Origin of the sequence: Dyadobacter sp. CY323 (assembly GCF_021390245.1) — a bacterium.
Taxonomy (GTDB): Bacteria; Bacteroidota; Bacteroidia; order Cytophagales; family Spirosomataceae; genus Dyadobacter.
In genome coordinates this window covers 288,357-403,699 of sequence record NZ_JAJUXH010000001.1, presented here as the reverse complement: position 1 = coordinate 403,699, position 115,343 = coordinate 288,357, and the positions used below count along the sequence as shown (strand labels likewise).

Sequence of the window (115,343 nt, the reverse complement as noted above, 5' to 3'; positions counted from 1 at the left end):
TATCTTGTGGGAGGAAGCGGCGAACTCGCATCGGGCTGGGTGCTCGACGGACGGGCCAATTTCATTGCAGATAATTTGCTGGCAGAACGAAAAATGGTCCCGATGATCATTGCAATGCCCAATAACCAGGTACTCCACCGAAACGATCCAAACCATCTTGAAAAAACATACACGCTTTTTGAAGACGAGATAAGAAAGCAGGTCGTCCCGTTTGTTGATGCGCATTACAGTACCATTAAAGACCGGAAAAGCCGGGCGATTTCAGGATTGTCTATGGGAGGTCGGCACACGGAAGCTGTGGGTTTCAATGCATTGGATCTGTTCAGCTCATTCGGCATACTCAGTGCAGGCGATCTGGAACCGGAAAAACTGAATCCGTCTTTTTTCAACGATCCGAAAGTGAAAGAAAAGGTTGACTACCTTTTAGTCGGCCTGGGTAGTGGCGAGTCCGAGTCGGCAGTTGGAAAAAGATCTGCGGCCACACATCAGGCCCTGGAAAAAGCCGGCATTAAACATGAATACTTCATCGGTGGCGACGGTGCGCACGACTGGGGAACCTGGCGTTTGCTATTGCACGAGAAATTGCTTCCTAATCTTTGGAAGAAGTAATGGCTGCCTATTATCTAATTAATTTAAATTCGGCAACAATGTCTCGTAGCGATGCAACAATTGTCATCATTCCTCCGACGATCAGCAGACCTTTGTCGACGTCATTACTGGGTCAGATCGTTGGATCAAATGCTAATAAAATGATTTTTACACCAGCGCAAACAGAGAGCAAATGATAGAATATGGAGAATATTTCTTTCTCATTAACGTCATCCAGTGACTTTTTCACGATAATGAAAATGATATATACGGAGGTTCCAGCCATTGCAAAAGCAAACGGAATGGAAAATTGCGAGAAGGTCAGCATTAAAGAAAATAAAGATTTGTATATCGTTTTCTTTATCTGATCATCACTTAATAATTGCTTTCTTGTTTAGTTCTCTTTTATCATGCCAAAAACCTAAACCAGCACCCAATACGGAGCCGATCAAAGCACCAATAGGGCCAGCAAAAGTTGCAAAAACAAGCCCAGTCGCGGCAGTTGCGATTAAGGCAGTGTTAGAAGAATTATTTTCGGGATGGGTCGTCATTTCAATGTTAATTTAAGTGTTGTGTAAAGCTCGCGCCCGTCTTTCGGGAACACCACAAACATAAAATAAATTTCGTTTTAAAATAATTATAGTGAACCCTTAAACCTCCCTCGGAGGCACTTGATCTCAAAAACAGGCCCGTAAAAAGCACAGAGCATATTCTGCTGAAAAAATAGTTTTAAGAAGTAAAATTGGCGAAATGGCAAATTTAAATATCGATTCCATTAAAGAACAAACGTACGACGCAATCGTCGTAGGGACAGGTATAAGCGGCGGATGGGCTGCAAAAGAGCTGACAGAGAAAGGGTTAAAAACACTGGTACTGGAACGCGGGCGGGATGTGAAGCACATAGTGGATTACCCTACTACCAATATGCAGCCATGGGAGTTCGAGCATTTGGGTCAGCCGACACTGGCAATCCGCGAGGCAAACCCGATGGCTAGTCAGCATTACATTTTCAAGGAGGATGCCATGCATTTTGTGGTGAAAGACGCCGAGCATCCGTATGTTCAGGAAAAACCATTTTCGTGGATGCGGGGCTACCAGGTTGGCGGCAGGTCGTTACTTTGGGCGCGGCAAACTCAACGTTGGTCAGACTTTGACTTTGACGGCCCTGCCCGCGACGGCTATGCAACGGACTGGCCTATACGTTACGCAGATATCGCGCCTTGGTACAGCTATGTCGAGAAATTTGCAGGGATCACCGGCAACAAAGACGGATTACCACAGCTGCCCGACGGGGAATTTCTTACACCCCATGAGATGAGTTGCGTTGAAAAGCATTTCAGCGACCAGACAGCAAAAAACTATAACAACTCACGCCCGATCATCATCGGCCGGGCCGCGCACATCACGGATCCGCAGCCCATACACCTGGAACAGGGCCGGGCGAAATGTCAGCATCGGAACATGTGCCAGAGAGGTTGTCCGTTCGGCGGGTACTTTAGTTCGAATGCAGCGACTTTACCCTGGGCTGAAAAAACAGGAAATTTTACATTGAAGCCGCATTCCGTGGTGCATTCGGTGATTTATGATGAGAAAAAGAAACGGGCAACCGGGGTACGCGTCGTGAATGCGTTAACCAAAGAAATGACCGAGTACTATGCAAAGATCATTTTCATAAATGCCTCGGCAATCAACTCAAACCTGATTTTACTCAACTCTACGTCGAACCGTTTTCCGAATGGACTTGGAAACGATAGCGGCTACCTGGGCAAATTCATCGGGTTTCACAATTACCGTGGTCGCGTGAGCGCTGAATTTGACGGGTTTCATGATCGAACTGTAGACGGTAGAAGGCCCAATGGAGCATACATTCCTCGGTTCAGAAATGTATTCAAGCAGGAAACGGACTTTTTGCGAGGCTATGCAACCTCTTTTTCCGCGAATAAAATGGGCAATCCGCATTCCGGTATTGGTGACGATCTGAAGGCAAATCTCTTCAAACCCGATGAAAGTGGTTGGAGCCTCGGCGCGCAGATGATGGGTGAAACATTACCCAAAGAATCTAACTCAGTAAGATTGGATCCTACCTTAAAAGATCCGTGGGGCATTCCACAGCTCAGAATGTCCGTCGAGTTCGACGAGAATGACATGAAAATGGTCAAAGATTTTTATACCGAACTAAGCGAAATGCTTTCCAAAGCCGGTTTTACGAATATAAAAACGTCAGATACCAAACGGAATCCCGGAAGTGAAAATCATGAAATGGGCGGCGCACGAATGGGGAAAGACCCTAAAACCTCGTTACTTAATAAATGGAACCAGATGCATGCAGTCAGCAATGTGTTTGTCACAGACGGCGCGTGCATGACATCGACTTCCACTCAAAACCCATCCTTAACTTACATGGCGTTGACAGCCAGGGCGGTGGATTATGCAGTGAAGGAAATGAGAAAAGGAAATATATGAGGAAGGTGGGAATGATCAGTCTCCCACTTTTTCAAATTCGTAGTTTCCTTTAATGTGTTTATTTAAAAAAGTCCCTTTGGAAAATGCAGCCGCCATTGACTGATACACTTCCAAAGGGACTTTTTTGTAGTCATATACCATCCCCGAGACATAGATCACTCTCAAAGTTTCTGTGTCCCCGTCATAAATAAATTTCGATACAACAGACGATGGCATAACTCCCGGTTCTTAGTTGAATTCATCCAGCTTGGCACGTAGCTCAGAAACTGGCCCGGACGAAATGGCTGAACCTTTAAACGTTGTATTTGCGTTTACCCAGCCACTGTAAAAAGCACTATTTGCTTTTTCATCCACCGCCAGGGCTGCCCCATTTAAGGTAATACCTGCGAACAAGCCTTTGCTTCGAGAATAGGAGTAAACCTCTGCCTCCAACTTATAATCCGTCTGAGCCGACGAGCTTCTTCCCATTGGCCCCGCCGCAACCGACAGATCGCCTCCGAGTGTAAAACTACCCTTCCCGATCTCCATAAGCGTTTTGCTGTTTTTGAAAACCAGTACCAGGTCGACCGCCTGAACACCGATCTGCGCACCGATGCTTCCACCAGTAATTGTAATAAAAACAGGATCGCTCCAATCCCCATTTGCTTTTTTCACCATCGCCAGACCTCTTCCATACTTGCCTCCGAGCATCAAACCCGCATTGATCATTTTTGGGATGATGATCACACCTTTTGATAGGTTGAGCAACTGAGCAGGGATATTTTCCTGCATTTCATTAAAATCGTTAAGAACTGCCGTCGCAGCCTTCACTTTTTCCTCTTCCTTGTTCTGCGCGAAAGCCGGTGTTATTACCGCCAGCCCAACGAGGGCCATGAGCTGAACATTGAGTAACCTTAACTTTTTCATTAACATGATTAAAATGATTAGTGGTTATTTTGATAAAAAGTATCGTGCCCGGATCGCAAAAAATCTATGCTAATTGTCAGAAAATGGACTTTATAGACTAATTTGTGAAACCGTCAACCATTAACGTATAGAGCCGCCCCATTGCATATTTTGGTACGGTTTTGTTTATCAATATTTAATTACACTTTCAACCAATATTACATTATGGATGCCAAAGCAATCAGCCTGAAAGAGCAAGAAGTAAAGCCTGTGGTGGACCTTTTGAACGATTATCTTGCTAACTATCATATTCATTATCAAAAGCTCCGGGGCTGTCACTGGAATATAAAAGGCCAGAATTTCTTCACGCTGCACGTTAAATTTGAAGAGTTGTACACCAACGCGCAGCTGACCATCGATGAGATTGCTGAGCGTGTTCTCACATTAGGCAAGCCACCACACAGTCGTTTTGCGGATTATATCAAAGAATCGCAATTGCAGGAAGTTGACACGATCGGGATGAAAGACCTTGATATGGTCGATGAAATCCTGAATGACATGGCCAGGTTGATCGGGCTGGAACGCGAGCTGCTGGAAATTACGTCGGAGGCTGGCGACGATGGTACGAATGATATGGTGAACCGGTTTATGCAGTTCAAGGAAAAGAATACCTGGATGTTACGCTCTTTCGCAGGTAAGAAATAGACGAATGCGCCCGATCCCTGAATTCAAATTAGGAAAAATCAGCATTTTAGATCCATTCAGGTTTGCCGGAGATCCATTGAAGTTTCTCCGGCAAGGCTTTGACACGTGCGGAGATACATTTCGGATCCGGCTGTTCCGCGAGTTCGTTGTTAGCCGCGATCCTGCTTTTTTCAGGCACATTCTTCAACAAAACAATAAAAATTTCAAAAAGGGGAGTTCTTCCAAAATGCTGCGCCCGGTACTTGGTAACGGGCTGGTAACCAGCGACGGAGACTTCTGGCTGCGACAACGCAGATTGGTTCAGCCCGCATTTCACCGGGAGCGGCTGCAAGAACTTTTTCTGGAAATGGGGCGACTTACTGCTTCGTTTCTGGATGAATTGGAAGCATTCAGAGGAAAGCAGGCCATAGATATTGATGCCAAAATGATGAGCATCACCTCTGACATTGCGCTCAAAACGCTTTTTGGAAATATGACTACGGAAGATAAGGCGCAGATTTATCAGCAGGTAAGTCGAACCCAGCGCTACCTGGTTACCAAAGTCCGGCGCCCCTACCGCATTCCATTAATGGCAATCAATGGAGAAGACGTCCGTTTTCGGCGGGACCTCGCGTATTTCAACAAATTGGTATTTGAATTTATCAAACAAAGAAGGCTTTCCGGAGAAACACCCAACGATCTTTTGCAACTGCTGCTGGACAGTCGGGATGAAGATACCGGCGAGCAAATGAACGACGAGCAGATCCGCGACGAGGCCATTACGATGTTTGCCGCAGGTCACGAAACTTCGGCGACCGGACTTAGCTGGCTGCTTTGGGAACTTGGCAGACAACCCGAAATCGTTGCACGCATCCGCTCCGAAAGTGTGATTTTTGACGATGTCCCCACATTCAGCCAGCTCATGCAAATGCCTTATACCCGGCAGGTTGTGGAAGAAGGGTTGCGGCTTTACCCACCTGCCTGGACCATGACGCGGGAGGCTGTGGTGGATCATGAGATCGAGGGTTATCAGCTTGCAAATGGCAACTCCGTTTTCCTTTCCGTGTTCGAGCTGCATAGAAACCCGAATTTATGGGCAGACCCTTTGACATTCAATCCCGAAAATTTCAACCCAGAAGCTGTGAAAAACCGGGCCAAATTTAATTACCTGCCTTTTGGCGCGGGACCGAGAATTTGCATTGGACAACAGTTTGCGCTCATGGAGATGCAGCTGATCCTGGCTTCTCTGATCAAACGCTTCACTTTTGAAATCGACCCGTCACATCCGGTTGGAATGCATCCGCTGATTGTGCTTAAATCTACTAATGGTATTAAATTGTACGTGCGGTAAAGCGCCAACACACAAACGTTTTCAATGCATAACACCATCGTATTATACATTTCGCTGATCGTTGTCATTCTTTTTTTGGTGATGCTGGCGCAGAAAATCAAAATCTCCTACCCGATTGTACTTGTGCTGGGCGGTCTCGTTCTGGGTTTTATTCCAGGTATCCCCGAAGTAGCGATCGATCCCGAACTCATTTTTTTGATTTTTCTTCCCCCTTTGCTGTATGAAGCGGCGTGGCAGACATCCTGGAAAGATTTCTGGAAATGGCGGCGCGTGATCGGCTCGTTTGCATTCATTATTGTGATTCTTACTTCCTGCGTGATCGCTTACGTTTCCAATTCCATTATTCCCGGTTTTACACTTCCGCTCGGCTTTTTGCTAGGCGGCATCATCTCGCCGCCCGATGCCGTCGCCGCTACTTCCATTCTGAAAGATGTGAAAGTGCCAAGGAGACTCGTTTCGATCATCGAGGGCGAAAGTTTGCTGAATGATGCTTCAAGTTTGATCGTATTCCGATTTGCAATTGCTACCATTGTTTCCGGCACTTTCGTCTTTACAGACGCTGTAACCGACTTTTTTCTCGTCATCACCATGGGTTTCGCAGTAGGTATCGGCCTCGCGCTGATCTTCTACGCGATTCACCGGTGGCTGCCGACGACACCAAGCATTGACACCATTTTAACCTTTGTAGCACCTTACGCGATGTACATCACAGCGGAGCGGTTTCATTTTTCCGGGGTAATTGCAGTGGTCACAGGCGGGCTTTTCCTTTCAGACAGAAGCCACTCGATCATGGGCCATCTCAGCCGGATCCAGGGCGTAAATGTCTGGGCTACCGTCGGTTTTGTTTTAAATGGGATTGTATTCATGCTGATTGGCCTGGAACTGCCGATTATCGTGGGGCAGCTTGGAGAAAATTCATTGTTTGATGCGATTAAATACGGTCTGATCATTTCCCTGGTGGTGATCGTCACCCGGATGATTTGTACGATCGGTTCGTCGTGGTTTACGGTATTCATCAGTAATTACATCACCACCGCCGACAGCCGGCCAGGAATGAGGGCGCCGATTGTTTTCGGATGGGCCGGTATGCGCGGAGTGGTTTCCCTGGCAGCCGCATTGTCGATTCCCTTGCTGACACAAAACGGCCAGCCATTTCCGCAGCGTAACCTGATCTTGTTCATTACATTCGTGGTCATTCTGGTAACCCTTGTGTTTCAGGGTTTAACACTGCCTTTTGTAATTAAATGGATGAAGCTGGAAGAAATGGATTACGAGTTGCCCTCGCAGGAGCAGGATGTAAAGATCCGGCGAAAACTTGCGCAGGAATCGCTTAAATACATCGGAGAAAACTATGCCGACGAAATTCCCAGAAATGAGCTGCTGCAAAGTCTGAAACACAAACTGGAAAGCGACATCGAATTTTTAGATCATGTGAAAGAGGCCGACCCAATGCATTCAGGGCTCGATTATGTGACTAAATATCAGCAGATAACCAAAGAACTACTCGAAAGAAAGCGGTTACTACTTCATCAGTTCAACAAAAAAGAGATGTTTGAAGATGAGGTGATCAAGCAGCATTTGGCCCAGCTTGACCTGGAAGAAGAAAAAGTCCGGCAGCAGTTTCTTCATATGGAATAATGCTACCGAAAATCACACAAGTCCTTGCAGATGAACCGGATAGACCGCTGAAACCATCTTGTGCTTCCCGGTATCCCGGTTGAAAAAGTAATCCAGTCTTCCGAGATTGATACCCGCAAAACCAACCTGGTTCACAGTGGTAACCTTGCCATCCAGGTTCATTATATCTTCCGGTGCTTTCATGAAAGTATGGGTATGGCCGCCAATGATCAGATTGATATTGCGTGTCGATTTTGCCAGGATCAGATCCGACACTTTATCATCTTTGTACTTGTAACCGAGATGTGAAAGGCAAATAACGAGGTCGCAATGCTCCTCATTTTTCAGAATAGACGCCATTTCGTTGGCCTTTGCGATCGGATCCAGATAAACGGTCTCGCCATAGTTCTTCTTATTGACAATTCCATTCAACTCAACGCCCAAACCAAACACACCGATTTTAAGACCTTGTTTTTTGAAGATTTTGTAGTTATGTGTCTTACCCTTTAATTCGGTGTTGTCGAAATTGTAGTTGCTCACCAGAAAAGGAAAGTTGGCGTGAGGCAATTGTTTTACAAAACCGGCAACTCCATTATCAAAATCGTGATTTCCCATCGTTGCCGCATCATAACCCATGTTGCTCATGATCTGCATTTCGAGCTCGCCTCCATACAAGTTAAAATATGGGGTACCCTGAAAAATATCACCTGCATCGAACAAAAGAACATTTTCCTGTTCACGTCGAATGGTATTCACCAAGGCAGCGCGCCGGGCGACCCCGCCCAATCCCTGGTTCCGCGAACCATCCATCGGAAACGGTTCAATGCGGCTGTGAACATCGTTGGTATGCAAAATGGTGAGCTGCACCGTCGAATCCTTCCCGAATACGGTTAATGGCGCTGATCCTATCGCAAATAATGCCGTTGCGCCAGCTCCCTTTTTTAAGAAATCCCTGCGATTAGTTTTTATCAATGATAATTCTCCCATCGAGTTGAGCTGTTATTTTCTTTCCCTGCCGGGTCAGGTCGTTAATATTTTCAAGAATTGCTTCACGTAACTTTATTCCGATGTCCTTTCTTTCAATCGCTTTTTTCAGAAAATCGAGTTCGTCGCCGCCATCGGCCAGGTAATCGTACGTAAGTAAATTGTATGTTTTGCTCGCATCAAATGGCTGGCCGGCGATTGTTACATCATAAGCCGTACCATTCCTGATCTTCATCCGCATTCCGGAAATAGGTTCACCCTCTTTTTTCACAATGAAGTCGAGCAGCTCTTTCACCGACTCGCCCGACATTTTCAACACCACCATTTCATTCTCAAATGGCATTAATTCAAACACGTGGGATACCGTAATATTCCCTTTTGGAAATTGCGTCCGCAAACCGCCTTTTGTCGAAAGTGTAAACTGGATCGTAGGATCCTTTTTAAGCCCCTCTGTCAGCATCGCATCGGCGAAGAAGTTTCCAAGCAACGTTTCGGGCGTTCCTGGTTTTGTAAGCGCCTCCTCGGTCTGCCCCACTACCCGGCTCATTTCCGCCTGCATTTTTTCTTTATAAGGCAGATAGTAATTTACAATAGCCGAATCCTCACTCGTCTGTTTGTCAATGCTGTACTGTTTATATTCACTTTTTGAAACCGTCAGATGCCGCCGGCAGGAGAAAAAAATGGTAAGAAAGAGAAACGGCAGCACGACTGCCTTAAATCCGGTGGAGATCTTCATGAACGCTATTTTGATCACTAAAATAGCGAGGATATTCGATTTTTGATCAGGAAAAAATAATGAATGTGACCTGACGAAAGGCTACAAGTTTGGAATGCAGCATATTCCGTCAGGTCACATTACTTTAAAAAAACAGCGCAAGCCTTACCAGCCGGTATTCTGTTTCAGATTCGGATTGGCGTCAATCTGCGACTGCGGGATCGGGTAAATTTCAAGCCGGTCGGTGTATGGGATCAGAATGTTGTCGAGGATCTGATCTTCTGACATCGCCGCAATCTCTTCCCGCAACGTGCCCCATCTCCGGATATCGAAAATGGTGTTGAACTCGCCAGTCAGTTCGAGTCTGCGTTCCAGCCGGATCGCCTGTCGCAGACTAATCTGCGTAGCCGATTTATACAAAGTTGCTTTCGCCCTCGCCCGTACCCGGTTCACCAGCGGCAATGCGAGTGTCGTCTGACCGGTTTCATTCAGCGCCTCAGCCAGACTGAGCAACACATCGGGGAAACGCATTTCGATCAGATCGGTACTGTAACCCTGAATGGCCGCACCGGCAGGTCTCGGTTCACGGGCCAGCTTTCCATACGCAATGCCGTATTTGAAATCATCATGAGCGAAAGACTGATTGGTCCGTTTGATCACATAATTGCCGAGCGTCGGATTATAGATAATGCTGTCACCCGTTTCGGCGCCAGCCCGGGCCCCTCCCTGAAATTCATATTTATAAACCAATGTAAAATCGCGGCGGGTATCTGTTTTTTCAAACAATTGATAAAAACTGTATGTCAAACCGTAATTCGTTTGTTCATCGCCATTGACTAATCCGGAAGGAAAAAGATTGAATGGAAGAATACTGCCATTCGGATTGGATGGATTAATAAAGTAGCCGAATGAAAGCACGATTTCCCGATTACGTTCATTCGACAATGCAAATACATCCGCAAAGTCAGAAAGCAATTCCATATCGTATTTTTCCTCATTCTCAGGTCCCACCAGCTCACTGAATTTTTCAATCGCTTTCTGATAGTTCGCCGTCTGGTTTAAAGGTTTCCCGGCCATGGTCAGGTATAGTTTCCCCAGCAATGCTTTTACGGTTCCCGCCGATACCCGGCCGAGTTCCGCGCCTCCTCTCGAATCAGGAAGCCGCGTTTCAGCAAATGTGAGATCAGCCAAAATAGCGTCGTAAACCTGAATGTCGGTGGATCTTGGCGCAAAAATGAGATGATCGTCCGCCAGCGAGTTTACCTCTTCGAGGATTAGCGGCACTCCGCCGAAATACCGGACCAGGTTGAAATAGGCATACGCCCGCAGAACGCGCGCTTCCGCAATGTACGGATCGGCCTCTTCTTCTTCACCGGGAACAGCCAGCGTCGCATTGGCAATCACCACATTTGCCCGGAAAATAATTTTGTAAAATCTCGCCCAAACCGATTCGAAAGCGCCGGAAGAAGCATTGTGCCCAAACCGGTAGTATGGATCGGAACCTGAGCCCAGAATTCCAGCGGTAGCGTACCTGTGGCCCGATTCCGTCAGGATAAACCGATTGCTGATATCTCCGTAATCCGGTGCGGTATAAGCCTGGTAAACCCCGATGGTAGCCTGGTTGAGGCCGTCTTCGTCTTTAAACACCACTTCCTTGCTCAACGAAGAATAAGGTGATTCTTCCAGGTTATCCTTGCAGGAAGCAACACTCAGCAGCAGCAGGATTATGGATGATATTTTGATAGGATAGTTCATATATGTTAATGCGTTTGTCTGACTTAGAAATTACAGGAGAAACCGATGGTGTAGGAACGTTGTGTCGGATACGCGCCATAGTCAATTCCCTGTTGAAGAAGCGATTGTGCGTAGGAACTAACCTCCGGATCAAACCCGGTGTATTTGGTCAAAGTCCACAGATTGGTGCCCGTCACAAACAAACGCGGGTTCTGTATCGGCCCGATTTTCGGGAAGGTGTAGGAAAGGCTGAGCATTTTGAGCCGTGCAAAACTTCCGTCTTCCAGCATGGTGGAGTTGATATCCCCCGAGGCAATACCTCTCTGGATTCCGGGAAACTTCGGGTCGTTATGCATGTTCGATTCGGTCCACCGTTTGGTAAACCATTCTTCGGATTGATTAAAACCTACCCCACCGAATTCCACCACGCCATTCATGATGTAGAAATTGGTCAGATTTAAAACATCGTTTCCAACCGAGCCGGTAAACAATGCATTCACTGCGAAGTTTTTCCAGGTGAGGTCATAACTCCATCCGAATGTAAAATCGGGAGTGGATTTCCCTAAAACAACCCGGTCGTCGGCATTGACAATGTTATCTCCATTGGTATCCGCGTAAATCCAGGCTCCTAAGAACGGTGTCCCTTTCGACCCGGCCGGCCTCGGCCCCTCGAACGTTGCGAAAGTAGGATTTCCGTCGCTATCGAAATCGCCCGGCTGACTTAACCCCGCAACTCTGAACCCGAAAAAGCGCCCGACTTCCTCACCCGGCGTTAGTATCCCCGACACACCCCCGAGGAGGTTCCCATTCAGACTTACATAATCCGACTGTGTGCGGTCGCCGAGATCGATCAGCGTGTTCACATTCCGCGAGATATTTAGCCGTGTCGAGAACGTCACATTCTTTTTCTGGATAATATTTCCCTGGATACTCAGCTCAACACCGCGGTTGCGCATGGAACCGTAATTATCGATAATGGTTCCGACTCCCGACTGCGTGGGCACTTTGCGGGGTTGCAGCAAATCGGTAGTAAGTTTATTATAGTAATCAAAACTTAACACGAGACGGTCGTTTGCGGTGTTAAAGTCCGCACCAAGATTCAGCTGGCGCGTTCGTTCCCAGGAAAGGTTGGGATTCGCAATGGTATTTGGAAAAATTCCGGTGTTAATGACGGCTGCGTCGCCTTGCGGGCCCATTTCATAAAATCCGGCAGCATATTGCGATAGCGAAGAGTATGGTCCGATTGCCTGACTGCCCGTTTCACCAAAGGATCCGCGCAGTTTTGTATTGGAAATAAAACGGACACCCTTCATGAATTCTTCCTGATCCAGGTTCCAGGCGAGCGCTACCGATGGGAAAACGCCGTACTTTCTGTTCGCAGCAAACGGCGAGGCACCGTCGACCCGCACAGACGTATTCAGTACATATTTGCTTTTGAAAGAGTAGTTGGCACGCAAAAACCCGGACTGGAGAATGCGCTGGTCTTTGAAAGACCCGATCGACTGTGACTGCGCACTACCAATATTATCGATCCCGAAAAATGGGATATCATAACCACTGGAACTGGTGTTGACGATTTCAACAGTCTGGTCGTTATATTCCACACCCAGGGTCGTGTTCAGGTAGTGGTCTTTTTTTATTGTCTTTTCATATTGCAGGTACGCATTGACATTGTAGCTGTACGTATTGGAAGTATTGTTGCTACCTTTTCCTTTCACCTGATTCCCCTCGGCGGTGGAAGGCGGCAGGAACACTTTTCGGCGCGTCAGATTTTGATTTCCCCCAAGGCTGACCACCAGTTGAAGACCGTCTGCAAGTTTGAAATAGTTTTCGATATTCAGGATCGAATAGTCACTTTGAGTAAGGTCTGTCTTCGAAGTCAACTCATTGTATGGGTTAGCAAAATAGTATCCCTGATAATTGGGTACACCCAAACTGTTGTTTCCCAGATAATCCAGTTCCAGGGTCGGTGCGGCCCGCAGTCCGTCCATGAGCCCGCCGGAATTCGGCCAGGCCCGCGATGCGGTGACGGCCCGGTTTGTTTTTTGTCTGCTAAAAGAAACCTGACCTTTTACTGAATACCAGTCATTGATCTCGTTATTCAGGTTGACCCGCAAACTCGCGCGGTTATTATTCGAATTGATGATCGTACCCTTATCACGCAGGTAGTTACCTGAAATGTAGTAAGAAGATTTGGGGCTGCCACCGGAAAGACTCAGTGTGATATCTTCTCTGAAACTTGGCTGCGTAATCGCATCTACCCAATCCGTATTGGTGAAATTACTGTCCAGATTTGTAAAGGGCGGATTGCGGTCGGAAATGGCGTAGCTCTCATTTATTACCTGGGCATACTGCCTCGAATTCATCATTTTAATGGGATTGGAAACCGTTCCGAATGACGTTTTATTAACCAGCTCTACCCTTCCTTCTCCGCGTTTTCCTGCTTTTGTTGTGATTAATACCACACCATTGGCACCCCGTGAACCATAAATGGCTGTCGCAGAAGCATCTTTGAGGATCTCCATGCTTTCTATATCGTTCGGGTTGATACCATACAAACCATTCTGAGTGTATGCCCCGGTGAAGTTCGCGCCTGCCTCGCGGTAAGCCGGCATAGGAAACCCGTCGATCACATATAACGGTTCATTGTTTCCGCTCAGCGAGTTGTTACCTCTGATCCTGACCACAGTAGACGCGCCCGGTTCCCCCGACGATTCCGTAACCTGAACCCCCGTGGTTCTTCCCTGCAAAGCCTGGTCAACCGTATTGATCACTGCCGACTTGTATTCCGTAGCTGAAACCCTCGAAGTCGAACTCGCCAGATCACGCTTACTTTGCGCGCCATAACCAACTACCACGACTTCTTTCAGCGCTTTCGCTTCCGGTACCAGCTGCACCTTGAATTGCGTCTGATTTCCCACCGGCACTTCTTTGGTAGCAAATCCTATAAAGCTGTAAACCAGCACTGCACCCTGCGCAGGGACTTTCATTTGAAAAGAACCGTCCGGCTCAGTCACCGCCTGGATCTGCGTATTTTTCACCAAAACACTCACTCCCGGCATTCCGGAGCCTTTTTCATCTACCACAGTTCCTTTAATGGACTTTGCATCCGGGCCAAGTTCAGTTAGTGTCTGATTGGCCGGGGCGGCAATGGAACTGTCGGCCGGTTGCGAGGTAGCCGGCTGGGCAGGTAATGCATTACCTACCTGGCCTTTAGGAGCGAGAGTATCCGTGTTATTGGCTGGTATTGCCGAAGAATCGGGCTTCAATGCTTGTTTGGCGGAAGTGTCCGGCAGCGTTGTCGGCTTGGTCAGCGGATCAAATGCCTGCGTGGGTTTTGCGGGAGCGGCAGCACCGGGAACGGCCGGCCGGGTGTTTAATTTTGAAGTATCAGGAATGGTTTTGGGGAGAGTATCAGGCGCTGGCGTAATGGCAGCTGGGGTTGGTTTTATAACCGGTCCGGTCGAAGTGTCCGGCCTGGGTTTCCGTGCTGAATCTGGTATTACCTGCTGGGCTTTTGTGAGTGGGATTGTAGAGAACAGGAACAGCAGCACGAACATACCAATTTTCAGAAAAACGAGCGGGTCTTTAAAGACAGCTAACTCATTTAATCGTTGAGCTTTTTGCATATTATCCTTGGCTAGGTGATGGGACTTTGCCCGTAAACGTTAGACAACGGCCGTCCGAAAAAAAATCGTACCGCACTAACCCACCTATCTATATGTAGAAGAGAAGAGGAACATTAAAGAAACGAATCGGGTATATATTTTGCGAATTTAAATCGTGGTGAAAAAGGTCATAATTTTTGGAAACAACCTGCTTCCGATTACATTTGTCAAAACACCCCATTTCTTTCAGGAATAAAATTTACTTTGTAAAAAAATTCCAGGATATTAATTTAAGATATGCGCCAGGAACAACTGCTTACCGCCGACTATATTGACTCCCAGATAGGGAACATCATTGAATATTACGTTCGCTGGGAATTTGAAGAAGACCCATTCTTTGGCAAAGCCAGGATTAAAGGTTTGGTAAATGGAGATACAGGCGGACTGAAAATCATCTGCGACGTCATCGAAGGCAGTGATCTGGAACTGGCCTACGAGCAGGAGGAAGTATTTATGATGTCGGACAACCACCCGATCTATGCCGGAACGCTGCCCGAAATTTATTCGGCAAACTGGGTGAGCACAGACGGTAAAAAGAAAAAGCAAATCTTCATTGCTCCTGAAAACGAGAATGCGCGCGAGTTCGCGATCACTCAAACGAACAGTAAAGTCATCGTGAAACGCATTTATTAGAAACGGCCGGCTAACGCTTCACAATCTTCTTCGTTAAAACACGGTCAGTAAATTCAGCCTTGACAATGTAAAGCCCTAACGGGTATCCCGTCAGATTGAAATCGTATACATGGGTAGTCACAGTTCCAGAGATTACCGTTTCTTTCACTTTCTGGCCCGCGGCATTGTAAATCGCTACGGATTTCAACTCTTCCGGATGCGGATAGAATTGTACAGACACAAGCCCGTCGGTCGGGTTGGGCGCTACCAGGAAGCCGGCTTCTTTCAGATTCGGATTTACGGTTACCGTCCTGACGTTGATGTCGTCGAGGAACACATTGTTTTCGTTGCCATTCGTATTCAGAAATGCAACCAGTACCTCACCCTGCGAAATGTACCCGCTGATATCGATCTCTTCTCGCCGCCATTCACTTTCGGTTGGCAAAAAAGCCGAGCGCGTTGCAACACTTCGCGTAGTGAGCGTGGGGCCCCATTTCTTGTAAACACTGGTATAAGTTTTCCCGCAATCTGTACTGATCATGACCTGTAAGGTATCCCAGACATTGCTCTGAACATTCGTGCTCGTAAATGTAGCCGCAGCCAGCTGAAATGACACAAAAGCAGAGTCGGTACCCGCTATATTCACAGTCGGCAGTCGCAGGTAATCCTTTTGGCCAATGGCTTCATTGTCAAAGTTTGAGATCGTTACCGCCGAGCTGCCCGTTTTAGCAGCCGAATTGGTCTTCTCCCAGGTGGTGCCGCCATCCTCATTTACAATATCCCACCCTCTCGGCGGAAACAATCCTTCGAAGCTTTCGGTTACCGGAGGGTTTATTGGTTCAAAATAGATGAAATCCAATGTGGATGAATCATTGGAAGTATCCTCATCCGCAGCGCCATTCGGATTTGTCGTGTATATGCTGAGCACGTGATTTCCTTCTACGGTAGTGAGAGCCGGTAGTGTTACGGTCGTCTGAGCATACGTGGCGAGAGAGCCTGTCCAGTTAAATGTCCGCACCGTTCCGTCATCGATCACTGCATTGATGGTGACTGATGTCAGCGTTTCGCCACCTCTGTTAACCAGAATAACCTGCGGCGTTAACGTGTTTTCACACAACCTCTGGTCGGGCTGGGTTATGGATCTAATTGACGCATCTTTGTTTTTTACATTAACCGGTGTGCACGCATTTGACATCGCCAACGAAGCCCGCGATCTTGTAAATGAAGCTTCCATCCGGGCTACCTGCATTTTAGTAAACATTGCAAGGCAACCGTCCGGGGTGTAATCCATGTAATTCTGGTACATAATCCCGGGCGAAGTCTGTGTGCAATTGTCGGTCATAATGCCGGTCCGACATGTGGAGGTACTATTGCCCTGGTTCGGGGTATCCTCCACCTCGTCCGAGCCGGTGCACCCGCCATTGTCGTCGCCCCAGATGTGGCGGAGATTGAAGTAATGTCCCAATTCATGCGTCAGGGTTTTTCCACGATTATAGCTGGTCGCGGCGCCGCCTGGCAAGCTTGCATAGTCGATCGCCACTCCCTGCTCATCGGGCACGCCATCGTCCGGAAAAGTGGCATATCCCAATGTACCTCCCGAAAGATCGCAAATCCAGATATTCAGATAACGGTCTGGGTCCCAGGCATCCGCGCCACCCGATTCGGCATGTTTTAGAAGATTGGTAGTATAATCAAATGTAGAACGCGTTGTTGTATAACGCACGATACCCGTACTTGGAGCGTCATCGGGTGTGCGCTGGGCAAGACAAAACTGGATCCCCGACTGACCGAACAGCGATTTGAAATGTTCCGGGATCAGTGCTGCCCCGCTATTTGTTCCCGCATAATCTTTGTTAATGGTATCGAGCTGCGCCATGATCTGCGCGTCGGTCACCTGAGATTGTCGGTTGAGGACGACATGAAAAACGACCGGAATGGTTACCTCTTCGCTGGTTTTCAATGATTTACCTGCTCTGACACGTTCGCTGATGAGTTGTTTAAGACGCAGTTCGCGCTGATCGAACATCAGCTTTAACCCGGGTTGCTGGGTGAATCTTTTGGTAAGCAACTCCATTGTGCCGCATTTTTCCTGAGCAAATGAAGTTTGGGAAAAAACAGCACTTAAAAGAATTGTAACAAGTATGTATTTTAGGTCAGGTATAATAAATCGCATCCGATGTGGCAAAAACTGGTTTATACTGAATCGATGTTGTTGAGAAGCATTCTTAAATATTTAAACTACTACGAAAAAAAAAAGCCTAGTGATGCGAATTGTAACGTATTTAATTTGTTTTTAACCATACAACGAATCCAAAGCTGGCAATTTCGCCCCGGACTGACTGATGGCATCCGTAAAACGCAAGATTATTCACATTGACATGGACGCTTTTTACGCTTCCGTGGAACAACGCGATTTCCCCGAATACCGTGGCAAACCCCTGGCTGTGGGCGGCTCACCCACCGGCCGCGGCGTTGTCGCCACAGCAAGCTACGAGGCGCGGAAGTTCGGAGTCCGGTCCGCCATGTCATCCCGGATTGCCATTAATCTTTGTCCCGATATCATTTTTGTTTATCCGAGGTTTGAGGTTTACAAAGCCGTTTCCAGGAGCATCCGCGAGATTTTTTCACGTTATACCGATCTCATTGAGCCGCTTTCGCTCGACGAGGCGTATCTGGATGTCACAGAAGATAAGCTCGGGATCGGATCCGCGATGGAAATTGCAGCGCGCATTAAAAAAGAAATTCGCGAGGAGCTTCAACTGACTGCTTCTGCCGGAGTCTCCATTAACAAATTCGTTGCCAAAATTGCTAGCGATATCAATAAGCCCGATGGACTTACGTTCATCGGCCCGTCGAAGATTGAGAATTTCATGAATAATTTACCAGTGGAAAAATTTCATGGAGTCGGGAAAGTCACTGCCGACCGAATGAAAAGTCTGCAGCTTTTCACAGGTGCTGATCTCAAAAAACTGTCGGAGGATGAACTGGTAAGGCATTTCGGGAAAACAGGCCGGTTTTACTACCAGATTGTGAGAGGAATAGATGACCGGGAAGTGCAGACTCATCGGGAAACGAAGTCGCTGGGAGCGGAAGATACGTTTACTTACGACCTGGACACGAAAGAAGAAATGCATAAGGAGCTCGACCGGATCGGTATCATCGTCGCCGAGCGGCTTCAAAAGAAACAGTTAAAAGGAAAAACGCTGACGCTCAAAATCAAGTACCACGATTTTTCACAAATCACTCGGAATCATTCATTTAGCAAGCTGGTAGGTGATATTGACACCATCACGGAAACGGCCAAAGCGTTGCTCGACAAAGTAGAAATGAATGACAAACCTGTACGATTGCTGGGGATCTCGTTATCCAATTTTCACGAAACAGAAGTGAAATCCCGAAAGCCGAAAGATCCCGAGCAGCTGGAATTATTTCCCTGAGAGCTACATCAGCAGCGTATCTACCCGGAAAGCCTGCACTTTGTTCTCACAACCCGACCACGAGAAAATCGTGAAGCGACCATCCTGCGAGGCTACCAATGCAATGGAATCGCGCTGGTCGAACACGAACTGAGCAGCCGATAAATGCCTTGTCCCGCCATTCTGCACCGGATGTACCACCATGGCCACATTCCCGATCACGGGTTCTGTGATCAGCATTTCTTCCACCGGAGAACCTTCCGCCGCACGTCCGATCTTAGCCCCGAATGCAAGGAGTTCATAACTATCGTTGATGATCGTTGCGCCGTCCACTGCCGTCAGGCCAGCGAGGTTGTTAATGGCTGAGTTTAATTGATTTTGCCAGGTTATTGGGTTTGGCTCTTCCAGATAACGTTTATTAAGTTCAGCCAATTCGGAGAATGCAGGCTGAACCTGATAGGTAATGGGATGTATAATGGACTTACGCCACGTTTCTTTTCCTTTGGGAACTACCAGCAAAATCCCCCCCCGCTCGTGAGTACGCATGGATACGGCCAGTTGTACCAGCAAATTCGGCGAGTCGGCCCACAGTGAAGTCGCGCCGAAACCGATCATCGAGTTAATTACAGACGGACAATCGCGCACACGTCCGCTTACCTCGTTCACGATTTTAACCTGATCTCCTTTTAATACCGCCACATTCACGAATTTACCGAAACCATCCACGCGGCGATGTTTGATCACCAACATACCGGGCTCCACCACTTCCAGCACGAAGCAAAGTCCGGGAATCACCCGCGTTGTACCCCAAATGCGCAATTCATCTCCATCCATCCACACACCAAGGTGTATTCCCGACCGTTCGACGGCAGGCGCCAGCTTAGTGAGCACATTAGCAGTGAGCGATAGTTTCTGACCGAAAATCAATGGCTGGCCGGCGGCCTCGGGTGGTAAAAAGGCAATGGAAACCTTTGGTGACCTTCCTTCCTCCCGTCGTAAACTGGCCCAGAAAGTGGTGTCGATGATGGTTTCAATGGTATTTGCATCGGGCTTGGGCGCAAGCTCATGCTCGTAATGTTTACTAACGGAAATATGGTGTTTTTCGAAATGCTCGGCAACCAGATTAGCCACGGAACGGGCGGCTTTGTAAGTCGTTTGAGGGGCTTCGTCCGCAGTTTCAAAACTCAGGTCAGGATTATCGATCATGGTACGGTGGCTAAATGCTATAAAACAGGCAACAAATTCTTGCCGCAAAAAGTTGAATACCCGATCGCCATTTATTGATTAGAGTGATCCCGATAAATAGCATTGAGTATTTTTTTTCACACATTTTAAAGTTAGTTTGCCCAACCTGTATGGTTTTACCTCTTGATTATGAATCATTTCAGAAGCAGCAGGCTGGTGCCCGTTTTGTAATGCGAAAATTATTGAGATAACTTTCCAACCAATTTTCCTGAAGGAGGTTCTTTCAAATCAATACCGTTAAATAATTTGCCATGAACTTTTAATAAAATAAGTTAGTAGTTATGTCTGGAATCCCTGAAAAAATAACCTTGTTGCAACAAAGTGATCGTAACCCCGGTATACGTACACAAAGTTTCTATCCCCTCTTCTAACCTACTCTTAAACAATGTTCAGGGTCGAGATATCCTGAAAAGCTTATTGTGTCTTTAACAAAATCAGAGTAATAGTACGTGCCGCGTATATGGATTTCGTGAGTTTGCCGGGACCTGGGTTTTTTGGCTTAATTATTTAAAAAAATAAAGCTTAAAATCTGGCTAAAGCAATTAGTGGAAGCTGGCACCGTTTGAAAAAGAGCTTAACTACCAAGATATATCCGTTAAATCTTAACAACACAGCTATTGACAACACTATATACTCTACACTAAATTGTATGATTAAATGAGAAGCATCTCCGTAGTAATTCCGAATTTTAACGGAAAGCACTTATTCGAAAAGTATTTTGAGAATAATTACAGGATCCTCAACAGCCTGGGCCCGAGGGTTCAAATCATCGTAGTGGACGATGCCTCTACAGACGACTCGGTTTCTTATCTCGAGGAGCATTATGGCAGCGGAATTACAATCATTCGAAAGGAAAAAAACTCGGGCTTTGCGCATACCTGCAACCTGGGTATCAAAGAAGCCAACAACGACCTGATATTTCTTCTAAACACAGATGTGACGCTGGAAGAAGGGTATTTTGAAAAGCTATACAAATACTTTGAGCTCGAAGACACATTTGGTGTAATGGGCCGGATCATCGGAATGGAAGATGATAATATTCTTGATGCTGCGCGTTCGCCTAAGATCCTGGGCAGGAAAATCAAGCCGAGCAATTTCTTTTATCTGGAAGATTCAGACAGCCTCACTCCCACTTTCTACCTTTCGGGTGCCATTGCATTGATGGACACACGCAAGTTGAAAGCGATCAACGGGTTTAACGAGATGTTTAATCCATACTACGGAGAAGATCAGGAAATGTCAATCCGTGCGTGGCGGCTTGGCTGGAAGTGTTACTACGAACACAATGCGGTGTGTCGTCACGAAGTGTCGGCAAGTACGAAAGGACATAAGGATATGCATTCGATCAAAAGGATCTATTTCCGTAACCGGTACTACATGCATCATCTACACCTGCATGGCGCGGATTTGAACCTCTATCACTTACAGGTCGTGCTGAGTGACGTACTTCCCAGCCTGATTACTTTCCAATTTTACAAAGCCCAGGCGTACGTTGATTTTCTGCGAAATATGAATGAGCTGAAACTTAAAAAACGTGCATTCAAAAGGCAGATGCGGGTTCACAAGTCCAATATCGGCATCAACGACATTATCAATAATATCCAGATCATGCTTAAATACAAGCAGGTAATAAAATTGTAATCTTAGGCATACTTTCAACTCTAAGCATTAATTTGCACCCTAAAACCGGAAATTATCCATTTCCGGTTATTATACTTTCCGGCGTCGCGTGATGATGCCACTACCATAGAATGAAGACTTATTTCAGATTATTATCTTTTGCCCAACCGATTACCAAATTTGCTTTTCCCTATATCATTTGCACGGTTCTCGGAGTCATTTTCAATACGCTTAACCTGGCACTTCTTGTTCCCCTTTTAGGTACCTTGTTCAACAGCAGCAAGGATGGGGCTACTCCGATTGAAAGGCCGGAAAGTGCATGGGATGTGACGGGTATGCTCAATTATTATGCGCAGGAAGCCAACAACGCCTATGGTCCGCACGGGGCATTGCAGATTGTTTGCGGGGTAATTGTCACCTCGGTCCTTCTTTCCAATATATTCAAATACTTTTCGCAACGGGTGATGGAAAACCTTCGGATCCACACACTGCTGAACCTGCGTCAAAAGGTCTTCAATAATGTTATGAGCCTGCATGTGGGCTATTTCAACAATCAGCGAAAAGGGGATATTATTGCTAAAATCGCCTCGGATGTCGGTGTTGTCCAGTTTTCAGTGACCGGTACTCTGCAGGTCGTTTTTAAAGAACCATTGCAGCTGATCGCTTACGTTTTTATGCTGTTTGCGACGTCTGTGAAGCTCACACTCTTTGCGATCCTGGTGATCCCGATCTCTGCATTCCTGATCTCAAAAATCGTAAAACGACTCAAACAACAAGCCAGTCTGGCGCAGCATCTTTTTGGTTTGATGATCAGTTACCTGGACGAAGCGTTGTCGGGGATCAAGATCATTAAGGCATTCAATGCGACCGATGATATTAAAGATAAATTTCACCAGGAAAATATACGGTATTCGGAACTGGGTCGAAAAATGGCCCGGAGGCAGCAATTGAGCAGTCCGGTTTCCGAATTTCTGGGTGTTACCATGGTCGCGCTCATCGTTTTGTACGGCGGCTCCCTCATTCTGGACAACCAGTCGGAACTGACGGTCGAAAAATTTGTGGGTTACATCGCCATTTTTTCCCAGGTAATGCGCCCCGCGAAAGCAATAACCGATTCTTTCAGCACAATCCACGCAGGTATCGCAGCCGGCGAAAGGGTTTTAGAGTTGATCGATGAGCGCCCCGCGATTAAAGACAGCCCCGACGCGGTTGATGTGAAAGAATTTCATGAATCCGTTCAGTTAAATGACCTGTCATTTTCCTACCCGGGCAGAACCGTTCTAAAATCCATTAACCTGACCATACCAAAGGGCAAGACGGTCGCATTGGTCGGCCCTTCCGGCGGAGGTAAATCCACGTTAATGGACCTGATCCCACGTTTTATTGATCCTCATGAAGGTAGCGTAACACTCGACGGTGTCGATATCCGCAAGCTGAAGCAAGAATCGTTATGGGCTTTGATCGGCGTGGTGAACCAGGAGTCTATGCTTTTTAATGATACCATATTCAATAATATCGCATTCGGGATGCCTGAGGCAAGCCAGGAAGAAGTTGAAGCCGCCGCAAGGATCGCGAATGCACATGAGTTCATCCTGCAAACCGAGCACGGCTACGACAGTAACATCGGCGATCGCGGTATGAAACTTTCGGGTGGCCAAAAACAGCGTATCTGCATTGCCAGGGCCGTTTTGAAAAATCCACCGATCATGCTGCTCGACGAAGCAACTTCCGCGCTGGATACGGAATCGGAGAAACTCGTCCAGGAAGCGTTGAACAACCTGATGAAAAACCGTACGTCGCTGGTGATCGCACACCGGTTGAGTACCATTCAAAATGCGGATGTGATCGTGGTGCTTGAAGACGGCGTGATTGTGGAACAGGGAACGCATTCCGAATTAATCGCCAGGGCCGGGCTTTACCGTCGCCTGGTTGATATGCAGCAGTTCACAGAAGCTTAAATGGAAAGTAAGCCGCTCATTTCCATTGCCTTGTGCACCTACAATGGCCGTGATTTTTTAGAAGAACAATTAAACTCCGTTCTTTCCCAAAGTATGCAGGACTGGGAAATGGTGATCGTGGACGATTGCTCCCGGGATGACACGCGAAGTATTTTAAATGCTTATGTGGCGCGCGATCATAGATTCAAGGTACATTTCAACGATAAGAACCTCGGGTATAACAAAAATTTTGAGAAAGCCCTGAGACTTTGCGAAGGTGAATTCATCGCCATTTGTGACCAGGACGACATCTGGGACAAGGATAAGCTCCAAATCCAGCTGGAAGCCATCAAAGAAAACCTGCTCGTTTACCACGATTCCGCATTCATAGATCAGGCGGGAAAGTCGATGGGGACGAAAATATCCGATAAATTTGAGTTTTACAGAGGCGATCGGCCAGAGGCATTTTTGTATTTCAATTGCGTTTCGGGCCACAGCATTTTTATGAAAAGGTCGCTACTCCGAAACGCCCTGCCATTTCCGATCGACTTCCATTACGATCAATGGCTGGCTTACATAGCCACCAGCCACGGCTCGGTTGACTTTGTAGATCAATGCCTGGTTCATTACCGGCAGCATAAAAAAAATAACACGGACATACTCGCCATCCGCCCCACTGTAAAGTCCACCGGGCAAAAGATTGATCAGCTAAAAAAAGAGAGTGAATGGCTGAAACTTTGTGCAGAACATGCCTCTGAAACATCGGCACCACTCATTACCCGGTTATATGAACTTAGCCTCCGGCGAAACGCTTCATTTATGAGCATTGCTTATGGCCGGGAGATCTGGAAAAACAGAAAATACCTGCTGAGGCTGCTGAAAAAATCCGAGATCAGTAAGTTTTTCTTTACACTTAGAAAAATATGGGGGCCATTAGCAAAAACGGTTCTCTAACGATTATGCAACCCACTCCTTCTTCTCTAAGCACCGGCCCGTTTCCACTTGTATCCATAGCACTTTGTGTTTATAATGGAAGCAAGTTTTTACGGCAGCAACTTGATACCCTGGTAGGCCAGCGCTATCCAAACCTTGAAATTATTGCCGTTGACGATTGCAGCCGGGATACTTCCAGGGAAATTCTCCAAGAATACGAGCAAAGATTTCCGTTTTTGAAAATCTACGAGAATGAGGCTAATCTGGGTTACGTTAAGAATTTTGAGAAAGCAATTAGCCTGTGCAGCGGCGAATACATTGCATTGTCCGACCAGGATGATACCTGGGACCTTGATAAAATTAGGATCATGGTCGAAAACATCGGCACCCACAAACTGGTCTATCATGACTCCCGGTTTATGGAAGACAGCGGAGAAATGATGGATAAAAAAATGTCGGACATTATCCACTTATACAGTGGCGATCAGCCCGAAGTATTCTATTTTTTCAACTGTGTTTCGGGGCATAGCTGCCTTTTCAAAAGAGAGCTCATTCCGGACATTCTTCCATTTCACCCAGAACATTTTCACGATCACTGGATTGCCTATGTGGCTGTAAATCTGGGAACTATCGGATATGTTCATAAACCGCTCGTGAATTACCGGCAGCATCCGACCACGTCGACGGACATTCTCAACAAGCGGAAGAAGTTCAGGAAAAATTACCACGAAAACCGTGACATCAAAAAGCTTCGGCGAGATCTCAAATGGATCAAATACTGTAATACTTTTCAGAAAAACAAGAACGCAGACTTTCTGAACCGGCTCCACGAATTGTTCGAAAAACGGCTGGATACCTGGTTTTCATTCGGCTACGCACGCTTGATCGACAAGCATTTCGACATTCTGTTTTACATTCAGAAGTATCGGAAATCCACCAAACGCGCATTTGTGTATCGTCAGATCTGGGGCTTGAAAGCCAAGTTGTTGTGGGCAAGGCTATTTAGTTACTGGGCGGAAGAGGAATGAGTTTCAATTTCAGCTGGATCAAATGCAGGTAAGCTTTGAAAAACAGCTTCTTCCGAACACGTGATTTTGCGGTGCTCAAAAGCATTTTATGAATCTGGTAAAAGGAATAATCCCAGTTCAGCATCTTTTCAATCAGCAGCTTCAGACACCTCTTCTCGGTAAAATAAAACTCCCTTTTACTCACATCCGACGTCGTAAGTGGGAGTACCTTATCCCATTTCCGGTGCAGCTTCAGGATCTCGTCCAGCCATTTCTTATCAAATTTACCCTCGGATGCATGCTTCATCAAGACATTGAAAGTGACCAGGATTTTGTATTCGGGAAAGACACTCAGGCAAAAATCCAGGTCATATCCATGAAATCCTTTCAAGGTTCTTGAGTCGAATGGATGTTTCAGAGCAATACTTTTCCGCGTACAAAACCAGAGTCCATCCACACAAACCACCAGGCTCAATGCCTCCTGTTTCGGATTGTGATAAGCGTGGATTTCATCTTTACTATCCAGCTTATATCCCTGCAATACATTCTGATAAGACCTTTCTTCGGAATGAAATTCGAACTGGTACCAGCCGGAGGGTGAAAGTGATTTGTATCCGCCTCCAGCAACACCCAAAACCCCCGCGGCAGGATCATTTTCAAAGATATTGAGAACAGTTTGCCCCCATCCATGCGTCCGGATCTGCACATCCTCGTGCATGTAACAGATGATGTCGAACGCTGCCAGCTTCGTCCCCGCATTATACACGTCGCAAATGCCTTTTTTCTCAAACCGGTTGTCAATGCCGATCACTTCGTAGGGTACGCCGATGGTTTGACTTATATTTTCCTTGACTATCGATAAATCCGTAGGATTTATCGAGCAAATAACGACAGAAATCATTGAATCGGGATTAACAGTTTTGGCACATTCCGCAGCGTCGAACAGGCGTGCAAAGTTAATGCTTTAAGTAGATTATGCCCCCCAAACGCATTTTATAAGCATTATTCATTTACCGGATTTTTATGAAACGTCTGCTCCTTCTTCTTTTGCTTGTTATTTCCCAAACTGCTTTTGCTCAGGTAAAACTGGCCCGGCTCTTTTCCGACCACGTGGTACTTCAGCGCCAGAAACCAATTCCTGTGTGGGGTTGGGCAAAAGCGGGAGAAAAAGTGAAAGTGACGCTTGCAAAAGAGAGTATTGATGTAAAAACCGATGCTTCCGGCAAATGGATCGTAAAGTTCAAACCACTCGAAGCAGGCGGTCCGTATACGTTAACGGCATCTGCAAAATCGGGTACTCAGACAGTCAGTGACATTCTGATCGGCGAAGTGTGGCTCCTGTCCGGACAGTCGAATATGGAGTGGCCGGTGCAGGCTGCGAAGAACTATGAGGAAGAAAGGCAGAATGCAAACTTTCCGCAGATCCGCCATTTTCGCGTAGACCATCAGGTGACGATGACACCCGAGACAGACCTTAAAACAGGCGAATGGAAGATTGCGTCCCGCGAAACGGTAGGCGGTTTTTCAGCGATCGGGTTCTTTTTTGCAAGAGAATTATATCAAAAACTAAATGTACCGATCGGCTTATTGCATTCATCCTGGGGCGGATCGCAGATTGAAGGCTGGATCAGCAAAGAAGCTATGCTGGCAAGCAACGAACTAAAACCATATGCCCAAACCATGCCGACAACCTGGGAACAGGCTGATGTGGTGATGGATAAAAAGTTAAAAAAGCAACTCTTTAAAAACGAGTCATTTAACCCAACCGGTGATGACGAAAAGAAATACATGACCGGCTCTGCGGATTTAAGCAACTGGCAAAAGACGGCCGACGCGGTTGGTCAGTGGGATTGGAAAGGATTAATGGGCTTCCGGGGCACAGGTTACATGGCCAAAGAAATCGAACTTGCCGACGACATCGCGGCGAAACCGACAACCCTCTCACTCCCGGAGAACGACAGTCAAAATCAGATTTACATCAATGGGAAGCTGGTGAATGACGCCGCTGTTAAAGGTGTTCGTAAAATTGCTATCCCAGCCGGAACGTGGAAAACCGGTAAAAATCAGCTTGTCATCAAATCAGGAAATATGATCGCCACACCCTGGTTTGGCCCCGGCTTTATGGGATCTGCCAATGATCTCTATCTGGATGCAGGTTCTACAAAGATAAGCCTGGCAAAGGATTGGGCACTCATGCCTTCATTCGCTGAAAAACATGAGTATGCGCATCTGATGAATAATGTCGGAACAACCATTTATAATGCCATGATCGTGCCGCTGATCCCATTTGCGATGCGCGGTACATTGTGGTATCAGGGAGAAAGCAACGCGGGCCGGGCATACCAATATCGCCAGGCATTTCCACTCATGATCAACGACTGGCGCAAGCTTTGGAACGATGATTTTTCGTTTTACTGGGTACAACTTTCGAGCTACGGCAGTGATAATGACAGCAATAAAGGAAGCAACTGGGCCGAGCTTCGCGAGGCTCAAAACATGACATTGAGCCTACCTAAAACAGGAATGGCTGTCAGCACAGACGTAGGAAATCCCAAAGACATTCACCCTACAAACAAGCAAGACGTGGCCCACAGACTGGCAACGCACGCATTGAAGCTGGATTACGGTCAGAATATTCCTTATGCCTCGCCCATTTACGACCAGGTACAATTCGAGGACTGGAAAGCGGTTGTTTCGTTCAAAAACGCAGAAAACGGTTTAATGGTAAAAGATCGCTACGGCTACCTTAAAGGTTTTGAAATTGCAGGTGACGACAAGGTTTTTTATTACGCCAAAGCAGAGATCGACGGAAACAAAGTGGTGGTTTCTCATCCCAAAGTTACCAAGCCGGCATCGGTGCGATATGCGTGGTCGGATGCTCCCGAAGACGCAAACCTGTATAATGCAGATGGTTTTCCGGCAAGTGCATTCCGGACGGATAACTGGCCGGGTATTACTGAAAACGTAAAATTCCAATAACTCATTTAAATAAAAATATCGGATTTCCCATATGCTTAGACTTTCGGTTTTTTGCATTGCATTTGCCTCACTCGCCTTTTTGGGAGTATATAAAAATGATGACGAGAAAAAAGCAGGTAGCAGCGAATGGCCGGAGTACCTGGGCGGGCCGGATCGCAACCATTATTCTCCATTAACACAGATCAATCGGGCTAATGTTAAAAATCTGAAAGTCGCCTGGACCTATTCCATGCCCGATTCCGGCCAGACTCAGGTGAATCCGATCATCGTCGATGGCGTATTATATGGCGTTACCAGCACGGTACAAGCATTCGCACTCGACGCGGAGACGGGAAAGCAATTGTGGATTTTCGGGGATAAATCGAAAAACGGCTCCAACACCAGCCGCGGTCTGACCTACTGGAGCGATGGCGATGACAAACGGATCATGCACGCAATGGGCGCATTTTTATATGCATTGGATGCCCATACGGGAAAAGTAATTGAAAGTTTCGGCGACCATGGCAAGATTGACCTGCGTACTGGCTTGCCGGAAATTGCAAAGGATAAATACATGGTTTCCAACACGCCAGGGACGATTTATGAAGATCTGATCATTATGCCTATCCGCCTTTCGGAAGACTCGGATGCGGCCCCCGGTGATCTCAGGGCATTTAATGTTCGCACTGGTAAACTGGTATGGACATTTCATACCATTCCGTATCCTGGCGAATACGGATATGAAACGTTCCCTCCAGATGCTTATAAGAACACTTTCACCGGCGCAGCCAACAACTGGGCAGGAACGGCTATTGACCGGAAAAGAGGTATTTTATTCGTCCCGACCGGTTCTGCCGGTTATGATTTTTATGGCGGTAAAAGAAAAGGAGCAAACCTTTTTGCCAACTGTCTGCTCGCGATTGATGTGAAAACCGGGAAGCGACTGTGGCATTACCAGACCATGCACCACGACATGTGGGACCGTGATTTACCGGCGCCGCCAAACCTGATTACCGTAACTCAGAAGGGCCCCGACGGTCGCCCCCGAAAGATCGATGCGGTGGCGCAGGTGAGCAAGCAGGGATATGTATTTGTATTTGACCGGGTTACGGGAAAGCCATTATTTCCGATCAAGGAAGTCGCTGCTCCCCAGTCGGTTTTGCCAGGCGAATTTCCCTGGCCTACTCAGCCGGTACCGTCAAAACCGGCCTCGTTTGCCAGGCATTCCAATACACTTACCGAGAAAGACATCAGCCCATATGCACCGGATCACGATTCATTGGTGATTAAATTCAAAGGGTATAAAAAAGAATTGTTCGCCCCTCCAGGTAAAGAAGGAACCGTAATCATGCCTGGTTTCGACGGCGGGGCTGAATGGGGCGGCGCGGCTGCCGATCCGGACTCTGGAATTTTATATGTGAATAGCAATGAAATGGCTTGGATTCTCACGATGAAAAACACGCCGAAGGAAAGTGACTTATCGTCTCTCAGTCCCGGGGAAAAGGTATATTCCACTTACTGCGTTACCTGCCACGGGCTCGGGCGCAAAGGGAATGCAAAAAGTGGTTACCCTTCACTTGTAGATATCGGGCAGCGCCGTGACCGTGCTTTTGTAAATCAGCTGGTTACGTCCGGAAAAGGGATGATGCCGGGTTTCCCCATGTTGACGGCGCAGGAAAAGCAGGCACTGGTTGCTTTCTTGTTTGGCGATGAAAAAGTGGAAGCGGTTGCAGTTAAAACGAAATCAAAAAAGACCTACCTGCCTTACCAAAGCACTGGATACAATAAATTCCTCGACAGCAACGGTCTGCCCGCCATTTCACCACCCTGGGGTACCTTGAATGCGATCAATTTAAATACCGGCGAGTTCCTCTGGAAAATTCCATTCGGGGAAACGGAATCACTCAAAGCAAAAGGTTTCCCGACAACGGGCAGTGAAAACTACGGAGGTCCCGTGGTAACGGCGAGCGGATTGCTTTTCATCGCCGCGACCAAGGATGGCAAATTCAGGGTTTTTGATAAGAAAAATGGGGAGTTACTTTGGGAAACCACACTGCCGGCAGCCGGATTTGCAACGCCGTCGACCTATGAAGTAAATAGAAAACAGTTTGTTGTGATTGCCTGCGGAGGAACGAAGCTCGGGACAAAAAAAGGAAATCAGTATGTTGCATTTGCGCTTGAATAGTGCAAATGCAACCTATTAGAGAGCTTATATATTTTCGATCCAGCTTATCATTTTCTTACGACCAGCCTCATCCGGTAATTTCCCGATACCCGCCGACAAATTGTCGACCAGATGTTTTACATCCGAAGTCCCGGGAATAACGCAGGTTACTGCTTTGTTGCTGATGATGTATTTGAGGAAAAATTGCGCCCAGGATTTAATGTCATAATCGCTCGCCCACTCGGGCAATTCTTTGCCTTTAATCGCACGAAACAATGCACCTTGTTCGAACGGCTCATTGATAATTACAGCTACATTGTTGTCCCTAGCCGCATCAAGCAAACTTTTCTCCGCATTTCGCGAACGTATCGAGTAGTTAAACTGAACGAAATCCACTGCTTTTGACCGCACAATCTCTTCCAGTCGCGCGTGCGCTGAATCCGTATAATGCGTAATGCCAATATACCGCACCTTTCCTTGTTCTTTCCAGGATTTCAGGGTATTCAAATGCGTTTGCCAATCCTGCAGATTGTGTACCTGCATGAGGTCCATTTTGGTACGCTTCATTTTCCGGAAAGAATCGTTCATCTGATCCATTCCCTGCTGTTTTCCTGTTATCCAGACTTTTGTGGCTAAGAAAAACTTGTCATTTAGTTTCAGTTCGTCGGTCAGGTCGCCAATCGTGCCTTCTGACCGACCATACATTGGCGAGGCATCGATCATTTTGCCACCCAGCTCGTGCATTTTAGTCAGTACATCTTTCAACGGGTTACGTTCAGCAGCGTTTGCTCCGACGTCAAACTGCTGCCAGGAACCCAGGCCGACAACAGGTAACATTTCGCCGGAAGACGGTATTTTTCTTTCTAAAAGCATTGGTTTTGGAGTATTATACGCGAAAGACAGCAACGGACTGAATGCAATTCCGCTCCCCGATGCTACGAGTTTTTTCACCATTTCCCTTCTCGAGAATTCATCTTTCATTATCCTGTCTCTTTTCTGACAAGCTTCAATTTACATAACAAAAATTAAAAATGCTTTGCTGAAACCGTAAAAACAGAAAAGGAGCCAGGACAAATTCCGGACTCCTTTCTCAACTCACACCAAATCTACGATACTATTTTTTTTCAATCGAGACATTCACTTTGTAATCTTCCAGCTTCGGTGACTCGTTCGTGTCGGGGTAAGGAAGTACTTCACTGACACTCAGGACAAAATTTTCACCACCTAATGTAAATGTCTGAAAATCTGTTTTGCGGTCACCTTTAAAAGTCAGGCTCACATCTGTCTGCTCTTTTCCATCCGATACATTGAATTTGATCTGAGCACTTCCCATTTGAACGCAAACTACGTTTTTGGGGCACCGGCTGTCATTTACTTCTCGTAGATCTACTTTAAGATCTTCCCCGGAAGCGGCAACAGTGGTCAACTGGCGGTAGGGTACGCTGGTGGTTTTTAGTTCGACCTGCGGAGTAGCTTCGTCCTTTTTATCGCAGGAAACAGCTGCGAAACAGATCATGGCAAATAGGATTGTTTTTTTCATGGTAGTTGTGTTATAGCTTATACGTAAAAGAAACATTCAGGTGAAAATTGGTTGGCAGCGTTTTCACATTTTATGTGGAAATTTTGATGAAACCCATTGATCCCGCAGGCGTACTTATTGCGAGCAGCACTTTTTCCGTTTTGTTTAAAACCATCCTGTCAATCGCGAAAGGGATTTCGAGGTGGGCTATCTTTTTAAAATGAGCAGCCATATCGTAGATTTCGATTCCGTGCATTCCTTTGTTCAGGATTAGATAGTTGTTCATTATTTCAAATGATCGTGTGGAGGTGTGTATGGTATGAACCGGGGCAAAAGCGTTCATTGTATATTCATAAAATGTAAGATACCCCATTCCAGCTACGATGAGGTATTTTCCGTCTCCGGCAAAATTTATCTGGTAAAGTGGTTTTTGCAGATCATCGATTTTAACACTTTTACCAAATCCATCCACCCTAAAATGTTGCCCGTAAATCTCGCTGTAATTGGTACCGTAAAAGATCAGGTCTTCGCAGGGATGGAGATAAACCTGGCCGAGCGTCTTTCCTTTCGTTTTTATCTTTCCAAATTCCTGCAATGTATTTTCCTGAAACCGATACATGGAAATGGACTTGCTTCCGAACGTAAAAAGTATATTCTGAGCGGTGGAAATGGGTAAAAACTGGGCTACCGGCCCGAGGCGGTTTGCATAATCGAGGTAAGAGATGGAGCCGGCATTGACATCCATCTGATCATACTCCCGCTTGGATAAAAGCCTGAACCCAGAAAATCCCTGGCTGCTAATCTCATCGTACAATGGATCTGGAAGTCTTTTGTCATAAATCCCTCTCATTGAGTAGGCTGCCTCCTCGGTCGGCGCTTTGTATAGTACGTTTTCGGAAAACAGGTCGGTAATGTTAATGCGGGTAATGTGCCATATATCGGAGAGGTAGAATGATGATTCCTTCTCAGAAACCCAGATTGACTTTTCGTATCTGGCAAATGGCAGTGTCGAGGTCTTGATCAGTTCAAGTTTCATAGCCGCATTAAAAGGTACCTTTGGAATACATGTTCGTCCTTTTCAGCAATTCAACTTCGGACCGGAATGCATCGGAATTGTCGTCCTCGTGAATCGTAACCAGGTATTCGGTATGTAAAAAATCTTTCGAAGCTGCAATCTTAAACTGCATACACGGCTCAATCCTCTTCAGATATGTATGATCAGATCCCTCTTCATTTACGCATTCATAAGAAGATATGCGAACATACCTCGACTTGTGGGCAAGTAAACCCAGTTCGTGCGCGGACATTTTATGGAAGCTCGTTTCGAGGGGCTGGGAAAAGAAATCAAGCGTTTTCAGGAGCGAAAATTTTGAGCCATTCTGCTTTCCTGCCCAGCATTCGAACTGGGTCTGTACAATCGCATCCGTTTGATTGATAATGCAGATTGTGAGCGGGTTACCGGTTCCCGGGAGCGGCATCCAAATGTAAAAATGCCTGGCCTTGCTTTGTAAAACAGGCCAGGCTAAAAATAGCAATGGAGTGACCAGTATGGCAAGTCCCGTAGGTTTATCCTCCCAGAGAAACAATGCCAGCAACGTGACAAAACTTAATCCGATCAGGTAGAAAATTCCGGTAGCCCATGCAACGGACCGATCGCCCGTCGGGCTTTCGGTAATGAGGTAATGTGCAATTGACACAAGCAGCAAAGACGCATATATCGCAATTAATCCAAAATAACCGTATGTGACGAGCATGGGATGATATTTGAGAAAACGACTGCCTGATAGTTACACTGCCTGCGTGTAAAATCAGGCAGCAAAACAAGATAGTCTCAGTCTTTCAAATACTCGCTTTCCAGTTATTTGTCGGTTCGCAGCAATTTATAAACGGCACCTGGTCATGGTTTTTTATCAAAATATGCCTTGGTAATCCTCCTGATTTTGCCGTCAGGTTTAGTCATGATATACATTTCCCTGGTAAAACGATCGTATTCGATCCGAACATCTACCCGTTTCGAACCGGACAAGTCTACCAGGTTAACTTCTTTGCCTCCCTGAACAATCGCGAGTTCGTGCATGGTCGAGTCGCTCAGATTTTTGTCTATATTGACATAAAACAATCTGCCGCTCACGATATCCCCGAGTATGTATTTGTTTCTTAAAGCATCGAGTTTACCCTCATACACTGCGCCTCCACTGATTGCACTGCCATCAAAATGATCATATAATGCAAATGGTCTGATGGTTTTTGAAGACTCCGTTTCCGGAAGTTTGTACACATTTTTCAAGTCTTTGGAAGAAATACCGTAATTACCCTCCTGTACATTCCAGCCGTAATCGCCGCCTTTCTCAATCACATTAATCTCCTCAAAATTAGACTCTCCCACTTCCGTACTGAACATTTTCCGTCCATTTGTCATATCCCACGACAACCTGTGCGGATTTCGAAAACCATAAGCATAAATTTCCTTGTAAGTCGCCGGATCGTTTTCATTAACAAATGGATTGTCCGCCGGGATTCCATAATTACCGTTTTTACTATTGTTCCCGAGCGGGTCAATGCGAATGATCGTCCCTAAAAGCGAGGTTATTTTGTAGCAAAGCTCCGGGTGTTTTGCAATCGTGGAGCCACCGTCCCCAGTTCCAACATATAACAAGCCATAATCGGGATCCCCTTTTTTAATATCCGGCACAAACCCGATATCCTGCGTTCCGTGCACCACGCCAGGCACATTAATGCGTAGAAGTTCACGTCTGGATCCTTCAAAAACCGAACTTTTCACATCCTTCATTTTCCATTCAGAAACAACCCATTGCAAGGCCACCTTGATTGAATCAGGAAATTCAAAATCGGCTTTTTTTCCTTTGAAAGACTCAGTATGGGTTATGTAAATCAACCCGTTGTTTAAATAATCGGGATGAAATGCAAAACTGCCCAAACCTGTTCCCAAGCCAGGTTCGTTGATGTAATTTTCGACCACGGGCCTGATATCCAGAAAGGTACTGGCCTTTCCGCCACTAATCTGATAAATTAATCCTCTCTGATCGCTCACGAAAAGAGTTCCGTTTGCAGCAGGATGAGGCCGCATATTGGCAATGCGGGTACGAGGCATTTTGTCACTCGATGCAGGTATTGTAATAACGTCTTCGAGCTCCATCCTGAGTGCGGAACCTTTGATCGGGGCTGCCAGACGCTCCTGTAAATCCGCTACATTATTTGTATTTACATACAAGGGCTTGATGTCATGCAACTTCGTTTCCTGACCGATATAGGCTAAAATGGACTTGATTTCTTCATCTTTAAGGAAATCAAACGGCGGCATGATCATCTTGTAACGGCGGGTCAGGTTAATGGCTCTTTTGTCGCCTTTTTCAATCGCCTGGTTTGGGTTTTTAATAAATGCCAGCAGTTCCTGCTCGGATAGCAGGCTGGTAATCCCGCCAAGCCTGGGCCCGATTTCTTCTTGTTCCAATGCATGGCAGGACACGCAATTCGTCGTAAATAACTGTTTCCCGGCATCTGTTTCTACACTAGCGACAGTAGCGGATTTCGGTGTTTTAGTAGTGCGTGAACAATTGGACAAACTCAAAACGGCAGCCACTAAGGCCAGCGAATAAAACTTAGAGAGGTACATTTAAATTCAGAAATAGTAAGCGTTTAGAAAAGATTAAAGATAGTTTGTAAAGCATAAAAAAAGCCGGAAAATTTTCCGGCTTGATTCACTTGAGGTTGGGTTGTTTTAATTACCCTACGTTATTTCCGTTTTTATCTAGTTTTACCCGGGCGTTTTCTTTTCCGTTCCCGACTTGTAATTCATAGTATTGCGTATTGTTTGGTTCTGTTACCAAAAACGCTTTTTTGACGGTCCAGCCCGAAAATTCTTCGCCTTTAATGGTTTTCTTAATTCCTTCCGGCAAGTCTTCTGGTTTCACTACAACCTTATCTTCTTTTGAAGCTTTTTGCGCAACTACTGGTTTTTCAGTGGTCGCCGCTTCGGTAGCAGTCGTCGCCGCTTCTTGTGTTGTTACCGCCTCTTGTTGGGTCGGCTGCGTTGCCTGCTGAGTGGTTTGAGCCTGAACAGAGGCGAAAGAGATAAGTGTTAAGGCAAATGCCGATACTATTAGCTTTTTCATGATCTTTCGTTTTTTAGACAATTGATTTTCATTTGTTCGTGCATCTGCACTGTTGCCTGAATTGTTAACAGGATTGTACCAACATATCTAAGTAACTAAAAATCAACAACTTAAAAAAAGTCTATCATATTAGTAGTGTTTACTCTACTCCCCGATTTGTAGGATTTTGGGTCAGTTTTCATTTAATTTAAAGTATATAAAAAACAAGAGAACCGCACCTTCCGAGGCGCGGTTCTCTTGTTTTTACCATTAAAACTTACTTATCGTAACCTGGGTTCTGAACCAGTTTTGCATTCCGGTTGATTTCATCTCTGCTGAAAGGACGGAAATACATTTTGTCTACCCAAGTCCGGTTTTCGTGCGATTTTTCTTCTATCGGAGTATAAGTATAATCGTACACCGTCGGATCATAATGATATGGTTCCTTCATTGATTTACCCGGTTTGAACTTACCGATCACCGTAATGTATTGCAATGGTCTTCCCAATGTGGTCGGAGCGATCATCCAGCGACGGGCATCGTGGTAACGTTGCTCCTCGTAAGCCATCTCGATACGTTTTTCGTGGCGATATGCTTCTTTCAAAGCCGCACCGGTTACTTTCAAAGCAGGCATACCGGCACGGAAACGGATCTTGTTAAGCCACTCCAGTGCAATTGCATCCTGGCCCAGTTCAATGCTCGCCTCAATGTAGTTGAATACATTCTCGGTCACACGGAAAAATGGCCATGGAATATTCTGGCGGTCCGTATTATCATACAATGCAGGGTTTGGGTCAATGAACTTACGCATGTAATAACCGGTACGGCTACCATTCCAGTCTTCGATCGAGCTGCTGCGGGTATCGAGTCCTTTACGGTTCACTAATGCGCCTTTGTCATCCAAAAGATCGTAAGAACCTGTCTGAATTTGATTTGCAGGATCTTTTGCATCGGAAGGACGTGGTTTCCAGGGCGCGCCGTCGTACATGACCGTAGCGTAGAAACGCGGATCACGGTTTACATACGGAGCTGCTTTATGAGTTGGATTGGTCCAGGCGAACTTCGTTCCGTCCATCATTTCATAGTCGTCAACCAGCAATCCGATCGGCGTATTTCCAGCCCAGTTGTGGTATCCGTTCGGGCCATTGTTCAAACCTGCCTGACGGGCAGCTTCGTTTAAGCTTGGCGTAAAATAACGACCGAAAATGATTTCACTCGCAGCAGAAGCGTCCAGTGTTTTATCACCACTCGCACCGCCCATTGCAATCGAAGTGTAGTTGATCTTACCTTGTTCAGCCGATACCGGCGCGGTCAGGTTCAGTTTATAACCGCCGTCCGTAGCATCCAGGGCCGCCTTTGCAGCAACCTGAGCTATTTGCCAGCGCGCTTTGCGATCACCGGAAACGTAACCCAGAAATTCCGGGTTTGGATAGCCCGAGATCACACTCGATTTCGCTTTTGCTGTCGGAATATCATGCAGATCGCTCGCAGCATATAAAAGCACCCGTGATTTCAATGCCAGTGCAGCTGCTTCGCTCGCACGTCCTTTTGCAATGGTTTTACCTTTTAACAGTAAGGCTGCACTATCGCAGTCAACAACAATGCGGTTGATACATTCCTCATACGTGTTGCGCGTCACGGAATAATCTTCGTTCAGATTATAGACCTTTGTGATAATCGGCACAGAACCGTAGTAGCGAACCAATTGCTGATAGTAATACGCGCGCAGGAAATAAGCTTCTCCCATCAAACGGGCCCTCAAAGTCTCATCTGTGAACGTCGCAACTGGCAGATTGGCAATTGCCTGGTTTGCAGCCCGGATCCGGGTAAACATGGGTCCCCAGCCATAGGTATCATCCACCCATCCCAGGTTGGAAGGGCTCAAACTTCCCTCATTGACTGTATTAATGTTCCGGCCCGTGTGGGTAAATACTGCTTCGTCGCTCAACGACGCAAGCATTTGCTCGCCCAAACCACCTTGCTGAAGACCGGCGTAAATGCCTGTTACAAAACCCTCAGCCAACGCTCCTTCTTTCCATACTTCTTCTGTTGGAATTTCAGTCGGAGGAATTACATCCAGAAATTCCGTATCGCATGCCACCAGTCCGATCGAACCTAGTGATGCAAAAAATATCCAATATTTATATTTCAGTTTCATTTTTGTTAATCCTTAAAAAGTTACACGTACACCTGCGTTTAGCACTCTCGATTGCGGATAATATTGTCCGTTGGAATTAGTCGCTTCCGGATCCCAGATTTTTATCTTATCAATAGTGAACAGGTTAAGTCCATTTACATACACCCTCAGATTGCCTAAACCAACTTTGCTGCCGATTTCCGATGGTAGGTTGTAGCCTAGCTCGATGTTTTTCAGACGCAGGTAATTGTTGCTTCTCAAATAATAGGTATTAGCACCAGCGTTGTCGAAATTGGTATAGTATGTGTTATTTCTATTGGCAAGCCTTGGTTCGGTAGAACTTGGATTGTCAATCGTCCAGCGATGATCGTAAGCATATTTCAGGTAGTTACCAATGTCACCTGATTCTGTCTGACCGATGTATTGAAGACCTCCCAAAGTACCCTGAAACAGAATCGACAAATCAAACGCTTTGTAGCCCAGGTTAATTGCAGCACCTCCGGTAAACTGAGGACGGTTTGTTTTCTCCGATCTCTTTTTATCATCCGCTGTAATTTTTTTATCTCCATTCAAATCCTTAAACTTCATATCACCCGGACGGATTGTACCGGTAATTCCACTGTAATCCAATGGATTAGCATCCACCTCGGCCTGATCTCTGAACACGCCATCATACTGGTAAGCAAGGAATGAGTTGTAAGGCATACCGGTTGTACGCTGATAAGCAGGTGCTCCCGGTGTTTCATCCCAATATTTGATCTGGTTTTTGGCATACCCTCCATTCAAGCTCACGGAATAGGTGAAATCGTCCGAGCTTCCATCGTAGCTCACTTTAAACTCCCATCCTTTGTTTTGCAGCTTACCCAGGTTTTGTGGTGGAAGTTTTCCGTCGATACCTGCACTGGAAGGTGTAGAACCTGCTTTCGGGATCAGGATGTTCGAACGGTTATTGACAAAGTAATCAAATTCAAATGCGATCTTGTCATGGAACAAAGTACCTTCAATACCGAAGTTCATGTTGTTCGCCACCTCCCAGGTGAAATTCTCATTGACCACACGGGTTTCAAGCAACGTCTTCGCAACCTGATCGTTTATCACATAAGATCCAAAGGCCATTGTTGACAGATACTGGTATTCAGCAAGATTTTCTGTTCCAAGGAAATAAGGCTCAGCACCCATTTGTCCCCATGAACCACGGACCTTCACATTGTTCATGAAGTTGATGTTGTTTTTCCAGAAATCCTCTTCTGAAACTCTCCATCCCGCCGATACTCCCGGAAAGAAACCAAAACGGCCGTCTTTTGGAAATACATAAGAACCGTCTACACGCCAAAGGAATTCAGCCAGGTATTTTTCTTTGTAATTATAACCGGCACGACCGAAATAACTCAAACGCGCACGGCTGAAAAGATCGAAGTTGTCGATGTTCTGCTCAGGATTACCCCCTGCAAAAAGCTGGTCAACAACTGGCGAGATGAAATATCTGCGGAATGCAAAGAACCCGTCCGCATCCACTTTTTCACGCTGTATACCAGCCATCACATTGAAATTGTGGGAGTTGATGCTCTTTTCATACGAAACCTGACCGGTTAACTGGATCGAAAGTTCCTGTGAAGCATTTTCCTGCAGACGGGGATCGCTGAATGTCGAGCGAACCGTACCAGTGAGGAATGGGCTTGTACCATCTGCTTCGTAAGTCTTTTTATCCCAGAAATACAGTGTCCAGGGTTTCTGAAATGATTTCTGACGACGTAATTGTTTATCGATCGCCGCCATAGCAGTCACTTTCAGGCCTTCCACACCCGGGATAAGAATTTCAAGAGACCCGTTTGTTTGGATATAATCTCTTTTATCGTGATTATAACCTGTTGTGTTGGTGGTAATTACCGCCGGGTTCTGACCGTTTTCGATGTCAGGACCAGGACGACCATCCGGCCAGATCGCGATCTCAGTCGGCTTTCCACGCATCAACATCCGGAAAATATCACCCGCACCACCGCCATTCGGGAAACGACGGAATTCTTCGCGAAGAGTCAGACCCAGGTTAGCACTCACATACTTGTTGATCTTCGTATCCAGATTAAGACGCATATCATACTGCTTGTAACCTGTCGCAGAATTCACATAGTTACCTTCCTGATTGATATGGCCTAATGAAGCAAGGTATTTGATGTTGTCACTACCGCCGGTCAATTGCAGGTTATGGCGTTGCTGCGGAGACCATTTTCGTATCACACTGCCATACCAGTCGGTATTGGGGTGGATCAAAGGATCCGTTCCGTCCCGAAATTTCTGAATGTCGGTCGGGGTAAAAACCGCATTCAATACATTACCATTGTCTTTTCTGGTATAGGTTCCATTGGTATTAAAACCTTGAAGAGCACCTTGCCACTCGCCCACGGCCAGGTTATCATAAATCTGCAATTCGTTACGGATCGTGGCATATTCCGCTGCATTTGACATCGTCGGTGTACGGGTCGGTTGTCCCATACCCATATTAAAGTCATAGGACAATTGAGGCTTTCCGGTTTTACCTCTTTTTGTTGTGATCAAAATAACCCCGTTACCTGCGCGTGAACCATAGATCGCAGCAGCAGCATCTTTCAATACCGAAACGCTTTCAATGTCCGCTGGATTCAAACGGTCCAAACCTCCGCTACGGTTGGGAACACCGTCCACAACGATCAGCGCATTGCTGTTACCCAGCGAGTTAGTTCCCCGGATACGGATTGCAGAACCGTCGTAACCAGGTTCGCCGCTCGCCTGCACCGCAGATACACCCGGCAGACGCCCGCTCAAAGTGTTGGAAAGGTTCGTGGCAGGTGCTTTTTGAAGTTCGCCGCCTTTTACAGCCGTTACTGAACCTGTTAAAGTCGCTTTCTTCGCCGTACCATAACCCACAACAACGACTTCCTCAAGTGCCTTTGTATCGCTAAGCAGCTTTACATCCAGGCTGGTTTTATTCCCCAATGGGATCTCCTGCGTGATATAGCCGATGTATGAAAATACAATTGTTGCCGCACCTGGCGCATTCACCGTATAATTACCTTCCAGGTCAGTCACAGTACCCACCGACGTCCCTTTCACCACCACACTTACCCCCGGTAACCCTTGTCCCTGGTCGTCGTTCACTTTCCCTTTTACTGTGACATCCTGAGCGGACGCAGCAGTTATGACCAGTAAGGCCATGAAAAGAGAATGAAAACACCGGATTAGACTCCGACCCCTTCTTCTGCTAGAAATTCTCATAGATTAAAGTATAGATTGTAGATAAAAAAAATAATTAAACTTGGTATAAATGAACTGCTTGTAATTACGCTTCTGTTTCCGGCATCCCACCTTTACGTGTCTTTTTTACACATTTAATTTTGGCCAAAATTTTTTACATCCAGTTGCCAAATGGCACAAGGATACCTGTCTTGATCCTGAAAATTAGAGGGGGATTAAAGCTGCATTTTCTTGTACTAAACCTAAAAAAACGCGCGGTTACCAGGTAGGGGTACGCTGATGTGACCGCCTGTACAAAAAGATATGAAATTATTTACATAAACAAGCATTCCAGCTTTCCTTCTATGTTTTCTTAGAAAATAACCATGAGTTACATAACGTATAGTAGCCATAGTGTGTATTAATTAATCCGTTTTTAATCCGCTTTTTCACCTTTCGTTCACTCTTTGCCCGCCGAGAAATAATCGCTTTCGGCCCCATGTAAATCGGTAACCTATTTTTAGCTGAAACAAAAAACAGCTCAATTATGAAAAGGTTACTCCTCCTCTCTCTGTTGCTCCTTCATGTAGTGCAACTTTCGGCTCAGGCGCCACACCAATTTAGTTTTCAGGGCGTAGCACGAGACGCAGCCGGTAAAACCATTGCAAACACGGCGGTATCAATCCGCCTCACTATCCACGAGGGATCTCCCGGCGGTGCAAATGTCTATCAGGAAACCCACAAACCGCAAACCTCAAATGGCGGCATTTTCACCGTTTCGGTGGGTGCTGGCAGTAATCAAATGAATACTTTCGCCAACATTAAATGGTCAGCTGGTAGCTACTTCCTGCAAGTTGAAATGGACGCAGCAGGTGGAAGTAACTATATCGATCTTGGAGCAACGCAGCTTTTAAGCGTGCCATACGCATTGCATGCGGGGCAGGCTGATAAATGGAAGGATGGCGATCCGGTAGTGCAAACGGGAAAAGATAATCAGGGAGGAGTCCTGCAAGCAATTTCTAAGAATACAAACAATATGATATGGTATCCTAGAAAGGGTGCTTTCAGAGCTGGGTACGTAGGAGCCGGAGAGGATTGGGACGAGAGCGCAATGGGCTACCAGTCGGTCGCATTTGGTGTTAACACAAGAGCGAAAGGAGATATATCGAGCGCGTTTGGAATTGATACAAAAGCCGTTGGGGCTGCATCTTTTGCAGCTGGATATAACACAGTAGCAAAAGGTGAAGGCTCCTTTGTGGTAGGCCTTAATAACGATATTACGGATATTCCGAACACTGGCCAAATGCGCATTTTTCAGATAGGTGCGGGTAGCGTGATCGATAACATTCGGGCTAATGCGATGACAGTCTTGGGTAACGGAAATGTTGGAATCGGCAAAAATGTAGTGGAACCCAAATACATTCTCGACATAGGAGCACGTCCAAGAATACGTCACAATCCGGCGTCTCCAAATGGAACTACCGCAGGAATTTTCTTTGATGATTCCAATGGGAGCCCGGAAGGTTTTGTAGGGATGAAAACCAACACAGAGATTGGCTTTTACCATACAGACAAATGGACATTTTGGATTGATAATCAAGGTAGCGCACATGTAATCAATGGAGTTTTGACAACCTCCGACCGCCGCCTCAAACGCAACTTCGCTTCCCTAAGCAACAGCCTCCCCAAACTCACTGACCTGAATGGTTACCATTATTTCTGGAAAGACAGCACGTTGGACCAAACACTTCAAACCGGATTGATCGCGCAGGAAGTGGAGACGCATTTTCCTGAGCTGGTAAAAACGGATGATAAGGGTTTTAAGTCGGTGAATTATACCGGGCTGATCCCGCATTTGATTGAGTCGGTGAAGGAACTTGACAAAAAATACCAGCAAGTCACTGCGGAGAATGATGCGCTGAAAACTGCATTAAAGCGCTTGGAAAAGCTGGAAACCGCGATCAACAGACTGACCAGCAATTCAGTACTCGAAACATCTTCTAAATAGCCAATCTAAAACTCCATTTGCATCAAAATCCAAATCAATTTTTAACAATAAAATCAGTTCAAAAAATACAATGAAAACAACGATAACCCTCCTGTTGGTATTTCTACTGGCAATCGGACTACACGCACAAGCCCCACAAGCATTCGACTTCCAGGGAGTCGCCAGAAATGCTACGGGAGAAGTAATTTCGAATACTAAGATTTCGCTGAGGCTAACGATTCGATCAGTCACTGCGCTTGGCCCAATCCATTATAGGGAAACGCATGAACCCATCACCTCATCGTCTGGAATTTTTACAGTTGCATGTGGCAGCGGAGCTGTTTCAGACGGTGTCTTCAAGGATATGGAGTGGAAAGCCGACTTGAAATATTTCCTCCAAGTTGAAGTTGATGTTACCGGCGGAAGTAATTATACGAATCTTGGGGCAACTCAAATTCTGAGTGTTCCGTATGCATTACATGCTGCTGAGGCATCAGAGGCCTACCATGCTAAAGAAGCCAATCGTTGGATAAACTATGACCCTATCGTGCAGACGGGGGTTCTAGGCGGAGGAGATTTTTTGGATCCATTAGTTGACCATGTTGCCATGATATGGTATCCAAGAAAGGCTGCTTTCCGTGCTGGCAGCATTTCAAATGATCAATGGGACGATCATAATATAGGAAGAAGTTCAATTGCAATGGGTGAAGATACGAGGGCGTATGGTGAAACATCGATAGCGCTGGGATCAAGTTCATCTGCCACTGGTGACCGAGCCGTCTCAATCGGAACGACAAACTCTGCCTCTGGCGCAAGTTCAACGGCATTAGGGTATGTAAATTACAGTGTTGGTGCTCATTCTTTTGTATTGGGTTCAGGCAACTGGGTATACGCTTACGAATCAATGGCAATGGGATCTTATAATGACATTGCCGACAAGCCAGATCCTAAAAGTCCAGCATCTGCCGACCGCCTTTTTCAAATCGGAAATGGATCATCAAACGACAACCGCTCCAATGCTGTTACAATACTAAGGAACGGCAACTTCGGAATAGGATCAATAGTTTTGGAACCTAAATATATACTCGATATTGGCGGTCGTCCACGAATTCGTTACAATCCAAACTCCGCGAACGGAACTTCTGCAGGCATTTTCTTAGATAACTCGAAAGGTTTGCCAGAAACATTTATCGGAATGAAGGCAGATAATGAGATTGGCTTTTTCAACAAAGACAAATGGCTTTTTTGGGTAGATGATAATGGCAATGCAACAATCTCAGGCTCCAACTACAACACCTCCGACCTCCGCCTCAAACGCAACTTCGCTTCCCTAAGCAACAGCCTCGCCAAACTCACTGACCTGAATGGTTACCATTATTTCTGGAAAGACAGCACGTTGGACCAAACACTTCAAACCGGGTTGATCGCGCAGGAAGTGGAGACGCATTTTCCTGAGCTGGTAAAAACGGATGATAAGGGTTTTAAGTCGGTGAATTATACCGGGCTGATCCCGCATTTGATTGAGTCGGTGAAGGAGTTGAAAGCTTCGGTGGAGTATCTAAAAAATTTGAATACTTCCATGAAAGCGCAAAACGAAGCTTTAAAGGCGCAGGCGGGTGAAATTGAAGGCATTCGAAAAGAGCTCAATACACTTTTGAATGCTGCCAAACTTTCGGCAGATACAGCCCCATTAAATGTAAGAGCCGATACGAATTCTTCTAAAGCAAACTCCACAGAAAAATGAAACCACTTTCAATATCACTATTTCTGTCCCTGATATTAACAGCGCACGTCTCCTTCCCACAAACAATCTCTCCTTCGGGTATTTACGGAGCAGCCAATAATGCCACGGTCGGAAACCTGAGCGTCAACTGGGTCATCGGTACGCTCACTCCCACTAGTATATCAGCACTGCCGGTCAAACTGATTAGTTTCAAAGCACATCTGACCAGTGCCGGAAATGCGCAGCTTAACTGGAAGACGGTTCAGGAGGTCAGCAATAAAGGTTTCGAAATCCAGAAGTCTGTCGATGGAAAATTTTTCGATGCTATTGGCTGGGTCGATGGCGGTAATCAGGAGACTGAGAAAGATTATCAATTTACAGATTCGGAATTGACGACCACGAGCTACTACCGTCTAAAACAAGTCGACTTCGACGAGAAATTTACATTGAGCAGAATCGTCTCGGTCGTTCCTGAAAATGAAAATCTGGATCGATTTGTCGCATTTCCAAATCCCACGCCGAATGGAAAGGTCGAAGTGAGATTACCCGATCGCATTTCCTCATTGGAACTAGTCGACATAAATGGCACAACCATTATGACACAACGAGATCCGGCAACCAAGCAAGATATTGTCCTGCCAAGAACTGGTTTGCATCTGCTGCGGATAAAAGGGGTAGTTGGAGAGAGGACAATTAAGATAATTCGGAACTAACTGATTTAGCCACGAAATTTTCCCTTGCAATTATACTGTCAGTTACCTTTTGCTTCGCCTACTGTCAAGCTCCAAAACAATTCAGCTTTCAAGGAATTGCCTGAAATGCGACTGGTAATGTCATAATGAGAATTCCTCAAACGGTAAAACTGCCGGCCTATTTTTTAACGATTCTCAGCAACAGCCAAACGCATTCGCAGGTATGAAAGCAGATGATCAGGTTGGAATCTTCATCGGCAATAATTGGAGATTCTGGGTTAACTCTGCTGGTCAAGGCCTCTTTCATGGAGCTTTAATACAAACTTCCGACCGCCGCTTGAAACGCGACTTTAAAACTTTAGATAACAGCCTAACTAAAATCAGTAATGCCAAAGGTTACAACGATTACTTGAAGATCCTAAGACGGACCAGTCGCTGCAAACCGGGGTAATTGCGCAGAAGATTGAAGCCATTTTCCCGGAATTGGCGCATACTGACAAAGACGGAATGAAGTCCGTGAATTATTCCGGCTTCATTCCGCATTTGATTGAATCGGCAAAAACGCTGAAACTGGAAAATGAGGAATTAAAGAAGTCAGTTAAACAGCTCGAAAAGCTTAAAGCAAGCATTAACGAACTGATCGAAAATAACAAAGCAATGTTGGGAAAAACTGAAAATAACAGCCAGGTAACTTCTCACCTGGCTGTCCAGCCGCCATCAACCGTAAGTATCGAGCCGACCATATAACTCGCCGCATCGCTCGCGAGGAAAATGGCAGCTCCCTGGATTTCCCGCAGATGGCCCCAGCGCTTTAATGCCGTCGCGCCGAGAATGATATCTTTTGCTTCTTCGCTTTCGGCGATCGGGATGTTCATTTCAGTTAAAAAAGGACCCGGGCAAATGGCATTCACCATAATATTAAAAGGTGCCAGTTCCAATGCAAGAGCCCTGGTCATTTGGACTACCGCTCCTTTACTTGCCGTGTAAGGTGTCCGGTTTGCAAGCCCGACTAAACCTAATGTACTGGCCAGATTGATGATCCGGCCATGTTTTTGGGTTTTCATATACGGTGTAACGGCACGCGACGAAAGCCACGTGCCACTTACATTTACTTCCATTACTTTATTGAAATCAGAGGGATCCAGCTCGTCAATAGGTCCGCGGATGTTGATTCCTGCGCTGTTAATGAGAATGTCGATTTGTCCCAGATTTTCAACTGCAAATCTGGCCATTGCCTCGGTATCCTCTTTCTTCGTAATGTCAGCGGCATAAGATAAGACACGGGTACCAAACGAAATGCAAAGTTCCGCCGCGCTCCTTTCCCCTTCCAGGGCGTTCCGGTTCACCAGCAAAATGTTGGCCCCCGCCGAAGCCAGCCCGGCGGCCATGGCCAGACCCAGGCCTTTTGAGCCACCCGTAACGATCGCCACTTTTCCGGTGAGATCAAACTGTTTTATCCCCGGCAAAATATCCTGAATCATACCCCTCAATACTGATGAAATGCCTGAGAAACAAAACTTAACACATTGGGAAGTGACTCCCGCCAGTAGGTCCAGTTATGTGCCCCTTCTCGGATGCGGAATTCGTGCGGAATCTCCTTCTTCCGCAATGCAATGTGAACCAGACTGTTACCTTCATAAAGAAAATCGTCATCCCCGCAGTCAATAAACCAGCGAATGGCTTTCTTATTTGCATCGGGCATGTTATTGATCAATGCGAGTGCACTATGCCGGTTATAGTAGTTCGTAACAGTAGAATCGTGAACAGTAGGATTGGTGCGGATTAGGTTCTTTTTGGCGTCTTCGATGGTAATGGGACCAGTGGAAGCACTCAGCGGACAAGCTGACGAGAAAAGTTCAGGATGGTGGAGCGCATACATGAAAGTACCGCCGCCCCCCATAGAAAGCCCCGCCACTGCACGGTACCGCTTTTCACCTTTAATGCGGTACTTTTTCTCCACATAAGGCATTAACTCCTGAAAAAAGAAATCTTCATAAGGCCAGTCGCCTTTTACATCGTTGAAATAACCCCTCCTTCCCGTGTCTGCATCCGGCATTACAATAATCATCGGCGTTGCGCTGCCGTCACGTATCGCCTTATCGGTGATATTCAGAACTTCGCCGAATTGTACCCAGCCGGTATGATTATCGCCCGCGCCATGCAAAAGGTAAAGTACCGGATAGCTTCTCTCGGAAGTAGCGTAATCGGGCGGAAGATATATCGCAAATTTTCTTTCGGATTTCAGCAGCTTCGATGGGAGCGACAGGTTATCCAGAACTTTTCCTGTCTGGGCGAAAGTCGTTACAATGGAGAAAGCGAATGCAATCGTCAGGTTAATGTACTTCATGTGATGCGGTTGTATTTGAAAGTGATTCGGGGACATGTTATCAAGGACTTACTTTTTCTTCATCTTCATGGCAACGGGATCCCAATGGACGATTTTCTTGCTGAAATAGCTTTCGTTGCAAGCCAGTACCGGCGCAGCGGCGCGGAAGCCGAATACGGGATCTTCAATCGTACCCACATTTCCTTTTCTTACATTTTCGAAAAAATCGCGGAAATGGTTCGCGTGAGGATCATCACCTTTTGGTGCTTCAAATTTCAGTTCCTTTATTGGATCCGCTTTTCGCGTATCTTCCGGATACTGCGCATCGTACTGCCTTTTAAATTCCTTTTGTTCCGCTTCCGAAAAGGTGTTATAACTATCGTATCCCCCAAAACCCGGTGCCTTTGGAAGCTTCTTTTGATTGAGGATCAAATTACTGTTTGTGAAAACGATCTGTCCTTCTGTACCGACGATCCGGGTGTTGTTTTCGATAGATCCCGCATTGGCAAAATTGACCCGCAGAACCATTTGGAAATTGGTATGCACATCCGTTTTGGGGTAATCCAAAATGGAGACCAGAACGTCGGGCACATCGCGGCCGTCTTTCCAGTAACTCAGCTCGCCGGAAGAAAGTATACGTTCGGGGCCCAGTGAATTGGTCACAAAATGCACTCCGGTGATCAAATGCACAAATAAATCGCCTGCAACGCCGGTGCCGTAGTCGCGGTAATTGCGCCAGCGGAAAAAACGTTTTGCATCGAATGGTACTTTCGGGGCGTCACCCAGATACGTTTCCCAATCGACAGTTTGAGGAGATGCATCGGTCGGAATCGAATAATTCCAGGCGCCGATTGCATTAAAACGATCGTAATTGGATTCGACAAAATTAATATCGCCAATGTCGCCTGCCTGCACCATTCGTTTCGCCTCTTTGTAGGCAGCAGAACTGATCGACTGGCTCCCGACCTGCATGGTTTTACCTGACTTTTTCCATGCATCAATCACAGAAAGTCCCTCGTCGATGTGATGTACCATTGGTTTTTCGCAGTACACATTTTTTCCGGCTTTGAGCGACGCTTTGGTAATGTGATCGTGCCAGTGATCCGGTGTGACTATCAAAACCGCGTCAATATCCTTGCGGTCAATGATCTGACGGTAATCTCTTGTCGTGGAAACCTCCTTTCCAAACAGTTCTTTCACCCGTGTCAGTCGCCCGTCATACAAATCCGCGGCAGCTACGAATTCTAAGTCCGGCGAACTTCGCAATGCGGCACGCGTATCCTGATGTCCCTGGATCCCCATGCCGATCGTCGCAAAACGGATCTTGTCATTGGGACTGATTTTTTTAAGATCTTTTATAATATTGAATGGCTTTGCGATACTTTCTGTTGCCAGAAAAGCAGATGCCGCAGTCACATTTTTGAGAAACTTCCGACGCGTACGATGCATAGTTCAATCAGAAAAAGGTTAGAATGGGATGATTTCACTAAAATAAACAATTAAAAATCTTTTGATTCGCGTACCTAAATTATTGATGCTTAATGGAAAAAGACCAACGAAAAAAACTTGTCGACGAGCTTATTTCACTTACTATAAATGGCCATGCACATGTAACTTTTGAAGATGCGGTTGCAGATCTACCGGCCAACCTTCGCGGTAAAACACCTGAGAATTTGCCTTACAGCATTTGGCAACTGGTTGACCATTTGAGAATTGCCCAAAAAGACATTGTCGACTTTTCCACTTCTGATGATTACCATGAGTTAAAATGGCCGGATGATTACTGGTCAGATCCCGTTACGGAAGTTGATGATGAAACGTGGGAAAGATCTCTGGAACAAATTCAACAAGACCGGAAACGATTTTTCGAACTTTTAAAAGATGAAAACAACGACCTGACAAAACCCTTTCCCTGGGGCAGCGGCCAGACGCTTTTGAGGGAAGCATTACTTATTGCCGACCACAATGCCTATCATACCGCCGAAATCGTTGTGATCCGAAGACTGCTCAAAAGCTGGCGTTAACCTCAGAGTTCTTGAATGTAAATGTCTTTATAATATACTTTCGCCTTCCCGCCGCCATGTATCTGCAGGCCGATAATGCCTTTTTGCGGAATGGATTTGTCCGGTTCGGTGTAATCAACCGTTTGCTTTCCATTTAAAAACAATTGAATGCGCCCATTCTCACTTCGAACTTCGTAGTCGTTCCAGTCATTCGTTTTCAGGATTTTATGGACCGTCGCTGAATCGGGAGCCGCCAGCGTTTTGTTTCTTCTTGATTCATCATATAAGCTCGCCCAGTATTTATCCCCAAGATCTGCCTGATAGCCGACCATCTCATAAGCAGGATCTTTTGCACGTATGCTATGGAATTGCACACCTGTGTTAATGAACCCTTCGCTGCCGGTTAGCTTGAACTTTACTTTAAGAATAAAATTCGAATAAGTCTTTTTTGTACACAGAAAATCATTGTGCGGCACTGTTTCCTGCAGCGAGCCTCCTGCCAGCGCACCATCCTCGATCTTCCAGGTTTTTACCGTATCCCCTTCCCATCCATTAAAAGATCTGCCGTCGAAAAGTGATACCCGTTTTTGGAATGGCACAACCGTAAAGCCGGTAAGAAGCAAAATCCCTGCGAGCAGAAAGTGAATCGTTGATTTGAGCATGATGGTCCGTTCTCGTTTTGGAATTGTCGGAAATGATCTGCGAGTAAAAGCGAATATTCAACTGTCTTTACTTAATCGCGATTTAAACACGATACGCGGCAGTAACCGACATTTACTTTGCATGAATATCCCTATTTTTACGACGGATGAAGGTTTGCTAAAGATTTTACCAAAAACGCTGAGGGCTTATTTTTAGACATGATTAATACGTACAAAGAGAACAAAGACGATTTACTGGTTGCTATTGAACGGTTTGAACTGGTCGCCAAAGCGACACATGATGTGATCTGGGACTGGGACCTGGTAAATGGCACGGTCTGGTGGAATAAAGGAATGGAATCGATTTTTGGTTACGCGTCCGAAGAAATCAAAAGTGGGCCCGATTCGTGGTACGAGCGTATTCATCCCGATGATCAGGACAGAGTGATCCGGAATATTCATACGGTTATTGATAATGGCGAAAATAACTGGTCGGATTATTACCGGTTCAAACGTTCCGACGGCTCATATGCGAACGTGCACGACAGAGGTTACACCATTAAGGTTGACGATAGGCCAGTAAGAATGGTAGGTTCCATGAGGGATTTGACAGAGCAATTGAAAACTGAAAAGGCACATCGTGAAAGTGAGGAGAATCTGACATTTGCCCTGGAAGCCGCTCAGCTCGGAATCTGGAATACGGATCCTGTAAAACAGACGATCGCATTCGACGACCGCTGTAAACAGCTTTACGGGAATCCGAAGGAAGAAGAGCTGACGTTTGAAAACTTAATGCAACACATTCATTATGAAGACCGTGAACGCGTAAAAGCGGCAGTTGCGAATGCATTAAATCCTGATCTGAGAAATCTCTATGACATTCGCTACCGGACTGTTGGGGCTACTGATAAGATCTTGAGGTGGCTGCACTGCCGCGGGCAGGCCTATTTTACAACCGACGGAACCCCTTACCGTTTTTCGGGCGTGTCGCGGGATATTACCTATGAGATCAGCAATCAGGAAAAAGTGACATGGGCTGACCAGCAGGCAGCGATGACCATCGAAGGCTCAGGAGCCGGATCGTTTCTGATCAATGCGGATTCGAATGTGATCATCCATTCTCCGACGATGGCGAGGATTATTACAGGTCGAGAAGAGTTGAATATTACGCGCGAAATGTTCATTAATCATGTTCATCCGGATGACCTGCAAACGAGGCTGGATGCATACAGTATAGCCGAAAAAACCGGCGATCTGAAATACGAAGCCCGTTTTGTTTGGATAGATGGTTCGATCCACTGGATCAGGGTAATTGGTAAATATCTGTTCGACAGTTCCGGAAATACTAAAACCATTTCGGGGATCGTAATGGACATTACCGACCGCATCGAATCGGAACAAAAACTCCGGAAAAGTGAGGAGAAGTACCGGCAGCTTGCGAGCGAATTGGAACGCCGGGTCCAGCAGCGTACCGAAGAATTGTATCAGACGAATCTGGAACTCATTAATTCAAACAATAACCTGCAACAATTTGCTTACGCAGCCAGCCACGACATGCAGGAACCCCTCCGCAAGATTCAATCTTTCGGGTCCAGATTATCAGCTGTTTATTCAAAAGAATTAGATGAGAACGGCGCATTTATGCTCAGCCGCATTCAGGATGCGTCAAAACGGATGTCGGCGATGATCGACGACCTGCTGGCGTTTTCCAGGCTCTCCACTCACGACGGAAATTTTCAGCCGGTAGGCTTAAATCAGGTTGTAAAAGACGTTCTGGCCGATCTGGAAATTTCGATCCAGGAGCAGAAATCCAACATTACTGTCGAGCCACTTCCAGCTGTTTGGGGCATCTCCTCGCAATTGACGCAGCTTTTTCAGAACCTGCTCAGTAATGCGATCAAATACAGAAAACCGGAGATACCATCCGAAATAAACATTTCCTTCCGCGTCGTCGACGAGAATGAAAAATCGCGGATCCCGAAGCTGCTCGACGATCAGTCATATATTTGCGTGGAAGTATCAGATAATGGGATCGGTTTCGAGGAAACTTATCTTGACCGGATTTTCCAGATGTTCCAGCGGCTGCACGGACGCAGTGAATTTGCCGGGTCGGGAATTGGGTTAGCTCTTTGCAAAAAGGTTGTTCAAAACCATCACGGCTACATTACTGCCAGAAGTACGCCCGGCGAGGGATCTACATTTATGGTCTATTTACCTGTACCGAAGGATTGAATTGAGAAACCCGAATAAGGGTTTCACTTTTTCCAAATGTCTGCGAAATCATCGGGGTGCCTGCGAAACTGGGCGTGCACGTATTCACAAAGCGGCATAACAAGCAGCTCTTGATCTCTCGCGTAGCTTACCATTTCGTCGAACATTTTTTTTGCAAATCCCTGGCCCTCCATTTCAGGGTCTACTTCCGTGTGATAAACTGTCAATGTGGTTTCGCTCAAACCTACTACCATTTCCCCAATTTGCTTTCCGTCTTTTTCAAGGTAAAATCCTCCTCTTCCACGGTTATCTAGTTTCAGTTTTACCTCACTCATAGGTGTTTAATAAAATGCATGGATGAATTAATTTATTCACACTCGCTCTCCCACTTTTCTCATTTTCGCCAAACCCGTTTTTGCCACGAGCAATGGATCCTGAGCATAGTATCCCTGGTTGAATACTTCAAATGACAAAATAATGGGTTTGTCCGGATCTTTTAGTGATTTAAGCAAATCTTTCAATGGCGCGATCCCGTCACCTGCATACACGCGGTCTGCATCCGTAATCGTTTCTCGTGGCGGCGTCGCCGGATAATCGTTCATATGAAAAATCTCGATGAGCGGTTTACCCACATCTTTTACACTTTCCATTCCCGAGCCGCCTTTATGTAAATGATAGACATCCATGAGTAGCCGCGCAGACGGGTGTCCGGATTCCACCGCCACATAAAGTATCTCCCCCACCCGGCTCAGGTTTTTTGAAAAACCCCATAGTTCCAAATGCGGCACAACGCCCGTTTTGTCACCAAGTTCGAGGATCGTACGGTACCGTTCCGCTACCCTTTTAAGATCTAATGGAGCTCCGGTAGTTGCGCCCATGGGAGGGGCCGCCACTCGGGGACAACCTATTTGCGCCAACTGCTCCATTTCCATTTTTAATTGGTCAAGTGCTTTGGCGCGGGCAGTTTCGTCATCTACGATCCAGGTAGCAAATCCGATGGCGTCTTCTACTTTCAGGCCCAGATCCTCAACGATCCGCCTGGCTTCGGGCAGTGTGCCTCCGTTTTTAAGATAATCCTGCAAAGTGTTGATCCAGATCTCAACTGACCCGTATCCCGCTTTGGAAGCAACTTCCAATTCTTTTCTGAATCCGAGTTTGTGCCCCCGCAACGTGCTCATGTTGAGGGAATAAATAAAAGACGGTTCCTTTTTGGTCGGTGCTGGCATAGGTAAAAGTCCGGTTCCTGTTACGGCCAGAACAGAGGATAATGCTTCTCGGCGATTCATTCAGTTGAGATAATTTTTGACAGACTTCTTGTTAAAGGGCACTTCCGGAATTTTTTACCGCAACTAAATGTAATTGATTCACAAATTAAAAGATCCTCTCATATGGAACCGGAAGATTACAAACTGCCTGCATTAACCCGAATCGGCCACGTACATTTGAAAGTTGCCAACCTGGAACGTTCGCTGGATTTTTACTGTGGTTTACTGGGCTTTGAAATCACGACCCGGTATGGCGATCAGGCTGTTTTCATTTCTGCCGGGGGTTACCACCATCATATCGGTCTGAATACGTGGTATAGTAAAGATTCACCACCCGCAAGCCAGCACGGCGTAGGTCTGTTCCATACCGCCATTCTGTACCCTACCCGAAAGGATCTGGCGGCTATTCTTAACCGTTTATTAAAAGCGGAATATCCATTGTCCGGCGCCAGCGACCACGGTGTCTCCGAGGCATTGTACCTGAATGATCCCGATCAAAACGGAGTCGAGCTGTATTGGGACAGACCCAAAGAGTTCTGGAACTACCTGCCCGACGGCTCCATTGAAATGTATACCAAAAGCTTAAACCTGAGAGGATTACTTGCAGAGCTGCAATGAAGATCCGGCAGGCGTTTACACGCTGCCGGATCGATAGGCCGGAAACATCGGCTACTGTTTCTGCATCAAGGTCAGCAGTTTCCGATCCAGCTTGTGTCCGTGCCAGTCTTCATAAACTACATCATCCCGACGGGAATCAAGCACTCCAAAGTCGCCCGAAAATTCCCAGAGCGAGAAACCAATGCCATTCGACGATAAAATATCGAGTACATCTCCGAACCAGGCGAGGAACACATCGTGAGGCGTTTTGTTCCAGCAGCCACATTCCCCGCAGTGTACGCCCACCCCTTTTCCTACCAGGTCAATCCAGGGTTTGTAAAACTTTTCGAGCATGGCGCGGCTCAGATACTGATTGCCAACCTGTCCGGGCCATTTAGGCTGCGGCAGATTTTCGGTATCCTTCATCGCCCACGGCGCTTTGTAATGCGAAATAATCCCGGGATGATAACCCCGGCAACTCTGACCGATATCCAGGTCCGCTATTTCAGGAATGACGGAACTCCCTACATCATTCCCATCCGCGATGATTAAATGCGTCGGGTTTTCCTTCCTGATCGCCGCAGAAGCTGCAACGGCTAATTTTCGGTAAACATCACCAGGCACCGAAGACCGTTTTGAATGCTGATCGTTCATATCCGCCCGCATACTTGGCTCATTCAGCAAATCGAAACTGATCTGCTTTGGAGTCGCATCTTTATATTTTTTTGCCCACATATTCCAGTGAAAACAAAATGCATCCAAGGCTTTCTGGTCTGTCCAGAGATTGTAAGGCTCATGAAATCCTGCATTCACGCAGTAGCCGGGCGCCCGGTGGAGGTTCAGGCTGACGTGCATGTTGTACTTATGTGCGGTCGAAACAAGTTTGTCAATCTTATCAACTGCCTGCTGATCAATTTGATAAACTTCTTCCTCGGTAATATTCCGGCTTCTGTCGAATTTCAAATATGCTGGATACGCCATTGGAATTCTCACAAAATCAAAGCCCCAATCCTGCATCCATTTAAACTGCTCTTCAGCAGTTGCCTTCCGACTGGAATTAGGATCCGGCGAGAAAAAATCAAGGAGATTAAAGCCTTTCCATTTAGGAAGCTTATTCTTAGGAGGGACGGAAAGTGAAAAACCCGGTGCGGCCAGCGATGCCGCCGCGACGAGGGTCCCTGTACTTTTGATAAAAATTCTGCGATCCATGGAAGCAATGCATTTCGTGACGACTTCCATTAAAATGCGGCAGCAGGAATGTTATACTTGTTCGTTACCGGGCCGGGTAGTGTCCCCAGCCCGTTTGTTCCCGTTATTTTGTATAAATAAATCCAGTTGTAGTATACCCGGTTCTTCCTTTGTAATTATATACCATCTCCACCGCCCGGTCCTGAATGTACCTGGCTTTTATTTTTTGGTGTAACGCCGCAGAAACTTTCTGGCCATTCACAACCAACTCATCCTGAGTAAGCCGGTAGGAAAGATTTGTCGTGCCTGTAATAATGCCCGCTTCCTTCAGATCATTAATCAGGTCATTCTGCATTTTCTCGTAAGCCTGGCGTTCCTTCTCCGCACCTTTACGCATTTGCTCGGCTTCCTCGCGGTGTTTGTCAGCTATAACCCTGTGGGCTTCCGCACTTTTACGCATTTCATCTGCTTCGGCGCGCCTCTTATCTGCTTCTCCCCGCATTTTATCTGCCTCATTACGATGCACTTCCGCTTCTTTCCGCATTTTATCTGCCTCGTTACGATACACTTCCGCTTCTTTACGCCTTTCATCCGCCTTGCCGCGCTCTACCTCCGCCTTTTCATGCTCCACTTTTACAACCTGAATAATCTTATCAATTTCCGCCTGGTGCGAGGCTATTTCACTTTCGGGGATTTGTTTACCATCAATATTCAGATCAATGATACTGCCATTTTTTTGGACAATGTCATAGGCTTTTCCATCCATATGTACATTATAAGTACTCACTCCTTCCGTGGCAGTATACACATTTGCGGAATGAATGCTGATCTCACTTTGCTTCCCTTTTTTTGGTAAAGTATCGGTTATCGTTTCAGGTAGCACAATCTTCAATGGAGCCTGAGCCACAATCTGCTGTTTTTGTTTGTGTGAAACGATCGCTTTACCCATTTCCGGGTTAACGTGTGAGACGGCGGCAGACAGTACTGCGGCTGAGACTAAACTGATTGTTACAAATAATTTTTCCATGGCATCTAAAGGTTTATTGTTGTTATTAATAATTCGCTTGATCCTGTCCAGCAGGTGATTACGCTTTTTGGAAAACGCGATCGTAACGGAAGAGGTGGCCAGGTTATACTCCTGAAATGAGACCAGAGCCTGAACGAATGAAGTCTTGCTCTGCAACACTTCAATGGCAAGGTCATCGCAGCAATGCTCACGTTCTTCCCGGATCAGAGAGGAGATCCAGAGTAAAGCCGGATTGAAAAAGAACACATTCTCACAGAATATCTGGATGAGGTTCACGAAATAATCTTTCCTCCGGATATGCGCCAGCTCATGCAAAAGAATGGCTTCCACCTGGCTGGCCGGAAGATTTGCCAGCATTCCCAGCGGCACCATCACAATCGGCTTAAAAAATCCTATAACCATCGGAACCATTACATTTCCCGATTCCATCAGCCTTATCTGCCGATTCACGCGCAATTTCTCCGCTAAACAGGCAAACCTGGTCTTCCAGTTTTTTACAGGTTCGTGTATGTTATGACTCTTTATTTTTTTCAAATACAAAAAACCCGCTACCGCCTGGAAGCTTTTAAATGCAAACATCAAAAACCAGCATGCAACGATGAGCCGTGAATGCTCGACACAAAATTCCCGGATGACATCGACCAGGTTCGTATTTACACTTCCGGCCACCTGGGTCGAATCCGTCAGTTTTACCGTAGAAAAGTTCGAAATACTTAACCCGGGAACGCTCATTGGCCGATCTTCCTGTTGCATCAATATGGTAAATGTGAAGCAAGCAGCCGACATAAATCCTACTAATAATACCACCAGCAGATTATACCTGAGCACCGGTTTGGCCTTTTTCGTAAACAGCAGGATCGCGCCCGCCAGTATCGCCACGATCAGCCCCTGCCAGAGCGAATGCATCAATGTGAGGCACATCGTACGGATGAATTTTTCAAAATACGGTTGATTTACGATTTCAACTTCCATGGCTATTCGATTAATTCAGGTGGACTCTAATGAATCATTTATCGAGCTTTTTCAGAAAATCCTTGATCTCGTCGAGATCCTGCGAAGACGTATTTTTGTTACCAAAAAGCTGCATTACTAAACTTGCCGCTGAACCTTTGTACATCGAGTCCACAAAGCGTTCCAGCAAGGCTGTTTTTGTCTTATCTTCTTCCTCCGCCGGACTATATATGTGCTTCATACTGCTTTCATCTCTGGCGAGAATGCCTTTTTCCGCCATGATCTGCATGAGTTTCAACGTCGAGGAGTATTGTACTGCACGTTTTTCCTCATTCAATTTGTCATTTACAAACCGCACGGTCGATGGTCCATGCTCCCAAAGCACCTGCAGTATTTCCAATTCTGATTTCGTCGGTTCCATTAAAAAATCGCATTTATTACCTAACGCCTCAAAGGTAGGAAATATTTCGTACGAAAAGATATTTAGGATGACATTTGTTGGTGTTGTCACCAACAAACCGCCACTATACACCTAAATAGAGTTGTTGTTGGTGACAACACCAACAACGGCGGGGCGGCGGCGGGGCGGCGGCCCGCGGGGCGGCGATCGACATCGCGCGGCCGGGCGCGCTAATCCTGGTAATGTGTCAAAAAGCCAAAATCATCAATCCCCGAGGAATAAAATCTTGCCGAGCTATACCAATAATCACATTCATCATCAACCAACTTCCATCTCTCTTGAAGCGGATTCCGATGAATGTAACGTAACTTTTGCTTCAAAACCCAAGGTGAATACAAATCAATACTCAACGGGTTCCTCTCCCAGAATTGATATCTCCGATCGCGCAGATTTACCTCGAACTGGGCAAGAAGTTCAGGATCAGAATCCAGTAAGTCGAACTTAATCTGCTGTGCAGTGAATTTTAAGAAATCACGTTGAACATCCTGAAGAAGGAACGCTTTATCAATCCTCCACATTAAATGAATGTGATTGGGCATGATGACAAAAGCATGCACTTTCACTCTTTGCTTTTCAACCAGGAAACGAAGACTGTCGATTACAATATCCTTGTATTTATCCTGAAGTAGAAGTTTCTTCCACCAGAGATTGGTGGCTGTGAAAAATTGGATGTGATGGTGATACATGTCAGGCTAGTTGATTTACTAACTTGATACGTTTCACAACCATAAAAGTCACATCGTCTCGCTTGGCGGGCAGTTGGTGACAACACCAACTGCGGCGAAACACCAACTGCGGCGAGCACCAACTGCCGCGATCGTAAATCCATTTCTGAACGAAAGGGCATAAAACCGAAAAGTGCGTCAGCTGAATCAGCCGACGCACTTCTGTTAATTCATTAACCCAAACCCTACGCCCCCAGCGCCTTTTTCGCGTACTCTACGCATTTAGCCGTTTCCTTCAAAGGATCTGAGCCTGCTGGGATTTCATATTCCAGCTCGATGGTTGCCGGAAATTTGTATTTCCTTGCCCGCATAAGCTCCAGTACCGCGGTGATGGGCGTATCGCCTTCGCCCCATACCACGTTGGCGCCGCCGTGCTCCTTATTTTTCCGGTCTTTCACGTGCATACTCACAATGTGGTCCTGCTTTGCTTCTATTAATGGGATCGGATCGAAGCCAGCAGCGACATAATGTCCCATATCAAAGTTCATCGCATTGTATTTCGACTGTCCGAGCGCCGTATCCCACCAGGTCGGTGTTTGCTGCGTGTGACCGTGGTAACCTACATACACCTTGTTTTTAGCAGCAATGTCACCGAGTCGTTTCGTTTGCGCAGCATCGTTTGGCAACTCTACATTAGCCTGATTTGCTCCCAACGCTTTCGCCGCCCGGAATGCGTAATCCACTTCTGCGTCGGTATTGTTTACACCCAGCGCGCTCGGCTTGTAGCCATAAATGCTCACGCCTGCCGCATTATACATTTTTTTCAACTGAGCAAATTTATCCATCGACACTTTTGCCCGCCATTCGGCCAGTTTTGTGCCATATTCTTTCTGAGCCGCCTTTTGCTCATCCGTCATTTCCGGACGTTTGCCATCGGGTCCGGGTGCAAAGCTTGGACGTGGAGGTGCTTCCGGCGCACCCGCAAATGATTCGGCCGTAGGCCCCATGAGTTCGATCGCGCTGATATTACATTCAATGCAGTATTTCAATATATCCTCCGCACTGCCCGGAAGGCTGCGCCAGGAATAGGTAATCGCGCCAACCTGTACGCCATTAAAAAGGGAATTCGGTTTGCCCAGGTTTTTAATAATGGCCGGCGCACCAAAAATCGGTGTACGTACCAATGCCAGACCAGCAGCTGCGAGTGCCGTGGTTCCTAAAAACCTGCGTCTTGAAAAGTCTTGATCTTCCATGAATTTCTGTTAAAAGTTGTTTGAACGTTTAATAATACCGGCCTACGTATTTATTCTCAACAATGAGCTTTTTCATTTTTGCCGGATTGATAGGCCCCTGTGCCGAATAAACGATCTTTCCGCCGGGTTCGACAAGCAAAGTATAGGGTAAAGCACCCTGCCATTTCGGATCTACCGCTTCAATCAGCTTATATTTATCCTCGATATTGAAAATAAAATTCTTGTTGGAAGCAAACTTTCCCTGCAGGAATTTCAGCGCTTTCGGCTTCTTATCCGGACTGTCCGCACTGATCGAGATAAATTCGAAATCACGGCCGCGGTACATGTGGTGCATCGTCATGAAATCCGGGAATTCGGTAACGCAGGGGCCGCACCAGGTGGCCCAAACGTTGATCAGCCGGAGTTTATCCGATTTATTTTGAATCAATTCCCTAATCCCTGCCTCGTCGATGGTTTCGAGGTTCACCGGCTCTTTCGCCCATCCCGCTTGCTCATCCTGAACACCATGTTCTTTGGAGATCCACTTCATAGAGCAGCCAAATGTTTTCGTAGTCGGTGCCGGCACCGGCTTGCCGGCAACTAATGCATCCAGCGCATTGCGGGCGTCCAGGTTTTTTGGCGTTCCCGTCGGCTTCTCCACATCATCGATCCTGCCGTTATATTGAAGTTTTCTTGCTTTATCGAAAATGAAAATATGCGGGGTAGCAACCGGGCCATATGCATTTGCGATTTTTTGGTCGTCACCGTCAAAAAGATAGGGGAAATTGTAAGCCATATCTTCCGACCGCAGCTTCATTTCCGCATACGTATCGCTCAAATCGGTGTAGCCTAGTTCATCCAGCCGGATCGCTTTCGGGTCGTTCGACGAGATTGCAACGACCGCTACCTTTTTCGCTTTGTAATCAGCCGTAATGCGTTTGATCCGTTCCTCGTAAGCCTGCGCCGTGGGACAATGGTTACAGGTAAATACAATGGCCAGGACATCTGCCGATGCGAAGCTTTTCAACGAATAACGCTTGCCATCGACACCCAGCAAGTTAAAATCCGGGGCAGCGGCGCCGATTTTCAATGTGGCAGGTTGCTCGGCCTGCAAAAAATGAACGGATAAAGAAAAAGCAAAAAGAGCTACGAGTACCTTAACACCTGATCGCATAGTCCCGACTTTTTGATTTGAGTATTAATATAGGTCAAAAGTCGTTATGCTACAATTAATTACTGTTTTTATACTATATTGTCTACTTCGCCTGAGCACTTATTTGTGAAGTCGTTTTCAGGTACGCGATCAGCTCCGTCACTTCCTTGTCAGATAAATTTTCCAGTAGTCCGGTCGGCATCATGGAAGCCGGGGTTACTTCACGCGTTTGAATGTCCGATTTGTTGATAACAACCGCATCCTGGCCAACGATGCGAAGGGTAACCTGCCGTTCCGTTTCCTTTGCCACATTACCCACATAGGTACGCCCGTCGCGGGTCGTGACCACCACCATTTTGTAATCATCCTGAATTTCGCCGCTCGGGTCGAGGATGTTACCCAGTAAATAATCCAGATTAGCCCGGTTGGAACCCGTGAGCTCCGGCCCGATAATGCCTCCGTCGCCATAAAGCTTGTGACAAGGTGCGCAGGTTTTCTGGAACACCATTCGCCCCTGAACTTTGCTGGCCTCTGACACCGCTTTATCTGTCAGCAGGTTACGATATTTTTTATATGCTTTTTCATCAAATGCAACATGATCAATCGGCCCCCAGACTTCCACGAAACCGCTGCCTACTACCCGGCGTAACTGTCTTGCAACATAGGTCGGAATATCGTTTTTCGGGATTACATTTTTCGAAATTGCCTGAGTGAGCAGCCAGCCCGATTTCGGGCGCGAAGCCAGCGTTTGAATTGCTTCGGCCTTTTCCGCAGCACTGAATTTCGGGTAACGTTCAATAAGTGATTTTGCCAGAGGCTCGTTTTCAAATGCCGCGATACTCCGGATCACCTGCAGGCGAAGCTTGCTATCGTCGAGCAATGCGGGCAGCTCGCTTACCAGCTCTGGCCGCTGCCTGCTTGTGAGCGATTGCAACGCTTTACTTCGTTGCTCAAATGCTGCATTCTTGTTTTTCAGTATTGTCAAATCCGCTTTGGAAGCCTCGGTATCCCCAAACTGGCGGCTAAGATCGGTGGCTAGCTGGGCAGTTTTCGCATTGGATTGTTTTAATTTCGCATATACCGCATTCCAGTTCGCCGGTGTTTTAATGTCCGTTCTACCGTCGAGTCCGTCGCGCATTCCTTCCAAAAGCTGCATCCGGTTCGTTGTCGCTTTTCCAACCGCAGTAACCAGTGTCCCAATTTGGTCAGCATCCACCACACGGCGTGCGATAAATTGAGTAACCATCGGAATCTTCGATTTTGAGGCCAGCGCGAGTGCCTTTTCCGGGTTTGCTTTTACTAATGGCTCGATACCGAACCAGATCATTTTTGGCAGATTATGATCTTCTGAATCCTCTGCATGTGCGACCAAACCTTCCGCAACCGTCCATTTAGAAGCATTATCCATTCGCTGCAATGCCGCCGCCAGATAAAGTCGCACTACCGCCGATTTATCTTCGATTGCCATTTTGGAAAATTGCGCGGTGGCCTGCAGCGAAGGCTTATTTTCCTCTGACAAAAATTGGATCGCCCAGGAACGGATATGCGCATCGCTATCGGACAACGCCAGGATCAGGTCTTTTTCATCCAGATTTTCGGTGATGTTCAAAGTCCACATGGCGCGAAGCCGCTCGTCCGCATTTCCGCTGGATTTATATAATTCACTAAGCCTATCCAACGCCGCTTTTGAAATCTTGCCTTTGGTTGCACGGCTTTGCAGGATCACCCTCGCCCGGCGGGCGTGCCAGTCACTCTTGCTCGCCTGCAGACTGGCCAGATCTTCGTCACTCATCTTGTTAAGATCATCATATCGGCCTTTCCAGTTCTCTGCCAGCGATTTTTTGGGAGTTATCCTGAATATCCTTCCCGTTTCAGAGTTCAACACATCCGATCCGCAAATATCCGCATCGTGCCAGTCCAGCACGTACATTGCACCTTCCGGGCCGATTTCCATACTGAAACCCACCCATTGCGCATTGTTGGCCATCATAAATTCATCCCCGTGTTTGCCCGAAAAACCAGAACCTTTTGGTACCAGGATATCGGATAAAATGCCGTGTTCGTGAATGTTGGCCATGAAAATCTTACCCTGCTCATCCTTTGGAAATGCATCCGACAAGTACACCCGTGCACCTCCGTGCGCCGAGCGGTGCGTATGATCCGCAATGGTTTTTATGTCGTTATAAACATATGGGTTGAAATGCTGCCCGCCCTGCCGGTGATATATGCCGCCCGGGATCACGTGCCACAAATGCGGGATCACACAAGCCGTGATCAGCATCTGCCCTTTTGCATCAAAATCCACGCCCCAGGGATTACTGAAACCGTGCGCGACTACTTCAAATATTTTTTTGGTAGGATGAAAACGCCAGACCCCGCCATTGATATCCACTCCGTTTTCAACCTCTATATTTTCGGGAAACGGATCGTTGTGCTTAAATAACTTACCTTTTCCTACCGGTTTACCCACTTTGGATGGTGTTGCAAAACCCTGCAAACCATATAACCAGCCATCCGGCCCCCAATGAAAACTATTCAGAGTTTCATGTCGGTCGCGAATTCCCCAGCCGGTAAGTAACACTTCAATATTGTCCATATCCGCTTTATCATCCCCGTTTTTATCCGGGACAAAAAGCAAATTCGGCGGCGCACCAATGAAAACGCCATCGAAACCCACCGCCAGGGCTGAGGGAAATGCGATGCCTTCCATAAATACGGTCTTTTTATCGGCTACCCCATCCTTATCTGTGTCTTCGAGGATTAGGATCCGGCTCGTACCGGCATTAGAAAAACCTTTTCCACGCGACTCATAATCCTTATTTTCGGCAATCCACATCCGCCCGCGATCGTCCCAGCAAAAAGCCATCGGCTGCGTCATCATAGGCTCGGATGCCCAGGCATTCACCTGAAAACCTTCTTTGATCGTCATCGCCGCAACTGCTTCCTGCGCGCTGAGAAACTTGGCTTCCCTTCCTTCCTTCTGCGCGATTGCCCAGAGTGCGGCAGTGTTGTAAGTACCATTATTTCCGATGAATTCTCCGAATGTTTTGTTGAGTTCTACATCGTTCAGCTCGCCGGTATAAATCACCAGTTCATGCTTGATCGTCTCCGTTTCACCTTTTTTAATATGCCAATCTGCCTTTCTTGCACGGGCGGGACCTGCTCCAAGCTGTCCGTCCACGCGCCAGGTTTGCGGGTACCCTTTGTTTCCGGGATGGTCCAGAATGGCAATGTGAGCCAGGTTATTCCTGCCTTCCACCTGCATGCCGATATCCACCCACATCGCAGCCTGCCCCTCCGCCTTTTCGTTTTTCTGACGCGCCGCATTCACTACCTCTCCTTTGATCCCCGCTTTCCAGGGCATCCGTACGAACAGGCCGCCGTAATCGTATTTACCGATGGTCACGTCTGTATTGGCTTCTCCATTCCATTCAAGGTCCATGAGATATTTGCCGTCTTTCACGCGGATCGACCAGTTTTGTGTTTCTGTCAAAACAGCGGTACCGGTGGAATCCAGAAGATCATATACAGTTTGCCATTTTACTTCCGCACCTTTTGATTCGATCACTTTGGCGGAAACCCTTTTCCAGTAGCCTTCGTCGGGGTGGTGAAAATAGTCGCGGCCATTCACGCGGGTATAGCCCCAGTATATGCCGGTCTGATGTTTGTGATGGCCCGGGCTGTATTCTGTTAAGACACCTTTTCCGTCCGGCGCCTCGATCGGGTGCAGGTATGGCCGGAAGTTTGCCTTCGCATTTTGTGTAACAATAGGTTTGGTTTCGGTACCCCGGAAAATTTTGATCGTTTCACTGGTTTCGTCCTGCACAGCCCGGAGCTGAACATCGGCGATCTCTGTTTTTTCAATATGATAATCAGGCCTTTGAAACTGATATCCGAAATTGAGAAGTAAAAAAATTACCAGAACAGGAGCAGACCTAATGATACTCATTCTTGATCTAAAAGTTAGTGAACCAATTTTCCGGCCGTTTGACCGTTTTTCTGGTTAGAATAAGAAGCATTAGGTCAATACTTACTCAACCGGGTCCGGTTTGACCAACGTTGGCCGAAGTTTAGCTTGCATTATCCTGGGGTAATTCATTAATTTAAATGCAGGGTTTGCCCGAACATCCTTTGTCATGACCTTCATCAAATTATTCGTTCTGTTTATCCTGGTCACCATGATGGAGAATCGTGGGATCATATACCGCACCGGGAAACGAAGCCCTGCGAAGTCCACTACCGATTGGTTGACAGAGGGACGAAAAGGTGAAATACTATACGGAAGCTGGCGTTTATCGGGAGTAAAAATGGATCAGCCGATCCGGATATTCCCTTATGAAGAATCTGACTTTGAAAAGGAAATAGAAAAACCCGGTGAGTTATTAATCTCATTTTTTCCTGACAGCACTTTTACCCAAATCGGTAAAAACGGTGCCTACCAGGCCGGACGCTGGGCCTACGACAGCCTGGCCGTATCGGTATTCCTGACCATCGGGCGGACGACTGAAGAAGTACCGCTCGCATTTGACAGAGCGGCAAATGGAATGAGGTTAATGAATTTCGAGTTTGGGCCGGAGCAAATACTGTCACTGATCCAGGAAGGCACATCCATTTCCAGGTCCCGGGACGACCCATTTCACCCGGCAAATAATCAATGGCGCCTGAAACCCGGTGAGCCGGAAAACCGCGAGCAGTTGCTGCAAAGGTTGCGAAACTACATTCTCCATACCGCCTACATTCTCAAGACGACACAGATCAGGCAAAATAACAGGGTATCACTGGAATTTTCAGAAGGTATTGTCCGCCTTTATAATGTTGGGGTAGGAATTGTGAAACCCGATAAAATCCCGCCGGGATGGACGAATGGATTTTATTCGCCGGATGATGCTCTGAAAGCATACCACATACTAGAAGATTATCTTTTAACCGAAAAATTAAAGATCGAGAAGACCGGCAACTGGGTGCGAGATGATTATAATATCCTGATAGACATCCACAAAGGACTCGGCGAATAACAAAAAAAGATGCGGAGCGTGAGTCCCGCATTTTTTTGTTTTACAAAATATAGAATTTGTCGGTAGCAAATGACTGCGGCACCTGTTTGTCACGCATCATTTGTTTCAAATCACGCTCGATATTGCTGGATATAGTAAGTACCGGCGTATCTGTGGGTTTGTTCTCAAACGGATCCTGTAAATGAATGGCCATTTTTTCAATGAGAAAAAAGCAGGATGTCAGCACGATCAATACAGGTACCATCAGCAGACCAAACAGTTCGACCAGTCCGAATGGCAGAAGTATAATGAAGAAGTGCAGGGCCACGTGAATGTACAAACTGTACGTGGACGGGAAAACGGTATTCTTAATCCGTTCCGATTTGCCCATCGAGTCGCAGAGTCTGGTCAGCGTACCATCGATTTCAATCTGCTGGTACGAATTAACCCATCCTTGTTTTAATGCATTATTGAGATCTCTGGCATGAAGCTGGATCAATCCAACATGCTTATTGTCAAAACCTTCTACAAATTCACATTCCTCCTCGGATACAAACTTTCTGATCAGGGGCATGGGATCATCTTTCCGCAAACCCTTTCCCAATGCATAACACCAGGCGATCTGGCGGTTGATCATCCGGTGTTTAAATCCGTCGATGTCCCCCGATTCATACGGCGCATCCATCAGAAACATGATCTGCCTCGCCAAAGTCCGCGAATCGTTTACGATTGCACCCCAGATAATCCGGGCCTCCCACCACCTGTCATACGCCTGGTTTGAGCGGAACGCCAGCAACAGGGAGATAATGGTCCCCAGCACGGTGGGGACCGTCATGGGAATGGAGATATTGGTGATCTGGAAGTTTTGATAAATAATCTCGATCGCAAACCCGTAAATGGTTACGTAGAGAATTTCATATTTAATTTTTCCGAAAATATATCGGATGGGGATGTTCCTTTTGAGCAGCATAATCTTTGCTTTTTAACTTTTCACTATTCAAGATCTAACCAAGCCACCTTGCGTCGCCCATGACACTGCTCGCTTCGGAGAGTGAATCGATGCTGATCAGGTCCGTATCTACGAGCGGAATGCCGCATTTTTTTAACACAGGCAATGCATCCAGGCTATTTTTGTTCAGCTTGGGGACGCCCCGGCTTCCGGAGTAGGCAATGAAATCCACCTCGTGGTATTCCAGAAAGTTTTTTAGTGAAGCGAGCTTGTTGCCGTAGAAGAAATCAATTTTGATGGTGGTGATCTTTTCATCGGAGTTCTCTTTAAGGATGTTGCAAGCCTCCTTGAAATCCTTTGAGATAAGCTCGTGTTCCCGCTCCCGGGACCCGGAAAAAAGCAGATCCTGAATATCGTCTGCTACGTGGAATAAATGTGTAAATACCAGATTGACATTTTCATTAGCATCTGCCACAATGGTTTCTGCAACTTCAATCGAGTCATTCGTAAAATTGGTTGGAATCAAAATTGTTTTCATGAACCTGTCTTTTTAAGTGAACAATGCTTTAAATCAGTATGATAATGCAATGTTACGGCAGGCTTATTAGGCCGGTTTAAGAAGGCAGTTATAATAACATGAGAACTTTATTAGAATGGGATGAGAAAATTAAGATGCGGTTAGAAATGACAAAATGGGAGGTATGTAATGAATTGAGTGCCTTCTCCCACCCTGCTTTTGACCTCCACTTTCCCCTGGTGCAGCCGGATGATATTGTGAGCCAGCGGTAGTCCAATGCCATATCCTTTGTATTTTTCAGTATTGGAGGCCCTGAAAAATGGCACGAAAATCTGACCGATTTCCCGATCGGGTATGCCGATGCCCTGATCGCTGATTTCTATAATTGTATAAACCTGGTCCGCCCGGATGATGATATGCACCGGTTTGTTGTCCGAATATTTGCAGCTGTTCAAAACAATATTGGAAAACGCCGCTTTCAGTAGCGTTTTATTGCCATTCAAAACCAGCTTACGGTCGTCGTCAGGCAGGTAATCAAAATTAATTTCCACCTTATTGTCCGGCATGATCTTGTCCGCCGCTTCCTTCACGGACAGGATCAGCTCGTCGATCCGCAAATTGTCCCATTGCTCCCTCTTGCCGTCAAAGCCAGTTTGTGCAAGACTTAACATGCTGCTTGTGAGATTTTCGAGCCGCTCCGATTCCCGGTAAATGTTTTGAAATGAATCCCGTGCAGCTTCCGGAAGCCCGCTCACAGAAAGCCCGAGCTGAGCTTCCCCACTAATGACGGTTAAGGGTGTCTTAAATTCATGCGAGGCATTACTGACAAAATTATTCTGCATTTCGAAGGTAATTTCGAGCCGGTCGAGCATGTCGTTGAATGTCCTGGACAAATTCTCAACATCATCCTTCGTATCGTCGATGATCAACCGCTGGTTCAGGTTCAGCGCGTTAATTCCTTTTACATTGCGGATAATGCGGCGGAACGGTTTGAATACTTCATTTGAAAACAACCTGCCGAACGTAAATACAAAAATCATGGCGATGAGCGAGCCGATGATCAGGATATTTTTGAGGTTATTCATTTCGGCCAGACCGTAGAGGTCCACCGCGGAAGATATGACAATCACCTGCTGGCCCGCCTTTCCGATCCGCATTCCTACATAAGATGTGTCGTTGCGAAAAAATTGCGAAGTATTCCTCCTATCCAGTTCTTCAAAAAATGAGGCGGGCAGGTGTATGGTTTTTTTGATTTTCGGCGTGATGGTAGCTGGCAACACGCGGTGTTTTTCGGAAGGCAGATTGCGAAAATGCCGTTCCTTGATCGCATAATATATGGATGTCAGCGACTTGTTTTCCACCAGCGCCGCATGCCCGATAATGTCGGTCCGGACTTCGAGCCTGTGAAAGAAGCTGGCCGAAATACTTTTGGAGGCAACAATGTAAATGAATATACTGAATGCAAGAATGATCCCGGTAGTCAGGGCCGTAAAGATCAGCGTGATTTTAATTTGGATCTTCATAAGACTGGCGGATCACATAGCCCATTCCAAAAACCGTATGGATGAGTTTAACCGGATGGTTCTTTTCAATTTTTTTTCGAAGGTAGTTGATATATACATCTACGACATTGGTCCCCAGGTTGAAATTAATGTCCCACACATTTTCCAAAATTTCCATTCGATTCAATACACGGCCTGGATTCGAAAGCAAGTATTCCAGCAGGCGAAACTCAGTTGCTGTCAATTCGATAGCAATGTTTCCCCGTTTCACAGTTTTCGTAACTTTATCCAGGACCAGGTCACTGATGCTGAGCGTTTCTTCATCTTTCTCTTTTTCTTGCTCCCTTCCTCTTCTGGTCAGAGTTCGTATTCTGGCTTCCAGCTCGGCGAGCTTAAAAGGCTTCGTCATATAATCGTCCGCACCGGCGTCAAGTCCGGAAACGATATTTTCTGTTGTTCCCAGCGCTGTCAGCATCAATATCGGCGTAGTAAGCTGCTTACTTCTCAATCGTCTGCACACCTCCATTCCATTGATCACCGGAACCATGAGGTCGAGTATGATGATGTCAAATGTGTGTTGCAACGCCATTTGTTGACCGGATTGCCCATCCATAGCGACGGTAATTTCATGCCCGGACGCCGTGAGGCTGCGTTGTATGACGGAGATCACACTTGGTTCATCTTCAATAAGCAAAAGCTTCATGTTATTTGTGAATGCAAAAATTTGAGAATGTTAAGGTATAAAAAAACCTCATTGCTGAGGCGTTTAACAAAGGGATCATTGAAAACGATTCCAAAAGGCAAAAAAAAGGGAGGAAAAATCCCCCCCGTTTTCAAACTTCCAAACTCAAATGAGCCCTGTTGCGGACTCGTCCTCAATTACTTCGCAGAAATGCTTTTCAATTGCAGACCTACGATCGCTGCTTTCTGTGCAGCCGTGTGTTTATTGGTGTCAACTGTATTCCTAACTACTTGTGGAGCCGGGCTTTCCAGAACCGGAAGCGCCGCTGGTAATGATTTGTTGATAACTGAAATCCTTACTTTTTCTTCGCTTGTATATGTAGAATTGTTAGCGCTGGCATACGTTGCGATAGTCATTGCCATCATGGCTGTTGCTATCATTGTTTTTGCATTTTTCATTGGTAATAGTGTTTACTGTTTATTTTCTGTTGTTGTTCTTATTTCGAGTACAAATATACTACAATATTCTGAATACAAACGTTCAACGCATTAGTACACAAAACAATATTCCGTTTAAAAACGTAAAATACAGGTTGAAGATACCTGCGCTTGAAAAATATTTATGGTACAATTTCAAGATTCAAAATTTTAAAGTCACCCATTTTCCATATTTGGCACTTAATTTCATTTTGCTTACAGAAACTTAAACCAAGCTTCATACTGCTCTTCTACGAAGTCAGTCATAATATTTGGCAAAACAGAATTAAATTGAAATTTTATTCGGAGTGGATTAATTCAATGGCAGAAAATGCCGAAGAAATGGCCTCATTTCACGGATTTCGGGAAAATTTTTTTTTTAAAAAAATATAAAATTTTTCGGCAAATGAGTGATCGGTCGGGATCTGACTGTTAATGGGGACTGATTTGATTTAAAACACACCCTTACATGGGCGTGTTTGGGGTTTCAACAGAAGGTAAATGAAAGGTGATGCCGGAGATTTCGCACAACATCAGAAACTCAGAGAGTGTCGGAAGCTGGCCATTGTTGAAGATCAAATCAGCCGTCTCCGGTGAAATACCAGCCTCTGACAATGCATTGTTCAGATCTATCCCTTTAACTTCAATGATCTGCCTGATCTCAGCAATCAGTTCTTTTGCACGGTCTTCATATACAGTGGTTTCCATTTTAATTCCATTTAGTGTTCAAAGGAATGGGAACAAAATTGTGCCAGTTCGCCGGATTCTCGTTTTTCAGCTGCTTCTGGCGTGGGTTTTGTGTGATTTTGAAACAACATCATAACATATTAACATGGGCATTGCGAAAGAAAGCGCCTCCACATTTAGGATTGGCGGAGATATCGAGATCAACAGAATGGGTTACGGCGGAATGCAGCTGACAGGATATGGCGTGTGGGGCGATGCGCCCGATCGGGAGGCTGCAAAAAAGGTACTTCAAGCGGCGGTTGAGGCTGGTGTTACATTCATAGATACGGCGGATTCGTACGGGCCTCATACCAATGAGGTCCTGATCGCGGAAGCCTTACATCCTTACCCGAAAAATCTTCTGATCGCAACGAAAGGCGGACTTACCCGCACCGGGCCGAATCAATGGCCGGTAAATGGTGATCCGCGACACATTAAAGAAGCAATTGAGGGAAGTCTTAAAAGGCTGAAACTGGATGTGATCGACCTCTGGCAACTTCACCGGTTTGATTCAAAATTCCCGGTAGAAGAAACATTGGGGCCAGTTGTAGAGGCAGTAAATGCGGGCAAGATCCGTTATGTAGGACTTTCGGAGGTAGATATCCAGCAAATCGAGCGGGCTGAAAAGGTAGTCCCGATTGTGTCTGTACAGAATCTCTACAACCTCGGAAACCGGCAGTGGGAACGGGTGCTGGATTACACGGAGCAACGCGGAATGGCTTTCATTCCCTGGTTTCCGCTTGCTTCCGGGCCTGATAAAATGAAGAACAAGATTGCCGCCATCGCCGAAAAGCATGGCGCCACAACCGCGCAGGTTGCATTAGCCTGGCTTTTGAGAAGAGCATCGAACATTCTGCTCATCCCGGGTACCAGTTCCATTGAACATTTGCATGAAAATATAAATGCAGCTCAAATCGAGTTGCCTGATGAAGATTTCAACGCACTCTCAGAATAATAAAACTGAAATGGCGGATTATAAAAATAGTGTTGTGATTGTAACCGGTGCCGGAAATGGCATCGGGGCAGTCATTTCTTCGCATTATGCAAGGCATGGGGCGACTGTCGCAATGTGGGACCGGGACGGTGAGGGATTGAGAGAAATTCACCAAAAGCTTGAAAAAGAAGGCTGCCAGGTCACTTTAAGAGAGATCGATTTGACTTCGCCGGATGAAATTGCACGGGCAGTAGCAGAAGTGGAGCAGGCTTTCGGCCGCATTGATGTTCTGATCAATAATGCAGGTTTGGGAAAAAGCATTTCACCGTATGACTTGCCCGTTGCGGATTGGGATTACGTTTTAAACACAAATCTTAGGGGTACGTTCCTGTGTTCGCGGGAAGCGGCGAAAGTAATGCGGCTGAATGGAAAAGGGGCGATTGTAAACATTGCATCGACCCGGGCGCTGATGTCCGAGCCAAACACCGAAGCCTATGCTGCTTCCAAAGGCGGGATTCTGGCTTTGACCCACGCAATGGCGATCTCACTCGGTCCGGATAAAATTATGGTAAATGCGATTAGCCCCGGATGGATCGAAACGGGTGATTACTCTGCACTAAAACCCGCCGATCATGCGCAGCACCCAGCCGGTCGCGTTGGTAAACCGGACGATATAGCCAGAGCATGTCTTTATTTAACCGACCCTGAAAATGACTTTATCACAGGTACAAATCTGGTGATTGATGGCGGAATGACCCGCAAGATGATTTACGAGGAATAGTTATTGCTTTTGCAGCTTCTTCAGCTCGCTTTGAATGAAAGCTTTTGGCAGCCATTTGGTACCGATCATCACGCCTTCGATATTCCGTGATTGATTAATATCTTCCAAAGGATTCCCATTTAACAAAACCAGGTCGGAAACATATCCGGTTTTAATGACGCCCGAATCCGGTTTTTTGAGATAGTCAGCCACATTTACCGTCCCTGTTTTCAATACCTCGAATGGCGTGAGCCCAGCGTCCGTCAGGTACTTCATTTCATGGTGAGTCGCGAAGCCGGGGACATTCAGTACCTGCGGTGCGTCACATCCCAAAAGCAACTGTACGCCACCTTTCTGACAAGCCAGGATTATTTTCCTCCGCACATCGACAAACGCTTCGGCACGTTCCTTGCTGAACTTCGGGTTGTTATTATTGGCATTTTTCGCATTCATCCAGTTTCTTACTTCTTCCGGCTTCATGTATTTCAAGTCGGGATCATTCGCAAATGCAGTGGCGGGAAGTGGCGAGAGCCAACGCTCCGCAATCGCCTGGGTAGGTACAACCCGGATATTTTTCGCTTTCAATGCCTGGATCAACTTCGGTAGCCTGCTCATGTCGGCACTATATGCTGTCCACGCGCTGAAAAGGCCCGTTTCCTGCTCGGCCAAAGTGTCGATACCAGGCGTGATCGCTTCCACAAACCCGTCGAGGTGATCAATCGACGAATAACCGGCATCGATCGCTGCCCACACGCCTACCGAAAATGAAACGTGGCCGACCATCGGGATTCCCAATTCGGCCGACGTTTTAGCAATACCCGGAAACGTTTCTTTGGTAAGTCCGGGCAAAAGCTTGAGATAATCGTACCCTGCGGCTTTTTCTTCTTTTACAAGCTCCATACCCCGCGCGGCGGTTTTCACGGTTTGCCCGCTGAACGCAGGTCCGGTGGTGTAAAAGTTGGGCCCGAGGATTTCACCGCTTCTTACTTTTTGCCGAAGTTCCAGGTGTTTGGCGTTACCCAGCATCCCGCGAATTGTCGTAATCCCGTTGACCAGATAGAGCATCAGCACTTCCTTCATAGGTGTAAGATCGTCAATGGCAGGCACATGCGCATGCATTTCCGACCAGCCGGGCGTGAGGTACTTGCCTTTTGCGTCTACCACGAGCGCGCCGTTGCTTACTTTCACTTTCGCATTATCCCCAATAGTCAAAATCTTCCCATTCTTCACAACGACCGTCTGATCTCTCAAAACCGTCTCGCGATCCATCGGAATTACATTCACCGATTTAAAAACAATCTCCCGGTCGACATTACTAACCGGCGCCTGCGCAAATACACGCCCGGCAAAGAGAATTGAAAGGAAAACAAAGTAAAGTTTCATCTTCTCGGAATTTGATTAACGGACAAATAAAAACTTCTCACATCTCCCATCTCACATCTCACAAAAAAACCCTAACTACTAACAACCACATTCTGAGCATTCTTCTGTGCCTTCAATGCCAGTTCCGTCGCCAGAAAACAATGCTCCTGCGACATCGCGGTTTCTGTGCGGTTCAGCACATCATCTACCAGCTGCCGACCGTATGGAAGTTCAACTTTACTGCAATCGACATACGTTGTTTCTTTGTTATTGACCACAAAAAGGTGATTTCCACCCTCTCTGCCGACGATATCGATGTTTTTTCTGATTTCAATATATCCTTCTGTACCGAGCACGGTCAAGCGTCCGTCGCCCCAGGTTTTGAGTCCGTCGGGAGTGAACCAGTCTACGCGAATGTAGCCTGAGCCGCCATTTCCGCGAAGCATTGTGTCGCCAAAATCTTCAAATTTCGGCCACTGAGGATGAGCTACATTACCAACCTGGGAAGCAACGATTTCAGCTTTAGTAGAACCGGTAAAGAAAAGAAACTGGTCAAACTGGTGCGAAGCAATATCGCAAATAATGCCTCCAAAGCGTTTTTTATCGAAAAACCATTCTGGCCGCGTATCTGCATTTAATCGGTGTGGCCCGAGTCCGATCGTTTGTACAACCTTCCCGATCACGCCTTCTTTGATCAACTCGCCGGCTTTGATCGTCGCGCGGTTTTCGAGCCGCTCGCTATACATAATGGAGTAAATGCGCTTGGTTTCCTTCTGCGCTTTCCGTACCTGAGCGAGTTGTTCCAAACTGGTGATACCAGGTTTATCCACCATATAATCCTTCCCGCTTTTCATCACGCGGATGCCAAGCGGGGCGCGCTCGTCGGGTATGCCTGAGCTCAGGATCAATTGAATGCTTTTATCATCCAGAATTTCGGCCTCGCTTTTTGCCTGCTTTACCTGCGGGTACCGTTTGGCAAAAGCCGCTGCCAGGTCCGGCTCTTTGGCATAAAAAGAAACCAGCTCGCCACCGCCACGGGTTACCGCTTCTACCTGTCCATAAATGTGACCGTGATTGATCCCGATTGCGGAAAACTTAATTCTTGGCGCCAAAAATGCTGGTTCAGGAGTTTCTTCTACTTCCGTTTTGGCGGCTGCTGTGACTTCCTGTGCAAGCGCAGGCAAAATCATTAAACCTGCAGCCGTATTAACTGAATTTTTCAAAAACTGGCGACGGTTATCCTGTGGTTCTCTCATGGGGTGGATGGAATATTGTGAATACCTATTAAAGCACAATTTTGACAGATATAATGTGCCGCAATGAAGGACAACATTATTCTGTTCCTTCCCTTACAAAAATCAGGGGAGTATCCCAGCTATTTATTCCCGATCGCAACCCCGAATGTGATGCGTGAATCGTTGCGTTTCCGGGTGGCTTCTACGACGCTTTCATATGAATTTTCGAAACTCGTCCGGAACGTAATCCATTTGTTTATAGGCAATTCCACAGACAAAATCGTATTCCATCGAAAGTTCGAGAGGTCGTTTAATGCGGGCTGTAAAAAGGTGAGGTGATTAATCCGGAGTTTGTCCTGCATAAACGAATGCTTTCCTTTTATCCGAAACGAATTACGGATGGTAGTAACCGTCGCTATTTCCCGAAAATCAGTGTTTTCATAGAGAATGGCATTGGTAAGACTAAGGTCGTTTGTCTTGTTTTTCACAACCCGGTAACCAATTCCGGCACCCGTCATGAGACGAAAATCGATCTTCCGTAAATTACTCGTTTCGATCGCGCCAAGACCAAATGCGTAGGTGCGGTGCTTTTTAAAAACATCCACAAACAAATCCGTATAACTGTCGCGTTCAGCCAGAATGCCATTTTGCTTTCCATATGTAAACCTCGGATTGGTGGCAATGTTGATCACCGGACCGCTGAATGTAAGTTCTGCCCGCAGCACAACCAGCGTCCTGTTTACATTCCCTCTCGTAAAATTCCCGTCACCGATGAACCTGTAACGAATGGTATCGATCAGTACCGATGGCGGTTTCAGCGCGGTATCCGGTTTAATGGCAGTCAGAGAGTCGGCCGGAAGGATTTTGAGTGAGTCGGTTTGGGTCTGCTGAGCAAACGCGGAAACCAATGAAATAACTAAAAAGAAAGCGGCAAGCTTTGCAGAGCGGTGGCATGTCGAAATTTTCATTACCGCATTTTTGCAAAACGATAATGCCAAAATTGATGTCAAAATAGCTTCTAAGTTTATTTTTCCAATGCTTTAACTTTCCCGAGCCTGCGCATGTGACGTTCTGCTTCGGTGAACTTTGCCTGCAAAAAAGCATCAACCAGCTCTTTCGCGGCCATATTTCCGGTGACCCTGCCTCCGAGGCACAACAAATTGATGTCATCATCCTCCACACCCTGATGCGCAGAGAAATGATCATTGATCAATGCGGCACGGACACCTGTCACCTTATTGGCAGCCACCGAAGCTCCAACCCCACTGCCGCAAACGGCAATGCCGCGGTCCAGTTCTTTGCCTGCGACAGCCTGTGCGAGCGGGATTACAAAGTCCGGATAATCGTCCTGATTATCGAGCGTATAGGCGCCAAAATCGGTGATATGGTGCCCGTTTTCAGTGAGATAGGCTTTCAGGAACTGTTTCAGTTCGAAGCCTCCGTGATCGGCGGCGATTCCAATTTCCATATTTCAGTTAAAGTTTTGTCGATACAAAGTCCCGTGCTACCGTGCACGGAAAGTGGTAATTTCGTTATTTTTATCAAATTATCATTACTGAATCCTGCTTTACAAGGCTTTTTGATACTGGTTAATTACTTTGCCGAATGAGAAAAAATGAGCCTGCCGAATCCGAAAAAATAAGTGTGCACTATTTTACATTTCCGGATTTCAATCTTTCCGAACTATCCACCACAACCATTTTAAAAAACAGTGCCGAGCTTCCAAGTACTGAAAAACGCGGTTTCTTCGAAATTCAGCCCCAGGAAATTGACATTAACTACGCCTCGTTTAAAATTCAGGGAGCAGCGTCGGAAACGTTTAAGGTAGTTGTAAAACAGGATGAGGAGCAGGCCAGTCTGTATTGTTCCTGCATGTTGCCAAAACGCAAGCTTTGTGAGCACCAGATCCAGGTGCTCTACAATTTCGTCAACCGCAAAGATCTCCGTGCGTTTTTTGACCGGAAACTGAGATTTGAGAAAATAAAACAGGCCGCGCTGGATTACGGGCTGGAAAATGAACCCGACCTGGACCATTACTTTCAGCTTGATATTGCATCGCGCGAACTCGTGATCCGTCCGCGTTTGAAAGAGCTGATCCCATTGAACCGGGAAGCCGTTTTACTTTTGGAAAACCAGCTTGTGACTAAACCTGCATTGGGTTTGCCGAATGCAACCGAAAAACCTTCCGATACAAAAAAGATCGTTATTATGGGCCAGAACAAGTATTACGAGCATTTTTACTTCGAAATGTACGAAGCTTCCGTAACCAGGAACGGGAAGCTCAAAAACCCGCTTTCTCTTCTTAATCCATTCGATCAGATCTGGAAAACGCAGGATCCGGAGGTTTTGAAATTCTATACAGCCATATCTGCTTTCCATAATAATTTCAGGAAGAAAAAACCGGAAATGGATCTCGACGGGCTGAAATCGATTTTAAAAAATCCATTGCAACTTGATTTTTACTACCATAGTACCGCCATTTCCGACCATGTAAACGCGGCTTCGCTAATCCCGGTGCGCCTGGAACAATCACCGCTCGATATGCAGCTCACGATCGACCAGAATGACAAATTCTTTCACATCTCTGGCGAATTGATCCTGAATGGCGTTTACCTCGACCTCGAAAAGGTGCAAATGCGGTATGACTATTTTGTTTTGTACAAAGATTCGCTCTATCTGATCGATAATGAAGATGTATTAAACACAGTAACCTTTTTCAAACAGCATAACCAGAAGATCTACATCCACCACTCCAAGTTCGAAGAATTCCGGCAAAATCTTTTATCCAAAATTGAAAACAAGATCCGGATCACCTATTCCTTTTTAAAACCGGCTACGGAGCAGCAAAAGGAAGAACAAGGTTTTGATAAGCCGGCTGAAAAGATCATTTACCTCGAAGATTTCGGCAATTACGTACTCATCACGCCGGTCGTGAAATATGGAAATGCAGAAGTTCCATTGTTTTCCCAAAAGGATATTTATTCGGTAGACAGCCACGGAAACCCATTTATGGTGGAACGTGACCATGATCTCGAAAACCGTTTCGGCAGCACATTACTTCGCCAGCATCCCGATTTCGACGACCAGATTGGCAAGGAGGAAGAAGACAGGCCGGGGAAAGATTTCTTTTACATTCACCGCGCTCAGTTTCTCAGCGAAGACTGGTTTCCCGACGCATTTGAAACATGGCAGGACCAGGGAATCACCATTCTGGGTTTCAATAAACTCAATAAAAACCGCCTGAATCAAAACCGGGCAAAGATATCCGTGAATGTGATCAGCGGGATCAACTGGTTTAATACGATGGCAAATGTGCGTTTTGGGAATCAAAAAGTTACGCTCAAACATTTACATAAAGCCGTTAAAAACAGGAATAAATATGTCGAGCTGGGCGATGGTACGCTCGGGATTTTGCCCGAAAAGTGGGTCGAAAAGTTTGCCAAATTTTTCGACGCGGGTGAGATCGACGGTGAACTCATCCGCACTTCAAAAGCCAGCTTCGCTTCCATCAGCGAATTGTATGAGGCCGAAATGCTGGACCAGGAAGTGCGTGAACAAATTCAATTCTATAAGTCGAAGTTTGAAGATTTTGAGTCGATCGAGCCGGTAAAAGTGCCTGATGCATTAAAAGCATCACTCCGTAAATACCAGCAGCAAGGTTTGAACTGGCTCAATTTCCTGGATGAATTTGGTTTTGGAGGCTGTTTAGCGGATGATATGGGGCTGGGGAAAACGGTTCAGATCATCGCATTCATTTTATCTCAAAGAGAAAAACAGGTTAAAAACACCAACCTGATTATCGTCCCGACTTCGCTGATCTTCAACTGGCAGGCGGAAGTCGAAAAGTTTGCCCCGGACCTTAAAATGCTCACGATCTATGGTTCCGACCGCATCCGGGAAGTGACTACCTTTGATCAATATGAGATTATCCTGACTTCCTACGGCACATTACTGTCGGACGTTAATTTTTGAAAAAATACCATTTCAACTACATTATCCTCGACGAATCACAAGCCATTAAAAACCCCGAATCGCAACGATATAAGGCTGCCAGACTGCTACAATCGAGGAATAAGCTGGTGATGACGGGTACGCCGGTGGAAAACAATACCTTCGATTTGTACGGTCAGCTTTCGTTTGCGTGTCCGGGTTTGCTGGGAAATAAAAACCAGTTTCAGCAGCATTTTTCCACGCCGGTCGACCGGTTCAAAGACAGCGAGCGCGCCCAGGAATTGCAGACGCGGATCAATCCGTTTATCCTTCGACGGACCAAGAAACAGGTTGCCAAAGAACTTCCCGAAAAGACTGAAATGGTTCTTTACTGCGAATTGGGCGAAGAGCAACGGAAAGTTTATAATGCCTACGAGCTCGAATTTTTCACGTATCTCAACACCCGGAATGAGCTCGATATTGAGCGAAGCCGCCTGCATGTGCTGCAAGGTCTCACCAAGCTGCGCCAGATATGTAACTCCCCGGCTTTGCTGAATGACGATCAGTTTTATGGAAATTCTTCCGCCAAAATCGAGGTGCTGATGGAGCAGATCGGGACGAAATCACTGCAGCACAAAATCCTGGTTTTTTCGCAGTTCGTTTCCATGCTGGACCTGATCCGCCCGGAACTGGTAAAACGCGGCATCGGATACGAATATCTGACCGGACAAACAAAAGACCGGGAATCGGCAGTTGAAAATTTTCAGAACAATGAGAACATCCGCGTCTTCCTGATCAGCCTGAAAGCAGGTGGAACCGGACTTAACCTCACCGAGGCAGATTACGTGTACCTCGTCGATCCATGGTGGAATCCCGCCGTTGAAAACCAAGCGATTGACCGCAGTTACCGCATTGGTCAAAAGAAAAACGTCATCGCCGTGCGCCTGATCTGCCCGGCAACGATCGAAGAAAAGATCATGGAACTCCAGGAATCAAAAAAGGACCTCGCGAATGATCTGGTAAAAACGGATAACTCGGTTTTGAAAAGTCTGACGAAGAAGGATTTGCTGGGGTTGGTCACTAATCCAAATTCCGGCTAATCTCATTGATCAGATATTCCTTCGGATCGTTGAAATATTCCCAGAAGAAAATACCGGCCAGGTTATTCTTTTTAACGTAATCACATTTCTCTTTAATCGACTTTTCGTCTTCGTATGTGATCAGAATTCTGGTTGACTCGTTGAAGAGATATGGTGCTTTTGCTTTCTTGTCGTAGTATTTTTTATATCCGTTCTGATCGATCAGCGTGTCTTTTAGCTTCGTGTAACCTGCGCCCTGGGCGGTTTTAATGCGTTTTTCTCCGAGCCCGTTGTTTTTCGTCGTTTCGGCCTCAAACCCTTTTCCATAAAAAGCGGCACCGAGCCCTATCTTGTTCGCAGGGACACCTGCGGCGATGAAATTTCTCACAGAACGATCAGCCGATGAAGTTTCCTCGGAACCTCCGTAATTATACAAATTGGTATGGTGCCCGACAGTCCCATTTTTGCCGCCGTAGTCATACGTCATGATCAGCACGTAATCCAGGTATTGCTGCGCAAGTCCCATTTCGGTGTGCTCGATGAAAGAATCCGATCCGCCCACAGCAGTTGTGAGCAGGTATTTTCGTCCTTTTTCCTTTTCCAGCACATTCAGTTCTTCGCGTATTGCTTTGAACATCAGCGTGAAATTCTGTTTGTCTTCCGGCCTGAAAATGTTGCCTTCCTCGCCGCGCATTCCAGGGTATTCCCAGTCGATGTCCACGCCATCGAGGTCGAATTGCCGGATAATATCCACGCTCGATTTAGCGAATTTTGCTCGGGAGGTTTCTGTCAAAACAGCATCTGAAAAGTTTTCGCTCCAAGACCAGCCGCCGATGGATATCACGATTTTCAAGTCGGGATTTTTAAGTTTTAATCCATTCAGTTTCCGGAAATTGATGGAATCTGTTGCCAGGTTTGTCAGCACGGCCAGGCTGTCCTGCACATTGACGAATGCATAATTAATGTGCGTCAGTTTCTCGGCGTCAATCTCATCTGCATTCACCAGACCGCGAAAACCGCCGACGTATCCATTGACGATGTAATTTTTCTTTTTCTGTGCAAAGCTGGAGTCAGACAGAAATGCGAGCAATAATGCTGCGCAGAGAATGCGGTAGAATGGTTTCATAGGTTCGAAAACAGGTCAGTGTTAAAAAAGCAGGACTTTACGTGATATTACTTCTAGATCGGTGGTTATGAGGATAATGTAAATGCCTGAGGTAAGGTTTGACAAATCCGTTCGCGACAGGGATGTAATTATGGATTCCGCGCGGGACCTTCCCATCGTATCGTAAATCCGCAGCTTGCCGCCGGATTTATTTTTCAGCTCGGTTATCAATACTTTTTCCGAAACAAAAACCAGGTGTTGATCCGGTTTTGTAGACGTGATGATCGACGATGCGCGAACAATGGAGATCAGACTGTATGGTGAGCTACCTCCCGCATTCGTTGCTTTGATCCGGTAAAAATAGTCGGCAGTTGCAAGCTTCCCCCGATCCTCATATTGCTGTACGTTTGCACCCAGTTTTGCGATCTGGACAAAATTCGCGTGACTTCCCAATGCTCGCTCAACCACAATCTCGGTTGCATTACCTGTAACCGGCGACCAGCGCAGCTGCACCAGTTCAGGCCCGGTAGGAACAGCCGTGAAATCATCAGGCTGGTCGGGAACAGGTATATTCTGCGTTTTCACCGAAGCGACACTACTATATGTGGAACCTCCTACCGCATTCACAGCCCGCACCCGGTAGTAATAAAGGGTAGCGGCATTCAGCGCCGTATTTTGAAAAGTGGTGGCATTCACGCCCAGGTCCGCAATCTTCACAAATGCAACTCCATCCAACGAGCGTTCGACCTGATATCCGGTTTCATTGATAGCCTGATCCACCCAGGAAAGATTGATCTGAGCCGGCGACATAGCAGTCGCAGTAAGCTCCGTGGGCGCAGCTGGCAGCACCTGAAAAGTGGTGTCATCCGCAATGTTTGAATACGCCGATTTCCCGGCCGTGTTTTTCGCCAGAATGCGATACCAGTAACGCGTGACGGGAACCAGCCCCGTGTTTTGAAATGCAACGGCATTCACGGCCAGATCGGCGATCTTAATGAAATTAGTTCCGTCGATTGACCTTTCCAGTTCAAAACCAGTTTCGTCCGTCGCACTATCCGTCCAGGAAAGGTTGATCTGATAGCCCGAGATCGCCGTCGCGACCAATGTGGCGGGTGGTTTTGGAATGGTGATAACCGGAGCTTTCGTCGTGTCGGAAGCAATGTTGGAATATGCCGAGGAACCCGAAGCATTTACCGCCCGGATCCGGTAAAAATAGGCCGTGGAAGCAGTCAAACCAATGTTTTGGTATGTTACGGTATTTATGGGCAGGTCAATCAGTTTCGTAAATGTCTTTCCATCCAACGACCGTTCCAGCTCAAAGCCGGTTTCATCTGGCGAGGCATCCTGCCAGGTCAGCGTGATTTGTACCTGAGAAATGGCGGCCGCTGTAAGTTCGAGGGGTGGTTTGGGGATAGCGAATGCTTTTCCCGAAGAATGGGAAGGCATGGCATGGAGCATGCAAAAAAGTGCAACCTGAACGATGAAGGGTATAAAACGTTGGTTCATAAAGTCATGTACTCGCTTTCAGAGAATGGTAAACGTATGTGCTCTCACAACCAGCCGCGTCTTTTGAACCACACATAAATCCCAATGGTGATCACCACCATCAGGCCCATCACAACCGGATAGCCAAGCCTCATATTGAGTTCAGGCATGTATTTGAAGTTCATTCCGTAAATACCGACAATGAAGGTTAACGGCATGAAAAATACTGAAAAGACCGTTAAGACGCGGACAGTTTCGTTGGTTCGCTGCGAAGAAATCGAAAAATAAATCATCACCAGCTGATTCATGTTCTCAAATAAGGTATCGTAAATGTTCTGAAGCTTCACAAAAAGGTCGCGGGTGTCGCGGGTGTAGGTATTTGAATGTTCCGGGGCATCCATTTTGTCAATGATCTCATGGGACAACATGATGATTCTCCGGGTGACCTCCACTCTCCTTCTCAGGTAGTATAATCCCTCCAGAAGGGACGCCTTCCGGTTTTTCAAGAACATATTTTCCTCGTAGTACTCAATATCCTTGGTGAGTTTTACAGAAGGTTTTTCATAGGTTTCGAGACAATTTTTTACGATCTCGTTCACCAGGTGATGTGTATTCTGACAATTGTGCTGTTTCAACTGATTTTCTTTGATCATTTCCGGCCCCAGCCATTCTTTTCTGTGAATGGTGATCACCCGTTCCGGGGTTGTGAAAATGGCAACTTTGTCTGTCAGTTCGAGGACAGTATCCGCCTGTGACGACACTTGTTTTGTGTGCACCCTGGCAATGATGAATGCGTAGGCGCCGACGTTTTCGTATTTGGGAAGATGATCTCCCTCCTGCCAGTCCTTGATGGACGAATCGTGTAAATCGTACTTTTCTGCCAGTTTTTTGATCTCTTCCTCATCCGGATCGAATACATCCAGCCATTCAAAGGGAAATTCAGAGGGATCGGTAATGGTTTTGATCATAAATTAACTCAGGAAGGTTACTAACGGTGTTAGATAATTGACTGGTCACAAAACACTTATTTATCGGGTTTAGAATCCATGATAAAACGCAGCGACTGATCTCTGGTAATAAAAGCTACTATCCAGTTATAGAACGTTTTAACTTGATTACGGTAACGGATCAATGAAAACAAATGCACGACCAGCCACAGGAAGTACGCGATAAAACCTTTGAAATGCAAGCCGGGCAGGTCGGCAACCGCTTTGTTGATTCCGATGATCGCCATGGTGCCTTTATCGGTGTAATGGAACGGTTCGAGTGGTTTGCCATCAATGAGTAATCCGAAATTGTGGGCCAGGTTTTTTCCCTGCTGAATCGCTACCTGCGCCAGCTGCGGATGGCCGTCCGGGAATTTCTCGTCTGTATTCATGAGGCAAATGTCGCCCAATGCAAACACATCGTCAAAACCTTCCACTCTGTTAAAACGGTCAACCAGTACTCTTTTTCCTCTTCCGAGTACCTCTTTCGGTAACCCGGGAATTGTCGTCGCAGTAACCCCGGATGTCCAGATCAGCGTCTCAGTTTCAATGGTTTTTCCGTTCGCAAACGTCACGACATCGTTCTCAAAATCTTTTACGGCATGGTCCAGCAGTACATTGATTCCCAGGTTCCGCAATTCTTCCAGTGTTTCTTCCTGAGACTTTTTACTCATTGGATTCAATACAACCGGCAGTGCGTCAACCAGATAGATCTGTACTTCTTCGCGTTTCAGTTCAGGGTAATCTTTCTTAAAAATACGTTTGTGCATTTCCGCCAGCATTCCGGAAATCTCAACGCCCGTTGGCCCGGCCCCCGCTACGACGATTGACAGGATCTTCCGTCGCTCCGACGAATCCCGGATCTTGGTGGCTCTTTCTTTTTGCCGGAGAATGTGGTTGCGGAGTGCGAGCGCATCCTGCACGGTTTTCATGGGAACGGAATTCTTTTTCACGTTTTCCATTCCGAAAAAGTTACTCTCCGTTCCGGTGGCCAGCACAATGTAATCGTAATAAATATCGCCGCTCTCAGTTGCTATCCTCTTTTCAGCCGGGAAAAGTTCACGAAACGCGCCAAAGCTGAAATGCATATTATCCTTATCCTGAAAAAACTTCCTGAACGGATAACTGATATTGGACGCCTCCAGAAAGCCTGTGGCAACCTGATAAAGCAGTGGCGGAAAAAAATTGTAGTTGTTTTTATCGACCAATGTAATGTGGAACCTCTTATCCTTAGAAAGTTTCTGTGCGAGATTAATCCCCGCAAAACCACCACCCACGATGACTATTTTTATCAGATTCATATATCAGTAATGTTAACCGGAAACCATTTTTCAAATCATTATTATAATTATGCCTCCACCTTCCGGGCGCACATTTCAGGTCTTTTTTCCGGTGTCCGGCAGCATTCAGGGTGTGAAAAACTTTGCTCATCCATGCTTCTGGCACATCCTTTTTGTCGGGCGGGTTTCAAAATTTTAAACTTAAATAATACACTCATGAATTATCAGATAGATACTCAGGGACAAACACAAGACGTACAGCCCGGCATTGAAGCGATCATGGATCCGGCCCCGATCGTGATCCGCGAAAACTACCGGGGAAGTGGAAAGCTGCAGGGTAAAACAGCACTCATTACCGGTGGCGACAGTGGTATCGGGCGGGCAGTTGCAGTGCATTTCGCCCGCGAAGGCGCCGACGTAGCGATTGTTTTCCTGGAAGAAAGTCAGGATGCGCGGGAAACCAAGGCAATGGTGGAAGCAGAAGGAAAAGCATGCCTGCTGATCCCGGGAGATATCCGGGACGAATCGTTCTGCAAAGAAGCGGTAAGCAAGACGGTGGAGCAATTTGGCAAAATTAATGTCCTGGTCAACAATGCGGCCGAGCAGCATCCGAAAGAGGATATACGCGAAATCAGCGCATCGCAGCTGGCCGACACTTTCGCCACCAATATTTTTTCATTTTTCTTTTTTACGCAAGCCGCATTGCCGCACATGGCAGAAGGCGACACGATCGTCAACACCACTTCCGTAACCGCATACCACGGCAGCCCATCTTTGCTCGACTATTCGTCCACGAAAGGTGCGATTGTGGCATATACCCGCTCATTGTCAGGATCTTTGGCTGAAAAAGGCATTCGTGTTAATGCAGTAGCGCCGGGCCCGATCTGGACGCCGCTTATTCCGTCCACATTTGATTCGGAACGAGTTGAAAAGTTCGGGAAAGACACGCCATTCAAACGCCCCGGCCAGCCGAGCGAGGTAGCGACGTGTTATGTATTTCTTGCATCTGAGGATTCTTCCTATATGAGCGGCCAGGTACTCCATCCAAATGGAGGGCAAGTTGTAAATGGGTAACGTATTCGTTGTAAATGGGTAACGTGTTAAATCAAAATGACGGTCTGAATATGCTAAACCGCATTCGGGCTGTCATTTGCTTTTATATCGTCGTCCGCAGCAGGAACATAGGAGAGTGCCGTTTCTATCGAACCGAGGAGGTTCAGTTGCCGGTAAGGCTTTGTGATATACGCTGCCGGAGAAGTTTCCATTGCCCGCCGGACCGTTTCCTGGTCGACATAAGCACTCAGGTAAATGATAGGCAGATCCGGTTTTAGCTCCCGGACTTTCAGGGCCGTTTTTACACCATCCATATCGCCTTTGATATGAATGTCCATGACAACGAGATCCACTTCTTCACGAGACATAAAGTCTAAAACCTCCTGCCCGTTATCCGCGATTCCAACCACCCGGTAGCCCGCCCGTTCCAGGGTTTCCTCCAGTCCCATTGCCTGAATTGCCTCGTCCTCGACGATCAATATGCTTACTTTCTTATCATTCATAACTCTTGGTGACAGTATGTATACCGTCAAACAGCACCACTAAGTTCCGACAAAGGAACTTCTAGCACAAACTTAGTACCATTAATAATCAGCACCTTACATTGTCCATCGAGTTGCTTGGCTAGTATTTTGACCAATTTAATGCCAAATGAGCTCCCCGGCCGCTCCCAGGTTTTCATATCGATTCCGGGCCCATTGTCCGCCATTTCAAGATAAAGTTTTTCCCTTTTATCAAGAATTACAGTTAGTTTGGGAGCCTCCACATCCTGATATGCGTGTTTGAAAACATTGGTGATCCACTCATTTACGATCAGACCCAGCGGCATTGCGGTATCAATATCCAGCCGTTCCACACCCACGGTCAAATTCAGTTCCAACTCCTTTTCATCTACTCCAAAACTCTGCATGACGCTTTCAACCAGATTCGTCATATACTCTTTCATGTCCACCAGATTAGCATTGTCATGGTTGTATAAGCTTTTGTGTATCAACGACATCGCCTCAATCCGCTGCTGCCCGGTCAGAATGGTTTGCCTCGCATCTTCATCCGTCAGGCGGTTTGATTGCAGGCTTAGCAGGTTGGAAACGGTTTGTAAATTGTTCTTCACCCGATGGTGCAATTCCTTCATCAGCACCTTCATTTTTTCAGATTGATCGGCAATTTTCTGATTGTTGACCTTTAAATTCTCATTATTGCGCAGGATGATCCGATACTGAAATATCAGAAAAACCGATAGTATCAGGAATGTTCCCAAACCGACCAGTGCCCAGACAGTTTCCCTGGTTTTTGTCTCATTAATCAACCCTAATGCGCTGATCTGCTGATCCTTTTTTTCTGCCTCATATTCAACCTGAAGTTCACCTACCTGGCGCACGTTTTCGAGTACACGTAACGAATCTCTGATTTCGCTGTACCGGGTGTATGCCAGCAATGCCTGCTGATAATCGCTCGTGGATTTAAGTGCCTGGTATAAATAGCTGTAAATTTCCATTTGCCTGAATGGGTTATTCAGGCCCTGAGCGATCCGGAGCGCCTCGCCCAGGTATTCGGTCGCTTTTTCGATATCATTATTATAAAGATGTACCTGTGAAAGCCAGGTATAGCTATATGTGAGTGAAAGCAGCTGGTTGTATTTTTTGGCGAGAGTAATGCCCTTTGAGACATAAAAAAGCGCTTTATCCATTTCCTTTCGTTTCACATACACCTGCGCGATGTTGTTGTAGTACCCAATTCGGTGGCGTTCCAGCCGCGGAGAAGATTCCGCGATCTTAAGTCCCTCCAAATGCATATGTAAAGATCTGTTTATCAATGCGGTATCCTTTGTATTGGCGCCTATACCCTGGGTAAACATCGCTTTCAGCCGCATCATATAAATAATGGAAACCGTATCGCCGATCTCGGTGGCGACGCTCATTCCGTTGTCTACCGCCGACATGGCCATGTCATAATTGTGTTTTTCTTTATGCAAATTTCCGATCACGCCGTAAATGTCCGGGATCTCCGCGGGCAGCTTCCAGCGTTCCGCGTTGGATAAGGCATGAATGGCCAGTCGCATTGCTTCTCTGTGATTGCCAAGTCTCCATCTTGCCTGCGCCTCGTATCGCTCTCCCCGCACAATCGCCTTTTTATCATGGACACGCAAACCTTCTTCTTTCATTTTTTCAGCAACGACGAGCAACGAGTCCGGCCAGGCCGACACGTATTCCTCGGCTTTTGCATATAGATCGGTCAGGTTTACAGGGGATATTCTAGCGGTGGCCACTGCCCGTGCCTCATTCGGCTGGCAGCCCGAAAGCAGTGCAGAAGAGATTAAGATCAAGAAAGAAAAAAACAGACTGTATAATTTTTGCATTCTCCGTTATTAAACGTTGACGAGCCATTTCTGAATTGCAAGCTCCAGCGTGTCTTTGACAACCGGTTTGGTAAGATAGTCATCCATACCGGCTTCCAGGCACTTTTCCCGCTCACCTACCACTGTTCCCGCAGTCAGCGCGATAATGGGCACGTGTGACTCTGTTTCCAGCATCCGTATCCCTTTTGTCGCTTCATAGCCATTCATTTCGGGCATTTGAATATCCATAAATACAATATCCGGATTGGATTTGCGGAACTGCTCGATGGCTTCCAGCCCACTGGCGGCTTCCACCATGGTCACATCAGGAAGTATCTTGATGAGCATGGACTTAACCAGTATCATATTGATTTTATGATCCTCCGCAATCAGCACAGTCACTTTCCCCAACCCAAATTTTTTCTGCTCCATTAAATGCTCCTTTTCCAGCCGGAGAGGAGTGATTTCATTTTTACCGAGATTAGAAAGTGTGTAAAACAACTGCTGGATCTTGACTGGTTTAAGTAAGAAATGCTGAATGCCCAGTTCATCCCGGAGTATGGTCAGCATTTCGTCTTCAAAGGTGTCGTTCAACAAGATAATCGGCTGCTTTCGAAACTTTTCATCTGGCTGTTCTCTTATTTTCTTTATCGTTTCAACCCCGCCCATCTCCGGCATGTGGCAATCCATCAGGATCACGTCATATTCTTCCCCGGACGTGATGCATTCCAGGGCCTGATCCCCGCTTTGCACAAAGTCGGACGAAATGTCCTTATTGTCAAGCATATCTGCTAAAATATGTCCGTTATTCTCACTGTCATCCACAATGAGGATTCTTTTGATACCGTGCACATTTTCCCATTCAAAAAGATCTTTTCCCTGAACGGCAGTAAAAGTAACATCGAAGAAGAAAGTACTCCCCTTCTCGGGACTGCTCCTCAGTTCCAGTTTGCTGCCCATTAGTCCGAGCAGGCTGTTGGAAATGGTCAAACCGAGGCCCGTTCCGCCATATCGCTTTGTCGTTGAGGAATCTTCTTGTGCAAAAGCTTCAAAAATTCGTCTCTGGTGCTGAGGGTCAATGCCGATACCTGTGTCACGAACGGAGAACCGGAAACTGTTGTCCAGATCGTTCACCTTTTTTACCAGCTCAATCCGGAGCTCAATTTCACCTTTCAATGTGAATTTAACCGCATTACTCAGCAAGTTTACCAATATCTGCCGCAACCGGAGCGAATCCGCCCATACAAAATGCGGGATCTCGGCAGGAATATTCAAAAGCATTTCAAGGTGCTTCTGCTGCGCCTGATACGCCACCATATCGGCGACCTGCCCGCATACCTCCAGCAAATCCGTTTTATCAAAAGTCAGCTCCAGCTTTCCCGCTTCGATTTTGGAAAAGTCGAGAATGTCGCTGATGATATCCAGGAGCGAATTGGCGGACTGGAACACCATCGACATGTATTGCTGCTGGGTTTCATCCAGATTCGTCTTCATGAGCAGGTCCGTGAAACCAACCACGCCATTCAGCGGTGTACGTATCTCATGACTCATATTTGCAAGAAATTCCGACTTCATTTTGCTTGCTGCCTCGGCATGCTTCCGGGCCTCATGCAAGTCCGTTTCCACCCTTTTGCGAATGGTAATGTCCCTCACCACAGCCTGAATGATCGTCTGATCGTTGACGCTGATCTGCGTGAGCAGCACTTCTGCTATAAATGGTTCGGCGTCTTCGCCAAACCGTTTGAACACCCATTCGACACTGTGGCTGCCTTTGTCATAGGCGAACTGGATATTGTCTCTGATCAACTGTAAACTTTCCGCATGTTCGTCCGCATTCTGTACTCCCGACAATGTTCCCAGCGACATTTCCCTCAGATGTTCCGGAGATTCGATCCCAAACATTTTCAAGGCTGCTATATTGCAGTCCAGGAACCGGTCCTTGTCAAAAAGAATTACCGCATCGCTGGTCGAGTTGTAAAGTCCCCTGAATTTCGCCTCTGAATTGAGTATTTCGACCTCCGCCTTTTTACGTCTTGTAATGTCCTGAAATGCACCATAGATACGTACACAAACCCCATCTTTCATTTCGGGCTTTCCGATGGTCCTTACCCACAACTCGTTTCCTTTGGCGGTGACTATCTGCAGTTCATGGTCCCAGGAGGTACCATTTGCTATACCCTCCCGAACAACCCGCCTGACCGTATCCCGACTCGGGCCTTCCTTATAAAAAAGAATGGCTTCTTCCAGCACAGGCTCCTCATCCTGATCGAATTCATGCAATTCCTTCGTTATCGAAGACCAGTACAGGCCTTTTGTTTTCAAATTAAGCTCCCACCCTCCGATCCTGGCCACCCGGTTCGTCTGTTCGAGAATGTCCGTAATGCGCTTCAACTGGTCTTCGGATTTTTTACGCGCCGTGATATCCCGTTCTACCGCAATGAAGTTGATGCACGCTCCGCTGTCGTCGAAAACAGGGGTTATTTTAAGGTCTATCCAGTATTGTTCGCCGGTTCTCGTATAACAAAGAATTTCTTCCTGCAGGATTTTCAACAGTTTGAAATTCTGGTAGATACGCTCTACCGTTTCGTGGTCCGTTTCCGGGCCTTTAAGCAGACCCGCCCGGTCCCTGCCCTTTATTTCCTCCAGGTTATATCCCGTCCGGGATTCAAATGCTGTATTTACCCATGTAATGCGGCCGAGGCTGTCTGTAATAACAATGTAATCGGTTGTATTTGAGGCGACAAAGGCGAGTTCTTTTAACTTTTCTCTCGAATTGCGCAGTTCGGTGATATCGTGGCTGGTGAGGATAATCCTTCCGCTGCCCGGGTCGATATTCGCGGCTGTGTTGCTCCACGACCAGTTTCCGTTTTTATGACGTATCCGGTGCTCCACGCCGCCTGATACCGGCTGGCCGGTTTCCACGGTGACCCTCAGGGCCTCGCTACAAACTTCAATATCCTCAGGATGAATGAACTGAGTAAACGATTGCCCCAGCGTTTCGGCAAGGGAATACCCGTATACAGAAGTCCAGCTGGGCGAAATGTAGGTAAAAACGCCTTCTCGGGAAATGGTAAACAGAACATCCTGCATGTTGGAAACCAATACGGAAAGATCTCCTTCCACCATGGTCTGTCGTGTGATGTCATAACCGACGCAGAAAAGCTCCCGTACCGTACCCGTTTCGTCGGCGATCCCTGTAAATTCCCAGCGGGTCGTTTTAACGCCATCGCTAAACGTTTGCTTTCTGATCTTTGTGGAATGGGGCATTCCCGGTCTGACCAGACATTGGTTACCCACAATGCGGCACTTATCAATATCTTCCGGGACAATCCCCACCAGAGAAGAGGTACCGATAATTTCATCCCTGCTTACTCCGTAAAAATTGCAGTAACTATCGTTTGCATGAAGGTAATTCCCGTCTGTATCGATGCCGACTACGTAGATAGAAGTCGCGTTCGATAGCAAGGAATAAAGCTGCGTATTGGTAGGAGATTCCGGCACCGGGGCCTCCTGGTTATGTTTTATAAACCCGGTGATAATCAGTGCCTCAGCTAAATCCGTGTCGAAAACGGCGATCGATTGGAGCCGAAAACGGATAAATTTTCCTGTATTGCTTTCTATTCTTAATTCACCTTTCCAGTCGGAGGTACTCTGTTGAAAATGGGTAACTGTTCGCTGTCGGTACCTGGCGAATTGCTCCGTTGCCAGGAGATCCGCCAGACTGCCGGGTTCGCTTTCAGGATTTAATATGGAGATAGCTGCGAGTAGCTTGTTATCGGCCCAGTAGCTTCCGGAATCGGAATGCTGCCAGATCAGAAGCCCATCTACCGCATGATCCTGAACGAAATCAAAAACCGCCTCATTCCGCATCAACTTGAAAAGCGCTTTCCTCAAATTATTCATACTAAAATGCTTCCTGGGGTTTTAGATAGTCTCTACAGGATTACGGCCTCACAATATAGTCCTTTTTGAAATCAAAAATTACGGCAGGTTAACCACTAAAATTAACAGATTTGACATATACTTGAATAGATACTACAAAATTTTATTATTCCGTCTCAACTTCGTATTGTTTATTTTAAAATACAAAAAATCCTTTTCCTCTTGAACTGAGGAAAAGGATTCCAGAAATAGTCGTATCTCAGTCTTTCTTCTTCGGCACTTTTGCACCCTCCTTTCGCGCTTCCGACAAGCCGATTGCAATGGCCTGTTTTTTGGAAGTCACTTTTTTTCCCGAGCCGGATTTTAGCGTGCCTTCCTTTTGTTCATGCAGTACTTCTTCGACTTTTTCACCTGCTTTTTTTGAATATTTTGCCATAACCACAGTTTTTAATGGATTGATTATCTAACTTACTTTTGACTCCGTTTATACAGAAAACAGTGCCATTTAAATACAAAACCTATACCAGAACTTACGTAAATCCGAGTACCTATGATGAGAAAATGGAAGATAAATTGGGCATTAATAGCTTGCCTTTCAATACCTTTACTCGGATTGGCCCAATCCAAAGCCGTTCTTTTGAAGAATGTGACACTGATCGACGGGACCGGGTCTGCCGGTAAACCGAATGTAGACCTGCTGATTTCAGACGGCCGCATAGTAAGTATTGGAAAGCGCTTGAAAGGTAATGGTGCCCAGGAAAAGGATCTTAGTGGAAAAACGGTTATCCCGGCGCTGATATGCGCACATGCCCACGTCGGGACGCTAAAAGGAACTACCTCTTCAGCGGAAAACTACACCCGCGAAAATATTCTCCGTCAACTCAAAAAATACCAGGATTATGGCGTGAGCTCCGTGCTGGTAATGGGCACCGACAGGCCTTTGATTTTCGACGGAATGCGGGATTCGACCGTTGCCGGACTGCTTCCGGGAGCCAGGCTTTTTTCAGCAGGTTACGGTTTTAATACGCCGGACCCTAATCCCGGATCGTGGATGAACTTGCTCCTGCGGCCGGCCACTCCGGAAGACGTTCCCGCGATGATGGAAAAGCTGGCAGCGGTAAAGCCGAGCGTTGTTAAAATTTGGGTGGATGATCATGGCGGCGGGCAAAAGATGAAACCGGAAATTTACAAGGCCATTATCCGTGAGGCACACAAACGAAACATCCGCGTGGCTGCCCATTTATTTTATGTAGAAGACGCCCGCGCCCTGACCGAAGCCGGTATCGACATTATCGCGCACAGCATCCGCGATAAAGAAGTGGACGCCGATCTGCTGAGTAAAATGAAGGCAAAAAAAGTTGTCTATATTCCCACGCTTTCGCTCGATGAGTACCAGTTCGCATACGCATCTTCACCGGACTGGATCAATGACGCATTTTTTAAAGCTTCCCTGGAACCGGGAGTTTTTGAAATGATCACCAATAAAGCCTATGGAGAGAAGATCAAAAATTCGCCCGATTACCCAAAGAATATAGCAGCAAATAAAACCGCTTTGATCAATCTGAAAAAGATTTTCGACGCGGGCATTCCTGTTGCATTGGGAACCGACTCGGGCGCATTTCCGGTGCGGACACAAGGTTTCACCGAACATCTTGAAATGGAGCTGATGGTCCAGGCCGGATTGACGCCGTTGCAGGCCATCACCGTCAGTACCCGCAATGCCGCACGTGCATTGAAAACGGACGGCGATTACGGAACATTGGAAAAAGGGAAGAAAGCTGATCTGGTGATCCTGTCTGCCAATCCGGAAAAAGACATTAAAGCATCGAGAGCGATCGAATCGGTTTGGAAAGATGGCATCGAAGTAAGTAAAGGGCCATTAATTAAATAGTTTAAAAGCAATATATTCTCTTTCAAAATGAAGATTGGATTTAAAAGACTGGATCACATTATGCTGTGCTTTCCGGAAGGCAAGGAAGAAGAAGCACGTGCGTTTTATGGCGGCGTACTTGCACTGCCCGAACTGACAGACCTGGGATACCCGTTACCAAACGGAGCAATCTGGTACCAAATGGGAAATATCCAGCTGCATATACGTGCCGAAAACAGCCACGAACTATCTCAGCGCCATCCCGCCTTTGAGGTGCATGACCTGGAAGCTGCCCGCGAAGTACTTGAAAGCAATGGAGTTACCGTAAAATATGAGAGCAAAATTCCCGATAGAAACCGGTTCTCATTTCGCGACCCATTCGGGAACCGGATCGAGTTTATTGAAATGATTGCATAAAAAAGCGGCCGGGATTTCTCCCGGCCGCTCTGCATTTAGAACGTTGTCATTTAGGTTATTATATCTGTGTACGGATTACTGATTGTCACGGTCTGCTGGTTGATAAACTGGATCAGATTCTCATTCAGCCTTTCTTTATGTGTTATAAACAAACCGTGCGGCGCACCTTCGTATACAATGTACTCGGCACCAGGCAACATATCCGACGTGCGGTTGCTGCTCGCCTCAATGGGTACTGTTTTGTCTGATTCTCCGTGAATGATGAGAATGGGTACGTCCATCAACGCTACTTCATTTCGGAAGTCGGTTGAGCTGAAACTCCGGATGCATTGTGTAGTTGCACGGCCTGATGCCTGTAATGCAAGTATGGAATGCCACTGAAGCAACTCTTCGCTAACCGCATTGTTGAGCAGGGAAACACCATAAAAGCTTTTCCCGAATCCGGCCAGGAATTTCGGCCTGTCTTCTTCCACTTCTTTCACGAAACCATCGAACATTTCCTGCGGCAAACCTTCCGGATTGTCGTCGGTTTTCAACATATAAGGCAGTACCGTGCTGATCAGCACCACTTTGGAAACCCGCGAACTGCCATAGGTAGTGAGGTAGCGGACTACCTCGCCGCCTCCCATCGAAAAGCCGACAAGTGTCACGTCATGCAGGTCGAACTCATCAAGTACCGCTTTCAGATCCGCTGCGAGCGTACTGTAATCGTAACCGTTCCAGGGCTTGTCCGAGTGTCCGAACCCACGCCGATCGTAGGCAATGCACCGGATCCCGTGTTTCGGAAGCACATTAAACTGATATTCCCACATTTCATGGCTGAGAGGCCACCCGGAAATAAAAACGACGGGCTTTCCTTCTCCCACTTCGTGAACCAGCAGTTTAACCGGTTCCCCTGTAACTCCTGTTTTTGATTCGATATACCTCATGAGATTTGGTTCTTTAAGATGAATGTGTATGGTTCTGTCCAAATTATCATTCCAAGGCTTTTTTTGCCACGGATGCACGAATTGAATTCGTGTGCATTCGTGTATCCGTGGCATTATTTAGCGAACGAAAAGGCAAAAAGTCGTAATTGGAAAAAGTAATCCTAAATTTGCAGACACGTTCGACGCAGAAAAGAACTTCCTTTGATATTAAAATATATATACGGATTTTTAATTGCAATGGCCATTCTTGCGGCCGTCGCAGAGGTTGTTTTGAGACTTGCTTTTGGTTTTTGCAACTCCCCGCTTTACGTTTCCGATCCTGATTTTGAATACATATACGCCCCCAACCAGGACGTAAAACGCTTCGGCTCGGTGCTCCGCACCAACTCTTTTTCCATGCGCAACGACGAAGTGCTGCCAACCGACACTTTAGTAATACTGCTGATCGGCGATTCGGTCGTAAATGGCGGCAGCCTCACGGATCAGGAAAACATCGCTTCCACCCTGCTTGAAAAACGATTCCTGAAAGATTTCAACAAGCGTGTGAGAGTACTGAATATTTCGGCCGGCTCGTGGGGGCCTGATAATATGGCCGCATATCTGAAAAAATTCGGTCTCTTTCATGCAAAACTAATGTGCCTGGTAACCAGCAGCCACGATGCCCACGATATCATGTCGCATCAAAGTCCGGTAGGGATAGATCCTCAGATGCCCGCTAAACAATATCCCGTAGCATTGTATGAGCTTTGGGACCGGTACAGATGGATGTTTTTTTATTATTTCAATACCATTTTCTTTGCCCCCAACGTGCCGCAGGATTCAATCGTGGCATCTGGCGATTCACTGAAAAAAGATTCCGTGCAGATTAAAAAAGATTCCGTGAAAACGCAGAAGTTAAATAATGCCGGCATCCGCAAACCCGGACTGGGATTCAATCCCGGCTATGAGCAGCTTTATGAAATGGCCAAAACAAACAACATTCCCTTTTTCATTTATTTGCATCCGGAAATATCAGAAATCGAAATGGGGCATTTTAATGATCAGGGAGATGAGATCATCGATTTTGCCAGAGAACGGAATATTCGGCTGATCAACGAATTTCAGTTGGGGATCAGGAAAGACCTTTATCGGAAAAGCGATGTAGTCCATTATAACGATGAAGGCCAGATTTTCCTCACCGATAATTTGTATCCGTTGTTCAGGGAATACCTTAAACCAAGTCTGTAATGCGCATTCTCATTATTCACAATCAGTTATGGGCGCATTATAAATCCAGGCTTTTCAGTGAAATCCAACAGGCACTTCACGAAAAAGAACCGCAAAGTGAGCTGCTCGTTGCGCAGATCGCCCTGCATGAAGCCAGCCGGGCAGGAATGAAAAACGACGAGACGATCCGATATCGTTACCCATATCAGGTTTTGTTTCGCCGCAGCCTCGAAAGTGTTGGGTTTCAGGAACGGTTAAAGGCGTTGTTCACCGTTTACCGCGAGTACAAACCGACGGTACTCAACATTACCGGCTATTTTGATATGGCGCAGGTTGCATTGCTATTTTATGCGCGCTTAAATGGTGTGAAAGTGGTAATTTCCTCGGAATCATCCCCGCTCGATCATACGCGTTCGGGCTGGCGTGAAAGTTTGAAGCGAATGATCGTCAACCGTGCCAATGGTTTTTTTTGTTTTGGTAAAACATCGGCCGATTATCTCGAAAGTTTAGGTGTGAAACCCGCCCGGATACTCGTACGAAATGCAGCCGTGGTGGACGAAAACGTGATCCGGGCTAATTTTGACCAGGCGAGAGCTGAACTTAAAAACGGCCTCGGCATCTCAAATGCAAACCGGACGTTCATTTATGTAGGCAGATTGGCCCCGGAAAAGAATCTGGAATTGCTGATCCGCGCATTTGATCGTGTAATCAAAAACACAGATACTTCTCAGCAATGGAAATTGACACTGATCGGTGAGGGCCCCGCGCGTGCGGCGCTTGAAAAGCAAGTAAATGGCTTGAATATCAGCGAATTAGTTCATTTTACAGGTGGTTTTCCCTGGCACCAAGTACCTGCTTGGCTGGCGAAAAGCGATGTGCTGATTTTGCCAAGTAAATCCGAACCGTGGGGGCTTGTAGTGAATGAGGCGATGATCTGCGGAATGCCGGTGATCGTATCTGAGAAATGCGGCTGCGTGGCCGATCTTGTGAAATCTGAGGTGAATGGTTTTACTTTTGACCCCGAAAATCAGCAGGAACTTGAAGCAGCCATGCAGTATTTCATAAAAAACCGGGAAAATATTCCGGCAATGGGCGCAGAGTCAATGAAACTGGTTGCGCCGTTTTCCTCAACCAAAGTGGCCCGGGAAATGGTAGCAGGCTACAAAAAGCTGATTAATAAATAGCTTTCTCACGAAGAATGCTTTAAACACCCGAATTTGACGCGACGAATGCGAATTTTAAATATTTGTGCTTATACCTGGGCAATCGGCGGACCCGCCCGGATCATTTACGACCACACCACCGAAGTCCTCGCCGCGGGACATGAAGTAACCATTCTTAGTCCAATGACGCCCGGAGAGAAAATGTATCCGGCGCCCAATGGTGCGAAACTGGTCGCATGTGCCCGCACGACACCATTAAGCGATATCTATCGCGAGTTTTCGATCGAAATGTACCAGTATTTAAAGGCGCATGTACACGAATACGATGTGGTACACATGCACGGGATCTGGCATTTTGGAAGCCTGGCGCCTTTTTTAATTCCGAACAACGCCGTAAAAGTCATTACCATTCATGGTTTGCTTGATAAATGGGCCGTTGCGCATAGCAAATGGAAAAAGCAGATCGTAACGCTTTTGTATCAAAAAAGATTGTTAGGAAAAGCTGACCTGATCCAGATCAACAACACGGACGAAGAAGAAGATGTGATCCGTTACCTGGGCTACCGACCGAAAAATATGGTCATCGTGCCAAATGGGATGAAACTTTCCGATTATACCGATCTCCCCGCAAAAGGTATTTTCAGATCCAAACATGGCATTGCCCCGGATCAGCAAATGATCCTTTTTATGGGCAGGTTAAATATTAAGAAAGGTCTGGACCTGCTGCTTCCTGCGTTCCTGAAAATTCATGAGACTGTACCTAATGCGATTCTCATTCTCGCCGGACCTGATGATGGCTATCAAACGGAGACGGAGGAATTTATCAAAAAACATAACCTTGGCCACCGGATAAAGCTGGTTGGAATGCTTACAGATACGATAAAAAAAGAGGCATTTTCGGACGCTGATTTGTTTGCACTTCCGTCCTATTCCGAAGGATTTTCCATCGCCGTGCTCGAAGCCATGACTTGTAAAATACCGACAGCCGTGTCTGACCGCGTAGGCTTTGGAGATTACATTCGCAAGTATGATGCCTCCTCATTGACTCCGCTGACAGTTGACGGCGTGGCGGACGGTATTCTTAAAATATTACAAGATAAATCTTACTCAGCAGAACTTGTAAAACGCGCCTACGCGATGGTAACTGAAAATTTTGACATAAAAGTAGTGGCCAATCAGTTATTGGAAGAATACAAGAAGGTTATGAAAAAATAAGTATATTTGATTTTCTAAGTAACCGAAATTCGGCAAAACTATACCGTTCCACACTGGGTATGATTGATTTATCTGTCATCATTTTGACAAACAATGAATCCAAACACATTGAGCGTTGTATTAAAAGCCTGCTTCAGATAACAGACAAGATTTTTATTGTGGATTCCTTTTCCACAGATGATACCGTGTCGCTCGCCAGAAATTTAGGCGCGGCAGTCATGCAAAATCCCTGGGTTTCCTATTCATTCCAATTCAATTACGGCATTCAAAATAATCCGTTCAAAACGAAATGGCTGATGCGGATGGATGCCGACGAATACCTCACTCCTGAACTCGCTGCCGAGTTGAATGCATCTCTCGCCAATGTTGCCGAGGAAGTGTCCGGCTTATATGTGAAACGCCGCGTTATTTTTATGGATAAATGGATTCACAGAGGCGGCTACTACCCCATTTGGCTTTTGAGGATCTGGCGGAATGGACTCGGAACTTGTGAAGAACTCTGGATGGATGAGCATATCAAACTCAGCAGCGGCATAACACAACAATTGCAACACGATATCGTAGATCACAACCTCAATAATCTGACGTGGTGGACGCAGAAACATAACAATTATGCAATACGTGAAGTCATTGATCTACTGAATATTAAGTATAATTTTGATAGTAAGGAAACCGTTACTCCCAGCTTCTGGGGGACTCAGGAACAACGTACACGGTATCTGAAAGTCAAGTATGCGGGAATGCCGCTTTTTACCCGCCCATTCATCTATTTCAGCTATCGTTATTTTCTGAAAGGCGGTTTTCTGGATGGTGGAAAAGGTCTTATCTGGCACATTTTACAAGGATTTTGGTACCGTTTCCTGGTAGACGCGAAAATTTACGAGGTTTATTACCGCGCAGGGAAAAATAAAGAACAGATTGTTGCACATTTCAGGACAGAATATGGAAAAGACCTTAAAAACCCAAACCAATCTGTCCGGGTATAACAACAGCTGGTATCAGCCCGGAAGTGTGTTTAAACAGGTTATCTGGTACATTTTAGGACGACTATTTGTAAATACCTATTTGCCATATCCCTCGGCATTTAAGGTTTGGCTCCTGAAAGCATTTGGCGCACAGATTGCGAACGGTGTGGTGATCAAGCCAAAAGTAAACATCAAATATCCGTGGTTTTTGAAAATTGGAGCTCATACCTGGATCGGTGAAAAGGTGTGGATCGACAACCTCACAATGGTGACTATTGAATCAAACGTATGCCTATCCCAGGGCTGCATGCTTTTGACCGGCAATCACAATTACTCTAAAAGCACTTTTGATCTGATTGTCAAACCGATAACATTGGAAAACGGTGTTTGGATCGGCGCGCAGGCAACGGTTTGTCCGGGAGTGAAGGCCAGGTCGCATTCAGTCCTGACTGTGAGTTCGGTGGCGACGCGGGATATGGATGCGTATGGGATTTATCAGGGTAACCCTGCAAAATATGTTAAAACAAGAGATATAAGCCATTGAAAGTAAGCATTCTTACCGTCGTCTATAATGGCGCAGCCACGATCCGGCACTGCATTGAATCTGTTTTGAAACAGGATTATTCTGATATTGAATACATCATTGTGGATGGTGGCTCGACAGACGGCACTCAGGAAATCGTACAGTCGTACGGCAGCAGGATTACCAGGTTTATCAGCGAACCGGACAGCGGAATTTACGATGCCATGAACAAAGGCATACAATTAGCATCGGGTGATGTGATCGGAATTCTGAACGCGGATGATTATTATGCTTTTCCGACAGTTATCAGCGAAATGGCGCAAGTAATGAGTTCGGGCCCATTCGACGGTATTTATGGCGATCTTGAATATGTTGATTCGCATGAAACGGTTAAGAGAAAATGGATTTCTGGCCAGTATGAGCCGGGTGCTTTTCTGAATGGCTGGATGCCCCCGCATCCGACTTTTTTTGTAAAAAAAGAAGCATATCGAAACCACGGCCAGTTCCGGCTTGACCTTGGCAGTGCTGCGGATTACGAGTTGATGCTTCGTTTTGTACATAAGGCAGGTGTTCGTATTGGGTATCTCCCTAAGGTTTTGGTAAAAATGAGGGTTGGCGGGGTAAGTAACAGTACATTAAAAAACAGGATTGCGGCAAACCGGAATGATTTAAAGGCGTGGGAAATCAATGGACTCAGGCCAAGGTTTTACACATTGTGGCTGAAACCGTTACGAAAGATATGGCAGTTTATTTAGAACAATTTCAGGAAAGACGCATAGCCGTTCGCTAAAATTATTTTGATTATCAGCCATTTGCATATTTTTTATATTAAATTAATTTACGTCATTTGAGTACGACTTTTCCTTCGTTACTCAGCGCACTTCACTAACATTGGCAGACACTATGGAATTAAAATTACCCTTACAGATATTGAGCGAAGGAAATTTTAGCAACATTATTCATCACGATGTCTATCAATGCTTGCTTTCCTTCCTGATAGCCTGTTTCTTATCGATCATTTCCATTCCCATTATCATTAACCTGTCAAATCTTTTACACCTGACAGCTAAACCGGGTTTCAGAAGTTCACATGAAACCGAAACGCCGACACTGGGTGGAATTGCCATTTTTGCAGCAACACTGATCGCCTATTTTCTCTGGCCGCATTCCGAAAACATACTCGACTCCAATCTGATCAGTCTGGCGATGACCGGGGTGATTATCTTATTTTTTCTTGGGATAAAAGACGATATTCTGGCGGTTGACCCGACTAAAAAACTGATCATCCAGATATTCGCATCACTGATCCTGGTGGCGATGGGGAATTTCAAAGTCGATAATTTTTACGGAATCTTTGGCATTCACGGCGTTTCCGATTTTATCAGCATTCCATTGACCGTTGTGATCTTTATCGCCATTATCAATGCGGTAAACCTGATCGACGGCATCGATGGCCTGGCGGGCGGCATAAGCCTGATCGCGGGTTTAGGGTTTGGGATCTGGTTTATTCTCAACGACCATTTCTCTTTCGGCTGTCTGGCATTTGCCATGTCGGGATCGTTGTTAGGATTTCTCCGGTTTAATTTCTCCAAAACGAGCAAGATATTTATGGGGGATACCGGTTCACTGATCGTCGGGTATTTGCTTTCTATATTTTCAGTCGAGTTTTTATCCCTGAATGTCGGTTACCTGCATGATCCGAATGCCTATTTCAATGCGCCGATCATTGTGATGGTACTGTTGATCGTCCCGATTTTCGATACGCTACGGGTGTTCATTGTACGGATTTTCAAAGGTGGCTCCCCTTTTGTAGCAGACCGCAACCACATGCACCACATCCTGATCGACAACGGGTTGAATCACTTCTGGGCTTCGTTTTCATTGTGGATGGTCACCATTGTCAACACCACATTGTTCTTTGCATTTCACGGAAACATTACCAATACAGCCTCCCTGTATATCTACATTTGTATGTTTGGCGCGTACATGCTTTTTGCCTATGTATTAAAACGGCGTGTGGTTTCAGTGAAGAAGAAAAACCTGGTGAGCAGCCATTCTTTCAAAGATTCAGACGTTCCGTCTTCCAGCAATTCACTCCGGGATCTCTGACCGGAAAACCGCATTTATCGTTGCGATAGCGCCTCGCCATCCATTGCCATCTATCGAATGTTTGTACCTTAGCGCGAAATTATTGGCTAACAGGTATGAACAAAAAGATCAGAAAAGAAGACGCGCTATACTACCACTCCAAAGGCAGGCCCGGTAAAATCCAGGTCATTCCAACCAAAGAAACCAGTACCCAGCGGGACCTTTCACTTGCGTATTCTCCCGGCGTCGCCGAACCCTGTCTTGAAATCGCAGAAAACGTAGAAAATGCTTATCTCTACACTGCAAAGGGCAATCTGGTGGCAGTTATCAGCAATGGTACAGCCGTTCTCGGACTTGGGGACATCGGCCCGGAAGCATCCAAACCGGTAATGGAGGGTAAAGGTCTGCTCTTCAAAATATATGCAGACATCGATGTATTCGATATCGAATTGAATACCAAAGATGTCGACGAATTTGTGCGTACCGTCAAAATCCTCGAACCTACTTTTGGTGGCGTCAACCTCGAAGATATCAAGGCGCCCGAATGCTTTGAAATTGAAGCCAGGCTTAAACAAGAATTGAATATCCCGGTGATGCATGACGACCAGCATGGAACGGCCATCATCAGTGCCGCCGCGATGTTGAATGCACTGGTACTCGTCAAAAAAGACATTGATAAAATCCGCGTGGTGGTTTCCGGCGCCGGGGCATCTGCCGTTTCGTGCACAAAACTCTATATTTCTCTGGGTGTGGATCCGAAGAATATCGCCATGTTTGATACAAAGGGCCATATTCATCTCGGTCGTACCGATTTGAGTGACATGAAAAGACAGTTTGCAACCGAAACCTCCTATGATTCGCTGGAAGATGCGATGAAAGGCGCGGACATATTTCTTGGGCTTTCCACTGCCGACATTGTTTCAAAAGAGATGGTGAAATCGATGGCAAAAGACCCGATTGTGCTTGCCATGGCCAATCCAAACCCTGAAATTCCGTACCCGGATGCGGTGGAGGCACGGGAAGATGTGATTATGGCAACAGGCCGCTCAGATTATCCCAACCAGGTTAATAATGTGCTTGGCTTCCCCTACATATTTCGCGGCGCGCTCGACGTGCGTGCGACGGAGATCAATGAAGAAATGAAACTGGCCGCGGTTCACGCATTGGCGGATCTTGCCAAAAAACCAGTTCCGGATATCGTTAACCTGGCCTACAATGAAACTAACATTGTTTTTGGCAAAAATTACATCATTCCAAAACCCGTAGATCCGCGACTTTTGACAACCGTTGCACCGGCCGTTGCGAAAGCTGCCATTGCTACCGGCGTTGCCCGTAGGATCATCACCGACTGGGATGCGTACGAGCAGGAGCTTTCAAGCAGACTTGGACGTAATGAGCAGATTTCCAGGGTGATCCTGAATAAAGCGAAACTCGCGCCAAAAAGAGTTGTTTTCGCTGATGCGGAAAATATCCAGGTACTTCGTGCCGCGCAGCAGGTGCGTGATGAAGGTATCGCGATACCGATTTTGCTCGGAAGCAAAGAAACGATCCAGAATCTGATCGTGGAAAGCAAGCTGGACCTGAGTGATGTGGCCATTGTCGATCCTCGTGCCGAAGAAAATGCGGATATCATCAACCGTTACGCGGATGCGCTTTTTGAAAAGCGTAAAAGGAAAGGATTAACGCCCATAGAAGCGCACCGGTCCATTTATTTCAGAAGTTATTTCGGGTCGATGATGGTGGAAACGGGAGAAGCCGACGCACTGATTTCCGGACTTACCCGTACTTATCCCGACACGATCCGTCCGGCGCTGCAAGTGATTGGGAAAGGTCCCGGTGTAAATAAGGTAGCTGGTATGTACATTCTGCTGACACCAAAAGGACCGCTTTTCTTCTCCGATACGACCGTCAATCTCGACCCGACTGTTGATGAAATCGTAGAAATTACGGAATTGACTGCGAAAGCGGTCGAACGTTTTAACATTCAACCGCGCATTGCGCTGGTAACTTACGCGAACTACGGAAGTGCTAGCGGGCACGACGCGGAGAAAATGCGTGACGCGACTGCGATCCTTAAAAAACGGAACCCGTCGATGATCGTGGAAGGTGAAATGCAGGCGCATTTGGCTTTCAACACCACGCTTTTGAAGGAAAACCATCCATTCAGTGACCTCGTTGACGGAGGAGCAAACACCCTCATTTTCCCAAACCTTTCTGCAAGTAATATCGCCTACAACTTATTGAAAGAAGCCGCCGGACTTGAAACGATCGGGCCAATTTTGTTAGGTATGAAAAAACCTGTGCACGTTTTGCAGCTGGGAAGCTCCGTACGGGAAATCGTGAACATGGTTGCCATCGCCGTCGTGGAGGCGCAGATGAAGGGGTAATATGTCTCCCCAGGCGAACCGAGCGGACCTCATTAGCCGAATCTTAATGTACTAATTTGTCACATTGAGCGTAGTCGAATGCGTTATCTGACATGGATAACGCATTCGACTGCGCTCAATGTGACAAATCTATCAATGTGACAATACTATTAATCTGGTACTACTTCAACTTCACCAGCCCCGGATTATAAAGCGGCGCGTGAATTTCTTTCAATTTCGCCTCCGGGAATTTGATTACTTTTCGATCATAGGTCATCAGACCATTGATCTCGACTTCCACGTCCGTGGTCTGCGTGTAAACCGCCGCCGACAATCCCATTTTGATCAAAGATTCAAATTTCTGAATGAATGAGGCATACTTTGCATAAAGTTCTTCCTGCGTTTTGAAACTCTGATATCCCCAATTATCTTTTTGCTGCCAGGTATGTTTGTCAACCGGCAGGCCTAATCCACCAAATTCTCCCAAAACAATAATCTGTTTCGCCCCGAAAATCTCTGGGCTTGGCATCACAGGCGCGGGATAATTGTGCAGGTCGATGATATGCCCAACCGGATAAAAATTTCCGCCGCTCGCACTATTCACAAGTCTCGTCGGATCGTACTGCATGGTCCAGTTTGTAATCTCCTCGGTCTTAAATTGCCCCCAGGCTTCATTAAATGGCACCCAGACGACGATGGATGGAAAATTCCTGTTTGCATCCATAATCGCCTTCCATTCAGACTTGAAGATGGCTTCCGATTCGGGCGTACGTTCTTTATCCGTAGCTGAACCCGCAATTCCCGGACGTGGCTCCCAGTGGTTACCCATATCGCCGCTCGGCATATCCTGCCATACCAGCATACCCAGCTCATCGCAGTACCGGTACCATCTTGCCGGCTCCACTTTCACGTGCTTTCTGATCATATTGAAGCCCATTTCCTTCGTTTTCAATATGTCAAATTTTAAAGCTTCGTCCGTCGGCGCGGTGTACAGTCCGTCGGGCCACCATCCCTGGTCGAGCGGGCCGTACTGGAAAAGAAATTTGTTGTTTAACGTCATGCGCTGAATCCCATCCTGGCCAGCCTGCATGCCTATTTTACGCATGGCGAAGTAGCTTTTTACCTCATCGATCACTTTTCCATTCCGGGTGACGGATACTGTCAGATCGTATAAAAAAGGCGAATCGGGCGACCACAATTTTGCATTGGAAATGGTCAGCACTGCATCGGTTCCCGGCGTTACTTCCTGCTCGGCCACGCGGTTTGTTCCGTCCATTGCTACTATTTTAATCTTATCCGCCGCACCCGCATTTTTAAGGTCTGTTTTTACGGTTAAAGACTGTTTGTCGATATCAGCGGTCGGTGTGATCCCAGAAATGTAGCTCGTTGGCACTGTTTCCAGCCAGACGGTTTGCCAGATACCGGTCACAGGTGTGTACCATATACCATGCGGATTCTTGATTTGCTTTCCACGCGGCTGAGGCCCATCACTGCTCGGGTCCCAAACTTTTACAGTAATTTCCTGCTGTTTCTTTTTGACAAGTAAATCAGTAATATCAAACGTAAACGGGTCATAACCACCCTGATGCGATCCGGCAGGTTTGCCATTTACAAACACGTCACATTTCCAATCAACTGCTCCGAAATGCAGCAATACGCGTTGATCTTTAAGTTTTGGAGAAAAATCAATGAGTCTGTTATACCAAAGTACACTGTCTTTACCAACGGTCCTGCCCACTCCCGAAAGTGCGGATTCAATTGCAAATGGTACCAGTATCTGGCCTTCAAAAGCCGTTGGTTTTGTCTCAGCAGAACTTTTCGGCACAATGGCATAACTCCATAATCCATTTATATTCTGCCAGTTCTGCCTGACGAGTTGTGGCCGCGGATATTCAGGATGCGGATTTTGAGGTGTTACCTTCCCGGCCCATTGCGTCACGATTTTTCCCTCAACGGGTTTCCAGCCCGCCGGCTTTTGTTCCTGGGAAAACCCACAGAAACTTATCGCGAAGGCGCCTAAACAAAACAGTATCTTTTTCATCCGTGTTTCAGTTACTTAATTTTTTTAATAATACATTTCCAAAAGGTAGCCGCCAAAAGCCTCTACTGTTTTCCGATCGCCGACCGGCCCGCAAAGAACTGAAGATTGTTTTTAAGTTTAATGGAGTTTAGTGATTAGATTTGAAATAACTCACTCAACTCAAATGCATGAAAAAGCTTCTCCACATACTCATTACGCTGACCTCTTTTACCGCCGCGGCGCAAGATTCTTCAGATAAGATTACGCTCGTCATTCATGGCGGTGCAGGCACGATCACGCGTGCCAATATGAGCCCGGAGCGAGAGAAAGCATATCGGGAAGTGTTGAACATCGCTTTGCAAACAGGATATAACGTTTTGAAACAAGGCGGTACGAGTGTGCAGGCCGTCGAGGCTACCATTCATATCATGGAAGATTCGCCGCTTTTTAATGCGGGCAAAGGTGCTGTTTTTACCAATGAAGGAAAAAATGAACTGGATGCATCCATTATGGAAGGTAAAACTATGAAGGCGGGAGCTGTGGCGGGAGTAACGAATATCAGAAATCCCATCAGCGCTGCCATTGCGGTTATGGAGAAATCGGAACATGTGATGATGGCCGGAAAAGGAGCTGAGAAATTTGCAAAAGAACAGGGCCTCAAAATTGTAGACCCCTCCTATTTTTATACCGAAGCACGTTACAAGGCATTGTTAAAGGCTAAAGAATCAGAAAAAACGGAACTGGACCATGACGCAAAGGAAAAGGTGATTAAGAAAAACCAAAAAACCGGCGCATTGAAGCCTGACGATCTGATCTTTACCGAGGGTAGGAAGTTTGGAACGGTAGGTTGTGTCGCATTGGACAAGTTCGGCAATCTGGCCGCGGGCACCTCGACCGGCGGGATGACAAATAAAAAGTATGGCAGGACTGGAGACGCGCCGATCATCGGGGCGGGAACCTATGCAAACAATGCGACCTGCGCCGTTTCCGCGACGGGGCACGGCGAATTTTTCATTCGCTCAGTCGTTGCACACGACATTGCTGCATTAATGGAATACAAAGGATTGTCCGTCAAAGAAGCTGCGGATGAAGTAGTTATGAAAAAATTGGTTGAACGTGGCGGAGAAGGCGGTGTAATTGCTTTAGATAAAAACGGAAATATAGCCATGCCTTTCAACAGTGAAGGTATGTACCGGGGTTACATTAAAAGTGATGGGAAAAGCGAAGTGCTCATTTATAAAGATTAAAGGCAACTTTTTCTGACTATGTAACCGGTTTTTTAATACAAATTCAGCGCCTTTCGACGTTCTGATTTCAGTATAGTTTCCATGAATTCCTTTTCGATTATATGAAATCAGTTTACAGGATTTTTCTGCTGATTGCCTCATTTGCCCCACTTTGTCACGCAACGCATTTCAAGGGTGGTGAAATTATGGCGAGCCATGTTTCCGGACAGAATTACAAAGTTACTGTCCGAATATATATGGACCTGCAAAACGGTGAGGGAGCTGCGAACTCACAGAACTCTGTGCTGGTATGCTTTGGTGATGGCGCTACCGGCGAACTTCCACGGACTACATCCACGAATATTGGCGGCAATATCCTCGTCGCTGATTTCGTCGGTACGCATACATACAGTTCTTCGGGGAATTTTCAAATATCAACATCCATCGATAATCGGGGAACGGGCATTCTGAATCTGCAAAATCCCACACTTTCTCCTGCTTTTTTGTGGACTGTTATTGACACTCAACGAGCCAACTCTACGCCTGTGATGCCTAATCTCTTGCTTGTAGCAGGCGTCAGGCAGGTATTCTCTCTTGATTTGAAGCCAACAGTTGCCGATCAGGACAGCATCAGCATCCGGGTTCACCGGCTTAGCAAAGCCTCTCCCGGTACGTGCGGCGTGCGGATGATCGAGCATGGATTTATGTTTCCGAATGAGGTAAGCAGTACCGGTACTTTCAGAATTGAACAAAACAAACTGGTCTGGAAAGCGCCAGAACTGCTTGGGAATTACTCTTTTGCGATGGTTGTGGATGAATGGCGGGATGGTGTAAAAATATCGGAAACTTACCGTGAAGGAATTATTTCCGTGATCGACAAGCCGGGAGAAACAGTTGAAATTCCACCTTATATATCTGCGGAATATGGTAACGCAATTACCTCAGCCCCACATGTAAAATCGGCCGAAGTTTCGATTGCTGTCGAGGCATATCCGGTTCCTACCCAGGACTTTGTGACTGTTAAAGCGTATAGTAAAACCAGGTCAATCATCCGTTTGCAACTTATTGATCTGAGTGGAAGGGTTATCAGGGAGATCGCTACTAAAAATCCGGAGATATTGATGCAGGAAGAATTTGATATGAGAAATCTGGCAAGTGGCGTTTACCTGATCCGTGCAGACAATGCCAGGGAATCCGCGACACAGAAACTGATCCGCTAACCTCATTACCGGTTAATTTCCCAGCTGGCCCGAATTTCCATTAACATCAATGGAGCTGATCTTGTCCTGGAAAAGGCTGCTTCTTAACAGCATTTCTTTGATCATCGAAAGGTGCGTGAAAGTGATCATATGCCCCGCATTGTAAAGGAAAATATACTGGGCACGTTTACTTTTAATGTGTTTTTTGGCAAATTCGATATTGGCAGGATCGGCGATCCAGTCGTTACCACCCTGAATTACCGTTGTCGGAACATTCAGATTTTGCCACACCGGAAGCAACTTTTTCAGTTCATCCGAATGACTATACTTCTCCGCCGTTGCGGTATTGAATTCTCCCGGTAAAAAGAGTTGAATAAACGAATTGCGGCCCCATTTCGAAAACCAGTAAAATTTTTCCCTGTCGGGATCGATCACAGGCGAAACCATGATCAGTTCTTTCACCTGCTCGGGTACCAGTGATACAAGTTTGGCTGCAATGGGCGCACCATACGATCTGCCCAACACAGTAACCTTTTCGCCGCTTTTGTTCAATGCAAAAACCGGCAGTAATGCACGTGCCTGCGTTGCAATGGATGTAACATGACGTTTCTTTTTTAACCTCGACTTACCGTACCCCACTCTGTCCACAGACACGATATGAAATCGTTTTTGCAGATCTTCGTCGTCCATCAGGTTCATGTATCCCCATAATGATCCGGGCGCGCCGTGGATCAAGAGCAGCATCGGCAAGGTATCCGCGCCCACGCTGGCGATACAGAGAGACAGCGTGTCGTTTTTAATAATTTGCTCGGTAGGTTTAATTTTTTTTAAAGCATAATGCTTTTTCACCTGCTTGGACGAAATGATATACCTCGAAAAGCAGGAACTGAGTGAAGCTGAAAGGGACAAAAACAGAATGGCTGCCCGAAGAAATTTAAAACTCAACATACGCCTTAAGAATATTACTCTATTTTATAAATTCACAGGATATTTCAATATACGACTATATTTGGGTAAAAAGTCTAAATCTTTCCGGCTTTTTCTTTGTTCCCATTAAAATTCGGTGCCAGTCACACGTGACATACTCTGACTCTTCTAGCTTAATTTTGAATTAATGACAGCCAACCACCAAGAACAGTTTTTAAAACGCCTGTCGGGCCAGAATAAAAAATATCGTTACCATTTGCCATCCCGCCAGGACGCTGGAAAATTCATCCAAAATCTGCTCAACTTCCTTTTTCCGATCAGCAAGGACTGCCCAAGCTGCCCTTCTAAGGATTTGGCAATGAAGCTAGGAGATTTGCGCAATGACTTGGGTTGCATGCTGGAACCGCTGTTACCTCAACTCGAGAAGGACAAGGAGGATATCCTGGACGAGATCTTTTCGGGAATTCCGGAGATTTATGAAAAACTATTATTGGATGCGAGGTCAATTACGGACAATGATCCGGCTTCGGTGAGCATCGAAGAAGTGATTTCCGTTTACCCGGGGTTTATGGCCATTGCCACCTATCGGTTTGCGCATTTGTTTGCCCAAAGTGGTATACCTCTTCTCCCAAGAATGCTCACTGAATTCGCACACAGCCAGACAGGGATCGACATTCATCCGAATGCAATAATCGGACATTCGTTTTTTATTGATCATGGCACCGGAGTGGTGATCGGCGAAACGACCCACATCGGCAACAATGTAAAGCTTTATCAGGGAGTGACTCTGGGAGCAACACATGTTTCCAAATCACTTGCATCGCGCAAGCGTCACCCTACCATTGAAGACAATGTGGTCGTATATGCGAATGCAACGATTTTAGGGGGAGAAACGGTGATCGGTCACGACTCGATCATTGGCGGGAATGCCTGGCTAGTAAGAAGCGTACCTCCATATTCCCAGGTTTACCACCAGAGCAAAATAGAGATACGCCAACATTCCACTACAGCTGACTAACACTCCGGATGAATCTCCGGATCCCTTCCATATAAACAGGCTCAGCCTGCGGAAAGGCATAACGTGGCTGCGTGGTCATGGTAATGCTTACAAAACCGTAAGTAAGGCACCACCATTCATAATATGTTTTGGTAACCGCTTCTCCGGACCTTGGCCTGAGCGTTGCGATCATTTCCCAAACCGGGTTTCCTTTAATGCTCATCGCCTGTGAATAGGCTTTCTTCGAATCGCAATACGCACCGTCCAGGTTGAACATGACCTGAAACACTTCCGGATTTTCTACTGCGAAATGCCAGATGCTTTGCGCAACTTCAACAAGCTGTTTCTGGGGATTACTGAAATGCCCTTTTATTTTAACAAACTCAGACTGGAGATAATCGAACCCTTCGATGCGGATTGCTTCCAGCAGTTTGTCTTTACTGTCAAAATATTCGTATATGATGGGCGGGCTGTATTCAATCACATCGGCAATCTTGCGGATTGAAACGGCGGTCCATCCATCCATCCGCGCTATGTCTTTTGCAGTTTTAACGATGTCCGAGCGTACCTGTATTTTTAGCCGCTCTCTTCGTTCTACTATTCCCATGCTAAAATGTCTTTAATGATTGAGTCAGAATGATATGCTTTCAAATATAACGATATAGGCCTTATGTCTCAAGGGTATCCAAACCCTTATTTGTAAAAATTGCTATCTATTTTACATTTTTTTTCTACAATCGTTGTCAATTAAATGTGAGGACAGATTCTAAAACTTTGAGCAGAAAAAATTTTTTTTAACGCCTGAAATTGACTTTATTCTGCCTTGCGTACAGGCGAATTTTTTTCAATTTTTTCCACAAACCTGTAATTAGCATCCTGCGCCCGCACCTTGCCTTTCCCATCTTCGGCAATGCGTAAGTTGTTTTGGTAAACATCCAGACGAACCGCCTTTTGATTATCATTTGCATAGTTTCTCAACACCATCCGCATTTGATTTTTCAGGCTTTCATCCAGTACTGGAAAGCAAATGTCGATCCGGCGGTGCAGGTTACGGTAAGTCCAGTCACACGAGGTCAGGAATATTTCATCGTTGCCCCGGTTACCAAAATGAAAGATCCGGGTGTTTTCAATGTATCTGTCCACATGCCGGCTCACGATCACATTGTCGCTCAGTGAAGGCAAACCCGGAATAAGCCCGCAGCTTTCACTTACGATCACATGCACCGGAACACCCGCCTGACCCGCCTGATAAAGTTTATCGATCAGAATGTGATCTTGTAACTGGTTGATCTTAATGGTAATGAACGATTTGAGCCCTGCATTACAATTTGCAATTTCACGGTCTATCAGGTCCAGCAACCTCTTTTGCAATGTAAACTGGGTTACATATAAATAGTTAAATGGCAGGTACTTATATTTTTTAGGCTCATCCTGAGTCGACAGGTAGCCAAACAACAATTCAAGTTCATTCGTCAATTCCCGGTGACTGGTGAGGAGTGCATGATCTACAATTTCACGGCTGGTGAGCCTGTAAAATCCTCCGGTCCCAAGAAATGCATAACGCTCCCACCCTTTCTGGACTTTGCGTTTCACCAATGCCATTTTCGCATGCACTTTAAGGCCGGGGACACTCAATATGATCTTCACTCCCGCGTCCCGCATTTTTTTGGACCATTGCAAATTCTCCTGAATGTCAAGCTTTGTGTTGAGCTCAACATACGTGGTGACCCGCTTCCCATTTCGCGATGCACTAATTAACGAGTTAAGGATGAATGAGTTGGGGCTGATCTTGTAAAGAGAAACGTGGATTTCCCTCACGTGCGGATCAACCGCGGCCTCGTTAAAGAAACGGACAATGGGCTCATACGATTGATAAGGCAGGTGAAGTAATTGATCCGCGTTCTGAAGAGATTCAAAAACAGAGGTCTGCCCGTCAAAATTCGGGTTCAGTACCGGCCGCTGAAATGGGTAGTCCAGTTTTTTCGATAAAGAAGGAAATGCCGCCAGATCCTGCATAAGAAGATAATCTCCGCGTTCATGGAAATCATTCATCGGAATGGCCACCTTGCTCACCAGATATTCACGCATATACAGCGGCATTCCCGATTCGTAAAAGTACTGGGCTGGCTGCACAAAATTCCGTTTTTCAAGCTGCTTCAATATCCGCTGTGCAAGCTGCATCGGGTATTCGTCTTCAATGGCCAGCTCCGTTTCCCTCTCAACCCGTACGGTATAACTTTCCAAAATCAAATATCCCGGAAAAAGTACCGGAAGGTTGTCTCTGATCAAATCCTCCAAAAAAGCGGCATGTCTTTTTCCGTCCCATTCCGGCAATTCCACGAACCTGCTAACCGTCTCCGAAGGCACATTGACGATCGCATACCAGTCTTCTTCCTGATCCTGCTTATGCTGCATCCGAACAACCAGATACAACTGCTTGGACTCGAAAATGGGTGCTTTGAAGCTTCTCCGGCTATCCAGAAACACCGGTTGCAGATACCTGAAAACCTTTTCGATAAAAAATCGACGTAGAAAAGAGAGATGCTCCGGCGCAAATGGCTCGCGGTAATACAAATGGGTTCCTTGCTCGAGCATGGCCGGAAGTATTCGCCCGGTAAGAATATCATTGAATTCAGTAAGCTGATTTTCAATGGTTTCGTAAATGTGCTCTAACAATGAATCCGGAAAAAGATTCAGCTTTGTACGGATGTCGTTGCTGACCTCAGCCATTGCCAGTAGGTTGGGAACACGCACACGAAAGAACTCTTTCGTCTGGTACGCATATATTCCAAGAAACCGCAGGCGTTCCCTCACCGGTACCGTTTCGTCGTTTGCTTCGAGTAATAACCGATAATTATTCGAAAGCCAACTCAGATTCGTATCGAAGTAGGGATGGGCAACATCAATCATTGAGCAGGGTGAAAAAGATTCGAATTTTGTTACAATATAAAGACATTTGATGGGTAAGGATATAACTTTGCAAGACAAAAAATGAACAATGTGCAACAAGCGTTCATTGTTATATTTTCAATTAAAATCCTAATTTCAATAGTATGCGTTATCAATTATTAGGCCGGTCTGGTTTACGTGTGTCTGAAGTTTGCCTGGGTACCATGACGTTTGGTAAGGAATGGGGATGGGGAGCCGACAAACATGAAAGCTTTAAAATATTTGAAACTTTTGCCAATGCAGGCGGCAATTTTATCGATACTGCGAATCGCTATACCGAGGGATCTTCCGAAAAATACGTAGGTGAATTTATTGAAAGCGACCGCGATCATTG

General features: G+C 46.4%; 95 protein-coding genes (2 of these 95 cut by a window edge). 41 read left to right on the top strand and 54 right to left on the bottom strand.

The genetic code is table 11. From position 1 onward, the window contains the following. Positions 1-609, top strand: the 3' portion of a protein-coding gene (locus tag LZG72_RS01765; protein WP_233866782.1) for an esterase. The gene continues 576 nt to the left of window position 1, outside the view; the window shows 609 of its 1,185 coding nt (coding positions 577-1,185); its start codon lies off the left edge, out of view; it ends in the stop codon at positions 607-609. Between the two features lie 350 nt (positions 610-959). On the opposite strand, the gene LZG72_RS01760 is transcribed toward LZG72_RS01765, so the two are convergent. Next, a complete protein-coding gene (locus LZG72_RS01760; protein WP_233866781.1) occupies positions 960-1,139 on the bottom strand; it encodes a hypothetical protein in 180 nt (59 codons plus the stop codon). A gap of 199 nt (positions 1,140-1,338) precedes the next feature. Here LZG72_RS01760 and LZG72_RS01755 point away from each other — a divergent pair, with 199 nt between their 5' ends. Continuing rightward, a complete protein-coding gene (locus LZG72_RS01755) occupies positions 1,339-3,051 on the top strand; it encodes a GMC oxidoreductase (protein WP_233866779.1) in 1,713 nt (570 codons plus the stop codon). Positions 3,052-3,066: 15 nt separating this feature from the next. Here LZG72_RS01755 and LZG72_RS01750 read toward each other — a convergent pair whose 3' ends face one another. Continuing rightward, positions 3,067-3,267, bottom strand: coding sequence for a KTSC domain-containing protein (locus LZG72_RS01750; protein WP_233866777.1), 201 nt, complete (start codon positions 3,265-3,267; stop codon positions 3,067-3,069). Between the two features lie 12 nt (positions 3,268-3,279). Beyond that, positions 3,280-3,957, bottom strand: coding sequence for a lipid-binding SYLF domain-containing protein (locus tag LZG72_RS01745; RefSeq protein ID WP_233866775.1), 678 nt, complete (start codon positions 3,955-3,957; stop codon positions 3,280-3,282). 204 nt (positions 3,958-4,161) lie between these two features. On the opposite strand from LZG72_RS01745, the gene LZG72_RS01740 reads away from it, so the two are divergent. From LZG72_RS01740 to LZG72_RS01730, 3 genes are read left to right on the top strand one after another with little or no spacing between them, the layout of a single operon-like run. After that, on the top strand, positions 4,162-4,641 hold the full coding sequence (locus LZG72_RS01740) for a Dps family protein (protein WP_233866773.1): 480 nt from the start codon (positions 4,162-4,164) through the stop codon (positions 4,639-4,641). A gap of 4 nt (positions 4,642-4,645) precedes the next feature. Continuing rightward, entirely contained in the window at positions 4,646-5,971 is a 1,326-nt protein-coding gene (locus LZG72_RS01735) for a cytochrome P450 (protein ID WP_233866770.1), read from the top strand. 24 nt (positions 5,972-5,995) lie between these two features. Further along, on the top strand, positions 5,996-7,609 hold the full coding sequence (locus LZG72_RS01730; protein WP_233866769.1) for a Na+/H+ antiporter: 1,614 nt from the start codon (positions 5,996-5,998) through the stop codon (positions 7,607-7,609). A 12-nt stretch (positions 7,610-7,621) separates the two neighbouring features. Here the strand turns inward: LZG72_RS01730 and LZG72_RS01725 are convergent, their stop codons facing one another. The 4 genes from LZG72_RS01725 to LZG72_RS01710 all read right to left on the bottom strand — a co-directional run bounded on the left by LZG72_RS01725 (position 7,622) and on the right by LZG72_RS01710 (position 14,650). Next, entirely contained in the window at positions 7,622-8,575 is a 954-nt protein-coding gene (locus tag LZG72_RS01725; protein ID WP_233866766.1) for a metallophosphoesterase, read from the bottom strand. Continuing rightward, complete coding sequence (locus LZG72_RS01720) at positions 8,547-9,308, bottom strand: 5'-nucleotidase C-terminal domain-containing protein (protein WP_233866763.1); 762 nt, start codon at positions 9,306-9,308, stop codon at positions 8,547-8,549. Before LZG72_RS01720 ends, LZG72_RS01725 begins: the two co-directional genes overlap by 29 nt. Positions 9,309-9,452: 144 nt before the next feature. Further along, on the bottom strand, positions 9,453-11,042 hold the full coding sequence (locus tag LZG72_RS01715) for a RagB/SusD family nutrient uptake outer membrane protein (protein ID WP_233866760.1): 1,590 nt from the start codon (positions 11,040-11,042) through the stop codon (positions 9,453-9,455). Between the two features lie 23 nt (positions 11,043-11,065). Further along, positions 11,066-14,650, bottom strand: a complete 3,585-nt coding sequence (locus LZG72_RS01710) for a TonB-dependent receptor (protein ID WP_233866757.1) — start codon at positions 14,648-14,650, stop codon at positions 11,066-11,068. A gap of 276 nt (positions 14,651-14,926) precedes the next feature. Between LZG72_RS01710 and LZG72_RS01705 the strand changes: the two genes are divergently transcribed. Continuing rightward, positions 14,927-15,322 carry a hypothetical protein gene (locus tag LZG72_RS01705; RefSeq protein ID WP_233866754.1) on the top strand — a complete coding sequence of 132 codons (396 nt, stop codon included), beginning with the start codon at positions 14,927-14,929 and terminating at the stop codon, positions 15,320-15,322. A gap of 10 nt (positions 15,323-15,332) precedes the next feature. Here the strand turns inward: LZG72_RS01705 and LZG72_RS01700 are convergent, their stop codons facing one another. Further along, a complete protein-coding gene (locus LZG72_RS01700) occupies positions 15,333-17,375 on the bottom strand; it encodes a M43 family zinc metalloprotease (RefSeq protein ID WP_233866752.1) in 2,043 nt (680 codons plus the stop codon). A 268-nt stretch (positions 17,376-17,643) separates the two neighbouring features. Between LZG72_RS01700 and dinB the strand changes: the two genes are divergently transcribed. Next, positions 17,644-18,738: a DNA polymerase IV gene (dinB, locus tag LZG72_RS01695; RefSeq protein WP_233866750.1), complete on the top strand. Its 1,095-nt coding sequence runs from the start codon at positions 17,644-17,646 to the stop codon at positions 18,736-18,738. A gap of 3 nt (positions 18,739-18,741) precedes the next feature. Here dinB and LZG72_RS01690 read toward each other — a convergent pair whose 3' ends face one another. Further along, the gene (locus LZG72_RS01690) at positions 18,742-19,923 is read right to left on the bottom strand and encodes a putative sensor domain DACNV-containing protein (protein WP_233866748.1); all 1,182 of its coding nucleotides are present in this window, start codon (positions 19,921-19,923) and stop codon (positions 18,742-18,744) included. A gap of 696 nt (positions 19,924-20,619) precedes the next feature. Here LZG72_RS01690 and LZG72_RS01685 point away from each other — a divergent pair. From LZG72_RS01685 to LZG72_RS01670, 4 genes are all read left to right on the top strand, one after another. Beyond that, positions 20,620-21,603: a glycosyltransferase family 2 protein gene (locus LZG72_RS01685; protein ID WP_233866746.1), complete on the top strand. Its 984-nt coding sequence runs from the start codon at positions 20,620-20,622 to the stop codon at positions 21,601-21,603. Positions 21,604-21,713: 110 nt separating this feature from the next. Further along, positions 21,714-23,540, top strand: coding sequence for an ABC transporter ATP-binding protein (locus LZG72_RS01680; protein ID WP_233866745.1), 1,827 nt, complete (start codon positions 21,714-21,716; stop codon positions 23,538-23,540). Then, entirely contained in the window at positions 23,541-24,473 is a 933-nt protein-coding gene (locus LZG72_RS01675) for a glycosyltransferase family 2 protein (protein WP_233866744.1), read from the top strand. A gap of 5 nt (positions 24,474-24,478) precedes the next feature. Next, positions 24,479-25,480 (top strand): glycosyltransferase, encoded by a 1,002-nt coding sequence (locus tag LZG72_RS01670; protein WP_233866743.1) that lies wholly within the window; start codon positions 24,479-24,481, stop codon positions 25,478-25,480. Here the strand turns inward: LZG72_RS01670 and LZG72_RS01665 are convergent. Then, positions 25,455-26,360, bottom strand: coding sequence for a glycosyltransferase (locus LZG72_RS01665; RefSeq protein ID WP_233866741.1), 906 nt, complete (start codon positions 26,358-26,360; stop codon positions 25,455-25,457). The two genes, LZG72_RS01670 and LZG72_RS01665, sit on opposite strands and share 26 nt — an antisense overlap. A gap of 122 nt (positions 26,361-26,482) precedes the next feature. Here LZG72_RS01665 and LZG72_RS01660 point away from each other — a divergent pair, with 122 nt between their 5' ends. Beyond that, positions 26,483-28,438, top strand: coding sequence for a sialate O-acetylesterase (locus tag LZG72_RS01660; RefSeq protein WP_233866739.1), 1,956 nt, complete (start codon positions 26,483-26,485; stop codon positions 28,436-28,438). Between the two features lie 31 nt (positions 28,439-28,469). Further along, on the top strand, positions 28,470-30,602 hold the full coding sequence (locus LZG72_RS01655) for a PQQ-binding-like beta-propeller repeat protein (RefSeq protein WP_233866737.1): 2,133 nt from the start codon (positions 28,470-28,472) through the stop codon (positions 30,600-30,602). A 24-nt stretch (positions 30,603-30,626) separates the two neighbouring features. Here LZG72_RS01655 and LZG72_RS01650 read toward each other — a convergent pair whose 3' ends face one another. The 8 genes from LZG72_RS01650 to LZG72_RS01615 all read right to left on the bottom strand — a co-directional run bounded on the left by LZG72_RS01650 (position 30,627) and on the right by LZG72_RS01615 (position 41,538). Beyond that, positions 30,627-31,562: an aldo/keto reductase gene (locus LZG72_RS01650; RefSeq protein WP_233866734.1), complete on the bottom strand. Its 936-nt coding sequence runs from the start codon at positions 31,560-31,562 to the stop codon at positions 30,627-30,629. 133 nt (positions 31,563-31,695) lie between these two features. Further along, positions 31,696-32,121, bottom strand: coding sequence for a hypothetical protein (locus LZG72_RS01645; RefSeq protein ID WP_233866731.1), 426 nt, complete (start codon positions 32,119-32,121; stop codon positions 31,696-31,698). A gap of 70 nt (positions 32,122-32,191) precedes the next feature. After that, on the bottom strand, positions 32,192-33,136 hold the full coding sequence (locus LZG72_RS01640; RefSeq protein WP_233866727.1) for a hypothetical protein: 945 nt from the start codon (positions 33,134-33,136) through the stop codon (positions 32,192-32,194). Between the two features lie 7 nt (positions 33,137-33,143). Beyond that, positions 33,144-33,854, bottom strand: a complete 711-nt coding sequence (locus tag LZG72_RS01635) for a hypothetical protein (RefSeq protein ID WP_233866725.1) — start codon at positions 33,852-33,854, stop codon at positions 33,144-33,146. A gap of 143 nt (positions 33,855-33,997) precedes the next feature. Further along, positions 33,998-35,734 (bottom strand): PQQ-dependent sugar dehydrogenase, encoded by a 1,737-nt coding sequence (locus LZG72_RS01630; protein WP_233866723.1) that lies wholly within the window; start codon positions 35,732-35,734, stop codon positions 33,998-34,000. 109 nt (positions 35,735-35,843) lie between these two features. After that, positions 35,844-36,233 (bottom strand): hypothetical protein, encoded by a 390-nt coding sequence (locus LZG72_RS01625; protein ID WP_233866720.1) that lies wholly within the window; start codon positions 36,231-36,233, stop codon positions 35,844-35,846. A gap of 256 nt (positions 36,234-36,489) precedes the next feature. Then, on the bottom strand, positions 36,490-38,370 hold the full coding sequence (locus tag LZG72_RS01620) for a RagB/SusD family nutrient uptake outer membrane protein (RefSeq protein WP_233866718.1): 1,881 nt from the start codon (positions 38,368-38,370) through the stop codon (positions 36,490-36,492). A 12-nt stretch (positions 38,371-38,382) separates the two neighbouring features. Next, a complete protein-coding gene (locus tag LZG72_RS01615) occupies positions 38,383-41,538 on the bottom strand; it encodes a TonB-dependent receptor (RefSeq protein ID WP_233866717.1) in 3,156 nt (1,051 codons plus the stop codon). A 565-nt stretch (positions 41,539-42,103) separates the two neighbouring features. On the opposite strand from LZG72_RS01615, the gene LZG72_RS01610 reads away from it, so the two are divergent. The 5 genes from LZG72_RS01610 (at position 42,104) to LZG72_RS01590 (ending at position 46,705) form a co-directional block, all read left to right on the top strand. Beyond that, positions 42,104-43,564 (top strand): tail fiber domain-containing protein, encoded by a 1,461-nt coding sequence (locus tag LZG72_RS01610; RefSeq protein ID WP_233866715.1) that lies wholly within the window; start codon positions 42,104-42,106, stop codon positions 43,562-43,564. 70 nt (positions 43,565-43,634) lie between these two features. Then, positions 43,635-45,287 (top strand): tail fiber domain-containing protein, encoded by a 1,653-nt coding sequence (locus LZG72_RS01605; RefSeq protein WP_233866713.1) that lies wholly within the window; start codon positions 43,635-43,637, stop codon positions 45,285-45,287. Beyond that, a complete protein-coding gene (locus LZG72_RS01600) occupies positions 45,284-45,979 on the top strand; it encodes a T9SS type A sorting domain-containing protein (protein WP_233866711.1) in 696 nt (231 codons plus the stop codon). Before LZG72_RS01605 ends, LZG72_RS01600 begins: the two co-directional genes overlap by 4 nt. A 202-nt stretch (positions 45,980-46,181) precedes the next feature. Further along, positions 46,182-46,409 carry a tail fiber domain-containing protein gene (locus LZG72_RS01595; protein WP_233866709.1) on the top strand — a complete coding sequence of 76 codons (228 nt, stop codon included), beginning with the start codon at positions 46,182-46,184 and terminating at the stop codon, positions 46,407-46,409. Positions 46,410-46,465: 56 nt separating this feature from the next. Continuing rightward, the gene (locus LZG72_RS01590) at positions 46,466-46,705 is read left to right on the top strand and encodes a hypothetical protein (RefSeq protein ID WP_233866707.1); all 240 of its coding nucleotides are present in this window, start codon (positions 46,466-46,468) and stop codon (positions 46,703-46,705) included. Here the strand turns inward: LZG72_RS01590 and LZG72_RS01585 are convergent. The 3 genes from LZG72_RS01585 to LZG72_RS01575 are packed head-to-tail and all read right to left on the bottom strand — an operon-like array spanning position 46,654 to position 49,733. Next, positions 46,654-47,439: an SDR family NAD(P)-dependent oxidoreductase gene (locus tag LZG72_RS01585; RefSeq protein ID WP_233866704.1), complete on the bottom strand. Its 786-nt coding sequence runs from the start codon at positions 47,437-47,439 to the stop codon at positions 46,654-46,656. The two genes, LZG72_RS01590 and LZG72_RS01585, sit on opposite strands and share 52 nt — an antisense overlap. 5 nt (positions 47,440-47,444) lie before the next feature. Further along, positions 47,445-48,305, bottom strand: a complete 861-nt coding sequence (locus LZG72_RS01580; protein WP_233866701.1) for an esterase family protein — start codon at positions 48,303-48,305, stop codon at positions 47,445-47,447. Between the two features lie 48 nt (positions 48,306-48,353). Continuing rightward, the gene (locus LZG72_RS01575; RefSeq protein WP_233866697.1) at positions 48,354-49,733 is read right to left on the bottom strand and encodes a Gfo/Idh/MocA family protein; all 1,380 of its coding nucleotides are present in this window, start codon (positions 49,731-49,733) and stop codon (positions 48,354-48,356) included. Positions 49,734-49,825: 92 nt separating this feature from the next. Between LZG72_RS01575 and LZG72_RS01570 the strand changes: the two genes are divergently transcribed. Further along, positions 49,826-50,308 carry a DinB family protein gene (locus LZG72_RS01570; protein ID WP_233866694.1) on the top strand — a complete coding sequence of 161 codons (483 nt, stop codon included), beginning with the start codon at positions 49,826-49,828 and terminating at the stop codon, positions 50,306-50,308. A 2-nt stretch (positions 50,309-50,310) separates the two neighbouring features. Here LZG72_RS01570 and LZG72_RS01565 read toward each other — a convergent pair whose 3' ends face one another. Next, complete coding sequence (locus tag LZG72_RS01565; protein ID WP_233866691.1) at positions 50,311-50,949, bottom strand: DUF1080 domain-containing protein; 639 nt, start codon at positions 50,947-50,949, stop codon at positions 50,311-50,313. Positions 50,950-51,147: 198 nt separating this feature from the next. Here LZG72_RS01565 and LZG72_RS01560 point away from each other — a divergent pair, with 198 nt between their 5' ends. Further along, positions 51,148-53,160, top strand: coding sequence for a PAS domain-containing protein (locus LZG72_RS01560; protein ID WP_233866688.1), 2,013 nt, complete (start codon positions 51,148-51,150; stop codon positions 53,158-53,160). Positions 53,161-53,183: 23 nt separating this feature from the next. Here the strand turns inward: LZG72_RS01560 and LZG72_RS01555 are convergent, their stop codons facing one another. Together LZG72_RS01555 and LZG72_RS01550 are read right to left on the bottom strand one after the other, a co-directional pair. Beyond that, entirely contained in the window at positions 53,184-53,474 is a 291-nt protein-coding gene (locus LZG72_RS01555) for a GNAT family N-acetyltransferase (protein ID WP_233866685.1), read from the bottom strand. A 36-nt stretch (positions 53,475-53,510) separates the two neighbouring features. Continuing rightward, positions 53,511-54,425 (bottom strand): sugar phosphate isomerase/epimerase, encoded by a 915-nt coding sequence (locus LZG72_RS01550; protein ID WP_233866682.1) that lies wholly within the window; start codon positions 54,423-54,425, stop codon positions 53,511-53,513. Positions 54,426-54,527: 102 nt separating this feature from the next. On the opposite strand from LZG72_RS01550, the gene LZG72_RS01545 reads away from it, so the two are divergent. Further along, the gene (locus tag LZG72_RS01545; protein ID WP_233866679.1) at positions 54,528-55,022 is read left to right on the top strand and encodes a VOC family protein; all 495 of its coding nucleotides are present in this window, start codon (positions 54,528-54,530) and stop codon (positions 55,020-55,022) included. A 51-nt stretch (positions 55,023-55,073) separates the two neighbouring features. Here the strand turns inward: LZG72_RS01545 and LZG72_RS01540 are convergent, their stop codons facing one another. The 7 genes from LZG72_RS01540 to LZG72_RS01510 form a co-directional block, all read right to left on the bottom strand. Beyond that, positions 55,074-56,210: a glycoside hydrolase family 5 protein gene (locus LZG72_RS01540; protein ID WP_233866677.1), complete on the bottom strand. Its 1,137-nt coding sequence runs from the start codon at positions 56,208-56,210 to the stop codon at positions 55,074-55,076. 103 nt (positions 56,211-56,313) lie between these two features. Then, positions 56,314-58,188, bottom strand: a complete 1,875-nt coding sequence (locus LZG72_RS01535) for a M56 family metallopeptidase (RefSeq protein WP_233866675.1) — start codon at positions 58,186-58,188, stop codon at positions 56,314-56,316. A 34-nt stretch (positions 58,189-58,222) separates the two neighbouring features. Next, the gene (locus tag LZG72_RS01530; protein WP_233866673.1) at positions 58,223-58,588 is read right to left on the bottom strand and encodes a BlaI/MecI/CopY family transcriptional regulator; all 366 of its coding nucleotides are present in this window, start codon (positions 58,586-58,588) and stop codon (positions 58,223-58,225) included. Between the two features lie 209 nt (positions 58,589-58,797). Beyond that, the gene (locus LZG72_RS01525; RefSeq protein ID WP_233866671.1) at positions 58,798-59,313 is read right to left on the bottom strand and encodes a transposase; all 516 of its coding nucleotides are present in this window, start codon (positions 59,311-59,313) and stop codon (positions 58,798-58,800) included. 224 nt (positions 59,314-59,537) lie between these two features. Next, the gene (locus LZG72_RS01520) at positions 59,538-60,545 is read right to left on the bottom strand and encodes a sugar phosphate isomerase/epimerase (protein WP_233866669.1); all 1,008 of its coding nucleotides are present in this window, start codon (positions 60,543-60,545) and stop codon (positions 59,538-59,540) included. A gap of 28 nt (positions 60,546-60,573) precedes the next feature. Then, the gene (locus LZG72_RS01515) at positions 60,574-61,698 is read right to left on the bottom strand and encodes a redoxin domain-containing protein (RefSeq protein ID WP_233866667.1); all 1,125 of its coding nucleotides are present in this window, start codon (positions 61,696-61,698) and stop codon (positions 60,574-60,576) included. An 82-nt stretch (positions 61,699-61,780) separates the two neighbouring features. Next, on the bottom strand, positions 61,781-65,626 hold the full coding sequence (locus LZG72_RS01510; RefSeq protein WP_233866665.1) for a PVC-type heme-binding CxxCH protein: 3,846 nt from the start codon (positions 65,624-65,626) through the stop codon (positions 61,781-61,783). Positions 65,627-65,813: 187 nt separating this feature from the next. Here LZG72_RS01510 and LZG72_RS01505 point away from each other — a divergent pair, with 187 nt between their 5' ends. Beyond that, complete coding sequence (locus LZG72_RS01505) at positions 65,814-66,692, top strand: hypothetical protein (RefSeq protein ID WP_233866662.1); 879 nt, start codon at positions 65,814-65,816, stop codon at positions 66,690-66,692. Between the two features lie 40 nt (positions 66,693-66,732). Here LZG72_RS01505 and LZG72_RS01500 read toward each other — a convergent pair whose 3' ends face one another. The 6 genes from LZG72_RS01500 to LZG72_RS01475 all read right to left on the bottom strand — a co-directional run bounded on the left by LZG72_RS01500 (position 66,733) and on the right by LZG72_RS01475 (position 71,505). Then, on the bottom strand, positions 66,733-67,641 hold the full coding sequence (locus LZG72_RS01500; protein ID WP_233866659.1) for a bestrophin family protein: 909 nt from the start codon (positions 67,639-67,641) through the stop codon (positions 66,733-66,735). A 34-nt stretch (positions 67,642-67,675) separates the two neighbouring features. After that, a complete protein-coding gene (locus LZG72_RS01495; protein WP_233866657.1) occupies positions 67,676-68,158 on the bottom strand; it encodes a hypothetical protein in 483 nt (160 codons plus the stop codon). 140 nt (positions 68,159-68,298) lie between these two features. Beyond that, positions 68,299-69,660: a cell wall metabolism sensor histidine kinase WalK gene (locus LZG72_RS01490; RefSeq protein ID WP_233866654.1), complete on the bottom strand. Its 1,362-nt coding sequence runs from the start codon at positions 69,658-69,660 to the stop codon at positions 68,299-68,301. Beyond that, on the bottom strand, positions 69,644-70,342 hold the full coding sequence (locus tag LZG72_RS01485; RefSeq protein WP_233866651.1) for a response regulator transcription factor: 699 nt from the start codon (positions 70,340-70,342) through the stop codon (positions 69,644-69,646). Before LZG72_RS01485 ends, LZG72_RS01490 begins: the two co-directional genes overlap by 17 nt. Before the next feature lie 176 nt (positions 70,343-70,518). Continuing rightward, the gene (locus LZG72_RS01480) at positions 70,519-70,779 is read right to left on the bottom strand and encodes a hypothetical protein (RefSeq protein ID WP_233866649.1); all 261 of its coding nucleotides are present in this window, start codon (positions 70,777-70,779) and stop codon (positions 70,519-70,521) included. A 483-nt stretch (positions 70,780-71,262) separates the two neighbouring features. After that, the gene (locus tag LZG72_RS01475) at positions 71,263-71,505 is read right to left on the bottom strand and encodes a transcriptional regulator (RefSeq protein WP_233866645.1); all 243 of its coding nucleotides are present in this window, start codon (positions 71,503-71,505) and stop codon (positions 71,263-71,265) included. Positions 71,506-71,629: 124 nt separating this feature from the next. Between LZG72_RS01475 and LZG72_RS01470 the strand changes: the two genes are divergently transcribed. Continuing rightward, positions 71,630-72,478 carry an aldo/keto reductase gene (locus LZG72_RS01470; RefSeq protein WP_233866643.1) on the top strand — a complete coding sequence of 283 codons (849 nt, stop codon included), beginning with the start codon at positions 71,630-71,632 and terminating at the stop codon, positions 72,476-72,478. After that, complete coding sequence (locus LZG72_RS01465) at positions 72,450-73,238, top strand: glucose 1-dehydrogenase (protein ID WP_310590537.1); 789 nt, start codon at positions 72,450-72,452, stop codon at positions 73,236-73,238. Before LZG72_RS01470 ends, LZG72_RS01465 begins: the two co-directional genes overlap by 29 nt. Here the strand turns inward: LZG72_RS01465 and LZG72_RS01460 are convergent, their stop codons facing one another. The 4 genes from LZG72_RS01460 to LZG72_RS01445 all read right to left on the bottom strand — a co-directional run bounded on the left by LZG72_RS01460 (position 73,239) and on the right by LZG72_RS01445 (position 77,282). After that, positions 73,239-74,600, bottom strand: coding sequence for an amidohydrolase family protein (locus tag LZG72_RS01460; protein ID WP_233866640.1), 1,362 nt, complete (start codon positions 74,598-74,600; stop codon positions 73,239-73,241). Between the two features lie 71 nt (positions 74,601-74,671). Then, entirely contained in the window at positions 74,672-75,835 is a 1,164-nt protein-coding gene (locus LZG72_RS01455; RefSeq protein WP_233866637.1) for a Gfo/Idh/MocA family protein, read from the bottom strand. A gap of 119 nt (positions 75,836-75,954) precedes the next feature. Further along, complete coding sequence (locus LZG72_RS01450) at positions 75,955-76,782, bottom strand: DUF481 domain-containing protein (RefSeq protein ID WP_233866635.1); 828 nt, start codon at positions 76,780-76,782, stop codon at positions 75,955-75,957. A 56-nt stretch (positions 76,783-76,838) separates the two neighbouring features. Next, a complete protein-coding gene (locus LZG72_RS01445; RefSeq protein WP_233866634.1) occupies positions 76,839-77,282 on the bottom strand; it encodes an RpiB/LacA/LacB family sugar-phosphate isomerase in 444 nt (147 codons plus the stop codon). Between the two features lie 137 nt (positions 77,283-77,419). On the opposite strand from LZG72_RS01445, the gene LZG72_RS29095 reads away from it, so the two are divergent. Both LZG72_RS29095 and LZG72_RS29090 read left to right on the top strand, forming a co-directional pair. Further along, positions 77,420-79,786, top strand: coding sequence for an SNF2-related protein (locus tag LZG72_RS29095; RefSeq protein ID WP_255700872.1), 2,367 nt, complete (start codon positions 77,420-77,422; stop codon positions 79,784-79,786). Further along, positions 79,783-80,844 (top strand): DEAD/DEAH box helicase, encoded by a 1,062-nt coding sequence (locus LZG72_RS29090; protein WP_255700871.1) that lies wholly within the window; start codon positions 79,783-79,785, stop codon positions 80,842-80,844. Before LZG72_RS29095 ends, LZG72_RS29090 begins: the two co-directional genes overlap by 4 nt. Here the strand turns inward: LZG72_RS29090 and LZG72_RS01430 are convergent. From LZG72_RS01430 to LZG72_RS01415, 4 genes are read right to left on the bottom strand one after another with little or no spacing between them, the layout of a single operon-like run. After that, positions 80,825-81,949 (bottom strand): glycoside hydrolase family 18 protein, encoded by a 1,125-nt coding sequence (locus LZG72_RS01430; protein ID WP_233866633.1) that lies wholly within the window; start codon positions 81,947-81,949, stop codon positions 80,825-80,827. The genes LZG72_RS29090 and LZG72_RS01430 overlap by 20 nt on opposite strands. Before the next feature lie 21 nt (positions 81,950-81,970). Then, complete coding sequence (locus LZG72_RS01425) at positions 81,971-83,434, bottom strand: fibronectin type III domain-containing protein (RefSeq protein WP_233866632.1); 1,464 nt, start codon at positions 83,432-83,434, stop codon at positions 81,971-81,973. Between the two features lie 44 nt (positions 83,435-83,478). Continuing rightward, a complete protein-coding gene (locus LZG72_RS01420) occupies positions 83,479-84,381 on the bottom strand; it encodes a CorA family divalent cation transporter (protein WP_233866631.1) in 903 nt (300 codons plus the stop codon). A 56-nt stretch (positions 84,382-84,437) separates the two neighbouring features. Further along, positions 84,438-85,700 (bottom strand): NAD(P)/FAD-dependent oxidoreductase, encoded by a 1,263-nt coding sequence (locus LZG72_RS01415; protein ID WP_233866630.1) that lies wholly within the window; start codon positions 85,698-85,700, stop codon positions 84,438-84,440. A gap of 195 nt (positions 85,701-85,895) precedes the next feature. Between LZG72_RS01415 and LZG72_RS01410 the strand changes: the two genes are divergently transcribed. After that, a complete protein-coding gene (locus tag LZG72_RS01410) occupies positions 85,896-86,753 on the top strand; it encodes an SDR family oxidoreductase (RefSeq protein WP_233866629.1) in 858 nt (285 codons plus the stop codon). 53 nt (positions 86,754-86,806) lie between these two features. On the opposite strand, the gene LZG72_RS01405 is transcribed toward LZG72_RS01410, so the two are convergent. The 4 genes from LZG72_RS01405 to LZG72_RS01390 all read right to left on the bottom strand — a co-directional run bounded on the left by LZG72_RS01405 (position 86,807) and on the right by LZG72_RS01390 (position 93,385). Continuing rightward, the gene (locus tag LZG72_RS01405; RefSeq protein WP_233866627.1) at positions 86,807-87,235 is read right to left on the bottom strand and encodes a response regulator; all 429 of its coding nucleotides are present in this window, start codon (positions 87,233-87,235) and stop codon (positions 86,807-86,809) included. Between the two features lie 26 nt (positions 87,236-87,261). Further along, on the bottom strand, positions 87,262-89,088 hold the full coding sequence (locus LZG72_RS01400; RefSeq protein WP_233866625.1) for a sensor histidine kinase: 1,827 nt from the start codon (positions 89,086-89,088) through the stop codon (positions 87,262-87,264). Between the two features lie 9 nt (positions 89,089-89,097). Beyond that, positions 89,098-92,970, bottom strand: coding sequence for a PAS domain-containing hybrid sensor histidine kinase/response regulator (locus tag LZG72_RS01395; RefSeq protein WP_233866623.1), 3,873 nt, complete (start codon positions 92,968-92,970; stop codon positions 89,098-89,100). Positions 92,971-93,208: 238 nt separating this feature from the next. Further along, a complete protein-coding gene (locus tag LZG72_RS01390) occupies positions 93,209-93,385 on the bottom strand; it encodes a DUF6496 domain-containing protein (RefSeq protein ID WP_233866622.1) in 177 nt (58 codons plus the stop codon). A gap of 114 nt (positions 93,386-93,499) precedes the next feature. Here LZG72_RS01390 and LZG72_RS01385 point away from each other — a divergent pair, with 114 nt between their 5' ends. Both LZG72_RS01385 and LZG72_RS01380 read left to right on the top strand, forming a co-directional pair. Then, the gene (locus LZG72_RS01385) at positions 93,500-94,840 is read left to right on the top strand and encodes an amidohydrolase family protein (protein ID WP_233866621.1); all 1,341 of its coding nucleotides are present in this window, start codon (positions 93,500-93,502) and stop codon (positions 94,838-94,840) included. 27 nt (positions 94,841-94,867) lie between these two features. Continuing rightward, positions 94,868-95,236, top strand: a complete 369-nt coding sequence (locus LZG72_RS01380; protein WP_233866620.1) for a VOC family protein — start codon at positions 94,868-94,870, stop codon at positions 95,234-95,236. A 50-nt stretch (positions 95,237-95,286) separates the two neighbouring features. Here LZG72_RS01380 and LZG72_RS01375 read toward each other — a convergent pair whose 3' ends face one another. Then, the gene (locus tag LZG72_RS01375; RefSeq protein WP_233866619.1) at positions 95,287-96,165 is read right to left on the bottom strand and encodes an alpha/beta fold hydrolase; all 879 of its coding nucleotides are present in this window, start codon (positions 96,163-96,165) and stop codon (positions 95,287-95,289) included. Between the two features lie 237 nt (positions 96,166-96,402). Between LZG72_RS01375 and LZG72_RS01370 the strand changes: the two genes are divergently transcribed. The 8 genes from LZG72_RS01370 to LZG72_RS01335 all read left to right on the top strand — a co-directional run bounded on the left by LZG72_RS01370 (position 96,403) and on the right by LZG72_RS01335 (position 105,712). Beyond that, on the top strand, positions 96,403-97,392 hold the full coding sequence (locus LZG72_RS01370; RefSeq protein WP_233866618.1) for a hypothetical protein: 990 nt from the start codon (positions 96,403-96,405) through the stop codon (positions 97,390-97,392). After that, the gene (locus LZG72_RS01365) at positions 97,392-98,555 is read left to right on the top strand and encodes a glycosyltransferase family 4 protein (protein ID WP_233866617.1); all 1,164 of its coding nucleotides are present in this window, start codon (positions 97,392-97,394) and stop codon (positions 98,553-98,555) included. Before LZG72_RS01370 ends, LZG72_RS01365 begins: the two co-directional genes overlap by 1 nt. Before the next feature lie 45 nt (positions 98,556-98,600). Next, positions 98,601-99,749, top strand: coding sequence for a glycosyltransferase (locus LZG72_RS01360; protein ID WP_233866616.1), 1,149 nt, complete (start codon positions 98,601-98,603; stop codon positions 99,747-99,749). A 59-nt stretch (positions 99,750-99,808) separates the two neighbouring features. Beyond that, positions 99,809-100,735 carry a glycosyltransferase family 2 protein gene (locus tag LZG72_RS01355; protein WP_233866613.1) on the top strand — a complete coding sequence of 309 codons (927 nt, stop codon included), beginning with the start codon at positions 99,809-99,811 and terminating at the stop codon, positions 100,733-100,735. After that, entirely contained in the window at positions 100,692-101,258 is a 567-nt protein-coding gene (locus LZG72_RS01350; protein ID WP_233866609.1) for a WcaF family extracellular polysaccharide biosynthesis acetyltransferase, read from the top strand. The genes LZG72_RS01355 and LZG72_RS01350 overlap by 44 nt, the downstream gene beginning before the upstream one ends. Continuing rightward, entirely contained in the window at positions 101,255-101,992 is a 738-nt protein-coding gene (locus LZG72_RS01345; RefSeq protein WP_233866606.1) for a glycosyltransferase family 2 protein, read from the top strand. Before LZG72_RS01350 ends, LZG72_RS01345 begins: the two co-directional genes overlap by 4 nt. Positions 101,993-102,140: 148 nt before the next feature. Further along, a complete protein-coding gene (locus LZG72_RS01340; protein ID WP_233866603.1) occupies positions 102,141-103,346 on the top strand; it encodes an MraY family glycosyltransferase in 1,206 nt (401 codons plus the stop codon). Positions 103,347-103,441: 95 nt separating this feature from the next. Continuing rightward, positions 103,442-105,712, top strand: coding sequence for an NADP-dependent malic enzyme (locus LZG72_RS01335; RefSeq protein ID WP_233866600.1), 2,271 nt, complete (start codon positions 103,442-103,444; stop codon positions 105,710-105,712). A 160-nt stretch (positions 105,713-105,872) separates the two neighbouring features. On the opposite strand, the gene LZG72_RS01330 is transcribed toward LZG72_RS01335, so the two are convergent. Further along, complete coding sequence (locus LZG72_RS01330) at positions 105,873-107,732, bottom strand: glycoside hydrolase family 2 protein (protein WP_233866597.1); 1,860 nt, start codon at positions 107,730-107,732, stop codon at positions 105,873-105,875. 167 nt (positions 107,733-107,899) lie between these two features. Between LZG72_RS01330 and LZG72_RS01325 the strand changes: the two genes are divergently transcribed. Beyond that, positions 107,900-108,958: an isoaspartyl peptidase/L-asparaginase family protein gene (locus LZG72_RS01325; protein ID WP_233866594.1), complete on the top strand. Its 1,059-nt coding sequence runs from the start codon at positions 107,900-107,902 to the stop codon at positions 108,956-108,958. Positions 108,959-109,059: 101 nt separating this feature from the next. After that, on the top strand, positions 109,060-110,157 hold the full coding sequence (locus LZG72_RS01320; protein ID WP_233866591.1) for a T9SS type A sorting domain-containing protein: 1,098 nt from the start codon (positions 109,060-109,062) through the stop codon (positions 110,155-110,157). 12 nt (positions 110,158-110,169) lie between these two features. On the opposite strand, the gene LZG72_RS01315 is transcribed toward LZG72_RS01320, so the two are convergent. Continuing rightward, a complete protein-coding gene (locus LZG72_RS01315) occupies positions 110,170-111,084 on the bottom strand; it encodes an alpha/beta fold hydrolase (RefSeq protein ID WP_233866588.1) in 915 nt (304 codons plus the stop codon). 166 nt (positions 111,085-111,250) lie between these two features. Here LZG72_RS01315 and epsC point away from each other — a divergent pair, with 166 nt between their 5' ends. Next, on the top strand, positions 111,251-112,081 hold the full coding sequence (gene epsC, locus LZG72_RS01310) for a serine O-acetyltransferase EpsC (RefSeq protein WP_233866585.1): 831 nt from the start codon (positions 111,251-111,253) through the stop codon (positions 112,079-112,081). Here the strand turns inward: epsC and LZG72_RS01305 are convergent. After that, complete coding sequence (locus LZG72_RS01305) at positions 112,068-112,667, bottom strand: TetR/AcrR family transcriptional regulator (RefSeq protein ID WP_233866582.1); 600 nt, start codon at positions 112,665-112,667, stop codon at positions 112,068-112,070. The genes epsC and LZG72_RS01305 overlap by 14 nt on opposite strands. A gap of 206 nt (positions 112,668-112,873) precedes the next feature. Next, positions 112,874-114,970 carry a polyphosphate kinase 1 gene (gene ppk1 / locus LZG72_RS01300; RefSeq protein WP_233866579.1) on the bottom strand — a complete coding sequence of 699 codons (2,097 nt, stop codon included), beginning with the start codon at positions 114,968-114,970 and terminating at the stop codon, positions 112,874-112,876. 143 nt (positions 114,971-115,113) lie between these two features. On the opposite strand from ppk1, the gene LZG72_RS01295 reads away from it, so the two are divergent. Further along, on the top strand, positions 115,114-115,343 hold the start of the coding sequence (locus LZG72_RS01295) for an aldo/keto reductase (protein WP_233866576.1). It continues 793 nt past the right edge of the window; only the first 230 of its 1,023 coding nucleotides appear in the window; it begins with the start codon at positions 115,114-115,116; its stop codon lies off the right edge, out of view.

What these genes read in the sequence shown, in the direction of transcription:
- LZG72_RS01415 (WP_233866630.1), bottom strand. Translation starts at nt 85,700, where the DNA reads ATGAATCTGATAAAAATAGTCATCGTGGGTGGTGGTTTTGCGGGGATT.
- LZG72_RS01720 (WP_233866763.1), bottom strand. Translation starts at nt 9,308, where the DNA reads ATGAAGATCTCCACCGGATTTAAGGCAGTCGTGCTGCCGTTTCTCTTT.
- LZG72_RS01360 (WP_233866616.1), top strand. Translation starts at nt 98,601, where the DNA reads ATGCGAATTTTAAATATTTGTGCTTATACCTGGGCAATCGGCGGACCC.
- LZG72_RS01495 (WP_233866657.1), bottom strand. Translation starts at nt 68,158, where the DNA reads ATGAAAACAATTTTGATTCCAACCAATTTTACGAATGACTCGATTGAA.
- LZG72_RS01615 (WP_233866717.1), bottom strand. Translation starts at nt 41,538, where the DNA reads ATGGCCTTACTGGTCATAACTGCTGCGTCCGCTCAGGATGTCACAGTA.
- LZG72_RS01605 (WP_233866713.1), top strand. Translation starts at nt 43,635, where the DNA reads ATGAAAACAACGATAACCCTCCTGTTGGTATTTCTACTGGCAATCGGA.
- LZG72_RS01385 (WP_233866621.1), top strand. Translation starts at nt 93,500, where the DNA reads ATGATGAGAAAATGGAAGATAAATTGGGCATTAATAGCTTGCCTTTCA.
- LZG72_RS01510 (WP_233866665.1), bottom strand. Translation starts at nt 65,626, where the DNA reads ATGAGTATCATTAGGTCTGCTCCTGTTCTGGTAATTTTTTTACTTCTC.
- LZG72_RS01315 (WP_233866588.1), bottom strand. Translation starts at nt 111,084, where the DNA reads ATGTTGAGTTTTAAATTTCTTCGGGCAGCCATTCTGTTTTTGTCCCTT.
- LZG72_RS01560 (WP_233866688.1), top strand. Translation starts at nt 51,148, where the DNA reads ATGATTAATACGTACAAAGAGAACAAAGACGATTTACTGGTTGCTATT.
- LZG72_RS01405 (WP_233866627.1), bottom strand. Translation starts at nt 87,235, where the DNA reads ATGAATGATAAGAAAGTAAGCATATTGATCGTCGAGGACGAGGCAATT.
- LZG72_RS29095 (WP_255700872.1), top strand. Translation starts at nt 77,420, where the DNA reads ATGAGAAAAAATGAGCCTGCCGAATCCGAAAAAATAAGTGTGCACTAT.
- LZG72_RS01390 (WP_233866622.1), bottom strand. Translation starts at nt 93,385, where the DNA reads ATGGCAAAATATTCAAAAAAAGCAGGTGAAAAAGTCGAAGAAGTACTG.
- LZG72_RS01470 (WP_233866643.1), top strand. Translation starts at nt 71,630, where the DNA reads ATGGGCATTGCGAAAGAAAGCGCCTCCACATTTAGGATTGGCGGAGAT.
- LZG72_RS01515 (WP_233866667.1), bottom strand. Translation starts at nt 61,698, where the DNA reads ATGCGATCAGGTGTTAAGGTACTCGTAGCTCTTTTTGCTTTTTCTTTA.
- LZG72_RS01375 (WP_233866619.1), bottom strand. Translation starts at nt 96,165, where the DNA reads ATGAGGTATATCGAATCAAAAACAGGAGTTACAGGGGAACCGGTTAAA.
- LZG72_RS01585 (WP_233866704.1), bottom strand. Translation starts at nt 47,439, where the DNA reads ATGATTCAGGATATTTTGCCGGGGATAAAACAGTTTGATCTCACCGGA.
- LZG72_RS01420 (WP_233866631.1), bottom strand. Translation starts at nt 84,381, where the DNA reads ATGATCAAAACCATTACCGATCCCTCTGAATTTCCCTTTGAATGGCTG.
- LZG72_RS01625 (WP_233866720.1), bottom strand. Translation starts at nt 36,233, where the DNA reads ATGAAAAAGCTAATAGTATCGGCATTTGCCTTAACACTTATCTCTTTC.
- LZG72_RS01650 (WP_233866734.1), bottom strand. Translation starts at nt 31,562, where the DNA reads ATGAAAGATGAATTCTCGAGAAGGGAAATGGTGAAAAAACTCGTAGCA.
- LZG72_RS01475 (WP_233866645.1), bottom strand. Translation starts at nt 71,505, where the DNA reads ATGGAAACCACTGTATATGAAGACCGTGCAAAAGAACTGATTGCTGAG.
- LZG72_RS01350 (WP_233866609.1), top strand. Translation starts at nt 100,692, where the DNA reads ATGGAAAAGACCTTAAAAACCCAAACCAATCTGTCCGGGTATAACAAC.
- LZG72_RS01645 (WP_233866731.1), bottom strand. Translation starts at nt 32,121, where the DNA reads ATGAAAAAAACAATCCTATTTGCCATGATCTGTTTCGCAGCTGTTTCC.
- LZG72_RS01505 (WP_233866662.1), top strand. Translation starts at nt 65,814, where the DNA reads ATGACCTTCATCAAATTATTCGTTCTGTTTATCCTGGTCACCATGATG.
- LZG72_RS01330 (WP_233866597.1), bottom strand. Translation starts at nt 107,732, where the DNA reads ATGAAAAAGATACTGTTTTGTTTAGGCGCCTTCGCGATAAGTTTCTGT.
- LZG72_RS01725 (WP_233866766.1), bottom strand. Translation starts at nt 8,575, where the DNA reads ATGGGAGAATTATCATTGATAAAAACTAATCGCAGGGATTTCTTAAAA.
- LZG72_RS01590 (WP_233866707.1), top strand. Translation starts at nt 46,466, where the DNA reads ATGAAGTCCGTGAATTATTCCGGCTTCATTCCGCATTTGATTGAATCG.
- LZG72_RS01565 (WP_233866691.1), bottom strand. Translation starts at nt 50,949, where the DNA reads ATGCTCAAATCAACGATTCACTTTCTGCTCGCAGGGATTTTGCTTCTT.
- LZG72_RS01740 (WP_233866773.1), top strand. Translation starts at nt 4,162, where the DNA reads ATGGATGCCAAAGCAATCAGCCTGAAAGAGCAAGAAGTAAAGCCTGTG.
- LZG72_RS01320 (WP_233866591.1), top strand. Translation starts at nt 109,060, where the DNA reads ATGAAATCAGTTTACAGGATTTTTCTGCTGATTGCCTCATTTGCCCCA.
- LZG72_RS01400 (WP_233866625.1), bottom strand. Translation starts at nt 89,088, where the DNA reads ATGCAAAAATTATACAGTCTGTTTTTTTCTTTCTTGATCTTAATCTCT.
- LZG72_RS01525 (WP_233866671.1), bottom strand. Translation starts at nt 59,313, where the DNA reads ATGTATCACCATCACATCCAATTTTTCACAGCCACCAATCTCTGGTGG.
- LZG72_RS01425 (WP_233866632.1), bottom strand. Translation starts at nt 83,434, where the DNA reads ATGAACCAACGTTTTATACCCTTCATCGTTCAGGTTGCACTTTTTTGC.
- LZG72_RS01700 (WP_233866752.1), bottom strand. Translation starts at nt 17,375, where the DNA reads ATGGAGTTGCTTACCAAAAGATTCACCCAGCAACCCGGGTTAAAGCTG.
- LZG72_RS01545 (WP_233866679.1), top strand. Translation starts at nt 54,528, where the DNA reads ATGGAACCGGAAGATTACAAACTGCCTGCATTAACCCGAATCGGCCAC.
- LZG72_RS01430 (WP_233866633.1), bottom strand. Translation starts at nt 81,949, where the DNA reads ATGAAACCATTCTACCGCATTCTCTGCGCAGCATTATTGCTCGCATTT.
- LZG72_RS01600 (WP_233866711.1), top strand. Translation starts at nt 45,284, where the DNA reads ATGAAACCACTTTCAATATCACTATTTCTGTCCCTGATATTAACAGCG.
- LZG72_RS01550 (WP_233866682.1), bottom strand. Translation starts at nt 54,425, where the DNA reads ATGAATCGCCGAGAAGCATTATCCTCTGTTCTGGCCGTAACAGGAACC.
- LZG72_RS01450 (WP_233866635.1), bottom strand. Translation starts at nt 76,782, where the DNA reads ATGAAAATTTCGACATGCCACCGCTCTGCAAAGCTTGCCGCTTTCTTT.
- LZG72_RS01480 (WP_233866649.1), bottom strand. Translation starts at nt 70,779, where the DNA reads ATGAAAAATGCAAAAACAATGATAGCAACAGCCATGATGGCAATGACT.
- LZG72_RS01750 (WP_233866777.1), bottom strand. Translation starts at nt 3,267, where the DNA reads ATGCCATCGTCTGTTGTATCGAAATTTATTTATGACGGGGACACAGAA.
- LZG72_RS01680 (WP_233866745.1), top strand. Translation starts at nt 21,714, where the DNA reads ATGAAGACTTATTTCAGATTATTATCTTTTGCCCAACCGATTACCAAA.
- epsC (WP_233866585.1), top strand. Translation starts at nt 111,251, where the DNA reads ATGACAGCCAACCACCAAGAACAGTTTTTAAAACGCCTGTCGGGCCAG.
- LZG72_RS01670 (WP_233866743.1), top strand. Translation starts at nt 24,479, where the DNA reads ATGCAACCCACTCCTTCTTCTCTAAGCACCGGCCCGTTTCCACTTGTA.
- LZG72_RS01675 (WP_233866744.1), top strand. Translation starts at nt 23,541, where the DNA reads ATGGAAAGTAAGCCGCTCATTTCCATTGCCTTGTGCACCTACAATGGC.
- LZG72_RS01365 (WP_233866617.1), top strand. Translation starts at nt 97,392, where the DNA reads ATGCGCATTCTCATTATTCACAATCAGTTATGGGCGCATTATAAATCC.
- LZG72_RS01755 (WP_233866779.1), top strand. Translation starts at nt 1,339, where the DNA reads ATGGCAAATTTAAATATCGATTCCATTAAAGAACAAACGTACGACGCA.
- LZG72_RS01705 (WP_233866754.1), top strand. Translation starts at nt 14,927, where the DNA reads ATGCGCCAGGAACAACTGCTTACCGCCGACTATATTGACTCCCAGATA.
- LZG72_RS01745 (WP_233866775.1), bottom strand. Translation starts at nt 3,957, where the DNA reads ATGAAAAAGTTAAGGTTACTCAATGTTCAGCTCATGGCCCTCGTTGGG.
- LZG72_RS01465 (WP_310590537.1), top strand. Translation starts at nt 72,450, where the DNA reads ATGAAGATTTCAACGCACTCTCAGAATAATAAAACTGAAATGGCGGAT.
- LZG72_RS01485 (WP_233866651.1), bottom strand. Translation starts at nt 70,342, where the DNA reads ATGAAGCTTTTGCTTATTGAAGATGAACCAAGTGTGATCTCCGTCATA.
- LZG72_RS01580 (WP_233866701.1), bottom strand. Translation starts at nt 48,305, where the DNA reads ATGAAGTACATTAACCTGACGATTGCATTCGCTTTCTCCATTGTAACG.
- LZG72_RS01655 (WP_233866737.1), top strand. Translation starts at nt 28,470, where the DNA reads ATGCTTAGACTTTCGGTTTTTTGCATTGCATTTGCCTCACTCGCCTTT.
- LZG72_RS01380 (WP_233866620.1), top strand. Translation starts at nt 94,868, where the DNA reads ATGAAGATTGGATTTAAAAGACTGGATCACATTATGCTGTGCTTTCCG.
- LZG72_RS01630 (WP_233866723.1), bottom strand. Translation starts at nt 35,734, where the DNA reads ATGTACCTCTCTAAGTTTTATTCGCTGGCCTTAGTGGCTGCCGTTTTG.
- LZG72_RS01760 (WP_233866781.1), bottom strand. Translation starts at nt 1,139, where the DNA reads ATGACGACCCATCCCGAAAATAATTCTTCTAACACTGCCTTAATCGCA.
- LZG72_RS01555 (WP_233866685.1), bottom strand. Translation starts at nt 53,474, where the DNA reads ATGAGTGAGGTAAAACTGAAACTAGATAACCGTGGAAGAGGAGGATTT.
- LZG72_RS01340 (WP_233866603.1), top strand. Translation starts at nt 102,141, where the DNA reads ATGGAATTAAAATTACCCTTACAGATATTGAGCGAAGGAAATTTTAGC.
- LZG72_RS01335 (WP_233866600.1), top strand. Translation starts at nt 103,442, where the DNA reads ATGAACAAAAAGATCAGAAAAGAAGACGCGCTATACTACCACTCCAAA.
- LZG72_RS01610 (WP_233866715.1), top strand. Translation starts at nt 42,104, where the DNA reads ATGAAAAGGTTACTCCTCCTCTCTCTGTTGCTCCTTCATGTAGTGCAA.
- LZG72_RS01730 (WP_233866769.1), top strand. Translation starts at nt 5,996, where the DNA reads ATGCATAACACCATCGTATTATACATTTCGCTGATCGTTGTCATTCTT.
- LZG72_RS01535 (WP_233866675.1), bottom strand. Translation starts at nt 58,188, where the DNA reads ATGGAAGTTGAAATCGTAAATCAACCGTATTTTGAAAAATTCATCCGT.
- LZG72_RS01685 (WP_233866746.1), top strand. Translation starts at nt 20,620, where the DNA reads ATGAGAAGCATCTCCGTAGTAATTCCGAATTTTAACGGAAAGCACTTA.
- LZG72_RS01455 (WP_233866637.1), bottom strand. Translation starts at nt 75,835, where the DNA reads ATGAGAGAACCACAGGATAACCGTCGCCAGTTTTTGAAAAATTCAGTT.
- LZG72_RS01395 (WP_233866623.1), bottom strand. Translation starts at nt 92,970, where the DNA reads ATGAATAATTTGAGGAAAGCGCTTTTCAAGTTGATGCGGAATGAGGCG.
- LZG72_RS01540 (WP_233866677.1), bottom strand. Translation starts at nt 56,210, where the DNA reads ATGGATCGCAGAATTTTTATCAAAAGTACAGGGACCCTCGTCGCGGCG.
- LZG72_RS01410 (WP_233866629.1), top strand. Translation starts at nt 85,896, where the DNA reads ATGAATTATCAGATAGATACTCAGGGACAAACACAAGACGTACAGCCC.
- LZG72_RS01305 (WP_233866582.1), bottom strand. Translation starts at nt 112,667, where the DNA reads ATGGGAATAGTAGAACGAAGAGAGCGGCTAAAAATACAGGTACGCTCG.
- LZG72_RS01500 (WP_233866659.1), bottom strand. Translation starts at nt 67,641, where the DNA reads ATGCTGCTCAAAAGGAACATCCCCATCCGATATATTTTCGGAAAAATT.
- LZG72_RS01445 (WP_233866634.1), bottom strand. Translation starts at nt 77,282, where the DNA reads ATGGAAATTGGAATCGCCGCCGATCACGGAGGCTTCGAACTGAAACAG.
- LZG72_RS01575 (WP_233866697.1), bottom strand. Translation starts at nt 49,733, where the DNA reads ATGCATCGTACGCGTCGGAAGTTTCTCAAAAATGTGACTGCGGCATCT.
- LZG72_RS01660 (WP_233866739.1), top strand. Translation starts at nt 26,483, where the DNA reads ATGAAACGTCTGCTCCTTCTTCTTTTGCTTGTTATTTCCCAAACTGCT.
- LZG72_RS01665 (WP_233866741.1), bottom strand. Translation starts at nt 26,360, where the DNA reads ATGATTTCTGTCGTTATTTGCTCGATAAATCCTACGGATTTATCGATA.
- LZG72_RS01355 (WP_233866613.1), top strand. Translation starts at nt 99,809, where the DNA reads ATGATTGATTTATCTGTCATCATTTTGACAAACAATGAATCCAAACAC.
- LZG72_RS01595 (WP_233866709.1), top strand. Translation starts at nt 46,182, where the DNA reads ATGAAAGCAGATGATCAGGTTGGAATCTTCATCGGCAATAATTGGAGA.
- LZG72_RS01530 (WP_233866673.1), bottom strand. Translation starts at nt 58,588, where the DNA reads ATGGAACCGACGAAATCAGAATTGGAAATACTGCAGGTGCTTTGGGAG.
- LZG72_RS01690 (WP_233866748.1), bottom strand. Translation starts at nt 19,923, where the DNA reads ATGATCGATAATCCTGACCTGAGTTTTGAAACTGCGGACGAAGCCCCT.
- LZG72_RS01735 (WP_233866770.1), top strand. Translation starts at nt 4,646, where the DNA reads ATGCGCCCGATCCCTGAATTCAAATTAGGAAAAATCAGCATTTTAGAT.
- LZG72_RS01490 (WP_233866654.1), bottom strand. Translation starts at nt 69,660, where the DNA reads ATGAAGATCCAAATTAAAATCACGCTGATCTTTACGGCCCTGACTACC.
- LZG72_RS01460 (WP_233866640.1), bottom strand. Translation starts at nt 74,600, where the DNA reads ATGAAACTTTACTTTGTTTTCCTTTCAATTCTCTTTGCCGGGCGTGTA.
- ppk1 (WP_233866579.1), bottom strand. Translation starts at nt 114,970, where the DNA reads ATGATTGATGTTGCCCATCCCTACTTCGATACGAATCTGAGTTGGCTT.
- LZG72_RS01635 (WP_233866725.1), bottom strand. Translation starts at nt 33,854, where the DNA reads ATGCTCGTCACATACGGTTATTTTGGATTAATTGCGATATATGCGTCT.
- LZG72_RS01325 (WP_233866594.1), top strand. Translation starts at nt 107,900, where the DNA reads ATGAAAAAGCTTCTCCACATACTCATTACGCTGACCTCTTTTACCGCC.
- LZG72_RS01370 (WP_233866618.1), top strand. Translation starts at nt 96,403, where the DNA reads ATGGCCATTCTTGCGGCCGTCGCAGAGGTTGTTTTGAGACTTGCTTTT.
- LZG72_RS01715 (WP_233866760.1), bottom strand. Translation starts at nt 11,042, where the DNA reads ATGAACTATCCTATCAAAATATCATCCATAATCCTGCTGCTGCTGAGT.
- LZG72_RS01620 (WP_233866718.1), bottom strand. Translation starts at nt 38,370, where the DNA reads ATGAAACTGAAATATAAATATTGGATATTTTTTGCATCACTAGGTTCG.
- LZG72_RS01520 (WP_233866669.1), bottom strand. Translation starts at nt 60,545, where the DNA reads ATGGAAGATCAAGACTTTTCAAGACGCAGGTTTTTAGGAACCACGGCA.
- LZG72_RS01640 (WP_233866727.1), bottom strand. Translation starts at nt 33,136, where the DNA reads ATGAAACTTGAACTGATCAAGACCTCGACACTGCCATTTGCCAGATAC.
- LZG72_RS01710 (WP_233866757.1), bottom strand. Translation starts at nt 14,650, where the DNA reads ATGCAAAAAGCTCAACGATTAAATGAGTTAGCTGTCTTTAAAGACCCG.
- LZG72_RS01570 (WP_233866694.1), top strand. Translation starts at nt 49,826, where the DNA reads ATGGAAAAAGACCAACGAAAAAAACTTGTCGACGAGCTTATTTCACTT.
- dinB (WP_233866750.1), top strand. Translation starts at nt 17,644, where the DNA reads ATGGCATCCGTAAAACGCAAGATTATTCACATTGACATGGACGCTTTT.